Here is a 112,412-nt window from a genome sequence, read left to right as displayed (position 1 = left end):
GCGTCCTTGGCCGGGTCGAGGTAGCGCGCGAGCCCGACGCCGCCGATGACGAGCTCGGTGCCCTCCACGCGAAGGTCCCACCCGTCGAGCGGCCAGCCGATCGTCACAGGCCTGCCGCGCTCGAGCTTCGCTGCCGACGCCACGACGGTTGCCTCTGTGGGCCCGTAGGTGTTCCACATCTCGCGCTCGGCGGTGGCCAGGCGGTCGACGAGCTCCTGGGAGCACGCCTCGCCGCCGACGATGAGGAGGCGGACGTTATCGAGCGCCTCCGCAGGCCACAGCCCGGCGAGCGTGGGCACCGTGGAGACGACTGTGATGTCGCGGCGGATGAGCCACGGGCCTAAGTCTTGGCCGGAGCGCACGAGCGAGCGCGGGGCCGGCACCAGGCAGGCGCCGTGGCGCCACGCCAACCACATCTCCTCGCAGGAGGCATCGAAGGCCACCGAAAGCCCCGCCAGCACGCGGTCATCGGGGCCGAGCGGCTGATCGCGGCAGAAGAGGCGGGCCTCTGCGTCGACGAACGCGGCCGCGGATCGGTGCGTGACCGCCACGCCCTTCGGCGTGCCGGTGGATCCGGAGGTGAAGATGATCCAGCAGTCGTCCCCCGGGGCGGGCTCGTCGGTGTCGCCGTGGCCGGCCGGCGTGAGTGGGCGGAAGCCGTCGTCGGTAAACAGGCCGTCGATACCCGCCTCGCCGAAGACGAGCTCGGCGCGCTCGTCGGGGTCGTCGGCGTCGACCGGGACATAGGCGCAGCCCGCCCACAGAGTGGCCAGGATGGCGAGGTAGAGGTCGCGGCGCCCCGAGGTCATGCGCACGCCGATGCGCATCCCGCGGCGCATCCCGTGGCGGTGCAGCTCGGCGGCAAGGTTACGGACCTGAGAGATCAGTTCGGTGTAGGTGATGACCTCGCCGTCATCGATCGCCGCGGCCTCCGGGTAGGCGGCGGCGGTGTCTTGCAGGATCGTGATAAGCGTGCGCGGGGCAGGAGCCAAGTGGGAACGCAGGAGCTTGTCAGTCATGGATTATTATAATAATGGGTACGAGCCAACGAATGGGCATCGGGGTCGTGCCTAGCTGGCCTTTCCTGCCTCGTCCTCCTGCAAGATTGCCTGGGAGAGCTTCTTCAGGCTCTTGAGTTGCTTCGTCGTCGACATGTCGAGGGCGCGGTCTTCGGCGGCGGCGACGGCCTCGGCGAGCTGCGCCTGGGCCTTGATCCCCTTCTTCGTGGGGGTGACGATCTGGCGGCGGCGATCCTGCGGGTCGCGGTCGCGGGTGACCCACTCGTGGCGCTCAAGCGAATCGATGAGGCGGACCATGTCGGAGGCGTCGATCACGAGCAGCTCAGCGAGCTGCGTCTGGGAGCAGGCGTGCTCGCAGACGCAGGTGAGGATCCAGAATTCTCGCATCGTCGTGCCCTGCTTGCCCAAAGCGCGCTCAACCTGGTCCTTGGTGTGGCGCCGCACCCGCTCGATCTGGAACGAGGGGGATTTCATCAGCGCTCCGGGGAGTTCAGTTCCTGCCATGTGTCCAGCATAAACGTATGCGCTTGACAGGCAAAAAGGTAGGGGATGTCAATTACTCCCCGCGTTCATGAGGTAGATCGGCCTCCACCCACGCGGTCGTGCCGCCGTCGACGTTGATGACGCCGTCCCACCCGAGGGACTGCTCGAGATATTCCGCGGCCTGCGCGGAGCGCCCACCGGAGCGGCAGATGAGGTAGATATCCTTGTCCGGATCGATGCGGCCGGTGAGGGAGGCGAACTCGCTCAGCGGCAGGTTCACGGCGCCGGTGGCGCGGACCTCGGTGAATTCGTCGGGCTCTCGGACGTCGATAAGCTGCGCGCCCGAGGGAACGTCGGTGACCGTGACTGTTTTCATGGCCGCCAGTGTACGGATCAGATAGCGTATACGCCGTGACCGTCCAGCCCCGGCGCCTGCCGCGAAAATACTACGTGCGCCGGCGCGTTGCGGCGCTTGTGTTGCTGGGCCTCGTCATCTTTGCGGTGGCGGGGGTGTGCGCGCGGTCCGCCCAGCCCCCGCCCGCGGCCGCGCCTGCGGTACCCTCCCAGGCACCGGAGGTCGTCGTGCAGTCGCGCCCGGTGGAGCTCGAGGTGGCGTCGATAGGCATACGCGCGCAGTTCGAGCCGGCGGATTGCCGCGTGAAAAACGGGGCGATCAACCCGGCGACGCTGGGCCAGGCGTGCGCATACACGGCGCCGGATCGGCCCTACCAGCTCCCCGGGACACACGCGGGGGATGTTGTTGTCATCGCTGGTCACGCTGGGTTGGGGGCGGTGTTTGACAAGCTTTACGATGCCTCAGCCAACACCCACCGAGTCTCCATCGGCGACGTCCTCTACCTGCGCACGGAGTCCTCCGGGGAGAAATGGCTGCGCTACCGCGCCACCGACCTGCACGACCCGTCGAAGGCTGCGCTCTCGGAGGACCCGGCGGTGTGGGGTGTGGGTGCCACGCCCGGGCGCCTGCTCACGATTAGCTGCATTCAGCCGCCGCTTGGCGACGCCGTCCGCAACGCCGTCGTGGGATGGCAGTTCGACGGCGTGGAGTTGCGCTGAAACGCGTGTGAATGGTGGTAGGGTTGAGGTAACGTTCAAGTTGATGTTGAGACTTAACCCCCCTGGAGTGATCCCATGAAGCGCAATCGCACCACCCTCGCCGCAGCCGCCCTCGCCGGCGCGCTGGCGCTCAGCGCCGCGCCCACCGCATGGGCACAGGAATACCCGGCAGCCGCCACAGACGCCCACGGCAAGGAATACTTCCTCAACGCGGAAGGCACCCATTACCTTGCCGACAGGGAGCTTGCCGACACCGCCTTCAACCTCCTGCCCGCCGAAGAGCGCGACAAGGCCATCGACGTCACCCGCGCCGCTGTCGCCGGTCTCATCGGCACAGGCGAAGCCATCGCGCCCTCGAACGCGGGCGCGCCCGTAGACACCCCGGCCACCGAGGTGAAAAACGAAGAGGTCTTCGGGCCCGAACACGTCGACCCGAACTCCGACCAACCCGTCGCCGCCGGGCTCATCGCCCTGCCACCGGTGCTCACCGTGGCCGAGCAGACCTACTACCTCAACGCCGACGGCAAAACCTACGTCACCGACGTCGCGCGGGTGACCGAGGCCCCGACACCCGAGGAGATCGGCGACTCCCAGACGCTGCTTGCCGAGCACGGCGCCGAAGTCGCACGCCAAGCCCTCGAAGCCGCCCGCGCCGGCGGCCAGGCCGTCGAGTACGCCGCGACCCCGACCTCTGGTCCTGCTCCGGCTGCTGGTTCCGCTCCGGCTGCTGGTTCTGGTTCGGCTTCTGCTTCTGCTGAGCCCGTTCCTGCCGCGGATGTTGCACCTGTCTCGGGTGAGCCCGTCGCTGCGGTGCAGCGAGGCATGGCGGCCGAGACTGGGAGCAACGCCATCACCCGTGGGCTGTTTGCACTGGTCCTGGCCTCCGCGGTCGGGGCTGCAGTATTCGCCTACGGGCGCCGGTTCCTGGTCTAAACATCGGCCAGGTGGCTGAGATGTCACCGTTTCGGGGTTGTTCGGTGTGACCACCTGGGGTTTTGTGCCCCGGATTCCGTTCAGTGTGACATCTCACTCGGGCTGGCCTGCCGAGATGTCACATTCAAGCCCTGCGTGACTGTGACCACCTGGGCAAAAGCACCCCCAAAACCCGCCCCCCCCAAAAACCACCCGCCAGCCGAAAACCGATAGCCACAACCCGGCTCGGTGGAGGCGGTGAGCTGCACAAGAGAGCAACAAAAATCCCCCGGTGGGCGGCAGCCACCGGGGGATAGGGCGTTACTTCTTGTACTGCTCCAGGGCGGCCTGGAGGATCTGCTCGGCCTCGGCACGGTCGCCCCAGCCGGAGCCGGTGACCTCCTTGTTCGGCTCGAGGTCCTTGTAGTGGGTGAAGAAGTGCTCGATCTCGTCCTTGACAAACTGGTTGACGTCGTTGATGTCCTGGACGGCGTCGTAGCGGACGTCGTCAACTACGCAGAGGAGCTTGTCGTCGCCGCCGGCTTCGTCGGTCATCTTGAACACGCCGACGGGGCGGGCCTTGATGGTCACGCCGGGGAAGACAGGCTCCTGGGTGATGACGAGGGCGTCGAGGGGGTCGCCGTCGTCGGCAAGCGTGTGATCGATGTAGCCGTAGTCGGCGGGGTAGCCCATCGCGGTGAACAGGTAGCGGTCGAGGAAGACGCGGCCGGTTTCGTGGTCGACCTCGTACTTGTTGCGCGAGCCCTTGGGGATTTCGATGATGACCTCGATGGACATGGGTACTCCTTATTCGTAGATGGATGAGACCTCGCCCATCATACGTGGGCTAAGGTAACAGCCGATGAAAGCTTGGACGTGGGTAACTGGCGTCGCCGCGCTCGCCGCCGTGGGGTCGGTGGCGGCCTTCGGCGTCGCCGCGCAGCGCGAGCTCTCCCAGCTCAGTGTCGCGCCGGGGTACGCGATGGAGCAGGCGGCGCCGGTGTTGGAACCGGCGGTGGGGGAGGGTGTCGATAAGCAGGCGCTCCGCGCGGCACTCGCGCAGGCCGCCGCTGACCCTGCGCTCGCAACGTTCCACGCGCGGGTGAGCGACATCTCGGGCGAGGTGGTCTTCGAGGCCTCGCCGGATTCCCCGCTCACGCCCGCCTCGAGCACGAAGATCCTCACCGCAGCCGCCGCGATCGCCGAGCTTGGCGCCGCCGACACCATCACCACGACCGTCGTCGCAGGCTCGCGGCCCGGTGAGGTGGTCATCAAAGCCGCGGGCGACGTGTGGATGGGCACCCAGCGTATCGACGCCCTCGCCGCCGGCATCGGTCACGCCGACAGCGTCATGATCGACACCAGCGCCTGGCCGGACGAGACCATGCTGCCGGGCTGGGACCCCGTCGACATCGACGGCGGCTTCGTCGCCCCGCTCGAACCGGCGATGCTCAACGCCGGGCGCGGGCTCGCCGAGGAAACCGGCGACGTGCCGCGCTCCCACACCCCTGCGCTCGACGTCGCGCAGGCGGTGGCCGACCGGGTGGGCGCGACCACGGTCGGCTACGGGGCGGCCGACCCGGCGGCGCCTGTCATCGCGAGCGTCGAATCGCCCGACCTGGTGGCCCGGCTGCGCACGATGATGAAGGAATCCGACAACGTCATGGCCGAGGCGATCGGCCGGGAGATCGCCGCCCACCGCGGCGGGACGGCACCGCAGGCCACCCTCGACGTGCTCGCCGGGAGGGGCTTTGACACCTCCGGGGTGACGCTGGCCGATAGTTCTGGCCTTTCCACCCTCAACCGCATCACCCCGGCGCTGCTCAACGCCGTCGTGCTCTCCGCGGTGCAGGGCAGCGAGCTCGCCGCTCTGATTGATGCGCTGCCCGTCGCCGGCGGGGACGGCACTCTCGCGGAGCGCTACGGTGATCTGCCCGGCCGCGGCTGGGTGCGCGCAAAGACCGGCACCCTCGACGGAACCTCGGCGCTCGTCGGTACCGTGACCAGCCGCGTCGGCAACGTCTACACCTTCGCGCTGCTCTCCAACGGCTCCGATGTCCTGCCCGCGCGCCGCGCCCTTGACGTGCTCGCCTCCGTGCTGCGGGACTACTGATGCAGCCCTTCTGGCCGCGCCATAGCCCGCACTTCCTCGCGTGTCGACGCGCCGTCCGCCCCTTCGACGGCCCAGCTACCATCGGTCTCTCCGGCGGCCCCGACTCCCTCGCGCTGGTCGCCGCTGCCGCCGCCGAGGGCAAGGACGCCCACGCCGTTGTCATCGACCACGGCCTGCAGCCCGGCTCCTCCGCGGTCGCCTCGAAAGCCGCCGCGCAGGCCCGCGAACTCGGGGTGCCGGCGACCGTCGTGGAGGTAGCGCTTCGGCCCGGCAACATCGAGGCCGCCGCCCGCGAGGCCCGCTACGAGGCGCTGCTCTCCTTCGGCCGCGAGGTCTGGGTCGCCCACACCGCCGACGACCAAGCCGAAACCCTGCTGCTAGGCGCCCTGCGCGGAAACCCGTCGGGGATGTCTGCGCGGGGCCGCGTGACCCGCCCGTTCCTCGGGCTGCGCCGGGCCGACACCGTGGGGGCATGCGCCGAGCTCGGGATCACCCCGTGGGACGACCCTATGAATTCGGACCCCGCTTATCGACGCGTCGCCATGCGTCGCGACGTCATCCCGCTACTGTCCTCGCTCGTCGGCGGCGACGTCGTCCCCGCCCTGGCAGCCACCGCGAACCGCATCGCCGAGGACCGCGAACTTATCGAAACCCTCGTAGACACCTCGGCGACCCCATCGTGCGCGGCCCTCGCCACTGAGCCCGCCCCGGTGCGTCGCCGCAGGCTGCTGGCCTGGCTGCAGTCCGAGGGAGTCGGAATCGGAGGGGCGCAGCTCTTGGCCGTCGAACGCCTGATTACCCATTGGCGCGGGCAGGGCCCCGTCGCACTGAGCGGGGGAGTGGCAGTGCGACGGGTCGGCGGGGTGCTGGAGATCTTGCGGAAGTGATCGGGGCTTCGGGGGGTGTTTTGTGGGCCGGACGTTGCGGTTTCGGGCGGTGTTTTGTGGGCCGGTTTTCGTTCGGTGTGACATCTCACCGGGCTGGCCTGCCGAGATGTCACATTCAAGCCCTACGTGACTGTGACCACCTGGGGAAACGCTGCTCGAAATTTGTTGTATGTGACGTTTCGGAACCGTAGGGTCACATTGAAGCCCTGTGAGACTGTGGCCACCTGGGAAACGCTGCTGGAAATTCGTTGTATGTGACGTTTCGGAACCGTAGGGTCACATCGAAGCCCAGCCGTCGCGACGCGGGCACAACCGGCGGGTCGCAAAGGGGCACCGGCCCGCTCGGCCTGGTCCGGGGTTGTCCGATGTCTCGCTGGGGTGGCATGATGTGAGACCATGAGCGAGCTGCATGACAAGAAGGACTACAACGTCCCGGCCAACCGCTACGGAGACGACGTTGAGGCGATCCTCATCTCCGAGGCTGAGCTGGCTGAGCGCGTCCAAGAGCTCGCGGACATGGTTTCGGAAAAGTACCGGGACGCAGAGCAGGAGCTCATCTTGGTCTGCGTGCTCAAGGGGGCGGTGTTTTTCCTCACGGATTTCGCCCGGTGCTTGAGCATTCCGAGCCAGTTGGAGTTTATGGCGGTGTCGTCGTATGGGTCGTCGACAAGCAGCTCGGGCGTCGTGCGCATCTTGAAGGACCTGGATAAGGACATCTCTGGGCGCGACGTCCTTATCGTCGAGGACATCATCGACTCCGGGCTCACCCTGTCGTGGCTGATGAAGAACCTAAAAGGGCGCGGACCGGCGTCGCTCAACGTGGTCACTCTGCTGCGGAAGCCGGAGGTGCAGACGGCGAAGGTTGACCTGCTCGACATCGGCTTCGACATCCCGAATGAGTTTGTTGTGGGCTACGGGCTAGACTACGCAGAACGGTACCGCGACCTGCCGTACGTGGGCACGCTGCACCCGAAGGTCTATTCCGAAGTGAGCGTCGACGATTCGGCCGACATCTAAAAACCCTAAAGGCTTCATGGATAACAACAAAGTGTTGCGGTGGGGCATTTTCGGCGCCACCGCCTTGATCGTCCTCTACCTGTTCTCCCTCATCGGGGACGATACCCGCAGCTACCAGCAGGTAGAAACCTCCGTCGCGCTGACGCAGCTGGCTGACGGCAACGCGAAGGAAGTGCAGATCGACGACCGCGAGCAGCGCGTGCGCATCGATCTGCGCGAGCCGATCACGGTCAAGGAGCGCGAGGGCGTCGAGTCCGTCATGGCCCAGTACCCGGCGCGCACCGCCCCGGCGGTGTTCGACGCGGTGCGCGAATCCGGGGCCGATAGCTACGAAACGAACGTCACGCGAGACTCGTTCCTGCTTTCCATGCTCGGCATGATGCTGCCGATGCTCCTCATCTTCGGCCTGCTGTCATTCCTCATGTACCGCATGCAGGCCGGGGGCGGGATGTTCGGTATCGGCGGCTCGCGCGCGAAGCAGCTGACCAAGGACAACCCGACGAACACGTTCGCGGACGTCGCCGGCGCCGACGAGGCCGTCGACGAGCTGCAGGAGGTCGTTGACTTCCTCCAAGACCCCGGCATCTACGAAAAGCTCGGGGCGAAGATCCCGCGCGGCGTGCTGCTCTACGGCCCTCCCGGCACAGGTAAGACCCTGCTCGCCCGCGCGGTCGCCGGCGAGGCGGGGGTGCCGTTTTATTCCATCTCGGGCTCGGACTTCGTGGAGATGTTCGTCGGCGTCGGCGCCTCGCGCGTGCGCGACCTGTTCAAGCAGGCCCGCGAGAACTCCCCGTGCATCATCTTCGTCGACGAGATCGACGCCGTGGGCCGCCAGCGCGGCTCCGGCACCGGCGGCGGCCACGACGAGCGGGAGCAGACGCTCAACCAGCTCCTCGTGGAGATGGACGGCTTCGGCCCGCGCGAGGGCATCATCCTCATCGCGGCGACCAACCGCCCCGATATCCTCGACCCAGCGCTTTTGCGCCCGGGCCGCTTCGATCGCCAGATCCCTGTGACCAACCCGGACTTGGCGGGCCGCCAGCAGATTCTCAAGGTCCACGCCAAGGACAAGCCGCTCGGCCCCGACGCCGACCTGGACTCTTTGGCCAAGCGTACCGCCGGCATGAGCGGCGCGGATCTGGCCAATGTGCTCAACGAGGCCGCGCTTCTCACCGCGCGCATCGGCGGAAACGTCATTACCGCCGACGCGCTGGAGGAGGCCACCGACCGCGTCATCGGGGGACCGCGCCGCAGCTCGAAGATCATCTCCGAGAAGGAGAAGAAGGTCACCGCCTACCACGAGGGCGGGCACACGCTCAGCGCGTGGGCGCTCAAGGACATCGAGCGCGTCTACAAGGTCACCATCCTCGCCCGCGGGCGCACCGGCGGGCACGCCATGACGGCGCAGGAAGACGACAAGGGCATGTACAACCGCGACGAGCTCTTCGCCCGCCTCGTCTTCGCTATGGGCGGGCGCGCCGCCGAGGAGCTCGTCTTCGGCGAGCCGACCACGGGCGCAAGCTCGGACATCGAGCAGGCGACCAAGATTGCCCGCTCCATGGTCACCGAGTACGGCATGTCGAGCGTGCTCGGCGCGGTGAAATACGGCACCGAGCAGGGCGATCCTTTCTCCATGTACGGCGGCGGCAACCAGCTCGACTACTCGCCAGCGGTGGCAGAGACCATTGATCGGGAGGTGCACGAGCTTATCGACGTCGCCCACCAGCGCGCCTACTCCATCCTCGCCGAGAACCGCGACTACCTCGATCGGCTGGCCGAGAAGCTGCTGGAGAAGGAGACGCTGCGCCGCCCGGACTTGGAGGCGATCTTCGACGGCATTGAGCCGCGCGAATCGGGCCTGCCCGTGGTGGATGAGCGCTTCGTCGCCCAGGTCGGCCGCGAACCGGTGAAGACCCCGGCCGAGCTGGCCGAGGAGCGCGGGGAGGAGCCGCCGAAGAAGGTTTCGCTGTTGGAGATGTCGCGCACGGCGCGCGAGCGCCGCATGGCCGAGCGCGCGAAGCGCCAGGAGGCTCAGGCGCGGGGCGATTCTTCCGGCTCGACCCGGTGGCGCCCGGGCGGGCAGGCCCCGAAGGGGCCGCAGAATACGCCCGCCACGCCGCGCTACGACGGCCCCGAACCCCCGCAGGGGTGGACCTTCACCGGCTCCCACCTGCACCAACCCCGCCAGGAGGAAAGTGCCCCGGAACACCCCGGCATGCGCAACTACGCGCCGCCGGCCAAAGAGCCGGCCAAGGAGCACGCAGCGGAGCAGGGCGAGGAGCTCATCGGGTTCCGCCTGCCGGATAACGAGCGCCCGCTAGGCGGGTCCTTTGAGCCCAGCGGGCGGCACGCCGCGCCCTCGGAGCCGGCGGGCGCGCCGGGCGGCGGCGAGGAGGAGTCTCCGAAGGGCGGCGCTGCGGACGTCGCCAAGCCGAGCGATGACGAGACCACGGAGATCCCGCGGGTGGGCGAGAATGAGCGCTAAATTCGACCGCGCCCGCGCCGAAGCCGCCGTGCGCGAGCTGCTCATCGCCGTCGGCGAAGACCCGGACCGCGAGGGGCTCGTGGAGACCCCGGCTCGCGTGGCGCGTGCCTACGAAGAGGTCTTCGCCGGCCTGCACACGGAGCCGACCGATGTGCTGGAGAAGACGTTCGCGGAAAACCACCAGGAGCTCGTGCTCGTGCGCGACATCCCGATCTACTCCACCTGTGAACACCACCTCGTGCCGTTTTACGGCACCGCGCACATCGGCTACATCCCCGGCCCCGAGGGGAAGGTCACCGGCCTGTCCAAGCTGGCGCGGTTGGCGGACCTCTACGCCAAGCGCCCCCAGGTGCAGGAGCGGCTGACCTCCCAGATTGCCGACGCGCTGGTGACCAAGCTCGCGGCGCAGGCCGTGATCGTCGTGCTCGAGTGCGAGCACCTGTGCATGGCCATGCGCGGTATCCGCAAGCCGGGGGCTGTGACGACCACATCGGCGGTGCGCGGCGGGTTCCAGCACAACCCGGCCTCCCGCGCCGAGGTCTTGAGCCTGATGAGGAGGTAGGTACGTGGCTAGCGTCGAAGAGCTCACCGTCCCCGGGCGCACCCTCGTCATGGGCATCCTCAACGTCACCGAGGACTCGTTTTCCGACGGCGGGCGCTGGCTCGATATCGATGCGGCGCTGGGACACGCCCGCGAGCTCGTCGCCCAGGGCGCCGACATCATCGACGTTGGGGCGGAGTCGACGCGGCCCGGGGCCACTAGGGTGCCCGCCGACATCGAGGCCGCCCGCGTCGCCCCGGTCATCGAGGCGCTTGCCGCCGAGGGGATCCGCACCTCCGTGGACACGATGCGCGCCTCCACGGCGGCGGCCGCGGTGGAGGCCGGGGTCGACCTCATCAACGACGTCTCCGCTGGCCTGGCGGATCCGGAGATGTATCGGGTCATGGCCGACAGCGGGCTCGCGGTGTGCCTCATGCACTGGCGTACCGACGTCTTCGGCAGCGCTGCGGGGGCGGCCGACCACGGCGGCGACGTCGCGGGGGATGTCCGGGCGCTGCTCGAGCGCTGCATCGCAGGCGCCGTCGATGCCGGGGTGGCGGAGAGCCAGATCGTCGTCGACCCAGGGCTGGGGTTTGCCAAGACCGCCGAGGAGAACTGGCGGCTGCTCGCCGACCTGCCTGAGTTCATCGCGGGGGACTACCCCGTGCTTGTCGGTGCCTCGCGCAAGCGCTTCCTCACCGCCATCAGGGCGGCCCGGGGGCTAGCCAGCGCCCCGCTCGAGGCCGACCCCGCCACCGCGGCGGTGACGGCGATCGCCGCCCAGATGGGCGCGTGGTGTGTCCGCGTCCACGAGGTCACGGCCTCCCGCGACGCCGTCGACGTCGCCGCGGCGTGGAACGCAGCGAGGGGTGGGAGCCGTGGCTGACCGCATCGCAATCACCGGCCTGAAGGTCTACGCACACCACGGCGTGCTCGCCCACGAGACCGAGTACGGCCAGGCGTTTTCTATCGACATCGTGTGCTGGCTCGACTTCGCCGCCGCGGCGGCGGGAGATGACCTCGAGCTCACCGTCAACTACGCCGAGCTCGCGCAGCTCGCCCACGACATCGCAACCGAGACGCCGCGCCAGCTCGTCGAGACAGTGGCCAGCGGCATCGCGGAGCAGGCGCTGGCGCGCTACCCGCAGCTGCACGCCGTGGAGGTCACCGTGCACAAGCCGCACGCCCCGGTGCCCCTGGTCTTCGACGACATCGCGGTGACCGCCCGGCGCTCCCGGAAGACCACGCGGGGATAGGCGATGCGCGCTGTACTCTCCACCGGATCCAACATGGAGGACTCCCGCGCCCACCTGCGCAGCGTGGTCGAGGAGTTCTCGGGCGAGCTGGTGGCGGCCTCCGATCTCTACACCACCGCGCCGTGGGGCGGGGTCGAGCAGGATGACTTCCTCAACCAGGTGCTCATCGTCGATGTCGATGAGAGCCCGGGCGAGCTGCTGCGACGCTGCCAGGGTCTCGAGCAGGCGGCGAGGAGGGTGCGCGCGAAGCGCTGGGGGCCGCGCACGCTCGACGTCGATATCGTCGACATCGAGGGCGTAGAGTGCGACTCCGGCGAGCTCACCGTCCCGCACCCGCGGGCGCACCTGCGGGCGTTCGTCCTCGTGCCCTGGCTCGAAGTCGACCCGGGCGCGAGGCTCGGGGGCGTGAGCGTGCGCGAGATCGCCGCGGGGCTCGGCGACCAGGGGGTGAGGCGGCTATGAGCGAGACCCCAATTCCGGGGCTAGTCGCGGCGGCCGGGTTCATGGCCGCGGCCGGGCTGATCTTGTGCCGCCGCTTCTACGGGGCCGTGGATATCGACGGCGCGCTGGTCTCCATGCCGCTGTGGGTTGTCGCGGCGCTGTGCTTTTACGCGGCGTACATGGTGAGGAGGCGTCGTCACGAAGGCAAGATCGGACTCGATCGCTCCCAGCTCAACCCCATGATGGCGGCGAACTTCATGCTGCTGGGCAAGGCCTGCGCCTGGGTGGGCGCGGTGTGCGGCGGGGCGTTTGCGGGGGTGGCCGTCTACATCGCCCCGCAGGCAGGGGAGCTCGCGGCCGCGGAGGCGGACCTGCCCGGCACCCTCTCCGGGCTTTTCGGGGGAGCCGCCCTGGCGGTAGCCGGGGTGGTCCTTGAGCGCTCCTGCGAGGTGTCGCCACCCACGGAGGGGGAAGCGGCCCGCTAAGGTGTTGGGCATGAATGCCGAGAAGCCGTCTCGAGACAGCGCAACGTTGTGGATCGTCGTGCCGTTTATCCTTGCGATCGTGGGCACGGTGGTCATGCTGTTTACGAACTCGGCCACCGCTTTGAAGGTCTCCCTCGTGCTCGCGCTGTGGGCCGGGGCGGCCGGGATCATCGCGGTGGCGCGGGCGCGCCGGGACGGTGAGACGGCCCGGCGCGAGCTCCAGGCTCGCTCCGAGCGATTCGCCGCTGAGCTCGACGCCGCCAACGCGCGCGGGGAGGCGGCCTCGACGCGCGCGCGTATCGACGCCACCCCCGGCGCCGACATCACCGTGCTGCGCGAGATCCAGGAAGAGCTCGCCGCGCTGCGCGCCCAGCTCGAGGAGCTCTCGGGCCGGGAGTTCGGCTACGAGCCTGCGGCCCTGCGCGCCGAGGCCCGCCGCATCGCCGAGCTCGAGCAGGCGGCCGGCTCCACCCGCCTGGCGTGGGATGAGCCTGCTGAGCCTGAAGAGCCGGCGGAGCCCGCTGAGCCGGTAGAGCCCGCTGAGCTCGCTGCCGAAAAGACCGCTTCCGCCCCGGGCCCGTCGAGCGCGGATACCGCCGAGATTAAGAAGGTCAACCCCACTGAACCCCAGCGAGAGGCAACTCCGGAGGGGCGGGGCCGCCCGGCCGGGGCGCCGAGCGCCGAGGCGATCTCGGGGCGCGTCGGCTCGCAGCGCGGCCGGGAAGCCTCCGCGCGGGTGCGCCTCGACAACGCGCATAACCCCTTGTCCCAGCTCATCAGCGAGCGCCAGGCGGACAAGCCTGCCGCCCCGGAGCAGTCGGAGCCTACGCCCCAGCCGGAGCCCGCGGACCGGCCGGAGCCCGCGCCCCACGGCGGGCGCCGCCGCCGCGACGAGCACGGCCGCAGCTCGTTGACCGTCGCCGAGCTCCTCGCGCGCAGCAAGAGGGACGCGGAGTAGATGCCGCCCCGGCTCAGGGTTGCCGTGGTCGGGGGAGGCGGGGAGCTGGCGAGGCTGCTGGGCAGCGCCGGCCACGATACCTTTCCCGTCACCACGCCCGAAGACATCGCTGCCGCCGAGCTCGTCCTGCTCGACCGTGATGATTGCGGGTGGGTGAGCGGGGGCGTCGATACGCTTGCCCCCTTCGTCGCGCCTCGCCAGATGTTTATCCACACCGCGCTTGCCTCGGGCGCGCAGCTTCTCGACGCCGCGGAGACCCGCGGCGCCATCGTCATGGCCGCCCACAACATCTTTGGCAACCATTGGGTCACCGACGCCGCCGACGAGCTCGGGGAGAGCGTGATCGGCCTGCTCATCGCGGAGATCGGCGGGGTGAGCCACCCGGTGGCCGAGGCCGCGCGCCCGGTGATCGCGGCGGCGCTGCGGCTCGCGGCGCTCGAGCGCGCCGTGCGGCGGGACTCCTTCGAGCTGCTGCGCTCGGCGCTGCCTGATGCCGACGCCTTCGCCGGCGCCTACGCGGAGGCGGACCCGCCCGAGCTCTCCCACGCCGATCCCGGCTACCTTGAGAGGTTGTACCGCGCGGTGGACCAGCCGGGCGTGGCGCGGTTGCTGGCGGATCTGGAGCGTCGCAACGCGCAGAGACTCGGGGACGCCGAGGTGGAGCTGTGGGCGATGTCGCTGACGGAGAAAGGATTGCGAGATGGCATTTGAACCGGGCCGGGCAGTCGTCGTGTCGGACCCCGCTCAGCTGGCCACATACGGCCGCGCGTTTCGGAAGGTGGGAAAGCCCGTGGTCGTCGTGCCGCTGGGGACCGGGATCCACGCCGGCCACGTCGAGCTGATCCGGGCGGCGCGCTCGCTGCTCGGCGCCGTGGTGATGGTGACCTACGCGGGCGAGGAGGTCCCGGAGGTCTTCGCCGCGGAGAAGGTCGACGTGGTCTTCCACGGCGATCTCGGTGGGGCCCGCGTGTCATGCGGGCTGGACCACCTGGAGGACCCGGACGAAATTGCCTCAGGAGTGGGTGCGGTGCTGGCGGCGGTGGGGGCGACGCACGCCACCGATCTCGTGCTCGGGGAGAAGGACTTTGAGCTGCTCGTCGCCGTCCAGCGGGCGGTGACGGCGCTGCGCATGGAGGTGAAGCTGCACAGCGTGCCCACCGTGCGCGCGGCGGACGGGCTGGCGCTCTCGCTGCGCAACGAGCGGGTGGGCAACCGCGAGGCCGCGCTCGCCCTGTCGGCGGCGCTCACGGCGGGCTCGTACGTCGCCGAGCGCGGCGCGGCCGAGGTGCTCGCCACCGCGCGGGGCGTGCTCGCGGCTGCGGGGGTGGAACCGGACTACCTCGAGCTGCGCTCCCTGGGTTTCGAAGAAGCGCCTTCGCGTGGCGACGCCCGACTCCTCGCCGCCATCACCCTCGGCGGCGTGCGCCTGGTAGACAACGTAGGGCTGCCGCTCGGCGTGGGGTTTAAAAACCTCGAGGGGTAGGCGGCGCGGAAGCTGGCGCCCCGGTGCTGACCCAGCGCTGACACAGCGCAAAGTCATACACCCAAAGGCAGACAGATCGCCGTCGGAAATGATCGCACCACAGCGGGATGGCGAACTATCTGCTTCCTGATGTATGCCTTTGGATGTCCGCTTGTGCGCTCGCGCCGACTCAGTGCACGCCCCGACCAGCGACCGACTACCCTAGTTCACCGTGACTACCCAGAGCCCGAACACGCAGGACCTCTCCGAGCAGCAGCAGTTCCGCCGCGCGAAGCGCCAGAAGCTTATCGACGACGGCCGGGGCGCCTACCCGGTCAGCGTGCCGCGCACGACCTCGCTGAAGGACCTGCGCGCCGCCTACGTCGTCGAGGGCGATAACGCCCCCACCGGCGCGCGCGTCCTGGCCATCGGCGAGGAGACGCCAGACGTCGTCTCGGTCGCCGGGCGCATCATGTTCAAGCGCGACACCGGAAAGTTGTGCTTTGCCAGCCTGCAGGAGGGCGACGGCACCCAGCTCCAGGTCATGCTCTCGCTCGCGGAGGTCGGCGCCGAGGCCCTGGCGAGCTGGAAGGACGATGTTGACCTAGGCGATATTGTCTCGGTGACGGGCAGGGTTATTGCGTCGAGACGCGGAGAGCTCTCCGTGCTCGCGAGCGCCTGGCAGATGGCGGCGAAGGCGCTGCGCCCGCTGCCTGTCGCGTTCGCCGAGATGAACGAGGAGCAGCGCGTTCGCCACCGCTACACGGACCTGATCATGCGGTCCGCGGCGCGCGAGAACGCGATGACGCGCATCAAGGTCATCGCCGCGGTGCGCAAGTACTTAACCGGCCTGGACTTCGTCGAGGTGGAGACCCCGATGCTGCAGACCCTGCACGGCGGTGCCGCGGCGCGGCCGTTTGTCACCCACTCCAACGCCCTCGACATCGACCTCTACCTGCGCATCGCTCCTGAGCTCTACCTCAAGCGCTGTGTCGTCGGCGGCATCGAGCGCGTCTTCGAGATCAACCGCAACTTCCGCAACGAGGGCGTGGACTCCTCGCACTCGCCGGAGTTCACCATGCTGGAGACCTACCAGGCGTGGGGCACCTACGCCGACGGCGCGAAAATGATGAAGGGCCTCGTGCAGTTCTGCGCCGAAGAGGTCTTCGGCTCGCAGAAGGTCACGCTCGCCGACGGCACAGTCTACGACTTCTCCGGCGAATGGAAGGTCCTGGAGATGTACCCCTCCCTCAACGAGGCGCTCGCCCGGAAGTTCCCCGGCCAGCCCGAGGTGACCATTGATTCCAGCGTCGAGGAGCTCACCGCGATCGCCGAGGCCATCGGGCTGAAGGTGCCCGCCAATGCGGGCTGGTTGCACGGCAAGCTCGTCGAGGAGATCTGGGAGGAGCTGTGCTCCGATCAGCTCTACGAGCCGACGTTTGTGACTAACTTCCCCGTCGAGACCTCGCCGCTGACCCGCGACCACCGCGATCAACCCGGCGTGACCGAGAAGTGGGACCTCTACGTGCGCGGCTTCGAGCTGGCCACCGGCTACTCCGAGCTGGTGGACCCGGTGATCCAGCGCGAGCGCTTCGTCGACCAGGCGCGCCTGGCGGCCCACGGTGACGACGAGGCGATGGTGTTGGACGAGGACTTCCTCGCCGCGATGGAGCAGGGCATGCCGCCCACCGCCGGCACCGGCATGGGCGTGGACCGCCTGCTCATGGCGCTCACCGGCCTGGGCATCCGCGAGACCGTGCTGTTCCCGATGGTCAAGCCTGAAACTTCGTAGCATTGCGAATGTAAAACGGATTTGCGGCTCACATCGCGGGCCGACCCGGTAAGGTGGTGCACGGCTTTTTACAACACTCGTACAAAAGGATCGAACTCATGAGCACTCTCTACCCCGGCCCCAACCACGAGGAATTCGACCGCGACGGGCTGCCCGTCGGCAAGAAGCCTCCTGCTGACCCGGTCGCTTCCATGCAGCCGCAGTACCCCGCGCAGCCGGGCGCGTATCCCCCTGCGCCGTACGCCCAGGCGCCGCTCCCCGTCGCTCCGAAGAGCAAGATCGTTGCTGCGTTGCTGTTCTTCTTCCTCGGATCGTTTGGCATCGGCAACTTCTACCTGCACCAGAACAAGACTGGGGTGATCAAGCTCGTGCTGTTCATCGTGGGTTTTTTGACCTCTGTGTTCATCATCGGCCTGTTCATCCTCGGCGCGCTTGGGATCTGGTCCTTCATTGAGATGATTTTGGTGCTCGTCGGCGCCGGCGGCTACGACCGCGACGGCAGGGGAGTGCCCCTGGATTAGGGCCCGGGGCGGGGCGGGATTGCTATCGCGCTGTGCCGGTTATAACATCATGAAGTGACACCACAGGGTTGTTACCCGCGTCAATCCGAGGCGGGGCAAGACCTGGAGCAAGCGCACGCGTGCGCCCGCTCCGGGTCTTTTTGCGTATCGGCCCTGTCTGATTTGGGACAAGGAGATAAGAGATGCCGACCACCACGTCCTCCCTGCAGCAGCAGGCGAAGGACATCCTCGACGGCGTCGGCGGCGCCGCCAATATTGCCTCGCTCACTCACTGCGCCACAAGGTTGCGCTTTGAGCTTCACGACGCCTCATTGGCCGACAAGGCCGCCATTGAGGCTGTGCCGAAGGTTATGGGTGCGGTTGCCCAGGGAGGCAACCACTACCAGGTGATCATCGGCGGTGACGTCGCCACCGTCTACAACGCGGTGAACAACCTGCCCGAGATGCGCGAGCGCTCCAACGAGCAGGTCAAGGCCGAGCGCCGCGCTAAGGCCCAAGGTAAGGTCCCCTGGCTCGACGCCTTTTTCGAATACCTCTCCGATTCTTTCCGCCCGATCCTCGGCGTGCTCCTGGGTGCCTCCTTCGTCATCGCCTTTGCCGCGGTGATGGACGCCTTCGGCGTGGCTGCCTTCCAGGCCGAGGTCAAAAGCCCCGGGTGGCAGTTCGTCGACGCGATGTGGAACTCCGTGTTCTACTTCCTGCCCGTCATGGTGGCCTACAACGCCGGGAAGAAGCTGGGCATCGACCCGTGGGTGCCCGCGGCCGTCATGCTCGCCCTGTTCACCCCGCAGTTCCAGGGACTGCTGGAGCACCCCGACGCCGTGACGCAGACCAACGCGCTGCTCGGCAGCGAGGTCACCCGCGTCACCGTTGCGGGCCTGCCGATGTACCTGCCCAATTACGGCGGCAACGTCTTCGTCCCGCTCATCATGGCGGCCATCGCGGCGCTGGTGTACAAGGGGCTGCAGAAGATCGTCCCCTCGGCGGTGCACATGGTGTTCGTGCCCTTCCTCACGCTGGTGGTGATGATCCCGGTCACCGCGCTGGTGATCGGCCCGCTGGGCTACGCGCTCGGCGCCTGGATTGGCACCGGACTCGCCTTCCTCAACTCGAACGCACCGTTTGTCTTCGCCATTGCCATCCCGATGCTCTACCCCTTCCTCGTCCCGCTTGGCCTCCACTGGCCGCTCAACGCGCTCATGCTGGTCAACATCCAAACGCTTGGCTACGACTTCATCCAGGGCCCGATGGGCGTGTGGAACTTCGCCTGCTTCGGCGCTACGGCCGCCGTGCTCGCGATCTCCATGCGTGAGAAGGACACCTTGATGCGCCAGACCTCGGGCTCCGCGCTGGCCGCTGGGCTCTTTGGCGGTATCTCCGAGCCCTCGCTCTACGGCATCCACCTGCGCTACAAGCGGATCTACCCGCGCATGCTTGTCGGCTGCTTCCTCGGCGGCGTGACCATCGCGATCCTCTCCGCTCCGTTTGACGGTGTGCAGACCAATGCGTTTGTGTTCACCTCGCTGCTGACCATCCCGGTGTTTAACCCCGCGTGGGTCTACGTCGTGGCCATCGCGGTGGCCTTCTTCACGGCGTTCGCAGTGATCTATGTCTCCGACTACCGCACGGCAGAGGAGAAGGCGGCGGCGGGCGCGGCCGCCGCAGCGCCGGCAACGGAGCCCGCCGCCGCTACCGCCGCGACCGGGATGCAGGTCCTTGCCCCGGTCGCCGGGACGGCCGTGGCCATGGAGGCGCTCGGCGACAAGGCGTTTGCCTCCGGCGCGTTGGGCAAGGGCCTCGGCATCGTGCCCGCGGACGAGGAGGCTGAGGTTGTCGCTCCGGCAGCCGGCACGGTGATCTCCGTGGCCAAGACCGGCCACGCCTACGGCCTGAAGACAGACGACGGGGTGGAGATCTTGGTCCACATCGGCATCGACACGGTCAAGCTCAAGGGCGAGGGTTTCAAGCCCGCAGTGGAGAAGAAGCAACGCGTCGAGGCCGGCGAGGTACTCGCCCGCGTTGATCTCGCCGCGGTCCGCGAGGCCGGCTACGACCCGACCGTGATCACCACAGTGGTCAACTCCAAGAGCTTCGCCGGGGTTGAGGACACGGCCAAGGGGGTCGTGCGAGCCGGGGATCCCGTTTTGGACGTGGCGCCCTAGCAGCGCCGCTACACTTTCGAACCATGCGGATCCTGCGGGTGTTGAACAACAACGTCGTGCTCGCTCGTAGCGTCACCCACGGCGGGGAGGTCATCGTCACCGGCCGCGGGATCGGCTTTCAGGCTACGCACGGCGAAGAGGTCGAGGCGGGCAAGATCGCCAGAATCTTTGTGCCCGCCGACGGCCGCGATCCCGATCACCTCGCCGAGATGCTCGCGGGATTGCCCGCCGCGCGCATTGCACAGGTGGCCGAGGCGCTCGATGCGGCGGGGGCGCCAGAGTCGCTGCGCTCGAGCATCACGCTGGTGACCGCCATTGCGGACCACATCGAGGCCGTCGCCGCGCGGTCCCGGGGTGGCGGCGCCGAGGTGACATACCCTCTGCGCGCCGAGGTCGAGGCGCTCTACCCGGGGGAATACGATCTCGCTCGCCGGCTCGTGAGCGAGCTCAACCGCACGGAGCTCAACCGCGGCGAGCCGCTGCCCGAATCTGAGGCCACCGCGCTGGCGTTGCACCTCGTCAACGCGGGGTTTTCCACCGGGGACTTGACGGATACCTACCGGATGACGGGCGTGATCCAGCAGATGCTCGAGATCGCGTCGGCTGAACTCGGGGTGGAGCTGGAGGCGGCGTCGATAAGCGTTGCGCGCTTCATCACCCACCTGCGTTACCTCTTCGTGCGCCTGAGCCGCGACGAGCAGCTCGATCACGCTGCCTCCCCGCTGACCGCGCAGCTCCTTGCCGCCTACCCGCGCGAGGCCGCGTGCGCCCGCAAGGCCGCCGCGGTTGCTGAGCTGCGCTTTGACTGCGAACTCACCGACGACGAAGTTGCCTACCTCACGCTCCACATCGCGAGGCTTGGCGAGACAGAAAGGAACAACAATGACTGATAGGGAAATATTGGGCGGTATCGGTGTCTCCGCGGGCACCGCCTCCGGCGCGGCCGCGCTTGTCACCCCCGCCGCGGGCGTCGACCCCAACGAGCCGGCCTCGACCGATCCGGCAGCCGACGGGCAGCGGGTGCGCGAGGCGCTAGCCGCTGTCTCCGCGAGCCTGCGTGAGCGTGCAGCACGCGCAGGTTCGGAGACCTCTCGCGCTGTGCTCGAGGCTACCGCGGCGCTTGCCACCGACCGCGGCCTGGCCAAGGCCGTGGACAAGGAGCTGGCCAAGGGCAGCGGGGTCACGCGCGCGCTTTGCGACGCCACGGAGGTCTTCGCCTCCAAGCTGCGCAAGCTCGGCGGCTATATGGCCGAGCGGGTCACCGACCTCTACGACATCCGCGACCGCGCCACCGCCTTCCTGCGCGGGCTGCCCGAGCCCGGCGTTCCCGACCTGGCCGAACCGGCTATCCTCGTCGCCCACGACCTCGCGCCGGCGGAGACGGCGACGCTCAACCCGGCGCTCGTACGCGGCATCGTCACCGAGGCGGGTGGGGCGACCTCGCACACCGCCATCCTCGCAGCCCAGTTAGGCATCCCGGCTATCGTGCAGGCCAAGGGCATTACGCAGCGTGCTGCCGGGGGTACCGTCCTCGCCATCGACGGCGGGGTCGGAGAGGTGATTATCGCCCCGACGCCTAGCGACGTCGAAGAGCTTGAGCAGCGCTCGAGGCGCCGTGCCCAGGCGCTGGCGGGCTCGAGCGGGGAGGGCGCCACGCGCGATGGCCACAAGGTCAAGCTGCTCGCCAATATCGGCACCGCGGAGGACGCCGCCGCGGCCGCCGCCAAGGACGTCGAGGGTGCCGGGCTGTTTCGCACGGAGTTCCTCTTCCTCGAGCGCGAGGCTGCGCCGAGCATCGAAGAGCAGACCGAGACCTACGCCAGCGTGCTCGAGTCCTTCGGTGATCGTCGCGTTGTGGTGCGCACGCTCGACGCCGGGGCGGATAAACCGCTCGCCTTCGCCGACCTCGGGCCCGAGGACAACCCGGCGCTGGGCCGGCGTGGGCTTCGCCTTTCCCAGGCCCGCGAGGATCTGCTACACACCCAGCTCGCTGCCCTGGCGGCCGCGCACGCGCGCGTGCCAGATGCGGAGTTGTGGGTGATGGCCCCGATGGTCTCCACCCTGGAGGAGACCCGCTGGTTCGCCGAGGCGGCCCGCTCCCACGGCCTGCCCCGCGTCGGGGTCATGGTGGAGACCCCGGCAGCTGCGATCCGGGCCGCGCAGCTTCTCGACGTCGCCGATTTCGCCTCCATCGGCACCAACGACCTCTCCCAGTACACGATGGCTGCCGATCGCATGCAGGGCGAGCTCGCACATTTGCTTTCGCCGTGGCAGCCGGCGGTGCTCTCCATGATCCGCGCGACCTGTCAGGGTGGGGCTGCCACGGGCAAACCGGTGGGCGTGTGCGGGGAGGCGGGCGGAGACCCCCTCATGGCGCTCGTCCTCGTCGGCCTCGGGGTCGCCTCGCTCTCGATGGCCCCGAGCAAGGTCGGCGCGGTGTGCGCCGCCCTGCGCCTGCACGACCTCGATACCTGCCGCCAGATGGCGAACTTCGCCGTTGATGCCCCCACGGCAGACGATGCGCGCGCGGCCGTGCTAGCGATCGCGGACCCGGTGCTGCGCGACCTGGTCTAGAGGGCCGTTCGCTACGGGTGAACATGGGCCGTGACGTGGGAAGATGGCGTCGATAAGCGAGAAGCTCTGCGAAAACCTGGATGGGGTGTCGCGGCCCCGCGTTATGGTGGAGGGCAATTATTTTCCAAAAGTTTGCAGATAAAGGGGTCGCCTGATGTTCGAGCGGTTTACCGACCGAGCCCGCCGCGTTATCGTCCTCGCGCAGGAGGAAGCGCGCGCGCTCAACCACAATTACATGGGCACTGAGCACATCCTGCTCGGCCTTATCAAAGAGGGCGAGGGCGTGGCCGCAAAGGCGCTCGAGTCCATGGGCATCAACCTCGAGGACGTGCGCCGCGAGGTCGAGGAGATTATCGGCCACGGCACCCAGCCGGTGACCGGCTACATCCCGTTTACCCCGCGCGCAAAGAAGGTCCTCGAGCTCTCCCTGCGCGAGGGCCTGCAGATGGGGCACAAATACATCGGCACCGAGTTTTTGCTCCTTGGCCTCATCCGCGAGGGCGAGGGCGTGGCTGCCCAGGTGCTGATCAAGCTCGGCGCCGACCTGCCGCGCGTGCGCCAGCAGGTCATCCAGCTGCTCTCCGGCTACGAGGGTGGCGAGGGCCAGTCCGAGGGCGGGGAGCAGGCCTCCGGCATGGCCGGCGCCGGGGCAGCACCGCTCGGGGGCGGCGGCCCGCGCGGCGGCGGCCAGGGCGAGCGGTCGAACTCGCTCGTGCTCGACCAGTTCGGTCGCAACCTCACCGCGGCGGCCCGCGAGGGCAAGCTCGACCCGGTTGTCGGCCGCGACAAGGAAATCGAGCGCATCATGCAGGTGCTCTCGCGCCGCACGAAGAACAACCCCGTGCTCATCGGCGAGCCCGGCGTGGGCAAGACCGCCGTCGTGGAGGGGCTCGCGCTCGACATCGCCAACGGCAAGGTGCCCGAGACCTTAAAGGACAAGCAGGTCTACTCCCTCGACCTCGGCTCCCTGGTCGCCGGGTCGCGCTACCGCGGTGACTTCGAGGAGCGCCTGAAGAAGGTGCTCAAGGAAATCAACCAGCGCGGCGATATCATCTTGTTCATCGACGAGATTCACACCCTCGTCGGCGCGGGCGCCGCGGAGGGCGCCATCGACGCCGCCAGCCTGCTCAAGCCGAAGCTGGCGCGTGGCGAGCTGCAGACCATCGGCGCGACCACGCTGGACGAGTACCGCAAGCACATCGAAAAGGACGCCGCCCTCGAGCGCCGCTTCCAGCCCGTCCAGGTCGACGAGCCCTCGGTGGAGGACACCGTGACCATCCTCAAGGGCCTGCGCGACCGCTACGAGGCGCACCACCGCGTCTCCTACACCGACGACGCGCTCGTCGCCGCGGCGAACCTCTCCGACCGCTACATCAACGACCGCTTCCTGCCGGACAAGGCCGTCGACCTCCTCGACGAGGCGGGCGCGCGCATGCGGATCAAGCGGATGACCGCGCCGGAAGGCCTGCGCGAGGTCGACGAGCGCATCGCCGAGGTGCGCCGCGAGAAGGAAGCCGCCATCGACGCCCAGGACTTCGAAAAGGCCGCCGGGCTGCGCGATACCGAGCGCAAGCTCGGCGAGGAGCGCAAGGAGAAGGAAAAGCAGTGGCGTAGCGACGACCTGCAGGAAATCGCCGAGGTGGGCGAGGAGCAGATCGCTGACGTGCTGGCGAACTGGACCGGCATCCCGGTGTTCAAGCTCACCGAATCCGAATCCTCGCGCCTGCTCAACATGGAAGGCGAGCTGCACAAGCGGATCATCGGCCAGGACGAGGCCGTACGCGCGGTCTCCCGCTCCATCCGCCGCACCCGCGCGGGCCTGAAGGACCCGAAGCGCCCGTCGGGCTCGTTCATCTTCGCCGGCCCGTCCGGCGTGGGCAAGACCGAGCTGTCGAAGGCGCTCGCCGAGTTCCTCTTCGGCGACGAGGATTCGCTGATCCAGGTCGACATGGGCGAGTTCCACGACCGCTTCACCGCCTCGCGGCTCTTCGGTGCCCCTCCCGGGTACGTCGGTTACGAGGAGGGCGGCCAGCTCACCGAGAAGGTGCGCCGCAAGCCGTTTAGCGTCGTGCTTTTCGACGAGATCGAAAAGGCCCACAAGGAGATCTACAACACCCTGCTCCAGGTGCTCGAGGAGGGCCACGTCACCGACGGGCAGGGCCGCGTGGTGGACTTCAAAAACACCGTGCTCATCTTCACCTCCAACCTGGGCACGGGGGATATCTCCAAGGCCGTCGGCCTCGGCTTTAGCGGCAACACCGCCACCGACGCCGACGCCCAGTACGAGCGGATGAAGAACAAGGTCCACGACGAGCTGAAGAAGCACTTCCGCCCCGAGTTCTTAAACCGCATCGACGAGATCGTGGTCTTCCGCCAGCTCACCCAGGACGAGATCGTCTCGATGGTCGAGCTCATGATCGCCCGCGTGGATAAGAACCTCGCCGCCCAGGACATGGGCATCGAGCTGACGAAGAAGGCGAAGGACCTCCTCGCCCTGCGCGGCTTCGACCCGGTGCTCGGCGCGCGCCCGCTGCGCCGCACCATCCAGCGCGAGATCGAAGACGTGTTGTCCGAGAAGATCCTCTTCGGTGAGATCGGCGCCGGCGAGATCATCAGCGTCGACGTGGAGAACTGGGATGGCGATGTGGAGGCCGCGAAGCAGGAGCGCGGCAAGGTCGCCGAGCAGGCCACCTTCACTTTCACCCCACGCCCTAAGCCGCTGCCTGCCGACGCCTTCGACGTGGAGATCCCGGAGGAGGTCCGCGACATCGCGCCGAAGCCGGAGTCCGACTCCCCGGTAGAGTCGCCCTCCGACGAGCCGGATGCGCCCGAGGAAACCCTCGCTGGCGACGACGGCCGGGGCGACGATGAGGGCCGCGGCCCGGCGGGCGCCGGGAGCGCGCTCTAAGGGCAGGCCCCGCTAGAGGAGCCAAAGGAAACACAAGCCGCCGCCCTCCCTTGAGAAAAGAGGAGGGCGGCGGCTTTATCCGTGCCTTGCACGCGGGGGCTAGTGCGTGGGGCTAGAAGGTCCCGCAGTTCGAACGCACGGGCACGCCGTTGAAGCGGTCCATGATCCAGTTAAAGGAGGGGACGAGCTCGGTGAACACGCCGGCGACGTGGTTGGCCCCGGGCTTGAAGCTCGAGCCCGGGGTCAGCGCCGGGATGTTCTCGTTGAGGTAGGTGACCTGGCCACCGGCCGCGCAGTACTCGTGAGCGAGCTGCGTGACCTGCTCGGTGGGGACGACATCGTCGCCGCCGGGGGTCGTGACCATGATCGGAGTCGGCGGCACGACCTGGCCTAGGCGCTGGTCGATGAAGTGCTGCGCCACGTCGGGGTAGCTCGCCAGTACATCTCCCACGCTCGAGCCGTTCGTCGTCAGCGTCGCCGTGTTGGTGCCACCCCAGCGTAACGCGTCGTCGAACAGGCACGAGTGGGAGGTCGACTCGACGAATTGCCGCCCACGATCGTTCGTGTTATCCGCAATCGCCCCGCCGATCTCGGGGAAGCGCTCGCTCCAGCCGTTGGCGGCGTAGCCGATCACGGCGGTAATGGCGGAGCGATCCACGCCGTCGAGGGTGGCGAGTAGGTCCGCCGGCGGAGCGCCGGCGAAGGTGCCCTTGACGTTGAGTTCCGGGGCGTAGGAAGGCTGTTTCTCCGCCGCGGCCGCAGCCGCGCCGCCGCCCTGGGAGTAGCCGTAGAACGCGATCGGGTCGCCGGCTGGAACGATGGCGCGGGCCGCGTCGAGCATCGCGTGCGCCTCTTCGTCGTGCAGGGCGAAGGTGTGGGCGCCCGGGGCGCCCAGGCCGATATAGTCGGTGACGACGGCGCGCATGCCGAGTAAGGCGGCGGCTTCGTAGGCACCGAGCTCAAAATTTGTCCCCCACGCCAGGTTGGCGGGGTCTACCTGGGTGGTCAAAAACAGCCCGCGCGACGGGGCGCAGGCGTCAGCCGAGCTGCGGGTTGCCGGGCCGAAGACTACGGTGGGGGTCGGGCCCTGCCCGCGCCACGGGTTGGCAGGTTCGATGACGAAGCCAGAGGTGGCCACCGGCTCGCCGTGGACGGTGGTGGAGGTGTAGAGGAACCGCTTCGCGTGGCCAGGGAAGTCCGGGCCTAAGACGTTGAGCAGGTGGGGGGGCGGGCTGGGTGCGCAGCAGGGTGCCGGGGGCACCGAGCTGCTCCGGGACTACCGGATCGTCGTAGAACGGGTCGTAGGTGTGCAGCAGGTTTCCCGCGGGGGTTGTCACGGCGTCCTCAACGCCAGACGACAGATCTTGGGCGTGCGCCGATGGTGTGAGGACCGATAACGCGAGCGTCGCAGCGAGTGCCGACGCAGCCACAGAGCGGAAGGAGAATCTCATAGATGAGGATCCTAGACACCCTTCCATGACGGGGGAAAATTTCCTAGCGAATTGAATTCAGGCAGCGGTGAGGTGCGACTGCCCGGGGATCGAGCTAGAAGGTGCCGCAGTTCGACTGCATGGGCACGCCGTTGAAGCGGTCAAGTATCCACATGAAAGATCCGCCAAGCTGCGTAAGGACACCGGCGGCGTGGTTGGCGCCGAGCTTGGTGCCGGGGCTAAGCGGAGGGATGTTCTCATTGAGGTAGGTCACTTGCGCACCGGCGGCGCAATAATCACGTGCGAGCTGGGTTACCTGTCCGGACGGGACGAGGTCGTCGTTTCCGGGTGTGGAGACCATGATCGGAGTGGGAGGGGCGACGGTGCCAAGGTGCTGATCGACAAAGAGCTTGGTCATTCGCGGGTCGTTGCGCAAAAGCGTTCCAAGGCTTTCACCGGATGTTGTTAGTGTCGCAGTATGAGTGCCTTGCCAGCGAAGCGCGTCGACGGTGATACAGGAATCAGATGTGGCGGCGAAGAACTGTCGGCCCTGTTGGTTGGCATGAGAGGAGAAGTAGTCCCGAATTTCGGGGTAACGCTCGCCCCATCCGTTAGCAGCGTAGCCGAGTACGGCAGTGATAGCGGAGTTGTCTACTCCGTCGAGGGTGGCGAGTAGGTCGGCTGGGGGTGCGCCGGCGTAGGTGCCTTTGATGTTGAGTTCGGGGGCGTAGCTGGGGGCGAGCTCTGCGGCGGCGGCTGCTGCGCCGCCGCCTTGGGAGTAGCCGTAGAAGGCGATGGGGTCGCCTGCGGGTACAACGGCGCGGGCGGCGTCGAGGACGGCGTGTGCCTCTTCGTCGTGCAAAACGTAGGTGTGGGCACCTGGGGTGCCCAGCCCGATATAGTCCACCACGACCACACGCATACCCAGCAGCGCGGCAGCCTCGTAGGAGTGCAGCTCATAGTTGAGGCCTAAGGCACCGTTGGTGGTGTTGAACTGGGCTGTCATCCACGGGCCGCGCGAGGGTGCGCAGGCGTCGCCCGAGCCGCGGGTGCCGGGGGCGAAAACGACGGTGGGGGTGGGGCCGTTGCCGCGCCAGGGGTTGGCTGGTTCGATGACGAAGCCGGAGGTGGCTACCGGATCGCCGTGGACGGTGGTGGAGGTGTAGAGGATTTTCTTGGCGTGGCCGGGGAAATCCGGGCCTAGAACGTTGAGGAGGTGCGGGGCGGGTTTGGTGCGCAGCATGGTGCCTGGGGAGCCTAGCTGCTCGGGTGGGACAGGGTCGTCGTAGAAGGGGTCGTAGCCGGCGATGGGGGCGTCGGTCGGCGTGTTCACTGCGTGGTTGAGCCCGCTGGAGAGGTCCTGAGCATCGGCAGCTGGGGTGGCCAGTGCAGAGAGACCGAGTACGGCGGCGAGGCCTGTCGTCGTTAAGTGTCGCGCGAAATTCATGGTCATAACATTAGCGCATTATAGGAGAGTCTATGGAATGCAGGTGTAGTACAATGGTTTTTCTCATGATTGCGCCTGTCCGGTACTCCGGTACTGTGCGGACCTGGAAGAACGCTATGGCAGCGTCATGCAACGAAAATCCGGATAAAACCGAGGCCTAGTTCAGCACAATGAGGCTCGCCGCCATCACTGCCATACCGCCCATTACACCGTAGACGTAGAAGTGGTGCTGGCCCGTGGCCACCGCGCTCGGGAGGAGCTTGTCAAAGCTAATAAACACCATGATGCCCGCCACCGCAGCGAAGGATAACCCCAAGGTCGCCGGCCCCATAAAGGGCATGAGCAGCAAGAAGCCCGCAGCTGCGCCGAGCGGCTCGGCCAGGCCCGAAGCGGTGGCCCACCCCGCAGCGGCCCACTTCTTTCCCGTCGCTTCCCGCAGCGGCACCGCTACCGCCACGCCCTCGGGGATGTTGTGTATCGCGATCGCCACCGCAATCGGCAACGCGACCTTCGGGTCGCCGAGCGCGGAGATGAAGGTAGCAAACCCCTCTGGGAAGTTGTGGACCGCGATGGCCACGCCGGTGAGCGCCCCTGCGCGCATCATCACGGAGCGGGCCCGATCGGCGGTACCGGCGGAGGGGACCTCGTGCGGGTTGATCGGCTCGGGGACGAGACGGTCGATCACGGCGATGAGGACGACGCCGGCGAAAAACGCCGCCACACCGTAGACGGGGCCCGCCGCGCCGACTACCTCACCGAGCCCGTCGATGCCGCTGGGGAGGAGCTCGACGAGGGAGATATAGACCATCACGCCTGTGGAAAACCCGAGGGAACCGGCAAGGAAGCGATTAGTCGGGTTCGACTTCAGCGCCACGAGCAAGCCCCCGATGCCGGTGGAGATGCCGGCGAAGAGGGTGATAGCGAACGCGATTGTGACCGAGTCGGCCTCGATGGGAACTCCTGGCGTCATGGGCGATAATCATAATCGCGCTGGCGGGGAGCGCTTGCGGATAGACTATGCTTCCATGGGCATCTATTACCGCAAGAAGCACAAGGTGGGGCGCAACTCCTGGCTTAACCTCTCCGGTTCCGGCGCGTCCGTTTCCACCAAGGTCGGCCCCGTCACCGTCAATTCGCGCGGCGGGTTATGGCTCAACCTTCCCGGCGGCCTGAACTACCGGGGCCGCTGGAAATAGGGGCCTCGGTTCGGTGCGGTGGGGGCTCAGCGGCGCTACATGCGGGGCAGCCCGATGGTGCCTTCCGGAGTGCGCACGGCGAGGCCGTCGTCAAGCAGCGAGTCCAACGCGCGTGCCCGCTGCTCAGCGTCGGGCCAGACCTCCTCGACCTGCGCCGTGGTGACCGCGCCGGGCGAGGAACGAATGAGCTTCATGATCTTGCCGCGCACCTGCCGGTCAGTGCCGATGAACTTTTGCACCTTCCGGCGGCGCAGCTGCTCGGCGTCCGGCTCCGGGCGCCCCGCCGCCAGCCAGGCGCAGCGCTGTGAGATGGGGCAGCGCTCACAGCGCGGGGCGCGAGCCTGGCACACCAGCGCCCCCAGCTCCATGAGACCGGCCGAAAAAACGGGCCCGTCGCGCTCGGGCAGCAGGGCCTCGACCGCGGAGATCTCTCCGGCGTGCGGGTGGGCCAGAAACACACCCTCCACCGCGCGGGCGTAGACGCGGCGCACGTTGGTATCTACCACCGCCACGTTCTTGTCGTAGGCGAAGCACGCCACTGCGCGCGCCGTGTACGCCCCGATGCCGGGTAGGGCAAGTAGCGTATCGACGTCCCCCGGCACCACCCCGGAGTGCCGCTCGACCACTACTTTCGCGCACTCGTGGAGCCGCAGCGCGCGCCGCGGGTAGCCCAACGAGCCCCAGGCACGCAGCACTTCGTCGGGCCCAGCGGCAGCGAAGGCCTCCGGGGTGGGCCAGCGCTCCATCCATTCCAGCCACACCGGCGCGACGCGTGAGACCGGCGTTTGCTGCGACATGACCTCGCTGACCAGCACGCCCCACGGGCTCGTGCCGGGCTCACGCCACGGCAGCGGGCGCCCGTGGGCGCGGAAATAGGAGATAACTTCGCTTTGCATGCTCACAATACGTGCCACAATAGTGGGCATGACCCAACGCTTAAGTGCATCGCCCCTCGAGGTGTGGGAAACCCTCAAGGCGGGCAACGACCGTTTCGCCACAGATACCGTCATCCATCCGCACAGCACGGTGGAGCGCCGCCTCGAGCTGCGTGAGGGCCAGGCCCCGGTTGCCGCGGTGCTGGCGTGCTCCGACTCCAGGGTGCCCGTCGAGCTGCTTTTCGACGCCGGGCTGGGCGACATGTTCGTCATCCGCACCGCCGGTGGCTGCGTTGACGCCGCGGTCTCCGGCTCCGTCGACTTCGCCGTCACCGCGCTTGGCGTCAAGCTCGTCATCGTGCTCAGCCACGAGGCGTGCGGGGCGATCGGCGCGGCGGTCACCGCCGTCGACGAGGCGGAGATCCCCCTGGGCCTGCAGCGCGTGTTCGTGGAAAAGATCGCACCCTCAGTGATCTGGGCGAAAGGCCACGGCAAAGGCGAGCGCGGCGAGATCGAGCGCGAGCACGCCCGGATTACGGCGCAGCACCTCATCGACCGCATCCCGGCGCTGCAAGAGGGTGCCGCCGACGGTTCCATCGGCGTCGTCGCGGCCCGCTACAGTCTCGCCGAGGGCCGCGTCGAGACCGTCGAGGAGCATTTCGCGCGCTAAGGTAGGGCGCGTGACACACCAGCGCTACGACCACTCTCAGCGGCCCGACCCGAGGCCGCTGCCGCCCGAGATCTACACGCGCAGGCGCGTGGCGGCACTGGTCATTATTTTAGTCCTCGTCGGCCTGCTCGTGTGGGGTCTCACCGCCTGGGCGCGGAGCGGTTCGGGGCAGGAGCAGCCGGATTCCACCGCGCCGGCGACTCCGACCGAGCAGATCACCACCTCCCCGACGGTGCCGGCACCGAGCGAGGAGACGACGACCACCCCGTCCTCCCCGTCCTCCTCTGCGTCCTCTGGGGCGTCATCTCCGTCTGCGAGCACGAGCGCCAACGCCGCGGCGAAGGACACCTGTGAGCTTGGCGATCTCGACATCGTCGCGCAGACCAGCGAGCCCAGCTACGCGGCGGGGCAACAGCCGGTGTTCTACATGGAGGTGAAAAACCCCACCAAGGCAGACTGCGTGATCAACCTCGACCAAGACAAGCTGCGCTTCGAGGTCTACACCATGGCCGATAACCAGCGCGTGTGGTCGGACGTGGACTGCTACCCCCCGGTCGTGGCGGGCGAGCAGACCTTTGCCCCGGGCGAGCCGCGCAAGTTTGAGGCGAAGTGGTCGGCCACCGGCTCGAAGCCGGGACAGTGCAAGAACCGCGAACCGGTGGGGCCCGGCTCGTATTACCTGCACGCGGTGATCGGGGATTCCGCGTCCAACCCCGCGGACTTCACGCTGCGCTAGAGGGGGGCTAGGCCATCCTCCGCAGGCCCTCGTAGATATGGCGGGCCCACAGCGGGGAGACGTGCTCGGCGCCCGCGAGGCGCTCAGGGTCGGCGGAAAGGAGCTCGGCGAGGGTCCCGAACTCCGCCACCACGTGGTCCATGAGAAACTTCTGCACCCGTGGTACGCGCGATAGCGCGCGATAGCCGCGGGGCGCGACCGATTGCATGAGGTTTTCCTCCGTCGCCGGCAGCCCGAGCGCCCGCGCCAACAACGCGGTGTTGAGCAGCTCGGAGTCCGGCAGCTGGCCAAGCGACGCGAGCGCCTCGGCGACCTGCTCGTCCCCGGGCACGGTGGCCGCGGCGATGTAGTCGCGCACCAGCATCTCCACGTCCTCGTCGATGGTGCCGCGCAGCTCCGTGAGCTGCAGGGCGAGCTGGCGCGAATCCACCCCGAGCTCGACGATGCCGCGGTCCATATCCCCCACGGCGCGTTGCAGCATGAGCTGGCGCTGCAGCACGTTTAAGACGTCGGCCACCGTGGCGTAGTCGTTCATCTCGGCGACGAAGAGGCGCTGGCCCGCCAGGTCGAGGCGACCGCGGTAGCGCTCGACGGTGGAGAGCGCTTGATTGGCGCGCGCGGTGAGCACAGCGGGCTCGTCGAGCAGGTGGCGCTGTCCGTGGGCGTAGAGAGTCAGCGTATTCATCGACGCGGAGACCGAGACGGTGGGAACCCCGGTGTGCAGGGCGGTACGCTCGGCCGCGCGGTGGCGGGTGCCCGTCTCCGCCGTCGGGTAGGACGGTGAGGGCACGAGCTGCACGTTGGCGCGCACGATGCGAGAGAGGTCGCTGGATAAGACCACGGCGCCGTCCATCTTGCTGAGCTCGCGCAGGAGGGTGGGGCTAAACGGCACGTCGAACTCGATGCCGCCGTCGCAAATATCGACGACCGCGTCGTCGTCGCCAAGGACGATGAGCCCGCCAGTGTGCCCGCGCTGGATGCGCTCCAAGCCGTCGCGCAGGGCGGTACCAGGGGCGAGCAGCTCGAGGGTGTCGCGGAGGCGGGCGCTGGGGTCGCTGGGGGTGGTCATAACCGCGATTTTACGCCCCGCCCACCAGCGAGATCGCCTCAGCAACGGTGGAGACTCCGTGCACCTGGATGCCGGCGGCGCGCACGGTCTCACCCGCGGGGACGATGGCGCGGTCAAACCCGAGCCGCGCCGCCTCCTGCAACCTGCGCGCGAGGTTGGGCACCCGCCGGATCTCACCGGCCAAGCCCACCTCGCCGATCACGACCGTCTTGGTGGGAAGTGGGCGCTCGTGCAGGCTCGACCACGCTGCCAGAGCCACGGCGAGGTCGGTCGCCGTCTCCGTGATCCGCACCCCGCCAACCGTGGCCACGTAGGCGTCCTTGTCGTTGGTGCGCTCGCCGCACCTCGCCTGCAACACCGCGAGCACCATGGGCACCCGGTTGGCGTCGAGGCCTGTGACGACGCGGCGCGGGCTCTTGTTCACCGGATCGACCGTGAGCGCCTGGACCTCGGCGAGGATGGGGCGCACCCCGTCCATCGCCACCGTGACGGCGGATCCGTCCGGGGTCTGTCCGCGGTGGGATAAGAAGAGCCCCGAGGGGTCCGGGACCTCGCGGATCCCGTCGGCCGTTTGTTCGAAGCAGCCGACCTCGTCGGTGGCGCCGAAGCGGTTTTTCATCCCGCGCAGCATCCGCAGGCTCGACTGCTTATCTCCCTCGAAGTTCAACACGACGTCCACGAGGTGCTCCAGGACGCGGGGGCCGGCGACGTTGCCGTCTTTGGTCACGTGCCCGACGACGAAGACGGGGAGGTTCGTCGTCTTCGCCAGAGTGGTCAGGGCGGCGGTGACCGCCCGCGACTGCGCCACGCCCCCGGCAACCCCCTCCACGCCCGGTGCGTGCATGGTTTGCACCGAGTCGACCACGAGCAGCGAGGGAGCGACCTGCTCGACGTGGCCGAAGACCACGTCGAGGTTGCTTTCCGCCGCGAGGTAGAGAGAGTCTTTCAGCGCGCCCGTTCGCCCAGCCCGGGCGCGGACCTGCCCGGCGGACTCCTCCGCGGTGACGTAGAGGGCCTTGCGCCCCGGGTGGGCAGCCCAGTGGGATGCGACCTCCAACAACAGGGTGGACTTGCCCACCCCCGGCTCGCCGGCGAGCAGCACAACTGAGCCCGGGACGACGCCGGAGCCGAGCACCCGGTCGAGCTCGGCGATGCCGGAGGAGAGCGTGTCGGTGGCGGCCGCGTCCACCGCGGTGATCGGCCGCGCCGGGGAGGCGGGGGCGAGCGCGGTGACGGGCTGGGCCCCGCGTGGGCCGGAGGCGGCCGCGGCGGCCAGCGGTGTCTCCTCCTGCAGTGTGCCCCACTGGCCGCATTCCGGGCAGCGCCCGAGCCACTTCGGGGAGGAGTAGCCGCATTCGGTGCACGTGTGAATCACGCGCTGTTTCTTCGCCATGCTCGACACTCTAGGGCACTGTGCGGACAGGCCCCTAAGGCCGCGAGGCGGAGAGGGGAGCCGGTGCGCTAGTGCGAGTGGCCGGCGTGCGCGGAGCCGCCCTCGGCCGGGCCGCGGTCGGATTCGCCGGAAGCGAGGGTCGGGGCGGAAATCGCCGCGTCGGTCTCCACCTTGCCCGAATCGAAGGTGAAGGTCACGGGAACGTTGCCGCCGTAGGCGAAGCCCTTGTTGGCCACGGAGGTTGCGACGTACTGGATGCAGTCGCCCTCGGCCTGCGGCAGGGCCTTGATGCCCGCGGCAGAATCGCCCACCACGGTGCACTTCGAGGCGATCTCGCGGGGCGCCGGGGTGAGCTCGACGCTCACGCCGTCGACGGCGGCGGTCAGCAGGCGGTGGGGCTTCATCGAGGAGTCCTGGTTGACGGCGGTGAACTTCAACGCGGCCTGGCCGTCCTCGCTGAGCACCACGGTGACGTCGTGCACCGCGACCGCGCCGCTTTCGCTTTCGGTGCTGGCGCCATCGACAGCAGCGACCTGCGAGGAGGTCTGCGTGATCTGGCCCGCGGAGCAGGAGGCAAGCAGCACGGCGGATGCTGCAACGGCAACGCCGGCGGCGCCCGGCTTCAGTGACTTCACTTCGATGACCTCCATCAGTCAGTAAACAACGAACAAAAAGAAGGGAGTTTCTCTGGTTAACACTAGTGCTTGTCACCGCGAATGTCCCAGTTGCGCGGGTGTGGTGGGGGCAACCGGTCTCCGCGGGGCGAGCGGGCGGGCCCGCGATGGTAGAATCGGCGGATTGATAAGCCCGCTACCACGAAACACGCCCCGGCAAGGAGAGACGGAAAAAGACATGGAATTTAAGGTCGGAGAGGTTGTTGTCTACCCGCACCACGGCGCGGCTCGCATCAAAGACATCGAGCAGCGCGAGATGGGCGGGGAGACCCTCGACTTCCTCGTGCTCCAGATCCTCCAGTCCGACCTCCAGGTGCGGGTGCCGGTGAAAAACACCGAGCTCGTCGGCGTGCGCGACGTGGTGGGCGAAGATGGCCTGCGCAAGGTCTTCGCGGTGCTGCGCGAGACCGACGTGGAAGAGGCCGGCAACTGGTCCCGCCGCTACAAGGCGAACCAGGAGCGCCTCGCCTCGGGTGACATCAACAAGGTCGCCGAGGTCGTGCGCGACCTGTGGCGCCGCGATCAGGGCAAGGGCCTCTCCGCCGGGGAGAAGCGCATGCTGGGCAAGGCGCGCCAGATTTTGGTTGGCGAGCTCGCGCTGGCGCAGCCGGTCGACGAGGCGAAGGCCAATGACATGGAGGCCAAGCTCGCCGAGATCATCGAGCGCCAGGTGGCCCAGGGCGTGGCCATCGCGCCGAGCGATGCGTTCGATGACGACGTTGACCTCGACGACCTGAGCTTCGACGACGAGCATGACGAATAGTCGGCGCGCGGGATGGGCCGCGAGGTGGGTCTAGAGAGCCGGCGCGTCGTCGCGCTCGTCGCCGCCGCGGGGAGGGGTACCCGCTTAGGTGCCGCGGTGCCGAAGGCATTTGTGCCCCTGCGCGGGCGCGCGCTCGTGGAGCGCTCTGTGGCGGCGCTGGAGAACTCCCAGATCGTTGACGAGATCGTGGTGGTGGTAGACCCCACCATGGAGCCGCTCGCCCGCAGCGTGCTGCGCGGGCATCGTGTGCGCTTCGTCCCCGGCGGGGCCGAGCGGGCCGATTCCATCTGGGCGGGGTTGCAATCTATCGCGGCCGACGACGCGGTGGTGGTGGTCCACGATGCCGCCCGCGCGCTCACCCCGCCGGGGATGATCGCTCGGGTGGTGCGCGCCGTGCTCGACGGCGCCGCGGCCGTGGTGCCCGTCGTGCCGGTGGCCGATACCATCAAGACGGTGCGCGGCGATACCGTCACCGGCACGCCCGATCGGGCGTGCCTTCGCGCGGTGCAGACCCCGCAGGGCTTTGACCTGCGCACGCTTCGGGCGGCGAATGAGGCCTACTTCTCCGGCGCGCCCGGCTTCACGGCGACTGACGACGCGAGCCTGGCCGAGTGGTTTGGGGTGGAGGTGAAAACGGTGCAGGGCGACCCAATGGCGTTTAAGATCACCACCCCCATTGACCTGCGCTTGGCGTTGAGCGTGACAGAAGAGGCCGAGCCGACCATTTTCGAGGTGCCGGGGGAAGAGCTAAGGAGATGACCACGATGAATAACCTGCGCGTGGGCACGGCGTTCGATGCCCACCAGATCGAGGCGGGCAAGCCGTGCTGGATCGCCGGGATCCTCCACGACGGGGTCGATGGCTGCGAGGGGCATTCCGACGGCGACGTCGTCGCCCACGCCGTTGTTGACGCGGTGTTGTCTGCGGCCGGGCTGGGGGATTTGGGTTCTTTCGTCGGCGTGGGCAGGCCCGCCTACGACGGGGTGAGCGGGGTTGCGCTCCTGCGCGAGTTGCGCGAGCTTATCGACGCCAAAGGGGCCGTGATCCTCAACGTCTCTGCCCAGCTCATCGCCCAGAGCCCGAAGATGGGCCCGGTGCGCGCGGCCGCCGAGGCGGCGCTCACGGAGGCGCTGGGTGCCCCGGTGAGCGTGAGCGCGACGACGACGGACCACATGGGCTTTACGGGCTCCGGGCAGGGCCGCGCGGCGATTGCCACGGCGTTGGTGGATGTAGGGGGCGTCTAGACTGGTGGGCGTGACTTCCGGAAACCTACGCATCTTTGACACGGCCGCGCGCCGCTTGCGCGACTTCGAGCCGGTTCGCCCGGGCCACGTGTCGATCTACCTGTGCGGCGCGACCCCGCAGGCCGCGCCGCACATCGGCCACCTGCGCTCCGGGGTCGCCTTCGACATCGTGCGTCGCTGGTTTATGGCCAAGGGCTTCGACGTCGCCTTCGTGCGCAACGTCACGGATATTGACGACAAGATCCTGTCCAAGGCCGAGGCCCACGGCAGGCCCTGGTGGGAGTGGGTGTCCACCTATGAGCGCGAGTTCGCCCGCGCCTACGACACGCTCGGGGTGTTGCCTCCCTCGGTGGAGCCGCGCGCAACGGGGCACGTCACGCAGATGGTGGACTACATGAGCAGGCTCATCGCCGCCGGGTACGCCTACGCCGCCAACGGCTCCGTCTATTTCGACGTCGACGCCTGGGTGCGCGCGGAAGGCAGCGACTACGGCGCGCTCTCCGGCAACCGGGTCGACCAGATGGAGCAGGGGGAGCCAGATGGCTACGGCAAGCGGGGTGCGCACGATTTCGCGCTGTGGAAGGCAGCGAAGCCGGGAGAGCCGTCGTGGCCGACGCCGTGGGGGCCGGGCCGGCCCGGCTGGCACCTCGAGTGCTCGGCGATGGCGACCTGGTACCTCGGCTCCGAGTTCGACATCCACGGCGGCGGCCTTGACCTGCAGTTTCCGCACCACGAGAACGAGGCTGCGCAGTCGCACGCCGCCGGTGATGGGTTCGCGCGCTATTGGATGCACAACCACTGGGTGACCATGGCGGGCGAGAAGATGTCGAAGTCCTTGGGCAATGTGTTATCCATCGACAACATGCTCACCATGGTGCGCCCCGTCGAGCTGCGCTACTACCTCGGCTCGGCGCATTACCGCAGCGTGCTCGAGTATTCCCCGGAGGCGCTCACGGAGGCCGCCGCGGGGTACCGGCGCATCGAGGACTTTCTCGCCCGCGTGGGCATGCCCGAGGCGACCGAATGGACGCAGGATTTCGAGCGCGCGCTTGACGACGACTTCTCGGTGCCCCGCGCGCTCGCAGAGATCCACCGCGTCGTGCGCGAGGGCAACAAGGCCCTGGCCGCCAAGGACGACGCGCTCGCGCGCCAGCGCGCCGGGGAGGTCCGGGCGATGGCGGGGGTTCTCGGCATCGACCCCGGGGCGTGGGCCGATGGGGCGTCGACAAGCGGGGCGAGTGCCGGCGACGCCGCGATGGCCGCGCTCGGTGTGCTCGTTGACGCGGAACTAGCGCGGCGCACGCAGGCGCGCGCCGAGAAGGACTGGGCGGTGGCCGACGAGGTGCGCGACCGGCTCGCCGCCGCTGGAATTGTTGTGACCGATACCGCCGACGGCCCGCAGTGGGCATTACAAGACGAGGAGCGAGACCGCGATGGCTAAACCCTACCAGCGACCCGATGTGATGAAGACCAAGAAGAAGGGCGCGACGAAGGGCTCGGGCGGGCAGCGCCGGCGCGGTCTCGAGGGCAAAAAATCGACGCCGAAGGCGGAGGACCGCGTCTACCACGCCGCGCACAAGCGCAAGCTCGAGCGCCAGCGCCGCGACTCCGGCCGCCACGAGCGGGAGAAGGCCGACCTCGTGGTGGGCCGCAACCCCGTCGTCGAGTGCCTGCACGCCAAGGTGCCGGCCGAGGCTCTCTACGTCGCGCTGGGAACCGCCCACGACGATAGGCTCTCCGAGGCCGTGACCCTGGCCAACTCCAAGGGCCTGCCCATCCACGAGGTGCCGCGCCACGACCTCGATACGATGACCGGCAACGGCATGCACCAGGGCATCGGGTTGAAGATCCAGCCGTATAAATACGCGGACGTCTTCGACCTCATCGCCGGGGTGAAAGACCGCGGGGAGACCGGCATGTTCGTCGTGCTCGACAACATCACCGATCCGCGCAACCTCGGCGCGGTGATCCGCTCCACCGCCGCGTTCGGCGGTCACGGCGTGATCATCCCGGAGCGCCGCTCCGCCCAGGTGACGGGCGTGGCGTGGCGCACCTCGGCGGGTACCGCGGCGCGGCTTCCCGTGGCCAAGGCCACCAACCTCACCCGCACGATCAAGGAGTTCAACGACAACGGCTACGTCGTCGTCGGGCTCGATGCGGGCGGCGAGCACACGCTCGATACCTTCGACGGCGGGGCCGATCCCGTGGTCATCGTCGTCGGCTCCGAGGGCAAGGGCATCTCGCGGCTCGTGCGGGAGAACTGCGATGTCATCATGTCCATCCCGACCGCTGGCTGGGTCGAATCCTTAAACGCATCGGTCGCGGCCGGGGTGGTGCTCAGCGAGTTCGCTCGCCAGCGCCGCGCGGCCGCCGGGCGGGCGGACACCGCCGGTAGCTAGAGGCCGAAGAAGTCGCGCATAAGCTCCGCGCCGACGACGGCGTCGGTGCCCGGCCCGATCCGCGGATCCAGCCGCTTCGGCGACGGCACGAGGTGGCCCATTCCCTCGATTGAGACCAGCTCGACGGGGTGATCGCCGCCGAAGGTCTCCACCTCCACGCCGGGCGCCGGGTGGGCGAGGGAGTGGGATGTCGAGCCGTTGAGGCGAGCGAAGTAGCGCGCCGTGGCCGCCGCGGAGCGCACCGTGCCCCGGTTGGCCGCGCCAAGCCCCGCCTCACCACCGCCGTACGGCACGATCGGGTCGGCGGTGCCGTGGACGATGAGCAGCGGGGTGGGGGCGTAGTTCGCGGTGGAGACGGCAAGGTTGTCGTCGGTGGGCATGAGGGAGCCGAACATGGCTACCCCGTCGAGGGTGCTGGGGGCGTCGAAAAGCATGCGCAGCAGCATCTGCCCGCCGTTGGAGAAGCCGCAGCCGATGACGCGGCGCGGCTGGTAGGACTCGATGAGGGTGCGCAAAAACCCCACGTCGTCTATGCCCTCGGTGCGGGCGGATTCGTGGAAGCCCGTCCGCAGGTCGTTGAAGTGGTGGCCGACCCCGTCGGGGTAGATCACCGTCGTGCCGGGTGCGGCCAGGGCGTCGAAGGTGTGCGCGGTGAAGTTGCGGGCCACCGCCCCGGATTGGCGGGAGCCGTGCAAGAACATCACGAGCGTGTCGGTAGGACCGGCGCCTGGGACCTCGATGACGCGGCGGACGCGGCCCTGGTGCTCGATGTGGCGGATCGGCATGGCGGTGCCTAGGCGGGGATGTGCGCGCGCAACCGGCCCGCCCGGGCGTATTCGACCGCGCGGCAGGCGACGTAGATGCCGAAGGAGACAAACGCGACCGTCACGCTGATCGGGATGCCGGGCGCGAGCGAGAGCAGCATCCCGCCCACCGACGCCGTCAGGGCGAAGGCGGTGGAGTAGCCGACGGCGGCCAGCGGGTTATCCGTAATCGCCACCGCGGAGGCGCCCGGAGTAATCAGCAGCGCCATGACGAGCAGCGCGCCGACGATCTGCACGGCCTGCGCGGCGGCGAGACCGAGCAGCACGGCGAAGGCGACTGCGTAGAAGCGCACGGAGACGCCGCGAGCGGCGGCCATCACCGGGTCGATCGAGGCGAAGAGCAGCGGGCGCCAAAGCAGCGCCACCGCGGCGATGACGGCGGTGGTAAATACCGCCAGGGTGATGACGTTGGCGTTGCTCACACCGGCGATCTGGCCGGTGAGCAGCGACATCGATTTCGTCGAGTTACCCGGGTAGATGTAGATGCACAGCACGGAGACGCCCATGCCGAAGCTCATCACGGCGCCGATTGCGGAGTCGTTCCCGCCGCGCAGCCCTAACAGGACGAACAGCGTCGCGGCGGTGATCGACCCGGCGATCGCGCCGAAGGAGAGATTGACCCCGGCTACGAGCGCGATCGCCGCGCCCATCATCGCCAGCTCCGAGGTCGCGTGCACCGCGAACGACATCTGGCGGATGACAACGAGCGGGGCCAGGACGCCGGAGAGCAGCCCCAGCAGGGCGCAGGCGATGAGGGAGGTAACGACGAAGTCGAAGGTCAGGAGGTGGACGGTATCGGCGTAGAAGTCGCTCACCACGCGGGTCATACAATCACCGTCTTTCCGTGGACGCTGAGCACGTCGACGTGGGTGCCGTAGAGCTCGCTGAGCACGTCGGAGCGCAGCACCTCGCGGGCGGGGCCGACGACGTGTCCGTGGGGGCCGAGGTAGAGCACCTTGTCCACCACCTCCATGACGGGGTCGATCGAGTGGGTCACCATGACCACCGCGGCGCGAGCCGAGGCGAGGCGCTCGACGGTCTCGCGCTGGCGCGAGGCGTCGAGGGAGAGCAAGGGTTCGTCGGCAAGAATGAGCTCTGGGTCGTTTGCGAAGGCCTGGGCCTGGCGCACGAGCTGTTGCTGGCCGCCGGAGAGGATGCCCACTCGGGCATCCGCGAGGTGGCCTGCGCCGACGGATTCGAGCAGCTTATCGACGTCCCCACGCCGCGCCCGCCTGCCCGCGAGCAGGCCGTGGGAGAGCGTGAGCGAGACGATGTCGCGGGCGCGCACCGGCAAGTAGCGCGGGAACATCCGCTGCTGGGGGATAAACCCCACGCGCTCCGGCATGTCCACGCTCCCGCCGCTGGGCTGGCGCAGCCCGAGCATGGTGGTCAAAAGCGTCGACTTGCCGGATCCGTTCGGGCCGAGCACTGCGATGAACTCGCCGCGGGTGATCTCGAGGGAGACCCCGGACCACAGCGGCTCGGCCGAAAGGTTATTCAGGCGGGCGATGACGTCGTGCACGTGCGGGTACCGGGTGCTATGCCTTCAACGCCTCGGCCAGGGACGCGGCGATCTCGTCGAAGTAGTCGAAGAAGTCGGCGCCGCCCTGCGGGGTCTCCGCGATGTCGACGACGGCCACGCCCTTGGCCTTAGCGGCCTCGAGGATGCGTTCGGTGAGCGCGTCGGGGGTCTGCGGGTTGTTGATCACGAGATCAACCTCGCCGTTTTCGATCATGGTGATCAGCTCGGCGACCGAGGAGCTGGCGGGCTCGTTTTCGTTGAGGGTGGCCTGGCGGAACTCGGCCGGGGTGACGTCGTTGAGAGCGGTGGCCTCGATGATCGCGTCGGCGATCGGGTGGGTCTGCGCGACGCGGGCGCCGGGCAGGGCGTCGAGCTTGGACTGGATCGCATCGAGCCGCTTGGTCACCTCGGCGGTGTCGGCGTCGTGGCCCTCCTTCTCGGCGTCGGCGGCGAGCTTGTCCGCGACCTCGCGCACGGTCTTGGTGTCGTACCAGACGTGCTCGTTTTCCCCGTCGGCGTGGTCGTGCCCGGCGTGGTCGTGCCCGGCGTGCGCCGCGTGCTCCTCGGGGCTCTCGCCCTCGTGGCCGGCCGGCATTTCCTCGGACGCGTGGTCGTGGCCGGCGTGATCGTGCCCTGCGTGGTCGTGCCCGGCGTGCGCGTGGGCGCCGTCGACGAGCGGGATCGCGCTGATGACGTTGGCGGGGTCGGCGGCGCTGTAGATGGCGTTGTCGTACGCGCCGCCGTTGGCGACGAGCAGGCCCGCCTCGGTCACCTTGGCCAGGTCCGCGGCGGAGGGCTCGAACTCGTGGGGGTCGGTTGCCGGGTTGGAGATGACGGCGGGGACCTCCTCGCCGAGCACGGCGCCGGCGACGTCAGCCCACACGTTGGTGGTTGCTACCACGGTGGTGGTCTTGGCTTCGGGGGAGCCGCTAGCTTGCGGTGCCGCGTTATCTGACGGCGCGTTGCCTGCGGAGCAGGACGCGATGAACAGGGACGCTGAAGCGGCGACGGCGAGGGAGGCCGCGCGCATAGGTGTGGTCGAAAGCATAAAGCCTATTTAAACACTAATGAAAAGTTATTTCAATTGAAAGCCTATTGGCACTGTTAGGATAGCACGCATGCCCGAACGGTCCCGCCGCCCGCGGCGCGTCTCCCCGAACACGCTGGCCTCAATCGCCGCGGAGCTCGGCGTGTCCCGCACCACCGTCTCCAACGCCTACAACAGGCCGGACCAGCTCTCGGAGGAGTTGCGGGAACGCATCTTCGCCGCCGCCCGGAAGCGGGGCTATTCGGGGCCGGACCCGACGGCGCGCTCGCTACGCACGCGCCGCGCGGGGGCCGTCGGAGTGATCCTTACCGAGGCACTGCACTTCGCCTTCGAAGACGAAGCATCCGTCGACTTCCTCGCCGGTCTCGCCCGGCAGACTCGGTTATGCCTCACCCTCATCCCCGTGGGCCCGGAAGAGGCCAACCCCGCGCTGGTCACGGGCGCTATCGTTGACGGGTTTATCGTCTATTCGGTCCCCGCGAAAGATCCCCACCTCAAAGCCGCCTACGAGCGCGGCCTGCCGGTCGTCGTGTGCGACCAGCCGACCGGTGAGCCTGGCGCGCACTTCGTGGGCATCGACGACGCAGCCGCCATCACAAAGGCAGCGCGCGTGCTTATCGACGCCGGGCATCGCCACATCGGAATCCTCACCAAGCGCCTGTTCTCCACCCCGCGCAACGGCCCCGTTAACCGCCCCGAGCTCGCCGACGCCGACCTCCACGTCCAACGCGCGCGGGTGCGCGGCGCCCTCGACGTCTTCGACGCCGCCGGGGTGGGGGATGTTCCGATCGTGACCCGCCACCTCAATGACAGGGACAGCGCCGCGGGGGGCGCCGGCGAGCTCCTTACAGCCCACCCCGAGCTCACGGCGGTGCTGTGCACCACCGACTCGATGGCGCTCGGGGTGTTGGACTACTGCGCGGCGGCGGGGATAGACGTGCCCGGCGAGCTCTCGGTCACGGGCTTCGATGCCACGGCAGCCGCGCGCGCGGCTGGCCTGACCACCGTGGAGCAGCCCAACGTGGGCAAGGGGGAGGCGGCCGGGGCGATGCTGCGCTCGCTCATCGAATCCCGCGACCCGCGCCGCGAGGCTCCGCGCGAGGTGATCCTGCCGACGCGTCTTATCGCCGGGCGAACCGTGAGCGCGCCGCGGCAAGGCGCCCGAGCACCCCGGCAAGTTCCTCGACGCCCGTGACTCGGTGGGCGGCGATCGAGGGTTGCGAGCCGACCTTGACCCCGACGTCCGCCGGGCCGAGCACGCCGAGGGCGGTTTCGTCGGTCCGGTCGTCCCCGGCGAAGAAGGTGGCGTCGAAAAGCGCCTTGTGCTCGCCCAGCCACGAGCCCTTCGTCACCTCGAGGGCGGAGAACTCCACGATGTTGTGCCCCTCGACCACGGGCCTGCCGCCGGTGTCGATGGCGCGGGCGCGCTCGAGCACGGCCTGCGCCGCATCCGGGTCCCGCTCGGCGAGGCGGGCGGCATGGATCACGCGCTGGTAGGGCTTGACCTCGACAAACGCGCCGGGCACGACGAGGCGCTCGAGGCGGCGCTCGATGTCGGCAAGGTAGGCGGCGTCCGCCTTACTCAGCACCGGGGGATGGGCGGATTCGGCGCCGTGGGAGCCGACGATCACCGCCGGATCCCCCAGCGGCAGGACGCGCCGCAGGCCGTCGAGGTGGCGCCCGGAGAGCACGGCGACCTGCGTGGCGGGCAGCGCCATGAGGGACGTCAGCGCCTCGATCGCCCCCGGGTGCGCGCTCACGGCGTAAGGGTCGGGGCCGAGCTCGCAGATGGTGCCGTCGAAGTCGACGCAGACGAGAAGGCGCGGGGCGGCGGCGATACGCTCAACCGCGGCGTCGAGGCCCGTCACAGCGCCATCACCCTTATCGACGCCCGATCAACCGCATCCCCCACCACAGTCAGCGTCGCCTCCCGCTCGCCGAACATCCGCACGTCGAACTGGGCCCCTTCCGTCAACAGTCCGGTGAGCTGGTCGTGGACGTGGCGCGAACCCCCGTCGCACGCGCCCACCTCACCGAGCTCGACCTCGTGAAGAGTGAGGCGGTCCGGGTCCTGATCGCCCCTCTCAACCCTGGCTCGCAGCGGTGCGCAGCCCGTCGTTGCCCGCAGCGAGGATCCGCTCACGCGCAGCTCTGCCTTGCCCGCGGCATCCGCCGGCAGCTCGCCGGGCCACAGGGGATCGGTGTGCACGGCCACCACCTGCCAGGTCTGCCCGATAAGCGGGGAGTCCTGCGCGTCGCTGCCGCAGCCGGGAAGCGCCAGCGAGGCCGCCAGCGCGAGCGCAATCGGTGCACGCCGGGAGTTCATAGCGCCCCCAAGAACTCGCGAGCCCAGTCGAAGACGTCGTGGCCGAGGACGGCGCGGCGCATCGCGCGCATGTCGTCCACCCGCGCGTCCCGGTGGTCACCCACGGCGGCAGTGATCGCTTCCTGGATCGACCCCACGTCAAAGGGGTTGCACAAGTGCGCGCGGTCGAGCTCGACGGCCGCCCCCGCGAACTCGGATAGCACCAGGGCCGCGTCGTCGGCGCAGCAGGAGACGAACTCCTTGGCCACCAGGTTCATTCCGTCCTTAAACGGAGTGACCAACATGACGTCGGCAGCGCGGTAGTAGGTTCCCAGCTCCGCCTTGGGCACGGGGCGATGGATGTAGTGCACGATCGGGCGGCCGACCTCCCCGAAGCGCCCGTTGATGCGCCCCACCGCCTCCTCGACCTCGCGGCGGGTCTGCTGGTAGTGCTCGATGCGTTCCCTCGACGGGGTGGTGAGCTGGACGACAGCGACGCGCCCAAGCGTGCCCTGCTCTAACAGGCACTCTACGGCCAAGAGCCGCTGCAGGATGCCCTTGGTGTAGTCCATCCTGTCCACCCCGAGCATGACTGTCTCAGGGGCGCCCAGCCGCTCGCGCAGCGTCTCGACGTCCTCCTGCCCGCCCGGGCGGATCGCCTGCGGGTCGATGGAAATGGGGAAGGTGCCAGACCTCGGCCCGGAGGGACCGACGAGGGCGCGGAAGTTGCGCTCGTCTTCCTCGCGTTGGAACCCGATGAGGTCGCAGCCGGCGAGTCCGCGGGTGATCTCGTCGCGCCACGGCAGCTGCCGGAAGAGGTCGGGGGAGGGAAACGGGATGTGGAGGAAGAATCCCACTGTGACGTCGGGGCGGGCCTGCTTGAGCAACCCGGGCACGAGCTGGAGCTGGTAGTCCTGTACCCACACCGTCGCGCCGGGGGCGGCGGCCGCCGCGGCAGCATCCGCGAACTTCCGGTTGACCTCCTGGTACGCCTCCCACCACGCGGCCTCGTAGGACGGGGCGACGATGAGGTCGTGGTAGAGGGGCCACAGGCTGGAGTTGGAAAAACCCTCGTAGAAGTCCTCGAACTCCCGCGCGCTGAGCGCAACGGGACGCAGCGAGATGCCCTCGAACTCGAAGGGGGCAATCTCTACGTCGGGCTCGCCGGGCCACCCCACCCAGCAGCCCGAGCGCTCGCGCAGGACCGGGGCGAGCGCGGCCACGAGACCGCCGGGGGAGGCCTGCCACCCCGACGGGGCTGCTGTGCGGTCAACCGGAAGCCGGTTGGCCACCACGACAAACGCGTTGTCGCGCGTCATCTCCCCGGCCCTACGATTCGTCGGGCGCGGTCGAGGTGGCCTTCTTTACGGTTTTCTTGGTGGTCTTCTTCGTTGCCTTCTTGGTGGCCTTCTTTGTCGTCTTTTTGGTGGTCTTCTTCGCGGCCTTCTTGGTGGTCTTCTTCGTGGCGGCCGTCCCTGCCTCTGCCTCGGCCTCAGAGGCCGCTTGCGCCTCGTGCTCCTCGGCGTACTTCTTGTACACGAAGCCCTTCGGGTCGACGCCGAGCATGGACATCAGCGTCACGCCGTCGAAAAGATCCTCGGCGTAGGTTGCCACGATCCTGCGGGCCTCGGCCGCCGTACGCTCCTCAACGGTGTGGACCGCGTCGGGGGAAGGGCGGGAGTCGGTGATCTTCGGTGGCACTGCGGGGCTCTCCTTCGTCCAGGCTCGGGGGCTATACCAAAAACATTATTCTACGCCACTGGGGGTGTCACGCGCTGCGTCGCGTGGGGCTCGCTCGGTGGGGCGCGGCAGCCGCGTCGACCCGCCGCGCTTCGGGCGCGTCGCGCGGCGGGCGGCCTGCTCGGCGCGGCGGATCTGGGTGAAGGTGACGCGCCCGGCGCGGCGGAAGGCGGCGTAGGGGGTAAAGAGCTGCGGGCGGCGGATGCGGCGCGCCATCCACTCGCCGAAGACCACCCCTCCCGCGAGCGCCATGCACGTGCCCACCGCCATGAACAGGTTGGTCATCCCCACCACCATCTGCTCGTTCATGATCGCGTACATGCCTCGATAGATCCCCGAGCCAGGCAAAAACGGCGTCACCCCGGCCACCGCGGTGATCACCGGGTTGATCATGAATCGGCGGGCGATAAGCCCGCCGGCAAGCCCGATGACGACGGCGCACGCCGCGGTGGCCAGCAGGCGGTCGGTGCCGAGCGGGAGCAGGAAGACGTAGTAGATCACCGAACCGGCCAGCGCCGTGGCGGCCGAGACGAACACGGCGGGACGCTCCGCGAAGCAGGTCACCGCGAACGCCGAGGCGGCCACGGTGCCCCCGAGGACGCGGGCGACGGCCGATCCGAACGTCGGGGTGCCCAGCATGGTCTCCAGCGGCGGCAGGCCTACCCCGAACATCTCGCCGAGCGTGATGCCGGTGGCCACGCCGGCGACGATGCCACCGGTGTGGAGCATGGTTTGGAAAAACCTCGCCGAGGCCGTCACCGGGGCGCCGGTGATGCCGTCGAGAAGCGACTGCACGAGGGTGAGGCCCGCGAGCAGCACCACGATGCCAGTGGCGATGACCTGGCTGGGCACGATCGGCTGGCCGATCTGGGCGGAGAAGTTGTAGAACATCAGCGCCGGGATTGTGGCCAGCAGCCCGCCGAGGACGCAGTGAAAGAAGTACGGCAGGTCGTTGCGGGAGAGGATCTTGTTGATGCCCATGATCAAAAACGCAGTGAAACCGCCAAGCGCCGCCATGAACACATCGCCGCCCAGAAGGATCGCGATCGCCGATCCCATCACCGCCCAGCCACCGAGGAAGCGCAGGTTGCGGTACGGGATGTAGGAGCGCTCAATGTCGTCGAGGATCTTCTCCGCGACCTCGGGAGGGGTGGCGCCGGAGCGGATCGAGCGGATGAGTCGGTCGACCTCCTGGAGCTTGTGGTAGTTCTCCGATAGGTCGGTGACCACGCGAAACACGCTCACGGGGGTGCGCCGGTCCACCCCGATGATCGTGTGGATGGTCATCGTGTTCACCGTGATGTCGATGTGGCAATAGTGCAGCCCGTAGGACGAGGTCACGGTGTGGATGGAGGCGCGCGCATCGGAGCTCGTCGTGCCGTTGGTAATGAGGATCGAGCCGATCCGGGCGGCGATGTTCATCACCGCCGCCACCTGGGCGGGGTCTTGCAGGTCGATCGGGGCGAGCACCGAGGGCGGGGGAGAGGTGCGCACCTCGTCGATGGTGGCTACGGCGCCGCGGCTGCCCGTCGCGCCCTCAAAAAGCGCCCCCAGGCGCGAAAAAACCCCTTGCGTCACACGGTTCACCCTATCCGGTGGCCGCCATTGACGCACCCGCCCCGCCGCCGTGTAGGATTATCCAGCATTGCTGGAGTGGCGCAATCGGTAGCGCAACGCACTTGTAATGCGTAGGTTGCGAGTTCAAGTCTCGTCTCCAGCTCCATACTCCGCTAACGCCGGGCGAAGAGCCACGCGCTCGCCGCCGCGGTGGCCGCCAAGATCGCGGCGACCGCGCCGAGCGAGGCGGCGAAAGCGGCATCTGTTGCCTCAGCGGGCTCGAGCCCGCGCTCGGTGAGGTGGGCGCCCAGCGTCGCGGCGCAGGTGCCGATGAAGGCGACGCCGACGAGCGCGCCAAGCTCGTAGGTGACCTCTTCGACCCCGGCGGCCATGCCCTCGTGGTGCGGAGGCGCGGCCGAGATGATCGCGGTCGACGCGGCGGAAAACGCGCCGCCCGTGCCGGCCCCGAGGCAGAGCATCGCGGCGAGGAACGTGGGCGTGTGATCGACGTTGAGTGCGGCGAGCGCGACCCCGGCCGCGGCCAGCAGGCTCCCGCCGACGATCGGGGGGAGGTAGCCGGTGCGGTGGAGCAGCGCCCCGGCGAGGATGGAGGACGGCAGCGCGGCCACGACCACGAGGGCGACGAGCGCGCCGGCCTCGAGCGGGCTTAAGCCCGCTACCGTTTGGAAGCGCTGGGTGGCGAGGTACTCCACGGACGCCACGCCGAGGTAAGCGAAGCCTGCAGCAACGACCCCGCCCGTGAGCGTGCGGTTGGCGAACAGGTCGAGGCGAAGCAGGGGGCGCTCGAGCCGCGCTTGGCGACGCCCAAAGAGCCACCCGCCGGCTACCGCAGGAACGGCGAAGAGGGGCTGGCCCTTCAGCGCGAGGGTGAAGCAGATGAGGGTGAGCGCGGAGAGGGCGACCGAGGGGGCGTCGATAAGCGAGCCCGGGCGGTGCAGGTTGCGCGGGCGGATAAACGCGAGCGCGGCGAGCGCGGCAGCGACGATGGGGACGTTGACGAGGAAGATCGAGCCCCACCAGAACCGCTCGAGCAACAGGCCGGCGACGACGGGGCCGGCGGCCGCACCCACCGTGGACGCGGAGGCCCAGATGCCCACTGCGGTGTTGCGCTCGCGGGCGTTGACAAACGTCTGCTGGATGAGCGCGAGCGTGGGCGGCATCATCACCGCGGCCGCTACCCCGAGCAGGCCGCGCGCGGCGATGAGGAGCTCCGGGGTGGGGGCGGCCGCGCAACACACCGAGGCCACACCAAAGGCGATAAGCCCGATGGAGAAGAGCAGCGCGTGGCCATACCTGTCGCCGAGCGGGCCCGTGCCCAGCATGAGGGCAGCGACGGCCAAGGGGTAGGCGTTGATGATCCACAGGTCTTGTTGCGGGGAGGTGCCGAGCTGCTGCGCGATCGTCGGCATTGCGGTATACAGGATCGAGTTATCCAGCCCGATGAGCAAGAGGCCGGCCGACAACACTGCTAATAATCCCCAACGCATTAGCCGCAGTGTACCCGCAGCAGATTGGGAACAGATCCGACGCGAGGCTTACAGCAAACGTCCAGGATTTGGGAGGATACTGTTCGGGACAGATCGGATTGAAAGGAACACCATGGCCGATACTAACGATGGCGTCAAGGTCCTAGTGGTTGACGACGAACCCAACATCGTCGAGCTCCTCACCGTCTCCCTGCGCTTCCAGGGCTTCGAGGTCGAAAGCGTCAACTCGGGCCCGGAGGCGCTCAAGCTCGCCCGCGACTTCCGGCCCGATGCCTACATCCTCGACGTCATGATGCCGGGGATGGACGGCTTCGAGCTTTTGGGCAAGCTGCGCAGCGAGGGTCTCGACGGCCCGGTGCTCTTCCTCACCGCGAAGGACGCGGTGGAAGACCGCATCCACGGCCTGACCATCGGCGCGGACGACTACGTGACCAAGCCGTTTAGCCTCGAGGAGGTGATCACCCGTCTGCGCGTCATCCTGCGCCGCGGCAACGTCACCGACGGCGACGACAACGACGCCACGCTGCGCTACGCGGATTTGACGCTTAACGACGACACCCACGAGGTGACCAAGTCCGGCGAGATCATCGAACTCTCGCCCACCGAGTTCAACCTTCTGCGCTATCTCATGCTTAACGCTGAGGTCGTGTTGTCGAAGGCGAAGATCCTCGACAACGTCTGGCACTACGACTTCGGCGGCGACGGCAACGTCGTGGAGTCCTACATCTCGTATCTTCGCCGCAAGGTCGATACCGGCGAGGTTCCGCTCATCCACACCGTGCGCGGCGTCGGCTACGTCCTGCGCACCCCGCGGCAGTAGCCGATGGGCCAGCCCTCGCGCGCGACGCCCGACCCCGCCTCCATTCCCAGCATCTCCACCCAGTCCCGGGTCAGCCAGATCCCGCTGCAGAAGCGCCTCGTCGCCCTCATCTTGATCATCGCCGTGCTTGGCATGGGACTGAGCTCGCTGGCAATCCACACGCTCATGCGCGGTCTGCTCCTCCAGCGCGCGGATGACGAGCTGCGCGCCGGGCTGCAGACCTGGGTCGGGCAACCGACCCCCTGGCCGGCGCTGGGAGCGCCGACGGAGTTTAGCCAGGCGGTGAGCTACCCCGGCGTCGAAGGCCTCCACTACTACGGGTTCCGCTCGACCGAGCGGCCGGACTTCTTCGAGATGGAGGGTTTCGGCCCGCAGACGATCCCCTCGGCTCCGGGCAGCACCGAGGAGGGGGAGTGGCGCGCGATAGCGATGCGAAACCCCGACGGCAGCATCGAGTACGTGGCCAAGTCGCTCGAGGTGGAGCAGCGCATGCTCACCTCGCTCGCCGTTGTCCTGCTCGGGATCGGGACCGTGACCGTCATCGTGGTCGGGTTCGCAGGAAACTTCTTCATCCGTCGCGCCCTCGCCCCTCTGCGCGTTGTGGAGGGCACCGCCCTCGCGATTGCCGACGGCGACATGAAGCGCCGCGTGCCCGCCTGGTCCCGCGAGACGGAGGTGGGAAAGCTCTCCTACGCGGTCAACACCATGGTCGCGCAGTTGCAAGAATCGATCGAGGAGTCTCGTGCGAAGGAGGAGCAGATGCGCCGCTTCGTCGGGGACGCCTCCCACGAGCTGCGCACCCCGCTGACCAGCCTGCGCGGCTACGCGGAACTCTACCGCTCCGGCATCGTCAACGACCCGGACATGGTCGTTGCGAAAATCGACGAGGAATCGGCCCGCATGAAGCTCCTCGTCGAGGACCTTCTCGCGCTCACCCGCGCCGAGGGGGCCCGCCTCGTGACCCGCGAGGTCGACATGTTCGACGTGGTCTCCTCCGTCAAGAGCACCGCGCGTGCGGCCTTCCCCGGCCGCACTCTCACCGTCGAGAACGAGGCAATGAACGTGCCCATGGTCAAGGGCGATCCCGACCGGCTGCACCAGGTGATGCTCAACCTGGTAAGCAATGCCTTTAAGCACGGCGGGCCCGACGCCGAGGTCACCATCACCCTGCGGGAGAACCTAGATAAGGTCTTTATCGACGTCGCCGATAACGGGGTGGGCATGCGCCAGGAGGACGCCGACCACATCTTCGAGCGCTTCTACCGCGCCGATACCTCCCGCAACCGGGCCGGCGGCGGCGGGTCGGGGCTGGGTTTGGCGATTACGAAGTCCATCGTCGAGGCCCACGGCGGGGCGATCACCGTCAAGACAGCGCCCGGGAAAGGATCGACCTTCACGCTCTCCCTGCCGATGGCCTAGGAGGTCGCGCGCCCGTCCTCGCCGACGCCGAGGCGCTCGCGCAGCGCGGCGGCCGCCTGGTCCATCTCCGCGGGGTCTGTGTCCTCGGCGCGCATGACGTTGGCGAGGCTGTAGCCGCTCATGTCGCGGGCGGGGAAGACGTGGATGTGGGCGTGGGGGACCTCGAAGCCAGCGATGAGGTATCCGGCGCGCGGCGCGTTAAAGGAGTCGATAATCGCCGCCCCGATCTTCTGCGCGACCTCGTTCATCCGCGCCCAGGTGGCCGGGTCGAGGTCGGTCCACCGATCGACCTCTTCGATAGGCACGATGAGGGTGTGGCCGTAGGCGATGGGCTCGATGGTGAGAAACGCAGCGACGGTGTCGTCGCGGTAGACGAAGCGGCCCGGGATCTCCCCGTCGATGATCTTGCTAAACACGGTGCTCATGCTCCCCCAGGCTACCTGTAGATTGGAGGCCATGCGCATCCTCGTTATCGGTTCGGGCGGCCGCGAACACGCCCTGCTCAAGGGGCTTTGTGGCCACGAACTCTTCGTCGCGCCCGGAAACGCCGGCATGGCGAACCTGGCCGAGGTCCACCCCGTCGACGTCGCCTCCCCGGAGGCGGTGGTGGCACTCGCCCGCCGTATCGAGGCGGAGCTCGTCGTCATCGGCCCGGAGATCCCGTTGGTGGCCGGGGCCACCGATGCGCTGCGCGATGCGGGGTTCACCGTCTTCGGCCCGTCGCGGGCAGCGGCGCAGCTGGAGGGCTCGAAGGCCTTCGCGAAGGAGGTCATGGCCTCGGCGGGGGTGCTCACGGCGGCGGCGACGCGCGTGAGCGATGCAGCGGGGATCGAGGAGGCGCTCGACGCCTACGGCCCGCACTACGTGGTCAAGGACGACGGATTGGCCGGCGGCAAGGGAGTCCTGGTCACCGACGACCGCGAGGCAGCTGCCGCGCACGCCCGCGCTGTGATCGAGGCGGGCAACCCCGTGCTGTTCGAGTCCTTCCTCGAAGGCCCCGAGGTCTCCCTGTTCTGCCTGGTGGACGGCGAGACGGTCGTGCCGCTGCTGCCGGCGCAGGACCACAAGCGCGCCTTCGATGGTGACCAAGGCCCCAACACCGGGGGTATGGGCGCCTACGCGCCGCTTCCGTGGTTGCCCGAGGATGGGGTCTCGCGCATCGTGGAGTCGATCGCCGAGCCGGTTGCCCGCGAAATGGTCGCCCGCGGCATCCCCTACCAGGGCATCCTCTACGTGGGTGCGGCGTGGGGGCCGCAGGGCCCGGCGGTGGTGGAGTTCAACGCCCGCTTCGGGGACCCCGAGACGCAGGCGGTGTTGTCGCTGCTCGAGACCCCGCTTGTCGACGCCCTCTTTGCCGTCGCCACCGGCACCCTCGCCGACCTGCCCGCCCTGCGGTGGAAGCAAGGTTACGCCGCGACCGTCGTGCTCGCCGCGGAGAACTACCCCGCCGCGCCCCGGACAGGGGATGCGCTGAGCGGGGACAATCTCAATGACCCGACACGGATCCTGCATGCGGGAACGACCTCCCGCGACGGTTCGTATCTCTCGGCGGGTGGTCGCGTCCTCAACGCGCTCGGGCAGGGAGGCACGCTGGCGGAGGCCGTTGGGGCGGCCTACGCGGAGGTGGAAAAGGTCGAGTTGCAAGGCTCGTTCTACCGCCGGGACATTGCCCGGGCGGCTATCGAGGGGCGGATCTCGCTCTAGGCGCTGGCGGGGGCCGAAAAAGCGGGGGATCGGGCTCCCGGCCAGCGGGGCTGGGGCGCCGTCTCAGCTTCGCACCGGGGGAGTGGTGGTAGGAGACGGTCTCGTTGAAGGCGATGGTGCCGTCGGGGGAGACCACCCCGATCCGGCCTGTGTCGGAGCACCTCACCACGTGGGATCTGCCCGCGTGGCCGTCCCGGGAGTCGTTGTTCCACGAGTGGTGGCGTCGGCACAGCCCGGCGAGGTTCGGCAGGTCGGTGTTGCCGCCCTGGACGTAGGCCAGCATGTGGTGGGCCTCGGTCTCCGACAGAGGCACGTCGCAGCCGACCCAGGCGCATACCCCTTGGACGGCGAGCATGGCGATGCGCTGCTCCACGCTGGCGAGCCTCGTGCGGCCCAGCGAGATCGGGATGCCGGTCACCCGGTCGACGTGGACGATGAAGTCCTCCGTGCCGCCCATGCCGAGGCGGATGAGGTCGAAACAGGAGAGCTCTACCCCCACGTTTGTCATAAACGTCGTGTGGTGGTCGGCGTCGGCGAGGTCATCTAGGGTGATGGCGAGCGCGACGGAGGCGGCGCCGCGGTTTTTGACCTGCCGGTCGGCCTCGTACTGGCCGAGGATGCGCCAGAACTGGTCGAAGCGTCGCTGGGTGGGAGTGCGTGAGTCCTCGGACGATGGCCCGCCCGTGTTCGAGCCGGGGCCGGAATCCGAGTCGAGCAGGGCCTTAAACAGGGCCCAGTGCCCGGCGGTCATCGTCGCGGTGACGTCAAAGGTCCCGTCCGCCTTTTGCGGCCCGGCCTTGATGCCGCGGGCCGCGTAGCCTGCATTCGGGTCGGCCGGCGGGCGGTGGGCGCGGTTCGCCTTGTTGACGAGGCTGCGCACGAGCTTGCGCAGGTCGCTCGCGGGGCGCTCCTTCGCCTCCGCTAAGGCACGGGCGTGGATCGCTGCACGCTCGCACGACGCCTCCTTGGACAGGCCACGCAGCTCGGAGTCGATGATTCCCTGCTTTTCTGCACCGATCCCGCGGGAGGATTCGCGGGCCTTTTTCTGCGACTCGCCGGGGTCGGGGGAGCAGCCGCCGACGCCAAGAGGGTCGTCGTTACCGCCCGGCGGTGGTGGAGGCGGGGGCGGCGGTGGTGGCGCGAAGAGGTCGCGGCCGCGGCTGATCCGGCGGAAGGCTTCGGCGCGGGAGAGGTCGAGGGCCGTCTCGAGGTAGTCGTTGGCGTGGCGCCCGCCGACCGAGCGGCCTGCGCCGTCGCGGTCGCAGATGTATGCGAAGGAGGCGTCGATGAAGGCTTTAGCGTTGGCCGCCTTCTCCAGCCGTTCCATATCTGCGCGGATGGTGTCGAAGTGGAGGGCGGAGGGGTCGTCGAAAAGCGAGCTCAGCTCGTTGAACGCGGACTCGATTGTGGCTACGAGTGAAGCGATTGCGGTCATGGTTCCCCTCCTTTCCTCAAGATGGACTCAGTGTAGAGTCCTGTCGCGACACGTACCCCACAAAATAGAACACATGTGCGAAATGGGGACGATGTTATGGCGGCGTGGAATAATGGAGCCCGTGTCTGTGAAGCCGATGAACGCAAACGTCCTGTCCAACCGCTACGCCTCGCCGGAGATGGCGTCGCTGTGGAGCGCCGAGCACAAGATCGTGCTGGAACGCCAGCTTTGGATCGCCGTGATGAAGGCCCAGAAGGGCCTCGGGGTGAAGATCCCGGATGAGGCCATTGAGGCCTACGAGGAGGCCGTCGACAAGGTTGATCTGGCGAGTATCGCCGAGCGCGAAAAGGTCACCCGCCACGACGTCAAGGCGCGCATTGAGGAGTTCAACGCGCTGGCCGGCCACGAGCACATCCACAAGGGCATGACCAGCCGCGACCTCACCGAAAACGTCGAGCAGCTGCAGATCATGCGCGCGCTCGAGCTCACCCGAAATAAGGCGATCGCGCTGCTCAAGGCCGTGGGCAACCGCGCGGAGCAGTACAAGGACCTCGTCATGGCCGGGCGCTCGCACAACGTCGCGGCGCAGGCGACCACGCTGGGCAAGCGGTTTGCCTCCGCCGCCGAAGAAATTCTCATCGCCACAGAGCGCATCGAGCAGCTTCTCACGAGCTACCCGCTGCGCGGCATTAAGGGCCCGATGGGGACGGCTCAGGACATGCTCGACCTGATGGGCGGCGACGAGGCCAAGCTCGGTGAGCTGGAGCACGCAATTGCCCGCCACCTTGGCTTCGATCGCACCTTCGACTCCGTCGGGCAGGTCTACCCGCGCAGCCTGGATTTCGAGGCCATCTCCGCTCTCGTACAGCTCGGCGCCGGCCCGTCGAGCCTTGCCACAACCATCCGCCTCATGGCGGGCAATGAGACCGTCACGGAGGGCTTCAAGGAGGGCCAGGTCGGATCCTCGGCCATGCCGCACAAGATGAACGCCCGCTCCTGCGAACGCGTCTGCGGCTTCCAGGTCATCCTGCGCGGCTACCTCACCATGGTCGCGGATCTTGCCGGCCAGCAGTGGAACGAGGGCGATGTGTTCTGCTCGGTCGTGCGCCGGGTTGCGCTGCCGGACGCGTTTTTCGCCATCGACGGTCAGCTGGAGACCTTCCTCACCGTCCTCGACGAGTTCGGGGCGTTTCCCGCGATGATCACCCGCGAGCTCGATCGCTACCTGCCGTTCCTCGCCACCACCCGCATCCTCATGGCGGCCGTGCGCGCGGGCGTGGGCCGCGAGACCGCCCACGAGGTGATCAAGGAGCACGCGGTGGCCATGGCGCTGGATATGCGCGAGAGCGGCGCGGAGCAAAACCTCATTGAACGTCTCGCCGCCGACGAGCGCCTGCCGCTTGGCCGCGCGGACCTCGACAAGGCACTCGCGGACCGCAATGCGTTCATCGGGGCGGCGAGCTCCCAGGTCGACCGCGTGCTCGCGCGCATTCAATCGCTTGTCGACGCCCACCCGGGCGCCGCCGCCTACGCCCCAGGCGAGATCCTCTAAGAAAAACCTAGTCCTGCCAGCGGATCGTCTGCGCGGGCTGGGCGGTGTTGCGAGGGCTGACCACGGTGGCAAGCTCCACACCGGTGCCGACGATGCCGCGATCGCGCTTGCCGGCCCAGGTCACAACCGCCCGCTCGTAGCTCCGGCCGAGGGTGATATCTCCCGTGTAGGCGGGCAGCGGATCGTTGCTTTCCAACCCGCAGTAGAGGTTGTCGTCGCGCTCGACGAAGTTTGCGCGCAGCCCGGCGTCATCAACCGGGGTGACGCTTGGCAGCGCCACCGAGATGTCCGCCCCGTCGGTGCCGAAGGCGACCGGGGTGAAGGTGGCGACGAAGCAGGAAAACCCCGCGAAGCTCTCGGGTGGCGGCGCGGCGCTCGTGGTGGTCTCATCGTCGCTGTCAGAGGCCCCAGTGGACCCTGAAGATCCAGAGCCGCGCTGCTTCGGGGCGGGCCGTCCGATCATGGCCGGGTCCTGCCCGATGTTCTCGGTGACCTGGTCGACGGTGAGGGTGCGGGGTGAATCCACCCTCACCTCCCAATAGACAGGAAGGCCCGTATCAAAGCCCGTGGTGACGACGTAGGCAGTCTCGCCGAAGCTGAGCGTGGCGCCGTCGTCGGTCGGGGTGAAGCCATCCGGCTTGCCGGCTAGCTCGGTCAGCGGCTCGGCGGCGGTGGTGGTGAGCTGCGGAGACCGCGGCCCTGCGCAGGCGCCGAGGGTACCGGCCGCAAGGCACGCGGCGGCGCACATGGCGAGGAGGCGGGGTGTGGAGAGCATGGCTCTACATTAGGGCACCCTCTGCTCCGATCCCGCCCGCGCGCTCCGATTCGACCTTGCGCGCTGCGGGACTATGCTTTGACATCATGCGCCCAGAGTTATCCGATTACACCCACCTCTCCGCGGGCAAGGTCCGCGAGATCTATGAGGTGGACCGCGACACTTTGCTCATGCTGGCAACGGATCGCATCTCCGCGTTCGACTACTCGCTGACCCCGGAAATCCCGGACAAGGGCAGGATCCTCACGGCTACCAGCACCTTGTTCTTCGACCTCCTCGAAAGGGAACTCGGCCTGCCCAACCACCTCGCTGGCCCGGTGACTGATGAGCGCATCCCGGAGGAAGTGCTCGGTCGCGCCCACGTGGTCAAGCGCTTAGAGATGATCCCGTTTGAGTGCGTCGCGCGCGGCTACCTCACCGGTTCGGGGAAGAAAGAGTACGACGCCACGGGTCGGATCTGCGGCGTGATGCTGCCCGCCGGGCTGGTGGAGGCCTCGCGGCTCTCCGAGCCGATTTTCACCCCGGCAACGAAGGCTGAGCAGGGGGAGCACGACGAAAACGTTTCGTTTTCTTACGTCGCCTCGAAGCTGGGGGAGGAGCTGGCGATGAAGCTGAAGGAGACGACGCTCGCGGTCTACTCCGCCGCGGCCGCCTACGCGCTCAGCCGCGGGATTATCCTCGCGGATACGAAGCTGGAGTTCGGGCTCGATGCCGAGGGAAATCTCGTGCTTGCGGACGAAGTGCTGACCCCCGATTCCTCCCGCTACTGGCCCGCCGATTCCTACGAGCCGGGCAAGGTTCAGCCCAGCTTTGATAAGCAGTACGTGCGCAACTGGCTCACCGGGCCGAAGGCGAATTGGAGCCCGGCGGGGGGCACCGAGCCGCCTGAGCTGCCGGGGGCGGTCGTGGAGGCGACCCGGGACCGCTACATCGAGGCCTACGAGCGGCTCAGCGGCGAGAAGTTCTGCACCTGGCCTGGAGCCAACGCCTAGTGCCACGTGCCGGCGCTAGGCTCGATCCCGGCGCTAGACTAGGGCACCTATGAGCACCGAAGCACCGAAGGCAGAAAAACACCCGATCACCCGCTCGTTCCACGGGCGCGAGGTGGTGGATAACTACGAGTGGCTGCGGGAGAAGACGAACCCGGCCACCATCGCCTACCTTGAGGCGGAAAACGCCTATACGGAGGCGAACACGGCGCATCTTTCCGAGCTTGCGGACACCGTGTACTCCGAGATCAAGGGCCGCGTGAAAGAGACAGACATGTCCGTGCCCACGCGCAAGGGCGGCTGGTGGTACTACGGCCGCACGATCGAAGGCAAGGACTACGGCGTGTCGTGCCGCGTCAAGGCGGCCACGGAGCACCCCTGGACCCCGCCGCAGCTGCCAGAGGACGGCTCCCCGCTGCCCGGCGAGAGCGTCCTGCTCGACATCAACGAGCTCGCCGCCGGCCATGAGTTCTTCTCGCTCGGTGCCTCCAGCGTCTCCCCCTCGGGCAAGCGTTTAGCCTACTCGTTCGACACCTCAGGCGATGAGCGCTTCGAGCTGTGTGTGAAGGACATCGAGTCGGGCATGCGTTTCGACGACCACCTCACCGACGTCTTCTACGGTGCCACGTGGGCGGGGGATGACTACATCTTCTACCTGCGTGTTGATGACGCGTGGCGCCCCCACCAGGTGTGGCGCCACAAGCTGGGCACGGCCGAGTCGGAGGACGTGCTTGTCTTCGAGGAGCGCGATGAGCGCTTCAACGTCGGCGTCGGCACTGACCGCGCCGAGCGCTACCTGTATATCGCCTCGAGCTCGAAGACCACGAGCGAGGTGCGGGTCCTGGGGCTCGATGAGCCTGAGGGCGAGTTCCGCGTGCTCTGGGAGCGCGAGGCCGGGGTGGACTACGACGTTGACTTAGCCGTCGTCGGCGGCGAGGAGCGCTGGGTGGTCACGCATAACGCGCACGGTCCGAACTTCTCGGTGGGCACCTGCCCGGTGGGTCAGGAGCGGCCGCTACGCGAGCTTGATGAACTGGTGGCCCACGACGATGCGGTTCGCGTCGAGGGTACCGACGCCTACCGCGACTTCCTCTTCGCGGCGTACCGCCGCGGGGGCATTGGCAGGCTCGCGGTGGCTGGTCTGACGGACGGGACGATCGGCGAGTTCAGCGAGCTCGCATTCGACGAGGAGCTCTACACCGTGGGCCTCGGGGGAAACCCGGAGTGGGACGCTCCGGTGGTGCGCGTGTCCTACACCTCGTTTACCCAGCCGGCGCAGCTCTTTGACTACCGCGTCGCCGACGGCTCCCTTACTCTGCTCAAGGAGCAGGAGGTCGAGGGCGGATACGATCCGGCTGATTACGTGGCCACGCGGGCGTGGGCGACGGCGGAGGATGGGACGAAGGTTCCGGTGTCGGTGGTGCGGCGGGCTGATGCGGACGTCGATAAGCCTGCTCCTACCTTGCTCTACGGTTATGGCTCCTATGAGCACTCCACCGATCCCTACTTCTCCGTGGCGCGGCTGAGCCTGCTCGACCGCGGAATGGTGTGGGCGTGCGCGCACGTGCGCGGCGGCGGCGAGATGGGTCGCCTGTGGTACGACGAGGGCAAGATGATGCGCAAGCGCAACACGTTCACCGACTTCATTGCCTGCGCCGACGCTCTTGTCAAACAGGGAGTGACCACCTACGACCAGATCGTCGCCGAGGGTGGATCGGCAGGCGGGCTGCTCATGGGCGCGGTGGCCAACCTCGCCCCGGAGAAGTTCTCCGGCATCCTCGCGGTGGTGCCCTTCGTGGACCAGCTCACCTCCATCCTCATGCCCGAGCTACCGCTGACGGTGACTGAGTGGGAGGAGTGGGGAGATCCCTATCACGACCCAGAGGCCTACGACTACATCGCCAGCTACGCGCCCTACGAGAATGTTTCGGCCCAGGAGTACCCGGCTATCTTGGCGGTGACCAGCCTGAACGACACGCGCGTGCTCTACGTCGAGCCCGCGAAGTGGATTGCCAAGCTACGCGAAGTGGCCACCGGGGGCACGTTCTTGCTTAAGACCGAGATGTCCGCGGGCCACGGGGGCGTTTCGGGCCGCTACGCGCAGTGGAAGCAGACGGCGTTCGAGTACGCCTGGGTACTTGCGACGTCGGGGGCGGTGGCCACGAAGTGATGCGCAGTAGTGCGTGGTAGTGCACTAAGAAATGGCGCTACCTCCCTTTCAATGGGTAGGTAGCGCCGGGGGTTATAACGAGTCTGAACTACGTGCGGGTGTCCCGGTTGCGCGTAGCGAGGTAGTCGATACCGAAAAAGACGACCAGGGCGGCAGCGAAACCTGCCAGCCAGAAAATGAGGAATTGAGCGGCGTATTGCCATTCTGAGAATGTGTCGATGAACGTTCGACCCGTAGCCGCCCAGTCTCTGATGCTGAAGAACAGGAATGAAAACATCAGCGCGGCGAGGGTAATGCAAAGGTTTTTACTTCTCATGAGGCACCTCTTCTAAACGTGGCCGTTAGACCGGCAGAAATCGTCGAAGGTTCCCCACCGCCCATTGAGGTTACGGCACGCGGAGCCAATTCCCCAGTTGGTTACCTGGCCGATGATTTCATCGGCCGCTGCTCCGCCAATCGCGGCGGCTATCACCCAAATCACAGCGGGTACCGCGCGCTGTTCCTTCGATGCCTGAATGTTCAGTCCCAGAACTTCGGCAAGTTGCCGCGATTCCGCGGGAGTAAGCGCGGAGAGATTACCTTCGAATCTGTGGATTTCGCTCTCGCGATACCCAAGGCTCTGCGCTACTGGCCTAGAAATTTCGAAAGAATCGTTCTCAAGTTCGTAGTACACCGCGGAAGAAACGCTCGGCGCAGAATCGCTCGACGTGGGAGCGATAGCGTCGTTGTAGGTGGATGTTGGGAAGCGTAGCGGTGCAGCCTGGGCAGGTTCGGCAGCCCCTGCGCCAAGGGCAAGTGAGGTTGGCGATGCTATGACAGCAGTGCGCATGACTTTCCTTTCAATGTCGACGGCTGCCGACAACAACCAGCCTACTGAGCAGTGATCAATACTGCAACGATATTGGTCATTCTTTATGTTGCGTGAGCGGGCACCATGAGCGGCGTTCAGAAGGGCCCGTCCGGGGCGTCCTCGCGCCGCGCGCCAAGCAAAACCCCCGGAACGCAATCGCCTCAGCGCGGTGCCCCCGTGTGTGCGATAATCGTAACCATGCCCGGCCACGTACTTGTTTCGGTGTCGTCGATTTTCGACGACACGCTTGACGACGTCGACCGCCTCGTCACCGAGCTCGACCGCGCCGAGATCCCCGTCTCGCTCTTGGTGGCCCCGCACATCGATAAGAAGTGGCACCTGGCGAAGGACAAGAAGACCCGAAAGTGGCTCGAGGCCCAGCGCGAGGTTGATCGCGCGCTCATCCTCAACGGCTTCGACCAGCCCGCTCAGGGCCGCCGTGCGGAGTTTGCCACCCTTGCCGCCCACGAGGCACGCCTGCGCCTGGCCGGGGCGACCCGCCAGATGGAGTCGTTGGGTTTTACCTTCAACATCTTTGCGCCGCCGCGCTGGAACCTCTCGGAGGGCACCCTCAAGGTGCTGCCGGACTTCGGCTTCCTTTTGGTGGCGTCGACGAAGGGCCTGCACCAGACCGACACCGGCATGTTCTACCAGTGCCGCAACCTCTCCGTTGGCGAAGGCTACGGCGCGGCGCGCTGGTGGCGGCGCAACATCATCCGGGCGGCTGAGCGGGGTGCATCGCGGGGAAACATCATTCGCCTATCGGTCTCGGGCCGTGAGCTTGGGAAAAAGAAGGTGCGCCGCGACTTTATCGATGCCGCAGCAGCGGCGGTCGATGAAGGAGCCGAACCGGCCGATTACCGTAGTTTCCTGGCATAGCTCCTGGTAGAAGTTTGACTCCGCAGCGGCAGAGTCCCTGGTGCAACTCGGTGGGACTCCGCAGCGGCAGAGTCCCTGGTGCAACTCGGTGGGACTCCGCAGCGGCAGAGTCCCTGGTGCAACTCGGTGGGACTCCGCAGCGGCAGAGTCCCTGGTGCAACTCGGTGGGACTCCGCAGCGGCAGAGTCCCTGGTGCAACTCGGTGGGACTCCGCAGCGGCAGAGTCCCTGGTGCAACTCGGTGGGACTCCGCAGCGGCAGAGTCCCTGGTGCAACTCGGTGGGACTCCGCAGCGGCAGAGTCCCTGGTGCAACTCGGTGGGACTCCGCAGCGGCAGAGTCCCTGGTGCCCTAGAAGCCCATACGGGCGAGGATAGCGGAGACACCACCCGGGTAGAGGAAGTTCACCGCAGCGGCAATCAAGGCAGCGATGCCGGTTGCACCCACGAGCGCACCAATAATGCCCCCAAGCAGTCCGCTGGAGCTACCTGTCGAGGAGTCTCCGGGCTTCTGGCCGTCTTTACCGTCGGCACCGTCTTTGCCGTTGGTGCCAGGCTGGCCGGGCTCGCCTTTGTCGCCTTTGTCTCCGGTGACTTTGCCGAGGTTCTCGCTGGTTCCATCGGTGTAGGTGACCACGAGCTCACCGTAGGCGTTGATCTCGAACTTCTCGACGCCACGGCCGTCTTTACCGTCGGCACCGTCTTTGCCGTCGGTGCCAGGCTGGCCCGGCTCACCCTTCTCGCCCTTATCTCCGGTCACCTTGCCGAGGTTCTCGCTGGTTCCGTCGGTGTAGGTGACCACGAGCTCACCGGAGGCGTTGATCTCGAACTTCTCGACGCCACGGCCGTCTTTACCGTCTGCACCGTCTTTGCCGTCGGCGCCAGGCTGGCCCGGCTCACCCTTCTCGCCCTTATCGCCGGTCACCTTGCCGAGGTTCTCGCTGGTTCCGTCGGTGTAGGTGACCACGAGCTCACCGGAGGCGTTGATCTCGAACTTCTCGACGCCACGACCAGCAGCGCCATCCTGGCCAAGCACGTTGCCGACGACCTCGCGCGTCTCCGTCGTGCCATCGGTGTATACCGCGATCAGGTCTCCGTTGTCGGCGAGCTCGATGCGGACCAGCGTCTTCGTGGGCTGGTCTACCGTTTCAGCGAGATTGAACCCGACCTTGATCGGGTCGTGGTCGGAGGAGCGGAACGGGTCGGCTGCGTAGAAGTCCTGCACGTTGTAGTTACGCAGCGAGTACTCGAAGGCGACCGGCTCGTCGGCGTTGATGTTCCACACCGCGGCGTCTTGCACGAGCGCAGCGGCCTTTTCGTTGGCCAGCACGTGGTCGAGGGAGCCGAGCTGTGCGGAGAACTGGTAGGAGGCGCCGTCGAAGTCGCGGCGCGAGGCGATGTTGGTGAAGCCTTCCTGCTCGATGTGGCGCACCGCGTCTTCCATGGAGTAGGAGTTCAGGTCGCCGAGGATGAACACGGGTTTGTCGGCCCAGTCGTCCTGCTTGTCCAGGTGGTCGATGAGCGCGGTGGCTTGGGCGAGCCGCACCTGAGCATTGTTGCCCTGCCCGTCGCCGGAATCTGCGTCGCCGTTGGCCACCGAGCCCTTGGACTTGAAGTGGTTGACGATGGCGACGAAGCTGCGTGCGCCGTCATCGCCCACAGGCTTGAACTCTTGGGCGAGGGGCTGACGGGCCATGCCGGTAAACGCAGGGTCGTCGAAGATGCGGGACTCGCCGACCGGTTCGACCTCGTCCTTGTTGTAGATGAAGGCGGTGCGAATGTAGTCCTCATCGGTACCAAGCTGGGTGGGGGAGGCAACGTAGGCCCAGTTTCCGCCGGCGGAGTTTAAGGCGTCGACAAGCGTGCCCAGCGCCTCGTCGCGGCGCGCGACGTCGCCGGTGACGGTTGCGGTGTTCTCAATCTCCTCCAGGCCCAGCACGCTGACGTCGAGGCGGTTAATCGCTGCGACGATCTTCGCCTGTTGGTCGGCGAGCGCCTCCGGGGTGTATGCGCCGCGCACCGTGCAGCCGTTGGTGGCCACCGGGTTGCCGTACATGTCGGTGTAGGCCCCGCAGCCGGCTGTGTCTTGGCCGAGCGAGGTGAAGTAGTTGAGCACGTTGAACGAAGCGATGGAGAACTCGCCGCGCACGGAGGCTGGCACCTCGAGGGTCGCCGCGCGGGAGTCCTGCCAGGTAATCGGCAGCTCGCCGGCGGTGTTCTTGCCGGTGATGGGCTCGAGCGGCTGGAAGCGCCACTGGTCGAAGGCGTAGTCGACAACCACGTCGGTCTGGAAGGACACGCCGTCGCCGGTGCGCAGGGACTTGATCCCGCCGTCCGAGGTGACGATGTAGGGCAGCGGCGTGGACTTGTCGGTGTTGAAGTAGTTCGCGGTGCGGCCGTCGTCAAGGTAGACGATCTCCGCGTTTTGCTTGGCCTGCAGATCGTTGGCGGCGGTGCCAGGCAAAACAACGTCGGTCGGGCTGCGGTGCGCCAACGTACCGGGGGCGAGGCCGACCTCGCCGAACTTGTTGAGCGAGTAGTTGTTGGTCACCGTGTACGCACCACCCGGCCGCACGAGCATGCCCTCGTAGGGCTCGCGCGCCTCATTGCCCGCGGGCAGGTGCTCAATGGCGATCGCGCTCGGCGCGGCGAGAGCCTCGATCGGGGTGATCGCCGTGGCCGTGAGCTGGGTGACCTCCTTGAACTCGGAAACCGTACCTGCCACCTGCACGGATGCGCCGACCGCGGGGTAATCGGTGCGCGGGCCCATGTAGACGAAGATGCCGTCGGAGGCCTCGCCCGGGTTCTTCGCGGCCGCCCCGGTCCCGGCGGTCTGGAGGTAGAAGCCCTTCTTGCCGCCCTCCGGGTAGGAAGCGGTCACGACCCCGCGGGTGACCACGTTGCGCCCCGCCAGCGGGGAGGCAGCACCCGTGCCCTGGATCTCCGCGATGGAGACCTCCGCGGGAGCAGGATCAACGGGATCGACAGGAGCGGCCCCGCCGGAGGCCTGCGGGGTGGGGGCGCCCTGGAAGAAGTCGGCGGCGTTGTTGTCGGTGTCTACGCCCGCGGATGAGCGCTGGATGGAGGTCGAGTTTGACACCTTCGCGGCGGGCGTGCCCTCGAATCTCGTGGCTGCGCCCCAGCCGACGAGGTCCGCGGTGGCGCCTGTGGCGTCGAGAAGCGCGGCGATGGCCTCCGAGCCACCGAAGCCGAACTGGCTCACCTGGTCTGCGGCCGGCAGGTCCTGCGAGGGTGTGGCGCCGGCGTCGCCCTGGATGAGGAAGTAGCCCTTCGCGGGTACCGTGCCGCTCAAAGTGACGGCCTTGTTCAGCGTGTCTCCCTTGGAGCGCTGCTCCATCGTCCACCCGGTGACGTCGATCGGGGCGTCGGTGGGGTTGTAGAGCTCGACGAAGTCGTACGTGTAGACCGAGCCGCTGTTACCCCCGCCGCCGTAGACCTCGTTGATGACGACGTTGCTGCCATCGACTGCGGCGCGGGCTGGGGAGGCTACGGACAAGGAGCCTGCGGCGATGGCGATGGACACGGCGGTGCCGATCGCGCGGCGGGTGGGGGACACGGCGGGGGATCCTTTCTCTGCGGGGTGCTCGCAGACAAGATAGCGCCGCGCTTATAGGTTTGCTGAGTGAATCATGAGAATTTGCCGATTGTTTACGCTCCCTTCACCCGCCTCGGCCGCACTCACGGACCGCCGGGCCCGTCCGATATACTTGGGCGCGTCGTAAGACCCGCAGAAACCGCAGAAAAAGCTGCACAAGAAACGAAGGAACCCCATGGCTCGTGTCGTTGTAAATGTCATGCCGAAGGCAGAAATTCTTGATCCGCAGGGCCAGGCGGTCCTGCGCGCGCTCGGCCGGATCGGCGTCGGAGGCGTCGCCGATGTGCGCCAGGGCAAGCGCTTCGAGATCGAGGTCGATGACTCGGTCTCGGACGCCGAGATCAAGCGCGTCGCCGAGACACTGCTGGCCAACACCGTCATCGAGGACTTCGAGGTTGTGCGATGAGCGCAACCATCGGCGTGATCACCTTCCCAGGCACGCTTGACGACGTCGACGCGCAGCGCGCCGTCCGCGTCGCGGGCGCCGAGCCGAAGGCGCTCTGGCATGCCGACGACGACCTCACCGGGGTCGACGCCGTAATTGTCCCCGGTGGATTTTCCTACGGCGACTACCTGCGCTCCGGCGCGATTGCCGCGCAGGCCCCGATGATGGGCGCGGTCGTGGAGGCAGCGAAGAAGGGCATGCCGGTACTCGGAATCTGCAACGGTTTCCAGATCCTCACCGAGGCCGGGCTGCTGCCGGGCGCGTTAACCCGCAACGAAAACCTCCTGTTCCACTGCGTAGATACCCACCTCGTCGTGGAGAACAACTCCACCGCGTGGACCTCGAACTTCGAGCCGGGGGAGAAGATCTTCGTGCCCGCAAAGCACGGAGAGGGCCGCTTCCAGGCCGCGCCGGAGACCGTCGAGCGCCTGGAGAAAGAAGGGCGCGTGGTCTTCCGCTACACCGAGAACTTCAACGGTTCCGCGAACGCTATTGCGGGCGTGACCAACGAGACCGGCCGCGTCGTCGGCCTCATGCCGCACCCAGAGCACGCCGTGGAGCTGCTCACCGGCCCGTCTACGGATGGGTTAGGGCTGTTCCTATCCGCCATCTCAACGATTGGAGCGTAAGTCAAGGATGACCGTGCACAACGACACCGTCGATAACGCCAAGGCCACCCCGGAGCAGGAGCAGCCGTACCGCGAGCTGGGCCTGAAGGACGACGAGTACCAGCGCATTGTGGACATCCTCGGCCGCCGCCCGACGGACGCCGAGCTCACCGTCTACTCCGTGATGTGGTCGGAGCACTGCTCGTATAAGTCCTCCAAGGTGCACCTGCGCTACTTCGGCGAGACCATGACCGAAGAGATGGGCGCCAAGCTGCTCGCCGGCATCGGCGAGAACGCCGGCGTGGTCGACATCGGGGGCGGTGACGCGGTGACATTCCGCGTGGAGTCCCACAACCACCCCTCCTACGTCGAGCCTTACCAGGGCGCGGCCACGGGCGTGGGCGGCATCGTGCGCGACATCATGGCCATGGGCGCGCGCCCGATCGCCGTGATGGACCAGCTGCGCTTCGGCCCGGCCGATGCGCCCGATACCAAGCGGGTGCTGCCCGGCGTCGTTGCCGGCATCGGCGGCTACGGCAACTGCTTGGGGCTGCCCAACATCGGCGGCGAGACGGTGTTCGATGAGACCTACGCGGGCAACCCCCTGGTCAACGCGCTGTGTGTGGGGACGTTGAAGGTGGAAGACCTCAAGCTTGCCTTTGCCTCCGGCACCGGCAACAAGGTCATCCTGTTCGGCTCCCGCACCGGCCTCGATGGCATCGGCGGCGTGTCCGTCCTCGCCTCCGAGACCTTCGAAGAGGGTGCCGAGCGCAAGCTTCCCGCCGTGCAGGTGGGCGACCCCTTCGCGGAGAAGGTCTTGATCGAATGCTGCCTCGAGCTCTACCACTCCGGCGTGGTCGTGGGCATCCAGGACCTCGGCGGGGCCGGGTTGGCGTGCGCCACCTCGGAGCTGGCGGCCTCCGGCGACGGCGGGATGCGCGTCAATCTCGACGCCGTGCCGCTGCGCGCGGAGAACATGACCGCAGCAGAGATCCTCGCCTCCGAGTCGCAGGAACGCATGTGCGCGGTCGTCGAGCCCGCCAACGTCGATCGCTTCATGGAGATCTGCGCGAAGTGGGAGGTCGGCGCCGCCGTCATCGGCGAGGTCACCGGCGAGAGCGACCGCCTCGTCATTGAACACAACGGTGAGGTCGTGGTGGATGCGCCGCCGTCGACAATCGCGGACGAGGCCCCCGTCTACGAGCGGCCCTTCGCGCGCCCGGAGTGGCAGGACGGCGTCCAGGAGTTCGGCGGGGTGGTAAAGCCCGCCACCCTCGCTGAGGCGTGGCTGCGCATGGTGGCATCGCCCGCTCTGTGCTCCCGGGATTTCATCACTGAGCAGTACGACCGCTACGTGGGCGGCAACACCGTGGCCGCCCACTACGCGGACTCCGGTGTGCTGCGCATCAACGAGGAGACCCGCCGCGGCGTGGCCGTCTCGGCGGACGCCTCGGGTCGCTACACCTACCTCGATCCGAACATGGGCGCTCGCCTTGCGCTCGCGGAGGCCTACCGCAACGTCGCCGTGACCGGGGCGCGCCCGGTGGCCGTGACCAACTGCCTCAACTTCGGCTCGCCGGAAAACCCGGACGTGATGTGGCAGTTCCGCGAGGCCGTGCACGGCCTCGCCGATGGCGCCGTTGAGCTCGGCATTCCCGTCTCCGGCGGCAACGTCTCCTTCTACAACCAGACCGGAGAGACCCCGATCCTGCCGACCCCGGTCGTCGGCGTCCTGGGCGTTATTGAGGACGTCGCGGACGCGATCAGGCACGCGCTGCCGGCGGGTGGCGAAGACGTCACGCTGCTGCTGCTTGGCGAGACCTTCGACGAGTTCGGCGGATCGGTCTGGCAAGAGGTCTCCGGTGCCGGGCTTACTGGTCTGCCCCCGCGGGTGGATCTTGCCAACGAGGCGCGCCTCGCGGAGTTCTTCGCCGGAAACGGAGAGGTGTTGGCGGCCCACGACCTTTCCGAGGGCGGGCTGGCCCAGGCGCTCTTCGAAATGCTGCTGGGCTCCGGAAAGGGCGCCGAGATCGAGCTATCCGGGGTGTGCGACGACGCGTTTACCGCACTGTTTTCCGAATCCGCCTCCCGCGTCCTCGTCGCGGTGACCGCGGATCGCGCCGATACCGCGGTGCAGCGCGCGAGCGAAGCTGGCATCCCGGTCGCGGTGCTGGGCAGCACCAATTCCAGCGGCGAGATCTCGGTCGCCGGCGAATCGATCTCGCTCGTCGAGCTCGCAGCGGCGTGGTCGACCACGCTGCCGGGGCTGTTCGACCACGCCTTCGCGCCGAACTCCCCGGCCTAGAGCGCAGGACTAGGCGCGGCCTAGAGCGCCGGCCTAGTCGATGTGCTGCTGCGCGTCGGCGGGCCGCACGAGCGGCTCAGGGGTGTAGCGCTGGCGCAGCTCCTTGAGCACCCGGGTGTGATCCCACAGCCGCTTGTCCTCCTCCGTGACGGGGGTGAACTGCCGGGCGGGCAGCGGCTGTCCGTCGAGGTCGACGGCGAGGTAGGTAAACGTCGCGTGGATGGCGTGCGTGAGCGCATGGCGGCCGCCGCGCGGGTTGCCGCTGCGGACCTGGACTGCAATGTGCATCGAGCGGGCGTCGGTACGCGTGATGCGCGCGTCAACCTCGACGAGGTCGCCGATGGAGATCGGCTTTTGAAAGCGGATGCTGCCGGCGTAGACGGCGACGGTACGCTCACCGGACCATTCCATGGTGCAAGCCGTGGCCGCCTCGTCGATCCACTCCATCGCGCTGCCGCCGTGGACTTTGCCGCCCCAGTTCACGTCGGTCGGCTTGGCCAAGAACCGGTGGATCGTGCGCGGGGCGGTGGAATCGTCGGTGTAGGTCTGCGTGCGCATCTCCTCGTCAATGGCCCTGCGCAGCTCGATGCGCGACTGCGCGGCCGCTAAGGTGCGCTCGTCCTCCGCATCGGCGGGGACGAAGGTGGGCACCTCCACCTTCTCGCCGGTCTCCGGGTTTTTGGCAATGAAGATGACGAGGCAGTCACAGGCGCGGGTAAAGACCCCTTCGCGCGGATCAGCGGAGAGGACCTCGTTGACGATGTGCATGGAGGTTCGGCCGGTCATGGCGATGCGGGAGCGCACCTCCACGATGTGCCCTGACGGGATCGGCCGGGTGAAGTGAATGTGGCCAACATAGGCGGTCACACAGTAGGAGCCGGACCATTGGACGGCGCAGGCGTAGGCAGCCTTGTCTATCCATTGGAGCACGCGACCACCGGAGACGCCTTGCGCGCCCGCGTGGAGGATATCGCTGGGCGCTGCCATGAAACGCAGGATCGAACGCGAGGACTTCGTTGCTGCAACGGGGGTTTCCATGATCCAACACATTAGTATGTGGTTCATGGCTGCGCTGAAGAGTGATCCTAGCGTGACACGGCAGGCTGTCTTGGCAGTCGCTGACTGGCTCCGTGACGGCGGCGAGGAGCCCCCTCGCAAGGAGCTGGCCGCGGCCTGTCGGACCACCGCCCGCACGCTCGCCGCCGAGCTGCCGGGCCACGCCGTGGAGCTGCGGGTTCCGCCGTTTGTCGCGGTGCAGCTCATCGATGGCCCTCGACACACCCGCGGAACGCCGCCGAACGTCGTGGAGATGGACCCGCGCACGTGGTTGCGCGTGGCCACGGGTATGGAGACCTTCGCCGAGGCGTTGGCCCAGGGCCGCATCGAGGCCTCCGGTTCCCGGGCCGCGGAGGTGGCCCGCGGACTTCCCGTGATTGCGATTGATAAGGGGTAATCCGATAAGGTGGGGCACGTGCACAGCGATCAGATTGCATCTGTAGAACGCGATGATGCCCCGCACGAGGAGTGCGGAGTCTTCGGCGTCTGGGCCCCGGGCGAGGATGTGTCCAAGCTGACCTATTTTGGCCTGTTCGCCCTCCAGCACCGCGGCCAGGAGGGCGCGGGCATTGCGGTGGGGGACCGCGAGAACATCGTGGTGTTCAAAGACACCGGGTTGGTCTCGCAGGTCTTCGACCAGTCGGTGCTCGATGCCCTCCAGGGCGACGTCGCCATCGGCCACACCCGCTATTCCACAGCCGGGGGAGAGAACTGGGAAAACGTCCAGCCGATGTTTCGCACCTCCCCCAACGGCACGGACGTCGCGCTGGCCCACAACGGCAACCTGACCAACTACCAGGAGCTGCAGGACAATGCCATCGAGCGGGGCCTCATTCCGGCCCGGGGCGTCGAGGGGCAGGGCTCCTCGTCCGATACCGCGGTGGTCTCGGCTCTTTTGACCGATGAGATCAGGGGCGAGGCATCGCTTCTCGACGCCGCGAGGACGGTCCTCCCGACCGTCCAGGGCGCCTTCTGCTTCATGTTTACCGATGGCCACACGCTCTACGCTGCGCGCGACGCCCACGGCGTGCGCCCGCTTTGCCTGGGCAGGCTCGAGCGGGGCTGGGTGGTGGCCTCGGAGACCTGCGCGCTCGACATCGTGGGCGCGACCCACGTGCGAGACATCGAGCCGGGGGAGCTCATCACGATCGATGAATCCGGGGTCCACACCGAGCGCTTCGCCTCAACCCCGCGCGCCCACTGCGTCTTCGAGTACGTCTACGTTGCCCGCCCGGACTCTGTGATCGAGGGGCGTTCGGTGCACGCCTCGCGCATCGAAATCGGGCGCAGGCTAGCGCGCATCGAGCCCGTCGAGGCCGACCTTGTCATGCCGGTGCCGGAATCGGGTACCCCCTCGGCGATTGGGTACGCCGAGGAGTCGGGAATCCCGTTTAAGCAGGGCCTGATGAAAAACGCCTACGTTGGCCGCACGTTCATCCAGCCCTCCGACACGCTACGCCAGCTGGGCCTGCGCCTGAAGCTCAACCCCGTGCGCGAGATCATCGAGGGCAAGAAGCTCGTCGTTGTCGACGACTCGATCGTGCGCGGCAACACGCAGCGCAAGCTCATCAAGATGCTCCGGGAGGCCGGTGCGGCCGAGGTCCACGTGCGTATCGCCTCGCCCCCGGTGAAGTGGCCGTGCTTCTATGGTATCGACTTCGCCAGCCCCGGCGAGCTCATCGCCAACAACGGCGGAGGCGTCGACGAGGCGGCGACCGTGGAATCGATACGCACGATGATCGGCGCCGATTCCCTCGCGTTCGTTCCTACCGACGACATGATCGCCGCCACGAAACAGCCCGCCGAGACCCTGTGCGCGGCGTGTTTTACCGGTAACTACCCGCTCGGCCTGCCGGAGGGCAACCCGAACGCCGACCTCGTCCGCCGCATGCAGAAAGGTGACAACTAGCCATGAGCAGACCCACTACGCCCCCGAACGCCCCGCACGCTCCGGTGTCCTACGAGGCTGCGGGTGTCTCCATCGAGGCCGGCGACCGCGCGGTCGAACTCTTCGCCCCCCTGGCCCAGCGGGCATCTCGCCCCGAGGTGCGCGGGGGCCTCGGGGGATTCGCCGGGCTCTTCGCGCTCGGGAAGTACCGCGAGCCCCTGCTCGCCGCGGGCTCCGACGGAGTGGGCACCAAGCTCGCCGTCGCCCAGGCGATGGATATCCACGACACGATCGGCATCGACTTAGTTGCCATGTGCGTCGATGACCTCGTGGTCTGCGGCGCGGAGCCGCTGTTTTTGCAGGACTACATCGCGATTGGAAAGGTCTACCCCGAAAAGGTGGCAGGGATCGTCTCCGGTATCGCCGAGGGCTGCGTGCAGGCCGGGTGCGCGCTGCTCGGCGGGGAGACCGCGGAGCACCCCGGCGTAATGGGGGCAGACGACTACGACGTCTCCGCCACCGCCGTCGGCGTGGTCGAGGCCGACGAGCTGCTCGGGCCGCACAGGGTGGGAGAGGGGGACGTCATCATCGCGATGGCGTCGTCCGGGCTCCACTCCAACGGCTACTCGCTGGCGCGCCACGTGCTCCTCGAGCGCGCCGGGCTCGCGCTCGACGCCCACGTCGACGAGCTCGGGCGCACCCTGGGCGAGGAGCTGCTCGTTCCCACCCGCATCTACGCGCTCGACTGCTTGGCGCTGGCCGCGGAGTGCTCGGTGCGGACCTTCTGCCACGTCACGGGCGGCGGGCTCGTGGGCAACATGGAGCGCATCATCCCGGAGGGCAAGGTGGCACAGATGCACCGCTCGACGTGGACGCCGGGGCCGATCTTCAGCTACATCAAGGCCATCGGCGAGGTCCCCCAGGAGGAGATGGAGAAGACCTTCAACATGGGCATCGGTATGGTCGCCGTCGTCGCCCCGGAGGACCGCGACCGCGCGCTGGCGATCCTCGCCGCGCGCCACATCGAGAGCTGGGTGCTCGGGGAGGTCCGCGCGGCGGGCGAGGGCGAGCACGCGCGCGCGGCGCTGGGCGGGTCCTATCCGCAGTGGTAGGGCGAGGATAGGCGAGGCAAAAACACACCCCCGCCGCGGGAAGTGAGCGGGGGTGTGTGGTGAATCGGGGCTAGCGGCCGGCTTCGCGGTCCCAGTCGGCGTAGTCGCCGTAGGGGTCGTCGAACTCGTCGTCGTCGAACTTCCGCGCCGGGGGCTGGCCCGCGAGCTCACGCTGGAGGGAATCCAGATCCATGTCAGGAGTGTTGTACTTCAGCTGGCGAGCAACCTTGGTCTGCTTTGCTTTGGCGCGTCCGCGACCCATGGGCATGACCCCCTTGAGGTGGTGTGCAGGGCGACCCGAGTGATCGGGTGGCCATTCAACGTCATTTCTGTATATTCCTGCCAGACACTATAGCCTGTTGCGCGGGAAAAATCTCAACCACCCCCTAACCAGGGTTTATAAGGGGTATCTATTCGCCCTTTCTCAACCTTTCGACGGCCCTGCGACCCGCCTTCTCGCCTTCGTCAACGGGCAGCGAGTCGGGATCGACGGCGGCGGCGACGGGGACCTCGGCCTCGACGGTGAGCTCGCCTGCGCCGAGGGCGGAGCGCTTGAGCAGCGCCAGGCCGATGGGGCCGAAGTCGGCGTCGTGGACGACGGTGCCCAGCCTGCCCACGCGCCGCCCGGCCCGTGTGATCTCGCTCCCAGGCACCGGATCGACGGGGGCGGAGCCGTCGAGGTGGACGGTGACGAGCAGGCGGGGGGAGCGGCCGAGGTTTTCCACGCGCGCCACGGTCTCCTGCCCGCGGTAGCAGCCCTTGTCCAAGTGCACCGCCCCGGCGTGCGCGCCGCGGCCGATTAGCCAGGGCGCCTCGTGGGGAATGGACGTGCCGTCCAGGTCAGCCCGCAGTTCCGGCTCGCCGGCCTTGACCCGCTCTGCGGTATACGCCATAAGGCCCGCCCGCGGGATCCCCTCGCGCGCAAGCGTATCGACGACCTCCCGCAGCGCCCCGCGCGCCACCGCGACGTCGACCCTCGGCACCGCCCGTGACCATTTGACGCTGCGGGTAAAGACGGCCCGGTCGCCGAGCGCGCGGGCAAGCGCCTGGGGCACCGTGGCGTCGCCGCCAAGGATGGTGAGGATGGCGAGGTCGCTCGCCTCGATGCTCACCTGCGACCAAAACACCATCTTGCGCAAGTAATCCTCGAAGGACTCGCGCTGATAGGAGGGGACATCGAGGTAGAAGGTGTCGCCGTGGACGGTGAGGTCGCAGTGGTGCAGGATGCGCCCCTGGGCGTCGAGGTCGAGCGCCGCGGCGGCAAAACCCTCGGGGGCATCGATGAGCTTCTGGGACAGGAGATTGTGAAGAAACGTCGCCGCGTCCCGCCCCGATACGGCGAGCACGGCGCGGTGGGAGCGGTCGACGACCGCGGGGCCGCGCTCGAACGCGCGCTGCTCGCCGAGGGGGTTGCCGTAGTGCCAGGCGACCCCTGAGGCGTCGATAAGCGATGCGTCCGCGTCGGCGAGTTCGGCCGCCGATGCGTCGCTGAGAAGGGGGGATTGGTAGCGCGCGATACTCTCCACGCCGTCCCATCATAGGGGCATAATGGGCTCTACTATGGAATCCTCCCACCTCGCCCCGCAGCCGGTCATCTACCTCGTCGAGCCCTTCGGCGGATCGATCCGGCGCCAGAGCCCGAACACCCCGCACGTGTTTTGGGACGACGCCGCCGTCACCCGCGGAGACGGGATTTTCGAATCCATCCTCATCCACCGCGGCGAGGCGGTGAACCTGGAAAAGCACATCGAGCGCTTCCGCCGCTCGGCGGCCGCCCTCGACCTGCCCGAGCCCGGCGCTGAGCACTGGGCGCACGCGACATGCGAAGCGGTGGCGGATTTCTGCCGGGAGCGCGACAGCAGCGATGGCGGCGCCCCTGAGCAGGCGAAGTGCGTGTGGACGATGACGCGCGGGCGAGAGAGCACAGGGGTTCCCACGGCGTGGCTCACCGTGCGCGAGATCGACCCGCAGGTGCTGCGCCAACGCGCCGAGGGAGTCAAGGTGGCCACCGCCCCGCGCGGCTACACCATCGGCGGGCAGGGACAGGAGGTGCCGTGGCTCGCGGTCGGGGCGAAGTCGCTCAATTACGCCGCCTCGATGGCGGCTCAGAGGTGGGCGCGTGGCCGCGGCCTTGACGACGTAATCTATTACGACCCGGCCACAGGGCACGTGCTCGAGGCGACGACCGCGAGCGTTGTCGCGGTGAAGGCGGGCAGGAAGCTGCGCACCCCGCCCGCGGGCCCGGGGGTGCTCACGGGCACGACCCAGCAGGCGCTGTTCGCTGCCGCATCCGAGCGTGGCTGGCGCTGCAAGGCGAGGGAGCTCACCGTTGCCGACCTGCTCGCGGCTGAGTCGGTGTGGCTGGTCAGCTCGGTGCGCCTCGGGGTGAGGGTGACGCAGCTCGACGGGGCCGAGCTTGGGGCGCCGGGCAACGAGGAGGAGATCCGCGCCCTCATCGGCGCAGCGCTGGGGCTGGGCTAGCCGGCGATGCGGGTGAGCTCCGCGGACATGTAGGGCACGAGCTCGCCGTCGACGGCGCGCTCATCGACCCAGCCCAGGTTGTTGTTCGGCATGAGCCCGTAGAGCCGCTTGCCGGGGCCGTGTTCTGCGGGGCCTGTCGCGGTGACGATGGTGGACGCGGAGGTGACCTGCCAGGCGCGCTCGTTGACGGGCTCGCCGTAGAGGATCTCAACGAGGCCGCGGGAGTTCGTCAGCGTGACCTCGATCTCGTCTCTGGGGGAAATCCGCCAGAAGCCGACCTCGCGCTGGTCGGGTCCTGCCGCCTCGCCGTCGGGCCCGAGCCGCCACAGGCGCGACTCGAAGCGCAGGTAGTTCTCGCCGTCGTGGGAGACCACCAGCTGCTGGCCGAAGGCGTACTGCTCGCCGTGGTCGTCGGCCTGGCCCGTGCCAGCCCACACGCCAACGAGGGGGAGGAGCGCCAAGAGGCCGTCGTGAAGCGAGGGCCCCTCGCGCAGGTTTGCGGTGTCCTCGGGAAGGGGGAAGCCCTCGAAGCTCAGCGGCGGGATGTTGCGGTGCGCGGTCGACTTGGCGCGCTCGGCGGCGCGGTCCACGGCCTCGCTGCCGCTCAGTGGGGCGTCGGTGCTATCGCTCATGGCCTCCAAGGGTACCCGCCGCCGACTCACGTGCCGCCCAGGGGCGCGAGCGCGGTATCACTCAGTGCGACATTGAGCTCTTGATGGGAGAACTCAATCGAGCCGCCGGAGAGCTGCACCAAGTCCGCTGGGCCCCCGAGCGGTAGCTCGCTGGTGTCGCGCTCGAGGGTGTAGGCGGCGAGGATGGCGTCCGTCGCTCCGGGCGGGGCGCTTATGATTACGCTGGGCCGCATGAGGAAGCGCCCGTTTTCGAGGCGCAGGGTGACCACGACGGCGCTGGGCTCAGAGGTGCCTGGCACCGTGCCGGTGAGCTGCGCCTCGCTGGCGGTCCCGCCCGTCGGCGAGATGTCGTAAGGGTGGGAGATGTCGAGGTCGGTCATCCCCAATAGCTCGCCAAAGGCGACGCCGTCGAGCCGCACGCGGCGGCGCACCATGGTGGCCTTCGCGCCGGCGAAATCGGCGGCGAACGCGCGCTCGGCGGGAACGCGGACGTCGAAGGCCTCGGCGGTGATGTTGACGGTGCCGAGGCCTGCGACGTCGACGTCGAGGGCGGAGACGGTGATGCGGGGCACCTTAGAGGTCAGCGCCACCTGGGAGAAGGGGAACCCGGCGACGTAGGCGTCGGGCGGGGTCTCCAGTCCGCTGTGGGCGGCCGCGGCGAGGGAGAGCGAGCGCTCCACCCGCGCTGCGGCGATGGTGTCGGCGCACAGCGCCGCGAGAAGCGCCACGACCAGTGCGCATGCGGCACGCGGCGTCAGCCGGGAGCGAACACCCAATCTCATTCCTCTATTAATACCGTAGCCTGGTTGCATGGATAGCACGATCGATATTCACCCCGTGTCCCTCCCCGGCGACAGCGTCCGCGAGCTGCTGCGGGCCGCGAGCGAGACGGACGGCGTGGACGCCTTCTCCGAGCAGTTTCTCGCAGCGCTTGGCGACGCCCGACTTAAGCACACCCACCTCCTCGCCGAGTCGGACGGCCAGCCCGTGGGGCTGGCCGCGCTCGCCCCGGACGGCAGTGCCGAGCTCGTGGTCGACCCCGCCTGGCGCCGCCGCGGCATCGGCCGGGCGCTCGCCGAGCGGGTGCGCGCGGAGAACCCGAAGGCAGGGCTGTGGGCGCACGGCAACCTCGACGGCGCGAAGGCGCTGGGGGAGCGCCTTGGGCTGCGTGTCGTGCGCGAGCTGCTCGTGATGGAGATCACCGGGGCCGACCTGGAACGCGCGTCCGAGGTGGACATCCCCGAGGGCTTTCGCGAGACGAGCTATCGGGACGCGGTCGACGCGTCCGGGCGCGAGGCCGTAGAGGATGCCTGGCTCCAGGCCAATAACGAGGCCTTTTCCTGGCACCCCGAGCAAGGCGGGTGGGATCTCGAGCGCCTCCACCGCGCCATGGAGGCCTCGTGGTTCGATCCAGCCGGGGTGCGGCTGCTCTACGAGGGAGAAAAGCTCGCCGGGTTTCACTGGACCAAGCGCCACCCGGACGGCACCGGCGAGGTCTACGTCGTCGGGTTGGGCAGCGACTACCGGGGCCGCGGCCTGGGCGATCCGCTCATGCGCATTGGGCTAAATTACCTCGTCGAGCAGGGCAGCGAGCGGGTTGAGCTCTACGTCGAGTCGGATAACGGCCCGGCGGTGCAGAGGTACGAGGATCTCGGCTTCCTCACAGCCCAGCGCCATGTTGTTTACTCGCAATAGGTCGACTAGCTGGCATTATGTGAAAAAAGTTAAATGTTAACCCAATGTTCACCGTTTGGGGTACCGAGGGTTAACCAAATGCCCGTAGCTTAGCGTGATGTGAGTAATCGGATGAGGTCTGTCCGAATCGTGAGGTTCGACTGGTTTCAGTCTCCATCCCGGATCCGATGCTCGAACTCTTCAATGGAATTCACACCGGAAAGGTATCCCGTGATTCGCAACTTCAAGCGCACCGCAACCATCATCGGCGTCGTCGCCGCAACCTCCGCATCCCTCGTGGCCTGCGGAAACTCCGCCGAGGACGCTCCCGCCGGGGGCAAGGACTCCACCGCCGCTGAGACCAAGACCGAGGCAAAGTCGGCTTCCGGTGCTGAGCTCACCGGCACCACCGGCCAGCTCGTTGCTGAGGGTGCTACCTCGCAGCAGAACGCCATGGACTACTTCGCCTCCCGCTACGCCGAGGAAGTTCCGGGCGCAAACCTTGCGTACAACCCCACCGGTTCCGGCGCGGGTGTGAAGAACTTCATCGGCAACCAGGCCGCTTTCGCCGGTTCCGACTCCGCCCTGAAGGACGAGGAGATCCAGCCGGCCGCCGACCGCTGTGGCGGCAACGAGGCGTGGCACCTGCCGATGGTTGTCGGCCCGGTCGCCGTCGCGTACAACCTCGACGGTGTTGACAAGCTCAACCTCACCGTTGACAACATCGTGAACATCTTCAACGGCACCATCACCAAGTGGAACGACCCGGCCATCGCCGAGTCCAACCCGGGCGCCACCCTGCCGGACGAGAACATCTCCGTGATCTACCGCTCCGACGAGTCCGGTACCTCCGACAACTTCCAGAAGTTCCTCGCTGCCGCCTCCGACGGCAAGTGGGAGGGCTCCGGCAAGGCGTTCCCGCAGGCCGTGGGCGCCGGTGCCAACGGCTCCACCGGTGTCGCCGAGCAGGTCAAGTCCACCCCGGGCGCCATCACCTACGTCGAGGCCGGCTTCGCTGAGAAGAAGGCCAACATCGACTTCGGTGCCGGTGCGGTTGAGCTCAACGAGGAGACCGTCGGCAAGGCGCTCGACACCATGGAGTTCAAGACCGAGGGCCACAACATGGTCGTCGACTCCAAGAAGCTGTTCGCCACCAAGGATGCTGACGCCTACCCGCTGATCCTCACCACCTACGAGATCGTCTGCTCCGCCGGCTACGACGAGAAGACCCGCGACATGGTCAAGGACTTCCTCAACGTCGCCCTCGACTCCCAGGATGAGGAGCTCTCCGCCGAGGGCTTCATCCCGGTCTCCGGTGCTCACGCTGAGCGCCTGCGCGCCGCTGTCAACGCGATCAGCTAACAGCTCCGCCAATCCCTGCCGGGGATTGCCCGCCCCCCGAACGGTGTGTGCCGAGTGGGGGGCACATCCATGTATGGGCATGGTTAACGCGACATGTGTTTTCGATGGCCATGAGGTGTTATAGGGAAAGTCTCTCTTTCCCATCGGTACTTTAGTTAAAGGATTCGTGAACATGGCTGACAATGAACTGCCTGAGACCGATCGCGGTGGCCGCCACAGCGCCACCGAATCCTCGGTTCCGGTCATGCCCTCGTCCACCGGAACCCCCGTTGTCAAGGGCAACGGGGCCCCGGTGGGAGGGCAGGCCGTAAGCGGCGCCGGCGTGATCCGCCCGGGCGACCGCGTCTTCCAACTGCTCTCCACCGCCTCCGCCACGCTGATCACCGTGATCATCGCCGCGATTGGCCTCTTCCTGCTCCTGCAGGCCCTCCCGCCGCTCATGCGTAACGAGGGCGGCGTGTGGGGTTTTTTCACCTACACCGGCCAGTGGCAAACCGCCAACCTGGACGCGATGAAGTTCGGTATCCCCAACCTCTTCTTCTCCACGGTAACCATCTCGATCATCGCGCTCATCATCGCCATGCCGATCGCGCTGGGCATCGCGCTTTTCTTGTCCAACTACGCGCCGAAGAAGCTCGTTCGCCCGCTCGGAACCCTGGTGGACATGCTCGCCGCGGTGCCGTCGATCGTCTACGGCCTCTGGGGCGCGCAGGTGCTCGGCCCCTTCCTCGGCAAGTTCTACGAGTGGCTCCACTCCTGGGCGGGCGGCTTCTTCCTCTTCGCCCAGTACCCGAACTCTCCGTCGTTCGCGACCGGCCGCAACATGCTCACCGGTGGCATCGTGTTGGCGATCATGATCCTTCCCGTTATCGCGGCGACCGCCCGCGAGGTCTTCGTGCAAACGCCCCCCGGCCAGATCGAGTCCGCTCTGGCGCTCGGCGCGACGCGCTGGGAAGTCATCCGCATGACGGTCATCCCCTTCGGCATGTCCGGCTACATCGCCGGCTCCATGCTCGGCCTCGGCCGCGCGCTCGGTGAGACCATGGCGCTCTACATGGTCGTCTCCCCGTCGCCCATCTTCAGGGCATCGCTTTTCGACGGCGGGTCGACCTTCGCCACCCACATCGCCAACGCGTCTGCCGAGTTCAACAACCCCACGAGCGCCGGCGCCTACATCGCCGCGGGCCTGGTGTTGTTCGTCCTGACCTTCGTCGTCAACTCGATCGCTCGCGCGATCGTCAACAAGTAAGTAGGAGGCAGAGACCACAATGAGTACCGCAGTACCAAGCAATGGCTCTACCCGCGCGGCGCAGCCGACCACCCAAGCGGCGGACGCGCAGCCCCAGCGCTCCACCCCGTTCGCTGAAATTTCCGGCAGCCGCAAGACCACCAACACGATCATGGGCCTGCTCATGTGGGCATGCATGATCCTCGCGCTCATCCCGCTCGCGTGGCTGCTCTTCACCGTGATCTCGCGCGGCGCGGGCATGGTCTTCAACCTTGACTGGTGGACCACGGACATGCTCGGCGTGCGCACCCGCAGCGAGGGAGGCGGAGCCCTCCACGCGATCGCGGGAACGATCATGCAGACCCTCGTGGCGTCCCTGTTCTCCATCCCGATCGGTATCTTCACCGCCATCTACCTCGTGGAGTACTCCAACGGCAACCGCTTGGGCAAGCTCACCACGTTCATGGTGGACATCCTCTCGGGCGTGCCCTCCATCGTCGCCTCGCTGTTCATCTACGCCCTGTGGGTGACCATCCTCGGCCAGCAGCGCTCTGGCTTCGCGGTGGCGCTCTCCCTGATCCTGCTCATGGTGCCGATCGTGGTGCGCAACACCGAAGAGATGCTGCGCGTCGTCCCGATGGACCTGCGCGAGGCCTCCTACGCGCTCGGCGTGCCCAAGTGGAAGACGATCGCCCGCATCGTCCTGCCCACCGCTCTCTCCGGCATCGTCACCGGCGTCATGCTCGCCGTCGCCCGCGTCATGGGCGAGTCCGCCCCGGTCCTGATCCTCGTGGGTTCCACCCCCGCCACCAACTGGCTCGGGATGTTCAACCAGCCGCAGTCCTCGCTCCCGCTGTTCATGCTGGACATGTGGAAGTCCGGTGCCAGCGGCCCCGCCAACGACCGCCTCTGGGGCGCAGCGTTCACGCTCGTCATCATGGTCGTCTCCCTGAACCTCATCGCGCGCTTCATCGCATCGAAGTTCTCGGTGAAGAAGTAACAGTCGCCTAAAACCACACATTTCCAGGAGGAAACTGATGTCTAAGCTCGAACTCAACGACGTCAATATCTACTACGGCGACTTCCACGCCGTCCAGAACGTCAACATGAACATCCCCGCACAGGCGGTCACCGCATTCATCGGCCCGTCCGGCTGCGGCAAGTCGACCGTGCTGCGCACCCTCAACCGCATGCACGAGGTCATCCCCGGCGCGTCCGTCAAGGGCGAGATCCTTCTCGATGGCAACAACATCTACGGCAAGAACGTCGACCCGGTCTCCGTGCGCAACACCGTCGGCATGGTGTTCCAGAAGGCTAACCCGTTCCCGACGATGTCCATCGAGGATAACGTCGTCGCCGGCCTGAAGCTCTCCGGCGAGCGCGACCGCAAGAAGCTCAAGGAAGTCGCCGAGGAGTCCCTGCGCGGAGCCAACCTGTGGGACGAGGTGAAGGACCGCCTGGACAAGCCGGGTGGCGGCCTCTCGGGCGGCCAGCAGCAGCGCCTGTGCATCGCCCGCGCCATCGCGGTGCGCCCCGAGGTGCTGCTCATGGACGAGCCGTGCTCCGCCCTCGACCCGATCTCCACGCTCGCCGTCGAGGACCTCATCCACGAGCTTAAGAATGAGTACACGATCGTCATCGTCACCCACAACATGCAGCAGGCGGCGCGCGTGTCCGACAAGACCGCGTTCTTCTCCCTCGAGGCGACCGGCAAGCCGGGCCAGCTCATCGAGTTCAACGACACCACGACCATCTTCGAAAACCCTGAGCGCAAGGAAACCGAAGACTACATCGCTGGCCGCTTCGGCTAAGGACGGCACAGCACAGCACGCCCCGGGCGTCCCCACCCTTCAGCGGCGGGGACGCCCGGGGCTGTGCTTGAGGCAGCGGGGTTACGTGCGGTCGAAGCGCTTGGCAATGCTGGCGAAGCGCTCGTCCATGTCGATCCCATCCGCCGAGCGGCGGTGCTCCAGGTAGGCATCGGGCTTCATGCCCGTGATGAGGAAGACGGTGCGGGCGGCGACGTTGACACAGTGGTCGGAAAAGCGCTCGAAGTAGCGGCAGAGCAGAGCGAGGTCGACGGCCTCCCGGGCCGAGTGCGTCCACTTCTCATTCGTGATCACGTTGAGGATGTAGTTGCTCATGGTGTCGACTTCGTCGTCATCATCGCGAAGCGCCACCGCAACGTCCGGGTCCGGGTTCGTGACCAGATCCATGGTCTTCTCGCCCAACTCGCGGGAGAGCCGGACCAGCTCCTCGACGAGCACCCCCATCTCCTCCGGCACGACGGCGGACGGGTGGCGTAGCCGGGCGAGGCGAGCGATGTGGGTGGCCAGCGCGCCCATGCGCTCGAAATCTTCGACGATGTAGATGGAGGAGACGACCTGCCTCAGGTCGGATGCGACGGGGCTCTCGAGTGCGAGGAGCTGCATGCTGCGCTCCTCGCAGCGCTGCCTGATCTCATCGAGGCCGTCCGAGTAGGACAGGGCCCGCTCGGCGTCGTCAAGGTTCTGCGTGAGCAGCGCCGAGCACGCGCACTCCATGAGCTCGCGCACGCCGGCGCACATCTCGACGAGATCGCGGGAGAACGCGTCTAGGTGCTCGCGGTACATCGTCCTCATAGGCACACCCTACAAGCAGTGGAGCGCTCAAGGCACATTATCCACCGTTGTTGTCTATCTCGGCGCCCTCCGGGACGGTGGCGTCTTCCGGGTCGTCGAGCCAGCCTTCGGGAAGCGCGACGCGGGAGCGCGAGCCTCGGCGGCCCCGCGCGTCATCGGCGTGATCCGCCAGCGAGGTCGAATCCGCGATCGTGGAGAGCAGCTCGGCGAGCTGGGAGAGCGATCCGACCTGGGCGAGCTGCGCGCGGAACTCGCCGCCGACGGGAAAGCCCTTGAGGTACCAGCCGGTGTGCTTGCGGATGTCCCGGCAGGCGTGCTCCTCGCCGTCGTGAAGCGAAAGGAGCTCAGCGTGGCGGTAGATGATCCGCGCGACCTCGCCCAAGGTCGGCTCCGGGGGCACGTCCTCGCCGCGTAGCTGCGCGCCGAGCTGGGCGAATAACCACGGCCGCCCCAGGCACCCGCGGCCGACCTCGACGCCGTGGCAGCCCGTGCGCTCCAGCATGGCGGAGGCGTCCTCGGCGGCGAAGATGTCGCCGTTGCCGATCACGGGCACGCCGGTGCCGTCCATGTGCTCGACGAGCCTGGCAATCTCATCCCAATGCGCCTGACCCGAGTAGCGCTGGTCGCCCGTGCGCGCGTGCAACGCCACCGCCGCGGCGCCCTGCTCCGCCGCGATGCGGCCAGCGTCGAGGTGCGTGTGGTGCTCCTCGTCGATACCGATGCGGAACTTCACGGTCACGGGGATGCCGGATCCCTCCGCCGCGCGCACCGCCGCGCCCACGATATCGGCATACAGGCGGCGCTTGTACGGGATTGCGCAACCGCCGCCCTTGCGGGTCACCTTCGGCACAGGGCAACCGAAGTTCATGTCGATGTGGTCGGCGATGTCTTCCTCCACGATCATCCGCACGGCCTCGTAGGTGAACTTCGGGTCCACGGTGTAGAGCTGCATCGAGCGGGGCGACTCGACGTCGGCGAACGTGGTCATGTGCAGGGTCTTCGGGTTGCGCGCGACGAGGGCGCGCGCGGTGATCATCTCGCAGACGTAGAGGCCCGAGGTGGTTCCGGTGAGCTCGCGCTCGATCTCACGGCACAATACGCGAAACGGCATGTTGGTCACCCCCGCCATGGGGGCGAGGATGACGGGCGATGAAAGCTCAAATCCCCCGATGCGCAGCACGGAGGGCGCCGGGGAAGGGGGAGAAGGCAGGACCACGGTCATAGTGCTCCCCATTGTCCACGGCGGGCGAGGACGAGTCCAATTGGCCCAATTTCAGGTCGCGAGAGGTGACCCGCTAGCATGGACGCAGCGGGCCTTTAGCTCAGTTGGTAGAGCTACGGACTTTTAATCCGCAGGTCGTGGGTTCGAGCCCCACAGGGCCCACCGCTAGCTCCACAGCTCCAAGCGCACGAGGGTGAGGTTGCCTTCCTCCCGGACGAGCGCGAGCTCGCCCTCGGCCGCCTGTTGCTGGCCGACGATCTTCTTCTGGATGCGGAGCTGGAACTTTTTCTCCTCGCCGTCGATTTCGACGGTACCGATGGAGGTCACCGAGTTGTGCTCGAGGATATCGACGCCGCCGACGGTGGCGGATGCGTTTTCTCCAGTGCCCCGCACGGCGAAAATCGGCTCGCCCTCGGAGAAATCGGCGCCGGGCTCCCCGCGCACGATGACCGAGATGAGCTCTCGCACCGCGACGGGGTCGGAGGTGAGGTAGGCCACCGAGCGCTCGCCGAGGACGGAGTGGGACATGGGCGTGAGGGCGTCGTCAAGAGCGTCGCTCGCCTCGCGGTAGGACAGGCCGAGCTGGGTCGACCCGCCGTCGCGATCCTCCCCGACGTAGATCTCCACACCGACGGACCCCTCGGGATCTACCACCCGGTAGGTGCCCTTGAGGCTCTCTATCGTCGAGTACGTCGCCGCGATGTCGTCCTTGGTGGGGGAGAGCTCAGCGTCCGCGTAGATTTTCGCTGTGGGCATCAGCTTTTCACCATCCTCTTGATTGCCTGCATTGCCTCTTCCACCCTAGCGTCGACGGCGTCCGGGGAGGCCCCTGCTGCTCCGGCGACGCAGTGCGCCAGGTGTTCGTCGAGAAGCGCGAGCCCGACGTTTTCGAGCGCGGAGGTCGCCGCGGAGATCTGGGTGAGGATGTCGATGCAATACTTGTCGTCCTCGATCATCCGCGAAATTCCGCGCACCTGGCCCTCGATGCGCCGCATGCGCGCGGCGTAGCGGGCCTTGTCGTGGCTGTAGCCGTGGGAGCCGGGGAATTCGGGGGATGCGGGGCGTGCAGCGCCGGATTGCTCCGCCGCCGGGTGTTCGCTCGTCATAGAGAAAACTCTACATGGCCTGCAGGTTTGTTCCACCTTTGTGGGCCGGTTTATGATGGACAGGCTGCCTAAGAGCGAGATGTTTTTAGCTAGCTTGCCCCCATCGTCTAGCGGCCTAGGACTCCGCCCTTTCACGGCGGCAACACGGGTTCGAATCCCGTTGGGGGTACTCGGGTCAACGTCCCGAAACCGTGCGCAGATCCTTTTTGCTGCGCATTGGCCCTGTGGCGCAGTTGGTTAGCGCGCCGCCCTGTCACGGCGGAGGTCGCGGGTTCAAGTCCCGTCAGGGTCGCAGAAGTCATTCGGCGGTCAAGGTTTCCCTCGGGGAGTGCCTTGACCGTCTTTCTGTATGCGGGGCTGGGTATGCGGGGCTGGGTGGCACGCCGGTGCGCCGCGATAAGGCCTTTTAACTGGCGATTTGTCACTGTGAGAGGGCGCTGTGTAAAGTGACTTCTCGTGCTTAGCGCGGTGCACAACCTCGCCTAAGCTGCAAGGTGAGAGATAGCTTCACACCTGGCCCTGTGGCGCAGTTGGTTAGCGCGCCGCCCTGTCACGGCGGAGGTCGCGGGTTCAAGTCCCGTCAGGGTCGCGGAACGGTCTCCATTGTGAGAGCCCCCGTTCTGGCCAGATAGCTCAGTCGGTAGAGCACACGCCTGAAAAGTGTGGGGTCGCCAGTTCGATCCTGGCTCTGGCCACACTCATGAGCACCCCCCCTGTTTCGGCAGGGGGGTTTGCTATTGTGGGGCGAAATCCTCGAAAGGCCCGGCAATCGGGCGCAGAAAGGCAGTCCCCCGTGACTCAACCCCAGCCCGACACGCTGGTCCGCGTCAACCCAGAGGCCGGCAGGTACGAGATTCTTCTCGACGGCGCATTGGCCGGGTTCGCCAACTTCGACGAGCGCGCAGGGCAGGTGCGCGACTTCAACCACACCGTGGTGCTCCCGGAATTCCGCGGGCGCGGGCTCTCGGCGCCGCTTATCCGCTACGCGTTGGACGACACACGCAGGGCCGGGAAGCGGATCATCCCGACGTGCTCTGCCGTGGCGGGATTCGTGCAGAAGAACCCCGAATACAGCGACCTCGTGGTGGGCTAGTCTCCCGGAGCTAGATGACGTAGCTGCCCGGGTCGATGTAGTTATCCGGGTCGACGAGGTGCCGCTTCTCGTCGCTCATCCGCTTGCGGTGTTTAGCGGGCACGCCGGTAGCGATGGAATGCGGCGGAACCGATTTGGTGACCACAGCGTTCGCGCCGATCGCGGAGCCCTCACCGATCGTGATGGGGCCTAAGATCTTCGCCCCGGCCCCGATGACGACGTTGTCTTCGATGGTGGGGTGGCGTTTCGTTTGGGTGAGGACCTGCCCGCCGAGCGTCACGCCGTGGTAGAGCATGACGTTGTCGCCGATCTCGGCGGTCTCCCCGATGACGATGCCCATGCCGTGGTCGATAAAGAAGCGCCGCCCGATCGTCGCGCCGGGGTGGATCTCGATGCCGGTGAGGAACCGATTGAACTGGGCGAGGATGCGCGCCGGGGCCCTGTGCCCCCTCGTCCACATCGCGTGGCAGGCGCGATGAATCCAGATCGCGTGGAGGCCTGAGTACACGATGGCGTTTTCGAGGTCTCCGCGGGCCGCCGGGTCGTGTACGCGCGCGTTGTCGAGGTCTTCTTTGATCGTCCGCAGGACTTTCATCATGGTGACCGAGCATATCAGTGACGCAGCACACGCCACGGGCCGCTGCGTGGTTTAGATTCACGCCGCTTGGCGACGCCTCAGCAAGCCCCAACGACAACGAGCGGCCCCCGCGATGTGGGGGCCGCTCTCACGTCAGCGAGACCTCTGAGGTCTTCTCACCTGTGGGCTAGTCGCGGATGTCCTCGAACAGCGGGGTCGAGATGTAGCGCTCGCCGAAGTCGGGGACGATGAAGACGATCGTCTTTCCGGCGTTTTCGGGCCGCGATGCGACCTCGAGGGCCGCGGTGATGTTCGCGCCGGTGGAGATGCCGCCGAGGATGCCTTCAGCGCGGGCGAGCTCGCGGGAGGCGGCGAAGGCGTCTTCGTTGGTCACGGTGATGATTTCGTCGAGAAGCTCGCGATCGAGCGTGCCGGGCACGAAGTTCGCGCCGAGGCCCTGCAGCTTGTGCGGGCCGGCCTCGCCCTTAGACAGCAGCGGGGAGGCGGCGGGCTCGACGGCGACGAGCTTGACCTCGGGCTTGTGCTCCTTGAGGTACTTGCCGGCGCCGGAGATGGTGCCGCCGGTGCCCACGCCGGCGACGAGGATGTCGATTTCGCCGTCGGTGTCATCCCAGAGCTCGGGGCCCGTGGTGTTGTAGTGGATGCGCGGGTTGGCGGCGTTTTCGAACTGGCGGGCCAGGATGGCGTTTTGGGTGTTGGCTACGATTTCGTTCGCCTTCTCCACGGCGCCCTTCATCCCGGCGGCGCCGGGGGTGAGCTCGATCTGGGCGCCGAGGGCGCGCAGGACGACGCGGCGCTCGGTCGACATCGTCTCGGGCATGGTGAGGATGACCTTGTAGCCCTTGGCCGCGCCGGCCAGCGCGAGCGCGATGCCGGTGTTGCCGGAGGTGGCCTCGACGATGGTGCCGCCCGGCTTGAGCTCGCCGGACTCCTCGGCGGCCTCGACGATGGCCTTGCCGATGCGGTCCTTCACGGAGTTTGCCGGGTTGTAGAACTCGAGCTTCGCAAGGACACGGGCCCCAGTGTCCTTGGATACGCGCTGGAGCTCGACGAGCGGGGTGCCTCCGATGAGGTCGAGGACGTTACTAGCGATTTTTGCCATGAGTTCTCCTTAGGGGGGTTCTTACCCCCTGATGGTGGTGTTCGTTCGGTTCATACGGGACGTCCGCGCGCCTGACTGGGCCCACTGCGTCCGACACCCATCAGCATACACACCCAAAACAGACTAAGTAGTCTTTATTTGCCGAACTGCCCGGTATGCCGGTCCTGTGCGTCGAAGCGGGGGTGAGTGGGGAAATTGGGCTACCCCCGGTCTCGGGGTATGCTGGAGAGGGTTTAGCATCTGATAGGTACAGGATCCCTCCCCCTAATGGGGACACCCATAGGGGTGGCTCAGGGGAGGGGAGACGTGTGTAAGGATAGGCCATGGACGCGCAACGTTTGAGGGACGAAGATGACGCTATCCGCGCGGCATTGACCGCGCTGAAGACATCCACCGGCATCCCCGTAGCAATGTTCGGCACGCTGCTGACAGACAACCGCCTCCAGATCACCCAGTGGATCGGCCTGCGCACGCCTGCGTTGCAAAATCTCATCATCGAGCCCGGCGCAGGCATTGGCGGTAGGGTGGTCGCGACACGGCGCGCCGTCGGTATCTCGGACTACACGCGCGCCAGTGTGATCTCCCACGAGTACGACCGGCAGATCCAGGATGAGGGCCTCCACTCCATTGTCGCCGTCCCCGTCATTGTGCAGCGGGAGATCCGAGGCGTGCTCTACGTCGGCGTGCATTCCCCGGTCCGCCTCGGAGACAAGGTTATCGAGGAAGTCACCATGACGGCCCGTTCGCTCGAACAGGACCTGGCGGTGGGGGCGGCGCTGCGCCAGGCGGAAGGGGGCAGGGGTTCTTCCAAGGCCGGAAGGGTGATGAATGGGGCGGAATGGGAGCAGGTCCGCTCCGCGCATTCGAAGCTGCGCATGCTCACAAATAGGATCGAAAACGACGAACTGCGCCGCGAGCTTGAGGCGTTGTGCGACCAGATGGTCACGCCGGTGCGGGCGATGCACACGACGAAGCTCTCTGCCCGTGAGATCGACGTGCTCTCCTGCGTCGCGCTCGGGCACACCAACGTCGAGGCCGCAGAGGAGATGGGCATCGGTGCCGAGACCGTGAAGTCGTATTTGCGCAGCGTGATGCGCAAGCTCGGCGCGCACACGCGCTACGAGGCAGTCAATGCCGCGCGCCGCATCGGTGCCCTGCCTTAGCGGGGCCCTCGCGGGTTTTCAGTACTGTGAGGTGTGTGAAGGAACGCTTTTTAGTCCACGGGGGCACGCAGCTCTCCGGCGTTGTGCGTGTCGACGGCGCCAAGAACAGCGTGCTCAAACTCATGGCTGCAGCCCTGCTTGCGGAGGGGACGACAACGCTGTACAACTGCCCCGAGATTCTCGACGTCCCGCTCATGCGAGACGTGCTCGTCGGTCTCGGATGCGACGTGCGGGTCGATGGCACTGTTGTCACCATTACCACGCCAGCCGAGGTCTCCCCCCACGCCGACTTCGACGCGGTGCGCCAGTTCCGCGCGTCCGTCGCCGTGCTCGGCCCCCTCGTTGCGCGATGCAAGGAGGCCTACGTAGCGCTCCCCGGCGGTGACGCGATCGGCTCCAGGCCCCTTGACATGCACCAATCCGGTCTGGAGAAGCTCGGCGCGACGACCCACATCGAGCACGGGGCCGTGGTGGCGAGGGCGCAGCAGCTCACCGGTGCAAAGATCTCACTCGATTTCCCCTCCGTCGGCGCGACCGAAAACATCGTCACCGCGGCCGTTCTCGCCAGTGGACGCACGGTCCTCGACAACGCGGCCCGTGAACCCGAGATCGTTGATCTCTGCGACATGCTCAACTCCATGGGGGCCAGAATTGCCGGGGCTGGCACGTCCACCATCACCATCGATGGGGTAGAGAAGCTCTCCCCGACGCAGCACGTCGTCGTTGGGGACCGCATCGTTGCGGGAACGTGGGCCTACGCGGCCGCAATGACGCAGGGGGATATCACCGTCGGGGGGATCGCCCCGCGCCACCTCCATCTGGCGCTCTCCAAGCTCAAGACAGCAGGGGCAGAGGTAGAGACCTATGACAGCGGATTCCGCATCCGCCAGCGCCAGCGGCCGAAGGCGGTGGACTACCAAACCCTGCCGTTCCCTGGTTTTCCCACGGACCTCCAGCCGATGGCGATCGGCATCGCCGCAATTGCCGACGGCGTGTCCGTGATCACGGAGAACGTCTTCGAAGCGCGCTTCCGCTTCGTCGATGAGATGCTCCGCCTCGGAGCGGACGCGAACGTGGATGGGCACCACGTCGTCCTCCGCGGGGTAGAAACCCTCTCGTCTACGGACGTGTGGGCCTCCGACATCCGCGCCGGGGCGGGGCTCGTCCTCGCCGGGCTTGTCGCAGACGGCGTCACCTGTGTCCACGACGTCAGCCACATCGACCGCGGCTACCCGAACTTCGTCGAGAGCCTCGTCGAGCTCGGTGCAGACGTAAGGCGCGTTTAACCGCGCGTTTACCCCGTGTGTGCTGGGGATTTGTGTTGGTGTGGTGGGGTGTGTAGGTTTATCTGAGTCAGCGAGACCGACAGCGCCCCGCTCACTGGTTGTGGGTGTGTGGCGGGTAGGAAAACGATCGCTGGAAGCTGCTGGTGTGTGGGCCCGTGTTGTGGCTTGTGTGCTGGTGTGCGTGTGTTGTGTGAGAACTCGATAGTGTGCCAATGTACTTTTTTGTTTTGTGTGTGCGTGGTTGATTGTTGGTTGCGTGCTGTGGCTGCGTGCTCATGCTTTGTGTGTGGGTTGTGGTGTGTGCTGGTGGTGGTGTCGTGAACTTTTGATGGCGATGCTGCTTGTGGCTGCACTTGTGTGTGGTTGTGGTGCGTGGTTGATTGTTGGCTGCGTGAATGGAAAGATTGTTTGGCCTTCCCTGTGATGTTGTTGTTGTTGTTGTGGGGTTGGTTTTTGGTTGGGGTTGGGCTTTTCACGGCCTGATGTTTCTTGACGAAATGTTTTTGTGGAGAGTTTGATCCTGGCTCAGGATGAACGCTGGCGGCGTGCTTAACACATGCAAGTCGAACGGAAAGGCCACAGCTTGCTGTGGTACTCGAGTGGCGAACGGGTGAGTAACACGTGGGTGATCTGCCCTGTACTTCGGGATAAGCTTGGGAAACTGGGTCTAATACCGGATATGACCACTTTTTGGATGGGGTGGTGGAAAGCTTTTGCGGTATGGGATGAGCTCGCGGCCTATCAGCTTGTTGGTGGGGTAATGGCCTACCAAGGCGTCGACGGGTAGCCGGCCTGAGAGGGTGTACGGCCACATTGGGACTGAGATACGGCCCAGACTCCTACGGGAGGCAGCAGTGGGGAATATTGCACAATGGGCGCAAGCCTGATGCAGCGACGCCGCGTGGGGGATGACGGCCTTCGGGTTGTAAACTCCTTTCGCTAGGGACGAAGCGTATGTGACGGTACCTGGAGAAGAAGCACCGGCTAACTACGTGCCAGCAGCCGCGGTAATACGTAGGGTGCGAGCGTTGTCCGGAATTACTGGGCGTAAAGAGCTCGTAGGTGGTTTGTCGCGTCGTTTGTGTAAGTCCATGGCTTAACTGTGGGACTGCAGGCGATACGGGCATAACTTGAGTGCTGTAGGGGAGACTGGAATTCCTGGTGTAGCGGTGAAATGCGCAGATATCAGGAGGAACACCGATGGCGAAGGCAGGTCTCTGGGCAGTAACTGACGCTGAGGAGCGAAAGCATGGGTAGCGAACAGGATTAGATACCCTGGTAGTCCATGCCGTAAACGGTGGGCGCTAGGTGTGAGTCCCTTCCACGGGGTTTGTGCCGTAGCTAACGCATTAAGCGCCCCGCCTGGGGAGTACGGCCGCAAGGCTAAAACTCAAAGGAATTGACGGGGGCCCGCACAAGCGGCGGAGCATGTGGATTAATTCGATGCAACGCGAAGAACCTTACCTGGGCTTGACATACACTGGATCGCCGCAGAGATGTGGTTTCCCTTGTGGCTGGTGTACAGGTGGTGCATGGTTGTCGTCAGCTCGTGTCGTGAGATGTTGGGTTAAGTCCCGCAACGAGCGCAACCCTTGTCTTATGTTGCCAGCACGTGATGGTGGGGACTCATGAGAGACTGCCGGGGTTAACTCGGAGGAAGGTGGGGATGACGTCAAATCATCATGCCCCTTATGTCCAGGGCTTCACACATGCTACAATGGCCGGTACAGCGCGTGTGCGACACTGTGAGGTGGGGCTAATCGCTGAAAGCCGGTCGTAGTTCGGATTGGGGTCTGCAACTCGACCCCATGAAGTCGGAGTCGCTAGTAATCGCAGATCAGCAATGCTGCGGTGAATACGTTCCCGGGCCTTGTACACACCGCCCGTCACGTCATGAAAGTTGGTAACACCCGAAGCCAGTGGCCTAAACGTGTTAGGGAGCTGTCGAAGGTGGGATCGGCGATTGGGACGAAGTCGTAACAAGGTAGCCGTACCGGAAGGTGCGGCTGGATCACCTCCTTTCTAAGGAGTTTGTTTTTTGTGTCATCTGCTGGCCCTGTGGGTTGGTGGGTGTGTGGTGGTTGAGTGGCCGTGTGTGTTGCTGCCACCTTTTTTGAAAAAAATTCCAGGTGGATGCGCATCACCCCCCTGTTTTAGTGTGGGGGTTGTGGTTGTGGTGTGTGGCTGATGGTTGGTTGCGTGCATGCAGGACTTGGTTGTGAGGGCGTTGGCATGCTGTTGGGTGTCTGGGGCAGCACGTGGTGTTGTTTCTGTGTGAGCCTTCCCTCGTGTGTGGGGGTGGGTGTGGTGTGTGAGAACTGTATAGTGGACGCGAGCATCTTTATTCTTGTGTTTTTTGTGTGTTTTTTAAGGCGTACGGTGGATGCCTTGGCATGCTGAGCCGATGAAGGACGTGGAGGGCTGCGTTAAGCCTCGGGGAGTTGCCGATTGAGCGTTGATCCGAGGATGTCCGAATGGGGAAACCTGGCACCAGTTGTGTGGTGTGACCCGCAGGTGAATTCATAGCTTGTGTGGGGGTGACGCGGGGAAGTGAAACATCTCAGTACCCGTAGGAGAAGAAAATAATAATGATTCTGCTAGTAGCGGCGAGCGAACGTGGATGAGGCTAAACCATGTGCGTGTGATACCTGGCAGGGGTTGCGTGTGTGGGGTTGTGGGATATGACTGTCTGGGGGCTGCTGACCTTGGGCGTGGTGGTGTTGCGTGAGCGGAAGTCACTTGGGATGGTGCGCCGTAGTGGGTGAGAGCCCCTGTACGTGAACGCGTGATGCTGCTTCGTGTGTTGTGTCCCGAGTAGCAGCGGGCTCGTGGAATCTGTTGTGAATCTGCCGGGACCACCCGGTAAGCCTAAATACTCAGTGTGACCGATAGTGGATAGTACCGTGAGGGAATGGTGAAAAGTACCCCGGGAGGGGAGTGAAATAGTTCCTGAAACCGTGCGCTGTCAATCCGTCAGAGCACCTCGTGTGTGTGATGGCGTGCCTTTTGAAGAATGAGCCTGCGAGTCAGCGGCATGTCGCGAGGTTAACCCGTTGTGTGGGGTAGTCGTAGCGAAAGCGAATCCGAAGAGGGTGGTGTAGTGGCATGTCCTGGACCCGAAGCGGGGTGATCTACCCATGGCCAGTGTGAAGCAGCTGTAAGAGGTTGTGGAGGCGCGAACCCACTTAGGTTGAAAACTGAGGGGATGAGTTGTGGGTAGGGGTGAAAGGCCAATCAAACTCCGTGATAGCTGGTTCTCCCCGAAATGCATTTAGGTGCAGCGTTATAGCAGCTTGCCGGAGGTAGAGCTACTGGTTGGTTGAGCGGGACTATCATCTTAGCAATGTCAGCCAAACTCCGAATGCCGGTGAAGTGGTCTATAGCAGTGAGACTGTGGGGGATAAGCTTCATAGTCGAGAGGGAAACAGCCCAGATCGCCGGTTAAGGCCCCTAAGGGTGTACTAAGTGGAAAAGGATGTGGGATCGCGAAGACAGCCAGGAGGTTGGCTTAGAAGCAGCCATCCTTGAAAGAGTGCGTAATAGCTCACTGGTCGAGTGGTTCCGCGCCGACAATGTAGTGGGGCTCAAGTACACCGCCGAAGCCGCGGCATAGTGTTCTATGGGTAGGGGAGCGTCGTGCATGGGGTGAAGCAGTACCGTGAGGGGTTGTGGACTGTGTGCGAGTGAGAATGCAGGCATGAGTAACGAGTGGTAAGTGAGAATCTTATCCGCCGGATGACTAAGGGTTCCTGGGTCAAGTTCGTCTTCCCAGGGTGAGTCGGGTCCTAAGGCGAGGCCGACAGGCGTAGTCGATGGTCAACGGGTTGATATTCCCGTACCCGTGTGTAGGCGCCCAAGTGTGACGCGGTGATACTAACCGTGCCGCATCACTGTCTTATGCCCCCATCTTTGGTGGGGGTTGTCGGTGGTGTGGTGTGGGGCCTGAATCGTTGTAGCACAGTGATGGGGTGACGCAGTGAGGTAGCTTAGCCGCTTAGTGGATTGTGGTGTAAGCGTGTGGCACGATTGTGTGTGAAATGCATGCGATCACTATGTGTGAGGCGTGATGCGTAGCCCCGTTGGGGGTGAAGTAAGTGATCCTGGACTGTCGAGAAAAGCCTCTAGCGAGTCTATATACGGCCCGTACCCGAAACCGACACAGGTAGTCAGGTAGAGAATACTAAGGCGGTCGGGTGAACTGTGGTTAAGGAACTCGGCAAATTACCCCCGTAACTTCGGGAGAAGGGGGACCACTGCTGGTTGCTGCCCTGTGCGGGTGGTTGCTGGTGGTGGTCGCAGAGAATAGAGGGGAGCGACTGTTTATCAAAAACACAGGTCCGTGCGAAGACGTGATGTTGATGTATACGGACTGACGCCTGCCCGGTGCTGGAAGGTTAAGAGGACCTGTTAGGGGTGTATGCCCCGAAGCGGAGAATTTAAGCCCCAGTAAACGGCGGTGGTAACTATAACCATCCTAAGGTAGCGAAATTCCTTGTCGGGTAAGTTCCGACCTGCACGAATGGCGTAACGACTCCCCTGCTGTCTCAACCACAGGCCCGGTGAAATTGCAGTACGAGTAAAGATGCTCGTTTCGCGCGGCAGGACGAAAAGACCCCGGGACCTTCACTATAGCTTGGTATTGGTCTTCGCTGCGGTTTGTGTAGGATAGGTGGGAGACTGTGAAACCGTCACGCTAGTGGTGGTGGAGTCGTTGTTGAAATACCACTCTGACCGTTGTGGAGGCCTCAACCTTGGCCCATGATCTGGGTTGGGGACAGTGCCTGGTGGGTAGTTTAACTGGGGCGGTTGCCTCCCAAAGAGTAACGGAGGCGCCCAAAGGTTCCCTCAGCCTGGTTGGCAATCAGGTCTTTAGAGTGTAAGTGCACAAGGGAGCTTGACTGTGAGACGAACATGTCGAGCAGGGACGAAAGTCGGGACTAGTGATCCGGCACCAACGTGTGGAAGTGGTGTCGCTCAACGGATAAAAGGTACCCCGGGGATAACAGGCTGATCTTCCCCAAGAGTCCATATCGACGGGATGGTTTGGCACCTCGATGTCGGCTCGTCGCATCCTGGGGCTGGAGTAGGTCCCAAGGGTTGGGCTGTTCGCCCATTAAAGCGGCACGCGAGCTGGGTTCAGAACGTCGTGAGACAGTTCGGTCTCTATCCGCCGCGCGCGCAGAAACTTGAAAAAGGCTGTCCCTAGTACGAGAGGACCGGGACGGACGTACCTCTGGTGTGCCAGTTGTTCCGCCAGGAGCATGGCTGGTTGGCTACGTACGGGAGGGATAACCGCTGAAAGCATCTAAGCGGGAAGCCTGTTTTAAGATGAGGTTTCGCTCGAGGTTCCCCACAGACGATGGGGTTGATAGGCCAGATCTGGAAGACAGGCAACTGTCGGAGGTGACTGGTACTAATACACCAATACACACAAAAACCCCCACAACAAAAGGGGTGCACGCGTCCACTATGCAGTATCTGACACACCACAACAACACCATATTGTGACCCCACAAAGTGTGTCGGTGGTTGATGGCGGCGGGGAAACGCCCGGACCCATTCCGAACCCGGAAGCTAAGCCCGCCCGCGCTGATGGTACTGCCCCCGGGAGGGGGTGGGAGAGTAAGTTACCGCCGACCCAACAACTTCACACCACAAAAACGGCCCACCACCACGGCGGGCCGTTTTTGCTATCCCCACAACCCGCACGCGTCCAACCCAAAACACCGCCCACGGCCGGTCAACGGATCCGTGAACTCGAGCACGACCGCGGCCAGACGCATCGGCACACGAAAATCCTCCACACCCCCCGACACCGCGGTGGGGTAGAGCGGATCACCCACAATCGGCACCCCCGCCGCACACATCTGTACCCGCAACTGATGCGTACGACCCGTCACAGGCTCGAGAACATAACACGCAAGAGGCTCAACCACCCCGTGCACTGCCTGCTATGAAGCGACACCGTTGGGCTTTCTGCAAAGTCTCCAACGCGCGGGGGCTGGAGGAAGCCAATTAAGCGTGAGCCTGTTTTCAGGATGGGATTTGTGCGGTGAAACGGCGGGTCAGCATGCGCCGAAGATTTTTCTTTCATTTGCCCGCGGGGGCATCTCCAAGCGAATATCATGCTTTTCAGCAGTTATCTATGAAGAGGGGTCTCTGAAAGCAGAGAATCCTCTATATAAGGAGGAGATCCATGCACGCCGAAACGGCTTACCGCGGTAACGACGCGCTACTCGTCGGGCTCGTTCTTAGTGTATCGACGTTCTGGCTTTTCGCTCAGACCGCTAACATCAACGCTCCGCTGATCACTGAATCACTCGAGATCAGCGAGTCTATCACCGGTGCTGGAATTGCGGTCGCAGGTGTAGTTTGCGGGATGTTCATCGCGGTATTCGGCAGCATTGCCGACCGCAACGGCCACGTCAGAATGGTTCTAGTCGGTAACCTTATCAATCTGATCGGCTCACTTCTCCTCGCATGTGCTCCTGCCGGGGATTTGGCGGTGTGGTTCTTCGTATGTGGACGTGTACTCCAGGGAATCGCTGCCGCGCTGATCATGCCCGCGACGCTGACCATAGTGCAGCGTTATTGGGAAGGGAATGAGAGGCGGCGTGCGATTTCCATGTGGTCTTTTGGCAGCTTCGGTGCCTCAGGCCTGGCAGGTTTCTTCGGTGGCATTTTGGCGCAATCACCGATCGGATGGCGTGGGGTATTTTTCTTCGGCGCTGTGGTGTCGGTGATCGCCTCCCTACTCGTGCGTCGCGCCCCAGAGACCGACACCCCTCGCAGTGGCGTCAAAGGGCTTGACTGGGCTGGGGCGGGGACGTTCGCGTTAGCGACGGCTCTGGTCTTCGTTCTAATCACGCAGGGCAGCGCGTTTGACTGGGGCGGCGTTGTTCCTTGGAGTATCGTTGTCGCTTCTGCTTTGGTTGTGGCTTGCTTTGTGGTCATCGAGAAGGCCAAGGGCTCTGAGGCGTTTCTTGACTTCGCTCTTCTTGCGAACCGCCAGTACAGCAGCGTCGTTGCCGCGAATTTCCTTGCCAACGCAGTCGGTGGTGGGCTCATTGCGGCGCTGTGGGTGCTTCAGTTGGGCTATGGCCTTAGCGTTGCAAAAACGGGCTTACTCACTTTGGGTTTTGCTGCTGGCATCTTCATCTGCTTGCGCTTGGGCGAAAAGCTTTTAGGCAGCTTCGGTGCAAGGACGCCGATGCTTATCGCAACGAGCCTCGTTGCCGTTGCAGTGATGCTCCTTACCCCGACGTTCTTGCCGTTAGGTGCGTACATGGTCACCGCCGTGGTGGGCACTTTCATCCTCGGCGGAGGGCTGGCAATTTTTGCTACCCCTGCGACTGACGCGGCGCTCAGCGCGCTGCCCGCTTCAAAGCTTGGCGTAGGTTCAGGCTTTTACAAGATGGCCTCTGCACTCGGCAACGGCTTCGGTATTGCGGTGTCCTCGGTCTTGTTCCTTGTGAGCAGGGATGGCGGCTGGCTTGTTGGAAGCCTGGACGGTTTAGTCGAGTTTTCGTCCGGCGGGGATGTCGCCGCACGGCAAGCGGGCTCTGTCGCGCTCTTCGGCTCCCTCGCTTTAGCGGTCTCGGCGCTTGCCGTGGTGGGGCTACTCGTACCGCGAAAGACGATCTCTCGCTAGGGATTGACACTATTGAGGTTCTACAACCAGTAGGCGATGCTGAGCCCTGCGAGCGCGGCGACGGTGCCGCCCGTGATTGTTACGAAGAAGTAGGACCAGGCCGCGCGGCTGCGTTGCGCCTTGAGCAAGGCGCCGAGCTCCTTCGACAGCGTGGATAGGGTGCTCAGTGCCCCAGCGAACCCCGCGCCGACAAAAGTCACCCAGATGCTCGGTGACGCTACGCACATGCCGAGCGCGGCGCACCCCAGCACGTTTGCCACCCACGTCCCGGTCAGCCCCCCGGGCACACGACTGAGCGCCCAGCGTGAGACTCCGCCGAGGAAACCACCGGCGGCGACCGCGGCCAAGCTAGAAAAGAATGCGTTCATGGCGTCCCGTCCGCCGTGTCGTTGCCGCGCAAGAAATCCCCCAGCAGCCAGCCGGCCACGCCGCAGGCGGTGCACGCGGCCAAGAACCCGACCGCGAGCCCAGGCGTAAGCGGCATGCCGGCAGGGGAGAGCGCGGAAAAGGTGGTCAACCCGCCGAGGAAGCCCGTGCCCCACAGCTTCCCGGGGGCATAGAGTCCCATGGCGATGCACCCAGCGATGTTGATCGCGAAGATGGTCAGCAGCGGGTCGACGGAGAGAAACAGCGCCGTGTGTAGCGTCACAAACCGCACCAGCGCGCCCAGTGCCGCGCCCGCCCCCACTTGGATCACTTCGCGTACCACGGCGCTAGATTGTAATACGTCGGGTTTTCTCCGCCCTGGCGAAAACCGCCGCGCACGGGAATGATTGTGGGAAAAGAGCCCGAATACCGCACAAGGAGCAGCCAGATATGGCACACGAGCGCGCCGGCCAGGTGGCCGCACCCGAAGACCTCATCGACATCGCGGAGGTTGTCACCGCCTACTACACCCGCGAGATCGACCCGCACGACCCGGACCAACAAGTCGCGTTCGGTACCTCCGGTCACCGAGGTTCTTCGCTGGACAATGCGTTTAATCAGCAGCACATCTGGGCGATTACCCAGGCGATCGTCGACTACCGCCGCGACAATTCCATCGGCGGGCCTGTCTACATCGGGCGGGACACCCACGCGCTCTCCGAGCCTGCGCAGGTCTCGGCGCTGGAGGTGCTGCTCGCCAACGACGTGGAAGTCCTCGTCGACTCAGCCGGGGCCTATACGCCCACCCCGGCGATCTCCCACGCCATCCTGCAATACAATGCGAAGCTCCCTGGGGGAGTTACGGGCACGGATCCGAAGCGCGCCGACGGCATCGTCATCACCCCCTCCCACAACCCCCCGCGCGACGGCGGGTTGAAATACAACCCGCCGAGCGGAGGTCCTGCCGATACGGATGCCACCGACTGGATCGCCCAGCGCGCGAACGCCTATCTCGCGGACGGGCTCCGGGGAGTAAAAAGGGCGTCGATAAGCGGCGTGCTTGACGAGCGCGCGGGGAAGTTCGACTTCATGGGCACATATGTCGCAGACCTGCCGGGCGTGGTCGACCTCGATGCCATCCGCGGCAGCGGGCTGCGGATCGGCGCCGACCCGATGGGTGGGGCGAGTGTGCACTACTGGCAGGCGATCGCCGAGGCGCACAAGCTCAACCTCACTGTGGTCAACCCGCTCGTCGATGCGACCTGGAGGTTCATGACGCTCGATACAGACGGCAAGATCCGCATGGACTGCTCCAGCCCGAACTCCATGGCCTCGCTCGTGGATAACCGCGAGAAGTTCGACATCGCCACCGGCAACGACGCGGACTCTGACCGCCACGGTATCGTCACCCCCGACGCCGGGCTGATGAACCCCAACCACTACCTCGCCGTGGCCATTGAGTATCTGTTTACGCACCGCGAGGGCTGGTCCGCGGGCACGGCGGTGGGCAAGACGCTGGTGTCTTCGTCCATGATCGATCGCGTCGTCGCCTCGCTCGGCCGCGAACTCGTCGAGGTTCCGGTCGGGTTTAAGTGGTTTGTGCCCGGGCTTATCGATGGCAGCGTCGGCTTCGGCGGCGAGGAATCCGCCGGCGCTTCCTTCCTGCGCTTCGACGGCACAGTGTGGTCTACCGACAAGGACGGCATCATCCTCGATCTGCTCGCCTCCGAAATCACCGCGGTGACGGGGAAGACGCCGTCCGCGCGCTACCGCGAGCTCGCCGAGCGGTTCGGGGAGCCCGCCTACGCGCGTATCGACGCCCCCGCCAACCGCGCCCAAAAGGCAGCGCTGAAGGCCCTGTCTCCTGAGCAGGTCTCCGCCACCGAGCTCGCCGGCGAGCCGATTGCCGCGAAGCTCACCGAGGCGCCCGGCAACGGCGCCGCCATCGGCGGGCTCAAGGTGACCACGGAAAACGCCTGGTTCGCAGCGAGGCCCTCCGGCACGGAGGACAAGTACAAGATCTACGCCGAATCCTTCTGTGGCGAAGACCACCTGGCCAAGGTGCAGGAGGAGGCCAAGGCGCTGGTCAGCGAGGTGCTGGGGGAGTAGCGGGGGCAAAGCCGCGCCCTGCGCTAGGCTTACGTCTCGTGACTGTGACAACGAAAGCCCCCGACGCGGAGCTCGGGCGGGGCACCCGCAGGGTCGTGCTTGATGTCCTCTCGGCCTCCGCGCGCTTCTTCATGGCCTACATCTGGCTCTCTGCTGGGGTGTCCAAAATCGGCGTGCACATGGACATCACCCAGACGATCATGGCCTACGAGATCTTCACCCCGGCCTGGTCGGACATGCTGGCGCGAATCATCGGCCCGCTTGAGATCGCCGGCGGGATGCTCCTGCTGTTAGGCATCAAGCTCAAGCCGGCCGGGTGGGTTTCCATCGGGGTGCTGAGCTTGTTCATCATCGGTCTCGCCTCTGCGTGGGCGCGCGGCCTCGTGATCGACTGCGGTTGCTTCAGCCCGGATCAGACTGACCAGGGGACGAATGTCCTGGCCACCATGGGACGCGACGTGCTCTACATCGCGATAACGCTGTGGATGATCTACCGCCCGTACAAGAAGTGGGCAATCTACCCCTAAGATAGAGTGACGTCTATTTGAGTCGCCGAAGAGGAGTTGGAAGTGACCACCCGCAAAGTACAAAACCCTAACGAGAAAAGCGGCGCCGGGTTTATCTGGGCCGTTATCGCTGTCATCGCGATCGCGGCCGTGGTGATCGGCCTGATCGTGTTCAACGGCCGCAACAAGCAGAACGAGGCAGCAGCCGCGCGCACGATCCAGGTGGAAAACCTCGCCGTGAGCTACACCGAGGGCGATGCCTTCTTCACGCTGTCCGCCAAGGACGGTGGCTCCGAGGCGAAGTCAGTGGACTTGTTCGAGGACTTCTCCTGCCCGCACTGCGGGGAGCTGGCCGAGGCTACGGACGGACAGGCTCTGGAGAAAATCCAGGCCGGCGAGCTTGAGGTGAAGGTTCACCCGATGGTCTTTCTCGACGGCCAGGGTGCTCAGTACACCCCGGGCCACTCCACCCGCGCGCTTGCCGCCGAGCTTGCCCTCGCAGCCAACGGTGAAGCCCAGGCGCTGTGGAACCTGCGCGCGATGCTGTTTGCCGAGCAGCAGAGCGTGTACAACAAGGTTGACAACGATGACCTCGCGGACCGCGCGAAGGAGTTCGGCGCTAGCGACGAGGCGGTTGCCGCTATCCGCGAAGGCGAGTTCGAGGAGGCCGCAAAGGACGTCGGTGGCAAGAACCTCGACTACCAGAACGAAAAGACCGGCCAGGCTTACACCCCGCGCGTGATGCGCGACGACAAGGACTTGGTCGAGGGCCAGGAGATCAACACCTGGGTCGAGGCTGCGTTGGCGTAAACCAACCATTCTTATCGGCGTCCCCCTCGCCCCGCCGAGGGGGACGCCGCCATCTGCAGGGGATTTGTTGCCCGGTTGAGCAGGGGTGTATATTAATCAAAGTTGTCTTACGGGGCTATGGCGCAGCTGGTAGCGCACCACACTGGCAGTGTGGGGGTCACGGGTTCGAATCCCGTTAGCTCCACTCGTACAATTTCATATCAGTTCTTGGGGCTATGGCGCAGCTGGTAGCGCACCACACTGGCAGTGTGGGGGTCACGGGTTCGAATCCCGTTAGCTCCACCAAGACGTGTGCAACGCTCGCACCTCTGTGGATGGGACGGTATACACAGTACCTGTTTATGCCTGCTCAAACCGAGCTGTTTCTGTGCGCACCTTCACCCAGACCTTGATCGCCGTGCCCGTCGCCGCGTGCATCACCCTCGGTGGCGCCCCTTCCGCGCACGCCCAATCATCCTGATCTACCACTCTGGTGCACCCCCTGTTCTGGCAGTCGAGGGCCTCTGGCGCCGTTGACTCATCCTCCGCCGTGAGCGTGGAGCCGTCGCTGTTGGTTTCTACCGTGCAGATGAGCAGCGAGAGATTCGCCTACATTCTGCGGAACCGCACTCCTCAATCCTGCGGATTTCTTCGCGATGATCCACGAGACGCTGGTGGCGAGCGCGACTCGGCGTAGTGTGAGCACCGCGCGATCGCCACGCTTATCGACGCCCCATAGTCGCCCCGTAGCCACCCCGGCGACGCTCGCGGTGCGCGAGGACCGTCTCTGGCGCGCCGGCGGCACCTTCGGCAACAGCGTCGGGGACGCCAAGGCCGTCTACGCCTTCGTGGCACCGATGATTGAGTTCTGCCTGGGTGAGAGATCCCTCGTCGACTAAGTCCCCACCTACTTATGCCATACTCCAGCCGAGTGTTGGACGGATCTTCCATCGTCAACACATCGCGCAGGTATGGCAGCGTAGACGTCTGGATCCTGCGCGCTGTGGGGAAGGGAGCTCTAGGCCATGACCACGAGCGGGAAAACTCCGGCGGCAGGCGCGCGCGAAACGGTCGCGCTTGTGAGCTGGGATGCCGTGGGTGATGCTCCGCACCGATCATCACGCCGACCGCTTCCGGCTCCTGCGGGTCAGCGGCATAGGCTCCCGGCCGGGTTTTCATCCGAATCGGCGGCGCCCACGGTGGTCTCCTTCGACGGTGGCACCGAGGGCCAGGAGAGGCCCGCCTACGGCAACGCACTGCACAGGTTCGCCGCCGCAGGCTACCACTGGCACGCCGCTAGGTGGGCCGGTAGGATCGCGGCCCGCGCCGTGGGCGAGGTGCTCGGCGAGGAAGGCGTGGGAAGCGCGGCCCAATCCAGCGGCGTCGAGGATTTCGGCTGGTACACCGAGGAGACACCGGGATTTACCTGTGCTTGGGCGTGTGGGACGGCGAGAGTCCGCAGACCGACCTGCACCAGCCGGCGTTCTGGATAGACGAGCGGGCGCTGCCCATCGGGGCGGCGCTGCTCGATGCCGTCGTCAGGCCGGACTGCCCGGACCGTGAGGCATGTTAGGCTACCCGCCGTGGAGACGTTCGGCATTGCCACGGTGAGCACGCCGATTGGTGAGCTCGTGGTGGTGAGCTCGGAGGAGGGGCTCGCGCGCGTCGCCTTCGCGGCCGTGGAAGAGGTCCGCGGAGAGCAGTACCGCGCGTGGGGCGGGGGCAGCGCCGCCGAGCAGATCGGGGAGTACTTCGCGGGCGAGCGGCGCGAGTTCGACCTCGCGCTCGATTGGCGCCACGCCCGAGGATTCTACGGGAGCGTGCAGCGCGCGCTGTGCGATGTGGGATTCGGCGAGACCGTGTCTTACGCAGAGCTCGCCGCCCGGGTGGGCCGCCCGAAGGCAGTTCGGGCCGCAGGAACGGCGTGCGCGCTCAACCCGCTGCCTATCGTCGTGCCGTGCCACCGCGTGCTGCGTAGCGACGGCTCACTCGGGGGCTACCGGGGAGGCACCCAGGCGAAGGAATTCCTGCTGGAGCTGGAAGCAGGGGAGAACGAGACGGGAACGCGCCGCCGGGTCTTGCAATAGCATGTGACCTATGTCCGAGGTCTTTCTCAAACACGGCAGCGCCCCCGCCTCCGCAGCTGCGGAGTCCGCGGGCCTGCGCTGGCTGCGCGAGGGCAGCGCGGCGGTCGTAGATGTGCTGGACCTCGATCGTGCCGCGAACACACTGGTCATCGAGAAGGTTAGCCACGCTCGCCCCACCCACGAAGCCGCACGGCAGGCGGGCCGCGAGCTGGCGAAGATCCACGCGTGCGGCGCCGCGGCGTTCGGGGCCCCGCCGGACGGGTGGGACGGGCCGAACTTCATCGGCCGCATTGAGCAGGAGTGCCGCCCGACGAGGCGGTGGGCGGAATTCTACGCACACCAGCGCGTCCTCCCCTTCGCGGAGCGTGCCCGCGACGCCGGAAACTTGAGCCGCGCCGGGTGGGAAGCGGTCCGCGCGGCGTGCAAGGCACTCGAAGACGAGGACGAAGACGCCCCGCTAGCCCGCATCCACGGCGACCTGTGGTCGGGTAACCTGCTGTTCTCCCCTGAGGGGCCGCGGTTTATCGACCCGGCCGCCCACGGCGGGCACCCCTTGACCGATATCGCGATGCTTGAGCTTTTTGGCGCGCCCCACTTCGACGCGATCGTCGAGGGTTACCTCGAGGATGGGGAGCTGGGGGAAAATTGGCAAGCGCGCATCCCGATCCACCAGCTCCACCCGCTGGCGGTGCACGCGTTTACGCACGGGCCGGGCTACGGCGGGGCGCTCGTCCGCGCGGCGGAGCAGACGCTGGAGGCGGTGGGCTAGCGCCACCAGGAATCGGTCGGGCCGGGGGGTAGGTGGCGCTTGTGCTGGCCGATGCGCCAGAGGTGTTCGAGGCGCTCACGGGGGGCGTCGTCAAGCGGCTTGCCCTCGAGGTAGTCGTCGATGTCGCTGTAGGTCACGCCGAGCGCTTCCTCGTCGGGCAGCGCGGGGCGGTCTTCCTCCAAGTCGGCGGTGGGGACCTTGCGCCAAAGGGCCTCTTCGGCGCCGAGCTCGCGCAACAGCGCCGCGCCCTGGCGCTTGTTCAGGCCCGCGAGCGGTAAGAGGTCAGCCGCGCCGTCGCCGTGCTTGGTGAAGAACGCGGTGACGTTTTCGGCGGCGTGGTCGGTGCCGATGACGAGCAGGCCGCGTTCCCCGGCGATGGCGTACTGGGCGATCATGCGCATGCGCGCCTTGATGTTGCCCTTGTTGAAGTCGCCCACGCCCGCCGTACCGAGTGCGTCGGCGACCGCGGAAGCCATCGCGGATGTGGCGGGCTCGATGTTGACGGTGAGGGTTTCGTCGGGGGCGATAAACTTCAGCGCGCGCTGCGCATCGGCCTCGTCGGCCTGCACTCCGTGCGGGAGGCGGACCGCGGTAAAGGTAGCGTCGTGGCCAGCCGAGCGCAGCTTCTCGACGCTCAACTGGGCCAGCCGCCCGGCCAGCGTCGAGTCTTGCCCGCCGGAAATGCCGAGGACGAAGCCCTTGGCGCGGGAGGCGAGGAGGTAGTCGTACAAGAAACCGACCCGCGCCTCGATCTCCGCGGCTGCGTCAATGGTGGGGGAGACGCCGAGCTGCGCGATGATGTGGGCCTGTAGGGGTGAGGGGATAGTAGTCATGGGGCCATCGTAGGCGTTGCCGCCGGTGCTGGTTTGGCTATCGGTCCCCCGTCGGGTAACCTTTAAGGCCGTGTCACGACTCCGGTTGGGGGTCGTATGAGCAAAATCCCGAGAGAAGAAAGGAGCGCCCGATGAAGGTTCGCAAGTCGCTTCGGTCGCTGAAGAACAAGCCGGGCGCCCAGGTTGTGCGTCGCCACGGCAAGGTCTACGTGATCAACAAGAAGGAGCCGCGCTTCAAGGCCCGTCAGGGGTAGTCGCCCCGCCCCGCTTTATCCCCGCCAAGCCCCGTCGTTTCCCACCATGGAAGCGGCGGGGCTTCGCCGTGCGGCACGGTTGCTGGGGCAAGAAATTGCACACGTGTAAGTAGCATGGTGGTCATAGGGTCTAGATGTGGGCGGAGTCGGGACGCTATCCTGGTAATTTCAGTGATGTAACTACTATATATAGTATCGGTTGCCTAAATGGGCCACAAAGTATAGTGTTTGAGGGAGTTCATACGAAGCCGTCCGGTCGCCCGGATCACCGCCCAATTTCACGAGGAAGAGTCAACTGGTTATGTCCATCACTGTCTACACCAAGCCCGCCTGCGTCCAGTGCAAGTTCACCACGAAGGCTCTCGACGCCGCCGGCCTCGACTACGCACTCGTCGACATCTCCGTCGATAGCGACGCCCGCGATTACGTCATGGCGCTCGGCTACCTCCAGGCGCCCGTGGTCGAGGCAGGCGGCGAGCACTGGTCCGGTTTCCGCCCGGAGCGCATCCAAGCCCTCGCGCAGGCAGCGTAGCCGAGTAGCCGGGGCAGCGAAGAGGCCATGCTCATTGTCTACTTCTCCTCGGCGACTGGAAACACGAAGCGGTTCGTCGACAAGCTAGGGCTGCCGGCCGCGCGCATCCCGCTGCGGCGTACGGAGCCGCAGCTGCTCGCCGCCGAGCCCTACGTGCTCATCTGCCCCACCTACGGCGGGGGAGCATCACTGACGAGTGAGCACACCAGACCGGTGCCCCCGCAGGTCGAGCGGTTTTTGTCCAATGTGGGAAACCGCGGCCTGATCCGCGGGGTGATCGCCTCCGGCAACGCCAACTTCGGCCCCGACTTCTGTCGCGCCGGTGACGTAATATCGCGGGCGTGTTCGGTGCCTTACCTCTACCGCTTCGAACTCATGGGGGACGAGCACGACGTCACCTCCGTGCGCGCGCACCTCATTGAGAACACCCAGCGACTCGGGCTCGTGCCGATGCCGCAGGCAGCGCTCGCCGAGGTCGAAGCCCGGGACGCGCAGGCGCGTGGCGAGGCAGCCGAGCGGCTCGCGCGACTGCGCCAGAAATACCACCACACAACGAACGCATAGGAGCCTTACCGTGAACACCCCCGCCTTAGGCAAGACCGTCGCAGAACCCGTCTCCCAGGCCGAGCAGCTCGACTACCACGCCCTCAACGCGCTGCTCAACCTCTACGACGAGGACGGGAAGATCCAGTTCGACAAAGACCGCGAGGCGGCGAACCAGTACTTCATCCAGCACGTCAACCAAAACACCGTCTTCTTCCACGACCTCGAGGAGAAGATCGACTACCTGGTGAAGAACAACTACTACGACCCGGCCGTCATTGAGGCATACGACTGGCAGTTTGTCAAGGACACCTTTAAGCAGGCCTACTCCTACAAGTTCCGCTTCCAGTCCTTCCTCGGCGCCTACAAGTACTACACCTCCTACACGCTCAAAACCTTCGACGGGCGCCGCTACCTCGAGCGCTTCGAAGACCGCGTCTCCATGACCGCGCTGTTCCTCGCTCGCGGCGAGGAGGCGACCGCCACCGCGCTTGTCGACGAGATCATGAACGGCCGCTTCCAGCCGGCCACCCCGACCTTCCTCAACGCCGGAAAGGCGCAGCGCGGCGAGCTCGTCTCCTGCTTCCTCCTGCGCATCGAGGACAACATGGAATCCATCGGCCGCGGCATCAACTCGGCGCTGCAGCTGTCCAAGCGCGGCGGCGGCGTGGCGCTGCTGCTCTCCAACATCCGCGAGGCCGGCGCGCCAATCAAGCACATCGAAAACCAGTCCTCCGGCGTCATCCCTGTCATGAAGCTGCTGGAAGACTCCTTCTCCTACGCCAACCAGCTCGGCGCACGCCAGGGCGCCGGCGCGGTCTACCTCAACGCGCACCACCCCGACATCCTGCGCTTTTTGGACACCAAGCGCGAAAACGCCGACGAGAAAATCCGCATCAAGACGCTCTCGCTCGGCGTGGTCATCCCGGATATCACCTTCGAGCTGGCCAAGCGCAACGACGACATGTACCTGTTCTCCCCCTACGACGTCGAGCGCGTCTACGGGCTGCCGTTCGCCGATATCTCGATCACCGAGAAGTACGAAGAGATGGTCGAGGACCCGCGGATCCGTAAAACCAAGATCAACGCGCGCCAGTTCTTCCAGACCATCGCGGAGATTCAGTTCGAATCCGGCTACCCCTACATCATGTTCGAGGACACCGCGAACCGCGCCAACCCGGTGAAAATCGGCCGCATCAACATGTCCAACCTCTGCTCCGAGATCCTCCAGGTCAACTCCGCCTCCGTGCTTAACGACGACCTGACCTACGCCGAGGTTGGACACGACATCTCCTGCAACCTCGGCTCGCTCAACATCGCCAAGGCGATGGACTCCGAAGACTTCTCCCGCACGGTGGAGACCGCGATCCGCGGGCTGACCTCAGTGGCGGACCAGACCTCCATCGACTCGGTGCCCTCGGTGCGCGACGGCAACGACGCCTCCCACGCCATCGGGCTCGGCCAGATGAACCTCCACGGCTACCTCGGCCGCGAACACATCGAGTACGGCTCGGAGGAAGGGCTCGACTTCACCAACGCGTACTTCGCGGCCGTGATGTATGAGGCGATCAAGGCCTCCCACAAAATCGCAGTGGAGAAGGGGGAGCGCTTCGCGGGCTTTGAATCCTCCGAGTACGCCACCGGGGAGTTCTTCGACCGCTACGATCCGGCAGATTTCCAGCCGAAGACGGAGAAGGTAAAGGGCCTTTTCGCAGGGGCGTCGATAAGCGTGCCCACCGCGGAGGAATGGGCGGCGCTCAAGGCCGACGTCGCGCGCGACGGAATCTACAACCGCTACCTTCAAGCCGTGCCGCCGACGGGCTCGATTTCGTATATCAACAACTCCACCTCGTCGATCCACCCGATCGCCTCGAAGATCGAGATCCGCAAGGAGGGCAAGATCGGCCGCGTCTACTACCCGGCGCCGCACATGGATAACGACAACCTCGACTACTTCAAGGACGCCTACGAGATCGGGTACGAGAAGATCATCGACACCTACGCGGTGGCCACGAAGTACGTCGACCAGGGGCTCTCGCTTACCCTGTTTTTCAAAGACACGATCACCACCCGCGAGATCAACCGCGCACAGATCTACGCGTGGCGCAAGGGCATCAAGTCCCTCTACTACATCCGCCTGCGCCAGATGGCGTTGGAAGGCACAGAGGTCGAGGGTTGCGTGTCCTGCATGCTCTAAGGCCGGCTAGGGCGCGATGTCGGCCATGACCTCGCGGGATGCGCGCTCCGCGCGAGCCCCGTCGCGCGCCACGATGGCCTCGGCGAGCGTGAGGTGCGCACGCACCGAGTCCTCGAGCGGGATCGAGTCGCGGTGCCCGTAGCGGGTACGCCCCTCGAGGGCGTGGAGGATCGACGGGGCCAGCGCGCCGAACATCTCGTTGCGTGAGGCGTTGAGGATGAGGGTGTGGAACTTGATATCTAGTGCCAGAAACTCCTCGCTCGCCCCTGCCTCCGCCAGCTCGATCATCTCCTTGGCGATGTGCACGAGGCTCGCCCCCTCGTCTTCGCTTGCCTTCGTCGCCGCGAGCGCCGCAGCGATGGGCTCGACGCTGTAGCGCAGCTCGCTGAGCTCACGGAGCTGGCGGTCGGTGTCGGTGCGCCACCGCCAATCAATCACGGCCTGGTCGAAGACATTCCAATGGCTCGACGGCAGCACCTTAATTCCGATCCGGCGAGAAGGAACGACCAGCCCTAACTGTTCCAGGGCGCGCATGACCTCGCGCGCGACGGTGCGGGAGATGCCGAAGCGCGTAGAGAGGTCGCTCAAGGTGAACGTGCGCCCTGCCGCGATGGTGCCGGAGATGATCTCCATCCCGAGCGTGTCGAGGATCTTGTTGAGCAGCGGTTCCGTGGACGGGGTGGTGGTCGAGCGGGCTGGTGTCATAGTGTGTATCAACCTCGGGGGACTAGGTACCAAAGCGGGGGCGGAGATATGTCTTATACATTTATCCCCGATAATTCGTATAACGTTAGCATTGTCCACGGGGTGTGCGGGCAAGCTAGGATAGTCGGCGTGACCGAAGAGTACGATAACTACCTCCGCGCGCATGAGGCGCCCGTGAGGGCGATCAACTGGAACACCATCCCCGACGACAAGGACCTCGAGGTGTGGGACAGGCTCACCGGCAACTTCTGGCTGCCGGAGAAGGTCCCGGTGTCCAACGACATTCCTTCGTGGCGCACGCTGACGGACTACGAGCAGACCGCTACGATGCGGGTTTTCACCGGCCTGACCCTGCTCGATACCATCCAGGGCACTGTCGGGGCAGTCTCCTTGCTACCGGACGCCAAGACGCTGCACGAGGAAGCGGTCTACACCAACATCGCGTTTATGGAGTCCGTCCACGCAAAGAGCTACTCCAACATCTTTATGACGTTGGCGGACACACCCTCCATCAACGACGCGTTCCGCTGGTCGGAGGAAAACCCCAACCTACAGCGCAAGGCGAAGATCATCCTGAGCTACTACGAGGGTGGCAACCCTCACAAAAAGAAGGTCGCCTCCACGCTGCTCGAGTCGTTCCTCTTCTACTCCGGGTTCTACCTGCCGATGTACTGGTCGGCGCACTCCAAGCTCACCAATACTGCAGATATCATCCGGCTCATCATCCGCGACGAAGCGGTACACGGCTACTACATCGGCTACAAGTACCAGCGCGGGGTGGCCGAGCTAACCCAGGGCGAGCGCGACGAGCTGAAGGAATGCACCTTCGATCTGCTCTACGATCTCTATGAAAACGAGACCCAGTACACCGAGGACCTCTACGACCCGCTGGGGTGGACCGAGGACGTGAAGCGCTTCTTGCGCTACAACGCCAACAAGGCTCTCAACAACCTCGGCTACGAGGGGCTGTTCCCCCAAGACGAGACGCGGGTCTCCCCGGCTATCCTGGCGTCCCTGTCGCCCAACGCGGACGAGAACCACGACTTCTTCTCCGGTTCGGGCTCCTCCTACGTCATCGGCAAGGCCGAAGACACCCTCGACGAGGACTGGGACTTCTAGACAGCTGCGCACCGGCCGAAGGGTGGGGTGGTGCTACCCCCGCCGGGTGTGAGATCGAGCGCACCGCTCGACCCACCCGCCGGGGTTTGCCCCGCGCACCCGCGCACCCGGGCCCCTGCATGGGGGTGCGATGGACGGCGGGTGGGAGCGTACCCCTGCGGGGCTGGAAATTCGCGTCGCTGGTGGCTTATGATGATCCGGTATCAGTTGTGGTGCCTCTATTTCCGCCCAATGCTCCCCGCGGGAGCGAAGGGGCGGAAGGCCGGGGCGCCGTCAGTCAGGAGGATCGCATGACCGCAGTGGCGCCGAGGGTGGACTCGTACGTCCCGCCCGCTCGTCCCGAACCGACGGGCAACGCTCGCAAGGGCTCGAAGTTCTACAAGTTACTGACCACGACCGACCACAAAGAACTGGGCATTTTGTACATCATCATGTCCTTTATCTGGTTCTTCGTGGCCGGCCTCATGGCGCTGCTGATCCGCGCTGAGCTGTTCAGCCCCGGTCTTCAGTTCCTCTCCAATGAGCAGTTCAACCAGCTGTTTACCATCCACGGCACGGTGATGCTGCTGGCGTTTGGTACCCCGATCGTCTGGGGCTTCGCCAACTACGTCCTCCCGCTGCAGATCGGCGCGCCCGACGTCTCCTTCCCGCGCCTCAACGCGTTTGGGTTCTGGATCACCCAGGTCGGCATCATCGCCATGCTTGCGGGGTTCCTCACTCCGGGCGGCGCGGCCGACTTCGGCTGGACCATGTATATGCCGCTGGCCGATGCAACGCACACCCCGTCCGTCTCCGCGAACCTGTGGATCGTCGGCGTGGGCGCAACGGGCGTGGGCACCGTCGCCTCCGCCGTGAACATGCTCACCACGGTGCTCACCCTGCGCGCACCGGGCATGACGATGTTCCGCATGCCCGTGTTCACCTGGACTGTGTTCGTCACCTCCATCATCGCTCTGATGATCTTCCCGCTGCTGCTCGCCGCGGCGATGGGCGTCGTCTTCGACCGCCTGCTCGGCGGCCACATCTACGACACCGCCAACGGCGGTGCGATCCTGTGGCAGCACCTGTTCTGGTTCTTCGGCCACCCCGAGGTCTACGTCCTCGCGCTGCCTTTCTTCGGCGTGATCTCCGAGATCGTCCCGGTGTTCTCCCGCAAGCCGATCTTCGGCTACATCGGCCTCGTCTTCGCCACCCTCGCCATCGCGGGGCTGTCGATGGCCGTGTGGGCGCACCACATGTTTGCCACCGGCGCGATCCTGCTGCCGTTCTTCTCC

107 protein-coding genes, 8 tRNA genes and 3 rRNA genes (2 of these 118 cut by a window edge) are annotated in these 112,412 nt (G+C 66.4%); 76 read left to right on the top strand and 42 right to left on the bottom strand.

Features of this window, described 5'->3' with window-relative positions; all coding sequences use genetic code 11:
• The 3 genes in view from C3E79_RS09475 to C3E79_RS09465 are tightly spaced (at most 52 nt apart) and all read right to left on the bottom strand, a layout consistent with a single transcriptional unit that may run on beyond the window.
• A protein-coding gene (locus C3E79_RS09475; protein ID WP_108404680.1) for a Pls/PosA family non-ribosomal peptide synthetase crosses the window boundary here: on the bottom strand, positions 1-1,019 show its start. It extends 2,761 nt beyond the left edge of the window; only the first 1,019 of its 3,780 coding nucleotides appear in the window; the start codon lies at positions 1,017-1,019; its stop codon lies off the left edge, out of view.
• A 51-nt stretch (positions 1,020-1,070) separates the two neighbouring features.
• A complete protein-coding gene (locus tag C3E79_RS09470) occupies positions 1,071-1,523 on the bottom strand; it encodes a MarR family winged helix-turn-helix transcriptional regulator (protein ID WP_108404679.1) in 453 nt (150 codons plus the stop codon).
• Positions 1,524-1,575: 52 nt separating this feature from the next.
• Complete coding sequence (locus tag C3E79_RS09465) at positions 1,576-1,878, bottom strand: rhodanese-like domain-containing protein (protein ID WP_108404678.1); 303 nt, start codon at positions 1,876-1,878, stop codon at positions 1,576-1,578.
• A gap of 35 nt (positions 1,879-1,913) precedes the next feature.
• Here C3E79_RS09465 and C3E79_RS09460 point away from each other — a divergent pair, with 35 nt between their 5' ends.
• Positions 1,914-2,576, top strand: a complete 663-nt coding sequence (locus C3E79_RS09460) for a sortase family protein (protein WP_235840619.1) — start codon at positions 1,914-1,916, stop codon at positions 2,574-2,576.
• A gap of 75 nt (positions 2,577-2,651) precedes the next feature.
• Positions 2,652-3,509: a hypothetical protein gene (locus C3E79_RS09455; RefSeq protein WP_108404676.1), complete on the top strand. Its 858-nt coding sequence runs from the start codon at positions 2,652-2,654 to the stop codon at positions 3,507-3,509.
• 300 nt (positions 3,510-3,809) lie between these two features.
• On the opposite strand, the gene C3E79_RS09450 is transcribed toward C3E79_RS09455, so the two are convergent.
• Positions 3,810-4,286, bottom strand: coding sequence for an inorganic diphosphatase (locus C3E79_RS09450; RefSeq protein ID WP_108404675.1), 477 nt, complete (start codon positions 4,284-4,286; stop codon positions 3,810-3,812).
• Positions 4,287-4,350: 64 nt separating this feature from the next.
• Between C3E79_RS09450 and dacB the strand changes: the two genes are divergently transcribed.
• From dacB to C3E79_RS09360, 18 genes are all read left to right on the top strand, one after another.
• The gene (gene dacB, locus C3E79_RS09445) at positions 4,351-5,601 is read left to right on the top strand and encodes a D-alanyl-D-alanine carboxypeptidase/D-alanyl-D-alanine endopeptidase (RefSeq protein ID WP_108404674.1); all 1,251 of its coding nucleotides are present in this window, start codon (positions 4,351-4,353) and stop codon (positions 5,599-5,601) included.
• Positions 5,601-6,488: a tRNA lysidine(34) synthetase TilS gene (gene tilS, locus C3E79_RS09440; RefSeq protein ID WP_108404673.1), complete on the top strand. Its 888-nt coding sequence runs from the start codon at positions 5,601-5,603 to the stop codon at positions 6,486-6,488. Before dacB ends, tilS begins: the two co-directional genes overlap by 1 nt.
• Before the next feature lie 405 nt (positions 6,489-6,893).
• The gene (hpt, locus tag C3E79_RS09435) at positions 6,894-7,505 is read left to right on the top strand and encodes a hypoxanthine phosphoribosyltransferase (protein WP_108405153.1); all 612 of its coding nucleotides are present in this window, start codon (positions 6,894-6,896) and stop codon (positions 7,503-7,505) included.
• A gap of 16 nt (positions 7,506-7,521) precedes the next feature.
• Positions 7,522-9,990, top strand: coding sequence for an ATP-dependent zinc metalloprotease FtsH (gene ftsH, locus C3E79_RS09430; protein WP_108404672.1), 2,469 nt, complete (start codon positions 7,522-7,524; stop codon positions 9,988-9,990).
• On the top strand, positions 9,980-10,552 hold the full coding sequence (folE, locus tag C3E79_RS09425; protein ID WP_108404671.1) for a GTP cyclohydrolase I FolE: 573 nt from the start codon (positions 9,980-9,982) through the stop codon (positions 10,550-10,552). Before ftsH ends, folE begins: the two co-directional genes overlap by 11 nt.
• A gap of 49 nt (positions 10,553-10,601) precedes the next feature.
• Positions 10,602-11,417, top strand: a complete 816-nt coding sequence (gene folP, locus C3E79_RS09420) for a dihydropteroate synthase (RefSeq protein ID WP_108405152.1) — start codon at positions 10,602-10,604, stop codon at positions 11,415-11,417.
• Complete coding sequence (folB, locus tag C3E79_RS09415; RefSeq protein ID WP_108405151.1) at positions 11,410-11,787, top strand: dihydroneopterin aldolase; 378 nt, start codon at positions 11,410-11,412, stop codon at positions 11,785-11,787. The genes folP and folB overlap by 8 nt, the downstream gene beginning before the upstream one ends.
• Before the next feature lie 3 nt (positions 11,788-11,790).
• Positions 11,791-12,249 (top strand): 2-amino-4-hydroxy-6-hydroxymethyldihydropteridine diphosphokinase, encoded by a 459-nt coding sequence (gene folK / locus C3E79_RS09410; protein ID WP_108404670.1) that lies wholly within the window; start codon positions 11,791-11,793, stop codon positions 12,247-12,249.
• Entirely contained in the window at positions 12,246-12,713 is a 468-nt protein-coding gene (locus C3E79_RS09405; protein WP_108404669.1) for a DUF3180 domain-containing protein, read from the top strand. Before folK ends, C3E79_RS09405 begins: the two co-directional genes overlap by 4 nt.
• Before the next feature lie 10 nt (positions 12,714-12,723).
• Positions 12,724-13,671 (top strand): DUF6779 domain-containing protein, encoded by a 948-nt coding sequence (locus tag C3E79_RS09400; RefSeq protein WP_108404668.1) that lies wholly within the window; start codon positions 12,724-12,726, stop codon positions 13,669-13,671.
• Entirely contained in the window at positions 13,672-14,382 is a 711-nt protein-coding gene (locus C3E79_RS09395) for a 6PGD fold domain-containing protein (protein ID WP_108404667.1), read from the top strand.
• Entirely contained in the window at positions 14,372-15,154 is a 783-nt protein-coding gene (locus tag C3E79_RS09390; protein ID WP_108404666.1) for a pantoate--beta-alanine ligase, read from the top strand. The genes C3E79_RS09395 and C3E79_RS09390 overlap by 11 nt, the downstream gene beginning before the upstream one ends.
• 211 nt (positions 15,155-15,365) lie before the next feature.
• Positions 15,366-16,925 carry a lysine--tRNA ligase gene (gene lysS, locus C3E79_RS09385; RefSeq protein ID WP_108404665.1) on the top strand — a complete coding sequence of 520 codons (1,560 nt, stop codon included), beginning with the start codon at positions 15,366-15,368 and terminating at the stop codon, positions 16,923-16,925.
• A 98-nt stretch (positions 16,926-17,023) separates the two neighbouring features.
• Positions 17,024-17,446, top strand: coding sequence for a TM2 domain-containing protein (locus C3E79_RS09380; protein ID WP_108404664.1), 423 nt, complete (start codon positions 17,024-17,026; stop codon positions 17,444-17,446).
• Between the two features lie 182 nt (positions 17,447-17,628).
• The gene (locus tag C3E79_RS09375) at positions 17,629-19,608 is read left to right on the top strand and encodes a glucose PTS transporter subunit IIA (RefSeq protein WP_108404663.1); all 1,980 of its coding nucleotides are present in this window, start codon (positions 17,629-17,631) and stop codon (positions 19,606-19,608) included.
• Between the two features lie 23 nt (positions 19,609-19,631).
• Positions 19,632-20,498, top strand: coding sequence for a PRD domain-containing protein (locus C3E79_RS09370; protein ID WP_108404662.1), 867 nt, complete (start codon positions 19,632-19,634; stop codon positions 20,496-20,498).
• Positions 20,491-22,182, top strand: coding sequence for a phosphoenolpyruvate--protein phosphotransferase (gene ptsP / locus C3E79_RS09365; protein ID WP_108404661.1), 1,692 nt, complete (start codon positions 20,491-20,493; stop codon positions 22,180-22,182). The genes C3E79_RS09370 and ptsP overlap by 8 nt, the downstream gene beginning before the upstream one ends.
• Before the next feature lie 154 nt (positions 22,183-22,336).
• Entirely contained in the window at positions 22,337-25,090 is a 2,754-nt protein-coding gene (locus C3E79_RS09360; RefSeq protein WP_108404660.1) for an ATP-dependent Clp protease ATP-binding subunit, read from the top strand.
• 112 nt (positions 25,091-25,202) lie between these two features.
• On the opposite strand, the gene C3E79_RS09355 is transcribed toward C3E79_RS09360, so the two are convergent.
• The 3 genes from C3E79_RS09355 to zupT all read right to left on the bottom strand — a co-directional run bounded on the left by C3E79_RS09355 (position 25,203) and on the right by zupT (position 28,937).
• Positions 25,203-26,351 (bottom strand): lipase family protein, encoded by a 1,149-nt coding sequence (locus C3E79_RS09355; RefSeq protein WP_244280432.1) that lies wholly within the window; start codon positions 26,349-26,351, stop codon positions 25,203-25,205.
• A gap of 284 nt (positions 26,352-26,635) precedes the next feature.
• A complete protein-coding gene (locus C3E79_RS09350; protein WP_108405150.1) occupies positions 26,636-27,967 on the bottom strand; it encodes a lipase family protein in 1,332 nt (443 codons plus the stop codon).
• 157 nt (positions 27,968-28,124) lie between these two features.
• Positions 28,125-28,937, bottom strand: a complete 813-nt coding sequence (gene zupT / locus C3E79_RS09345) for a zinc transporter ZupT (protein WP_108404659.1) — start codon at positions 28,935-28,937, stop codon at positions 28,125-28,127.
• A gap of 55 nt (positions 28,938-28,992) precedes the next feature.
• Here zupT and C3E79_RS09340 point away from each other — a divergent pair, with 55 nt between their 5' ends.
• Complete coding sequence (locus C3E79_RS09340; protein WP_108404658.1) at positions 28,993-29,163, top strand: DUF4236 domain-containing protein; 171 nt, start codon at positions 28,993-28,995, stop codon at positions 29,161-29,163.
• Between the two features lie 35 nt (positions 29,164-29,198).
• Here C3E79_RS09340 and C3E79_RS09335 read toward each other — a convergent pair whose 3' ends face one another.
• On the bottom strand, positions 29,199-30,059 hold the full coding sequence (locus C3E79_RS09335; protein ID WP_108404657.1) for an HhH-GPD family protein: 861 nt from the start codon (positions 30,057-30,059) through the stop codon (positions 29,199-29,201).
• Between the two features lie 28 nt (positions 30,060-30,087).
• Here C3E79_RS09335 and C3E79_RS09330 point away from each other — a divergent pair, with 28 nt between their 5' ends.
• Entirely contained in the window at positions 30,088-30,708 is a 621-nt protein-coding gene (locus tag C3E79_RS09330) for a carbonic anhydrase (protein ID WP_108404656.1), read from the top strand.
• Positions 30,709-30,718: 10 nt separating this feature from the next.
• Entirely contained in the window at positions 30,719-31,444 is a 726-nt protein-coding gene (locus C3E79_RS09325) for a hypothetical protein (protein ID WP_108404655.1), read from the top strand.
• 7 nt (positions 31,445-31,451) lie between these two features.
• Here the strand turns inward: C3E79_RS09325 and disA are convergent, their stop codons facing one another.
• The 3 genes from disA to C3E79_RS09310 form a co-directional block, all read right to left on the bottom strand.
• Positions 31,452-32,513: a DNA integrity scanning diadenylate cyclase DisA gene (disA, locus tag C3E79_RS09320; protein WP_108404654.1), complete on the bottom strand. Its 1,062-nt coding sequence runs from the start codon at positions 32,511-32,513 to the stop codon at positions 31,452-31,454.
• Positions 32,514-32,523: 10 nt separating this feature from the next.
• Positions 32,524-33,906 (bottom strand): DNA repair protein RadA, encoded by a 1,383-nt coding sequence (radA, locus tag C3E79_RS09315; RefSeq protein ID WP_108404653.1) that lies wholly within the window; start codon positions 33,904-33,906, stop codon positions 32,524-32,526.
• A gap of 68 nt (positions 33,907-33,974) precedes the next feature.
• The gene (locus C3E79_RS09310) at positions 33,975-34,556 is read right to left on the bottom strand and encodes a hypothetical protein (protein ID WP_108404652.1); all 582 of its coding nucleotides are present in this window, start codon (positions 34,554-34,556) and stop codon (positions 33,975-33,977) included.
• Between the two features lie 202 nt (positions 34,557-34,758).
• On the opposite strand from C3E79_RS09310, the gene C3E79_RS09305 reads away from it, so the two are divergent.
• From C3E79_RS09305 to rlmB, 5 genes are read left to right on the top strand one after another with little or no spacing between them, the layout of a single operon-like run.
• Positions 34,759-35,343 carry a CarD family transcriptional regulator gene (locus C3E79_RS09305; protein WP_108404651.1) on the top strand — a complete coding sequence of 195 codons (585 nt, stop codon included), beginning with the start codon at positions 34,759-34,761 and terminating at the stop codon, positions 35,341-35,343.
• A 24-nt stretch (positions 35,344-35,367) separates the two neighbouring features.
• The gene (ispD, locus tag C3E79_RS09300; protein ID WP_235840616.1) at positions 35,368-36,102 is read left to right on the top strand and encodes a 2-C-methyl-D-erythritol 4-phosphate cytidylyltransferase; all 735 of its coding nucleotides are present in this window, start codon (positions 35,368-35,370) and stop codon (positions 36,100-36,102) included.
• Positions 36,099-36,587, top strand: coding sequence for a 2-C-methyl-D-erythritol 2,4-cyclodiphosphate synthase (ispF, locus tag C3E79_RS09295; protein WP_108404649.1), 489 nt, complete (start codon positions 36,099-36,101; stop codon positions 36,585-36,587). Before ispD ends, ispF begins: the two co-directional genes overlap by 4 nt.
• A 10-nt stretch (positions 36,588-36,597) precedes the next feature.
• Positions 36,598-38,028 carry a cysteine--tRNA ligase gene (gene cysS, locus C3E79_RS09290; protein WP_108405149.1) on the top strand — a complete coding sequence of 477 codons (1,431 nt, stop codon included), beginning with the start codon at positions 36,598-36,600 and terminating at the stop codon, positions 38,026-38,028.
• Positions 38,021-38,986: a 23S rRNA (guanosine(2251)-2'-O)-methyltransferase RlmB gene (gene rlmB / locus C3E79_RS09285; RefSeq protein WP_108404648.1), complete on the top strand. Its 966-nt coding sequence runs from the start codon at positions 38,021-38,023 to the stop codon at positions 38,984-38,986. Before cysS ends, rlmB begins: the two co-directional genes overlap by 8 nt.
• On the opposite strand, the gene C3E79_RS09280 is transcribed toward rlmB, so the two are convergent.
• From C3E79_RS09280 to C3E79_RS09265, 4 genes are read right to left on the bottom strand one after another with little or no spacing between them, the layout of a single operon-like run.
• Complete coding sequence (locus tag C3E79_RS09280; RefSeq protein WP_108404647.1) at positions 38,983-39,771, bottom strand: CE1 family esterase; 789 nt, start codon at positions 39,769-39,771, stop codon at positions 38,983-38,985. The genes rlmB and C3E79_RS09280 overlap by 4 nt on opposite strands.
• Positions 39,772-39,779: 8 nt before the next feature.
• Positions 39,780-40,637, bottom strand: a complete 858-nt coding sequence (locus C3E79_RS09275; RefSeq protein ID WP_179948280.1) for a metal ABC transporter permease — start codon at positions 40,635-40,637, stop codon at positions 39,780-39,782.
• Complete coding sequence (locus C3E79_RS09270; protein ID WP_179948279.1) at positions 40,634-41,332, bottom strand: metal ABC transporter ATP-binding protein; 699 nt, start codon at positions 41,330-41,332, stop codon at positions 40,634-40,636. The genes C3E79_RS09275 and C3E79_RS09270 overlap by 4 nt, the downstream gene beginning before the upstream one ends.
• A 16-nt stretch (positions 41,333-41,348) precedes the next feature.
• On the bottom strand, positions 41,349-42,380 hold the full coding sequence (locus tag C3E79_RS09265) for a metal ABC transporter solute-binding protein, Zn/Mn family (RefSeq protein ID WP_108404646.1): 1,032 nt from the start codon (positions 42,378-42,380) through the stop codon (positions 41,349-41,351).
• Between the two features lie 70 nt (positions 42,381-42,450).
• On the opposite strand from C3E79_RS09265, the gene C3E79_RS09260 reads away from it, so the two are divergent.
• The gene (locus C3E79_RS09260) at positions 42,451-43,575 is read left to right on the top strand and encodes a LacI family DNA-binding transcriptional regulator (protein WP_108404645.1); all 1,125 of its coding nucleotides are present in this window, start codon (positions 42,451-42,453) and stop codon (positions 43,573-43,575) included.
• Here C3E79_RS09260 and C3E79_RS09255 read toward each other — a convergent pair.
• From C3E79_RS09255 to thrE, 5 genes are read right to left on the bottom strand one after another with little or no spacing between them, the layout of a single operon-like run.
• Positions 43,502-44,248 (bottom strand): trehalose-phosphatase, encoded by a 747-nt coding sequence (locus C3E79_RS09255; protein WP_108404644.1) that lies wholly within the window; start codon positions 44,246-44,248, stop codon positions 43,502-43,504. The genes C3E79_RS09260 and C3E79_RS09255 overlap by 74 nt on opposite strands.
• Positions 44,245-44,706 carry a hypothetical protein gene (locus C3E79_RS09250; RefSeq protein ID WP_108404643.1) on the bottom strand — a complete coding sequence of 154 codons (462 nt, stop codon included), beginning with the start codon at positions 44,704-44,706 and terminating at the stop codon, positions 44,245-44,247. The genes C3E79_RS09255 and C3E79_RS09250 overlap by 4 nt, the downstream gene beginning before the upstream one ends.
• Positions 44,703-46,004 (bottom strand): alpha,alpha-trehalose-phosphate synthase (UDP-forming), encoded by a 1,302-nt coding sequence (locus tag C3E79_RS09245; RefSeq protein WP_108404642.1) that lies wholly within the window; start codon positions 46,002-46,004, stop codon positions 44,703-44,705. The genes C3E79_RS09250 and C3E79_RS09245 overlap by 4 nt, the downstream gene beginning before the upstream one ends.
• Positions 46,005-46,014: 10 nt before the next feature.
• On the bottom strand, positions 46,015-46,386 hold the full coding sequence (locus C3E79_RS09240; RefSeq protein ID WP_108404641.1) for a histone: 372 nt from the start codon (positions 46,384-46,386) through the stop codon (positions 46,015-46,017).
• Between the two features lie 45 nt (positions 46,387-46,431).
• A complete protein-coding gene (thrE, locus tag C3E79_RS09235) occupies positions 46,432-48,003 on the bottom strand; it encodes a threonine/serine exporter ThrE (RefSeq protein ID WP_412778859.1) in 1,572 nt (523 codons plus the stop codon).
• A gap of 69 nt (positions 48,004-48,072) precedes the next feature.
• On the opposite strand from thrE, the gene C3E79_RS09230 reads away from it, so the two are divergent.
• A tRNA-Thr gene (locus C3E79_RS09230) sits at positions 48,073-48,148 on the top strand.
• Between the two features lie 7 nt (positions 48,149-48,155).
• Here the strand turns inward: C3E79_RS09230 and C3E79_RS09225 are convergent.
• On the bottom strand, positions 48,156-49,490 hold the full coding sequence (locus C3E79_RS09225; protein ID WP_108404640.1) for an MFS transporter: 1,335 nt from the start codon (positions 49,488-49,490) through the stop codon (positions 48,156-48,158).
• A gap of 112 nt (positions 49,491-49,602) precedes the next feature.
• Here C3E79_RS09225 and C3E79_RS09220 point away from each other — a divergent pair, with 112 nt between their 5' ends.
• Positions 49,603-50,310 (top strand): response regulator transcription factor, encoded by a 708-nt coding sequence (locus tag C3E79_RS09220; RefSeq protein WP_108404639.1) that lies wholly within the window; start codon positions 49,603-49,605, stop codon positions 50,308-50,310.
• 3 nt (positions 50,311-50,313) lie between these two features.
• A complete protein-coding gene (locus C3E79_RS09215; RefSeq protein WP_108404638.1) occupies positions 50,314-51,729 on the top strand; it encodes a sensor histidine kinase in 1,416 nt (471 codons plus the stop codon).
• On the opposite strand, the gene C3E79_RS09210 is transcribed toward C3E79_RS09215, so the two are convergent.
• Entirely contained in the window at positions 51,726-52,154 is a 429-nt protein-coding gene (locus C3E79_RS09210) for an HIT family protein (protein WP_108404637.1), read from the bottom strand. The two genes, C3E79_RS09215 and C3E79_RS09210, sit on opposite strands and share 4 nt — an antisense overlap.
• 31 nt (positions 52,155-52,185) lie before the next feature.
• Here C3E79_RS09210 and purD point away from each other — a divergent pair, with 31 nt between their 5' ends.
• Complete coding sequence (gene purD, locus C3E79_RS09205) at positions 52,186-53,433, top strand: phosphoribosylamine--glycine ligase (RefSeq protein ID WP_108404636.1); 1,248 nt, start codon at positions 52,186-52,188, stop codon at positions 53,431-53,433.
• Here the strand turns inward: purD and C3E79_RS09200 are convergent.
• Complete coding sequence (locus C3E79_RS09200; protein WP_108404635.1) at positions 53,408-54,868, bottom strand: HNH endonuclease signature motif containing protein; 1,461 nt, start codon at positions 54,866-54,868, stop codon at positions 53,408-53,410. The two genes, purD and C3E79_RS09200, sit on opposite strands and share 26 nt — an antisense overlap.
• A 112-nt stretch (positions 54,869-54,980) precedes the next feature.
• Here C3E79_RS09200 and purB point away from each other — a divergent pair, with 112 nt between their 5' ends.
• Complete coding sequence (gene purB, locus C3E79_RS09195) at positions 54,981-56,420, top strand: adenylosuccinate lyase (RefSeq protein WP_179948278.1); 1,440 nt, start codon at positions 54,981-54,983, stop codon at positions 56,418-56,420.
• A 7-nt stretch (positions 56,421-56,427) separates the two neighbouring features.
• Here purB and C3E79_RS09190 read toward each other — a convergent pair whose 3' ends face one another.
• Positions 56,428-57,195 (bottom strand): hypothetical protein, encoded by a 768-nt coding sequence (locus C3E79_RS09190; RefSeq protein WP_108404634.1) that lies wholly within the window; start codon positions 57,193-57,195, stop codon positions 56,428-56,430.
• Between the two features lie 86 nt (positions 57,196-57,281).
• Between C3E79_RS09190 and C3E79_RS09185 the strand changes: the two genes are divergently transcribed.
• Together C3E79_RS09185 and C3E79_RS09180 are read left to right on the top strand one after the other, a co-directional pair.
• Complete coding sequence (locus C3E79_RS09185; RefSeq protein ID WP_108404633.1) at positions 57,282-58,187, top strand: phosphoribosylaminoimidazolesuccinocarboxamide synthase; 906 nt, start codon at positions 57,282-57,284, stop codon at positions 58,185-58,187.
• A gap of 49 nt (positions 58,188-58,236) precedes the next feature.
• The gene (locus C3E79_RS09180; RefSeq protein WP_108404632.1) at positions 58,237-60,354 is read left to right on the top strand and encodes a S9 family peptidase; all 2,118 of its coding nucleotides are present in this window, start codon (positions 58,237-58,239) and stop codon (positions 60,352-60,354) included.
• Between the two features lie 88 nt (positions 60,355-60,442).
• Here C3E79_RS09180 and C3E79_RS09175 read toward each other — a convergent pair whose 3' ends face one another.
• Both C3E79_RS09175 and C3E79_RS11420 read right to left on the bottom strand, forming a co-directional pair.
• Complete coding sequence (locus C3E79_RS09175; protein WP_108404631.1) at positions 60,443-60,670, bottom strand: hypothetical protein; 228 nt, start codon at positions 60,668-60,670, stop codon at positions 60,443-60,445.
• 12 nt (positions 60,671-60,682) lie between these two features.
• The gene (locus C3E79_RS11420; protein WP_146183382.1) at positions 60,683-61,183 is read right to left on the bottom strand and encodes a hypothetical protein; all 501 of its coding nucleotides are present in this window, start codon (positions 61,181-61,183) and stop codon (positions 60,683-60,685) included.
• Between the two features lie 219 nt (positions 61,184-61,402).
• Here C3E79_RS11420 and C3E79_RS09170 point away from each other — a divergent pair, with 219 nt between their 5' ends.
• Positions 61,403-62,083, top strand: a complete 681-nt coding sequence (locus C3E79_RS09170; protein ID WP_108404630.1) for a DUF2334 domain-containing protein — start codon at positions 61,403-61,405, stop codon at positions 62,081-62,083.
• A gap of 349 nt (positions 62,084-62,432) precedes the next feature.
• On the opposite strand, the gene C3E79_RS09165 is transcribed toward C3E79_RS09170, so the two are convergent.
• On the bottom strand, positions 62,433-65,657 hold the full coding sequence (locus C3E79_RS09165; RefSeq protein WP_108404629.1) for an ExeM/NucH family extracellular endonuclease: 3,225 nt from the start codon (positions 65,655-65,657) through the stop codon (positions 62,433-62,435).
• A gap of 214 nt (positions 65,658-65,871) precedes the next feature.
• On the opposite strand from C3E79_RS09165, the gene purS reads away from it, so the two are divergent.
• From purS to purL, 3 genes are read left to right on the top strand one after another with little or no spacing between them, the layout of a single operon-like run.
• The gene (gene purS, locus C3E79_RS09160) at positions 65,872-66,102 is read left to right on the top strand and encodes a phosphoribosylformylglycinamidine synthase subunit PurS (RefSeq protein WP_108404628.1); all 231 of its coding nucleotides are present in this window, start codon (positions 65,872-65,874) and stop codon (positions 66,100-66,102) included.
• Positions 66,099-66,770, top strand: a complete 672-nt coding sequence (gene purQ, locus C3E79_RS09155; RefSeq protein ID WP_108404627.1) for a phosphoribosylformylglycinamidine synthase subunit PurQ — start codon at positions 66,099-66,101, stop codon at positions 66,768-66,770. The genes purS and purQ overlap by 4 nt, the downstream gene beginning before the upstream one ends.
• A 7-nt stretch (positions 66,771-66,777) precedes the next feature.
• Positions 66,778-69,054 (top strand): phosphoribosylformylglycinamidine synthase subunit PurL, encoded by a 2,277-nt coding sequence (gene purL / locus C3E79_RS09150; protein ID WP_108404626.1) that lies wholly within the window; start codon positions 66,778-66,780, stop codon positions 69,052-69,054.
• A gap of 33 nt (positions 69,055-69,087) precedes the next feature.
• Here purL and C3E79_RS09145 read toward each other — a convergent pair whose 3' ends face one another.
• Positions 69,088-70,092: an acyl-CoA thioesterase gene (locus C3E79_RS09145; protein ID WP_108404625.1), complete on the bottom strand. Its 1,005-nt coding sequence runs from the start codon at positions 70,090-70,092 to the stop codon at positions 69,088-69,090.
• Positions 70,093-70,117: 25 nt separating this feature from the next.
• Here C3E79_RS09145 and C3E79_RS09140 point away from each other — a divergent pair, with 25 nt between their 5' ends.
• From C3E79_RS09140 to purM, 3 genes are read left to right on the top strand one after another with little or no spacing between them, the layout of a single operon-like run.
• Positions 70,118-70,507, top strand: coding sequence for a sterol carrier family protein (locus tag C3E79_RS09140; RefSeq protein ID WP_235840615.1), 390 nt, complete (start codon positions 70,118-70,120; stop codon positions 70,505-70,507).
• An 18-nt stretch (positions 70,508-70,525) separates the two neighbouring features.
• Complete coding sequence (gene purF, locus C3E79_RS09135; protein WP_235840614.1) at positions 70,526-72,019, top strand: amidophosphoribosyltransferase; 1,494 nt, start codon at positions 70,526-70,528, stop codon at positions 72,017-72,019.
• A 2-nt stretch (positions 72,020-72,021) separates the two neighbouring features.
• Entirely contained in the window at positions 72,022-73,110 is a 1,089-nt protein-coding gene (gene purM, locus C3E79_RS09130) for a phosphoribosylformylglycinamidine cyclo-ligase (RefSeq protein ID WP_108404622.1), read from the top strand.
• Between the two features lie 70 nt (positions 73,111-73,180).
• Here purM and C3E79_RS09125 read toward each other — a convergent pair whose 3' ends face one another.
• The gene (locus C3E79_RS09125; protein WP_108404621.1) at positions 73,181-73,372 is read right to left on the bottom strand and encodes a DUF3073 domain-containing protein; all 192 of its coding nucleotides are present in this window, start codon (positions 73,370-73,372) and stop codon (positions 73,181-73,183) included.
• Positions 73,373-73,520: 148 nt separating this feature from the next.
• Positions 73,521-74,636, bottom strand: a complete 1,116-nt coding sequence (ygfZ, locus tag C3E79_RS09120; protein ID WP_179948277.1) for a CAF17-like 4Fe-4S cluster assembly/insertion protein YgfZ — start codon at positions 74,634-74,636, stop codon at positions 73,521-73,523.
• A 22-nt stretch (positions 74,637-74,658) separates the two neighbouring features.
• Between ygfZ and C3E79_RS09115 the strand changes: the two genes are divergently transcribed.
• Positions 74,659-75,591 (top strand): aminodeoxychorismate lyase, encoded by a 933-nt coding sequence (locus C3E79_RS09115; protein ID WP_235840613.1) that lies wholly within the window; start codon positions 74,659-74,661, stop codon positions 75,589-75,591.
• Here C3E79_RS09115 and C3E79_RS09110 read toward each other — a convergent pair.
• On the bottom strand, positions 75,588-76,223 hold the full coding sequence (locus C3E79_RS09110) for a heme-binding beta-barrel domain-containing protein (protein ID WP_108404619.1): 636 nt from the start codon (positions 76,221-76,223) through the stop codon (positions 75,588-75,590). The genes C3E79_RS09115 and C3E79_RS09110 overlap by 4 nt on opposite strands.
• Before the next feature lie 26 nt (positions 76,224-76,249).
• Positions 76,250-77,005 carry an LmeA family phospholipid-binding protein gene (locus C3E79_RS09105; protein ID WP_108404618.1) on the bottom strand — a complete coding sequence of 252 codons (756 nt, stop codon included), beginning with the start codon at positions 77,003-77,005 and terminating at the stop codon, positions 76,250-76,252.
• Between the two features lie 28 nt (positions 77,006-77,033).
• Here C3E79_RS09105 and mshD point away from each other — a divergent pair, with 28 nt between their 5' ends.
• The 5 genes from mshD (at position 77,034) to pstB (ending at position 82,298) form a co-directional block, all read left to right on the top strand.
• Complete coding sequence (gene mshD / locus C3E79_RS09100) at positions 77,034-77,918, top strand: mycothiol synthase (protein WP_108404617.1); 885 nt, start codon at positions 77,034-77,036, stop codon at positions 77,916-77,918.
• 183 nt (positions 77,919-78,101) lie between these two features.
• Positions 78,102-79,259, top strand: coding sequence for a phosphate ABC transporter substrate-binding protein PstS (gene pstS / locus C3E79_RS09095; protein WP_179948276.1), 1,158 nt, complete (start codon positions 78,102-78,104; stop codon positions 79,257-79,259).
• Between the two features lie 172 nt (positions 79,260-79,431).
• Entirely contained in the window at positions 79,432-80,508 is a 1,077-nt protein-coding gene (gene pstC / locus C3E79_RS09090) for a phosphate ABC transporter permease subunit PstC (RefSeq protein ID WP_179948275.1), read from the top strand.
• Between the two features lie 19 nt (positions 80,509-80,527).
• Positions 80,528-81,487, top strand: a complete 960-nt coding sequence (gene pstA / locus C3E79_RS09085) for a phosphate ABC transporter permease PstA (protein ID WP_179948274.1) — start codon at positions 80,528-80,530, stop codon at positions 81,485-81,487.
• Positions 81,488-81,524: 37 nt separating this feature from the next.
• Positions 81,525-82,298: a phosphate ABC transporter ATP-binding protein PstB gene (gene pstB, locus C3E79_RS09080; RefSeq protein ID WP_108404615.1), complete on the top strand. Its 774-nt coding sequence runs from the start codon at positions 81,525-81,527 to the stop codon at positions 82,296-82,298.
• Positions 82,299-82,379: 81 nt separating this feature from the next.
• Here pstB and phoU read toward each other — a convergent pair whose 3' ends face one another.
• Entirely contained in the window at positions 82,380-83,108 is a 729-nt protein-coding gene (gene phoU, locus C3E79_RS09075) for a phosphate signaling complex protein PhoU (RefSeq protein WP_108404614.1), read from the bottom strand.
• A gap of 37 nt (positions 83,109-83,145) precedes the next feature.
• Positions 83,146-84,330, bottom strand: coding sequence for a tRNA dihydrouridine synthase DusB (gene dusB / locus C3E79_RS09070; RefSeq protein ID WP_108404613.1), 1,185 nt, complete (start codon positions 84,328-84,330; stop codon positions 83,146-83,148).
• Between the two features lie 89 nt (positions 84,331-84,419).
• Here dusB and C3E79_RS09065 point away from each other — a divergent pair.
• A tRNA-Lys gene (locus tag C3E79_RS09065) sits at positions 84,420-84,492 on the top strand.
• A gap of 3 nt (positions 84,493-84,495) precedes the next feature.
• On the opposite strand, the gene C3E79_RS09060 is transcribed toward C3E79_RS09065, so the two are convergent.
• Positions 84,496-85,086: a CG0192 family protein gene (locus C3E79_RS09060; RefSeq protein ID WP_108404612.1), complete on the bottom strand. Its 591-nt coding sequence runs from the start codon at positions 85,084-85,086 to the stop codon at positions 84,496-84,498.
• Positions 85,086-85,436 (bottom strand): metal-sensitive transcriptional regulator, encoded by a 351-nt coding sequence (locus tag C3E79_RS09055; RefSeq protein ID WP_108404611.1) that lies wholly within the window; start codon positions 85,434-85,436, stop codon positions 85,086-85,088. Before C3E79_RS09055 ends, C3E79_RS09060 begins: the two co-directional genes overlap by 1 nt.
• A 96-nt stretch (positions 85,437-85,532) precedes the next feature.
• Between C3E79_RS09055 and C3E79_RS09050 the strand changes: the two genes are divergently transcribed.
• The 5 genes from C3E79_RS09050 to C3E79_RS09030 all read left to right on the top strand — a co-directional run bounded on the left by C3E79_RS09050 (position 85,533) and on the right by C3E79_RS09030 (position 86,529).
• Positions 85,533-85,605 (top strand) — tRNA-Glu (locus C3E79_RS09050).
• 49 nt (positions 85,606-85,654) lie between these two features.
• Positions 85,655-85,728 (top strand) — tRNA-Asp (locus tag C3E79_RS09045).
• A 223-nt stretch (positions 85,729-85,951) separates the two neighbouring features.
• Positions 85,952-86,025, top strand: a tRNA-Asp gene (locus tag C3E79_RS09040).
• Between the two features lie 33 nt (positions 86,026-86,058).
• Positions 86,059-86,131: transfer RNA gene (locus C3E79_RS09035), tRNA-Phe, on the top strand.
• A 98-nt stretch (positions 86,132-86,229) separates the two neighbouring features.
• Positions 86,230-86,529: a GNAT family N-acetyltransferase gene (locus C3E79_RS09030; RefSeq protein WP_235840612.1), complete on the top strand. Its 300-nt coding sequence runs from the start codon at positions 86,230-86,232 to the stop codon at positions 86,527-86,529.
• A gap of 10 nt (positions 86,530-86,539) precedes the next feature.
• Here the strand turns inward: C3E79_RS09030 and epsC are convergent, their stop codons facing one another.
• Complete coding sequence (gene epsC / locus C3E79_RS09025; RefSeq protein WP_179948273.1) at positions 86,540-87,127, bottom strand: serine O-acetyltransferase EpsC; 588 nt, start codon at positions 87,125-87,127, stop codon at positions 86,540-86,542.
• Positions 87,128-87,293: 166 nt separating this feature from the next.
• Positions 87,294-88,229 carry a cysteine synthase A gene (gene cysK, locus C3E79_RS09020; RefSeq protein ID WP_108404609.1) on the bottom strand — a complete coding sequence of 312 codons (936 nt, stop codon included), beginning with the start codon at positions 88,227-88,229 and terminating at the stop codon, positions 87,294-87,296.
• A 323-nt stretch (positions 88,230-88,552) separates the two neighbouring features.
• Between cysK and ramA the strand changes: the two genes are divergently transcribed.
• From ramA to C3E79_RS08990, 6 genes are all read left to right on the top strand, one after another.
• Positions 88,553-89,392 (top strand): acetate metabolism transcriptional regulator RamA, encoded by an 840-nt coding sequence (gene ramA, locus C3E79_RS09015; RefSeq protein WP_108404608.1) that lies wholly within the window; start codon positions 88,553-88,555, stop codon positions 89,390-89,392.
• Between the two features lie 35 nt (positions 89,393-89,427).
• Positions 89,428-90,678 (top strand): UDP-N-acetylglucosamine 1-carboxyvinyltransferase, encoded by a 1,251-nt coding sequence (gene murA, locus C3E79_RS09010; RefSeq protein WP_108404607.1) that lies wholly within the window; start codon positions 89,428-89,430, stop codon positions 90,676-90,678.
• 502 nt (positions 90,679-91,180) lie between these two features.
• Positions 91,181-92,700, top strand: a 16S ribosomal RNA gene (locus C3E79_RS09005).
• A gap of 334 nt (positions 92,701-93,034) precedes the next feature.
• A 23S ribosomal RNA gene (locus C3E79_RS09000) occupies positions 93,035-96,114 on the top strand.
• Between the two features lie 85 nt (positions 96,115-96,199).
• A 5S ribosomal RNA gene (gene rrf / locus C3E79_RS08995) occupies positions 96,200-96,317 on the top strand.
• Together the 16S, 23S and 5S rRNA genes form the textbook arrangement of a ribosomal RNA operon.
• Positions 96,318-96,874: 557 nt before the next feature.
• Positions 96,875-98,329: an MFS transporter gene (locus C3E79_RS08990; protein ID WP_108404606.1), complete on the top strand. Its 1,455-nt coding sequence runs from the start codon at positions 96,875-96,877 to the stop codon at positions 98,327-98,329.
• A gap of 20 nt (positions 98,330-98,349) precedes the next feature.
• Here C3E79_RS08990 and C3E79_RS08985 read toward each other — a convergent pair whose 3' ends face one another.
• Positions 98,350-98,697 (bottom strand): fluoride efflux transporter FluC, encoded by a 348-nt coding sequence (locus tag C3E79_RS08985; RefSeq protein WP_108404605.1) that lies wholly within the window; start codon positions 98,695-98,697, stop codon positions 98,350-98,352.
• The gene (locus tag C3E79_RS08980; protein ID WP_235840705.1) at positions 98,694-99,038 is read right to left on the bottom strand and encodes a CrcB family protein; all 345 of its coding nucleotides are present in this window, start codon (positions 99,036-99,038) and stop codon (positions 98,694-98,696) included. The genes C3E79_RS08985 and C3E79_RS08980 overlap by 4 nt, the downstream gene beginning before the upstream one ends.
• 107 nt (positions 99,039-99,145) lie before the next feature.
• Here C3E79_RS08980 and pgm point away from each other — a divergent pair, with 107 nt between their 5' ends.
• The 9 genes from pgm to C3E79_RS08940 all read left to right on the top strand — a co-directional run bounded on the left by pgm (position 99,146) and on the right by C3E79_RS08940 (position 104,955).
• The gene (gene pgm, locus C3E79_RS08975) at positions 99,146-100,804 is read left to right on the top strand and encodes a phosphoglucomutase (alpha-D-glucose-1,6-bisphosphate-dependent) (protein WP_108404604.1); all 1,659 of its coding nucleotides are present in this window, start codon (positions 99,146-99,148) and stop codon (positions 100,802-100,804) included.
• Positions 100,805-100,842: 38 nt separating this feature from the next.
• Positions 100,843-101,331, top strand: coding sequence for a MauE/DoxX family redox-associated membrane protein (locus C3E79_RS08970; protein WP_268876077.1), 489 nt, complete (start codon positions 100,843-100,845; stop codon positions 101,329-101,331).
• Positions 101,332-101,373: 42 nt separating this feature from the next.
• Entirely contained in the window at positions 101,374-102,120 is a 747-nt protein-coding gene (locus tag C3E79_RS08965; protein ID WP_108404603.1) for a DsbA family protein, read from the top strand.
• A 111-nt stretch (positions 102,121-102,231) separates the two neighbouring features.
• A tRNA-Ala gene (locus C3E79_RS08960) sits at positions 102,232-102,304 on the top strand.
• 25 nt (positions 102,305-102,329) lie between these two features.
• Positions 102,330-102,405, top strand: a tRNA-Ala gene (locus tag C3E79_RS08955).
• 392 nt (positions 102,406-102,797) lie between these two features.
• Complete coding sequence (locus C3E79_RS11415; protein WP_146183418.1) at positions 102,798-102,998, top strand: circularly permuted type 2 ATP-grasp protein; 201 nt, start codon at positions 102,798-102,800, stop codon at positions 102,996-102,998.
• Between the two features lie 300 nt (positions 102,999-103,298).
• Positions 103,299-103,592 (top strand): hypothetical protein, encoded by a 294-nt coding sequence (locus C3E79_RS11475; RefSeq protein ID WP_179948272.1) that lies wholly within the window; start codon positions 103,299-103,301, stop codon positions 103,590-103,592.
• 90 nt (positions 103,593-103,682) lie between these two features.
• Positions 103,683-104,186, top strand: a complete 504-nt coding sequence (locus C3E79_RS08945) for a methylated-DNA--[protein]-cysteine S-methyltransferase (protein WP_235840706.1) — start codon at positions 103,683-103,685, stop codon at positions 104,184-104,186.
• 10 nt (positions 104,187-104,196) lie between these two features.
• Positions 104,197-104,955 (top strand): fructosamine kinase family protein, encoded by a 759-nt coding sequence (locus C3E79_RS08940; protein ID WP_108404601.1) that lies wholly within the window; start codon positions 104,197-104,199, stop codon positions 104,953-104,955.
• Here C3E79_RS08940 and nadE read toward each other — a convergent pair.
• Positions 104,952-105,788: an ammonia-dependent NAD(+) synthetase gene (nadE, locus tag C3E79_RS08935; RefSeq protein ID WP_108404600.1), complete on the bottom strand. Its 837-nt coding sequence runs from the start codon at positions 105,786-105,788 to the stop codon at positions 104,952-104,954. The two genes, C3E79_RS08940 and nadE, sit on opposite strands and share 4 nt — an antisense overlap.
• Before the next feature lie 131 nt (positions 105,789-105,919).
• Here nadE and ykgO point away from each other — a divergent pair, with 131 nt between their 5' ends.
• The 4 genes from ykgO to nrdE all read left to right on the top strand — a co-directional run bounded on the left by ykgO (position 105,920) and on the right by nrdE (position 109,314).
• A complete protein-coding gene (gene ykgO / locus C3E79_RS08930; RefSeq protein WP_092283840.1) occupies positions 105,920-106,042 on the top strand; it encodes a type B 50S ribosomal protein L36 in 123 nt (40 codons plus the stop codon).
• Positions 106,043-106,343: 301 nt separating this feature from the next.
• Positions 106,344-106,574: a glutaredoxin-like protein NrdH gene (gene nrdH, locus C3E79_RS08925; RefSeq protein ID WP_108404599.1), complete on the top strand. Its 231-nt coding sequence runs from the start codon at positions 106,344-106,346 to the stop codon at positions 106,572-106,574.
• A 27-nt stretch (positions 106,575-106,601) separates the two neighbouring features.
• Positions 106,602-107,138 carry a class Ib ribonucleoside-diphosphate reductase assembly flavoprotein NrdI gene (nrdI, locus tag C3E79_RS08920; RefSeq protein WP_108404598.1) on the top strand — a complete coding sequence of 179 codons (537 nt, stop codon included), beginning with the start codon at positions 106,602-106,604 and terminating at the stop codon, positions 107,136-107,138.
• Between the two features lie 10 nt (positions 107,139-107,148).
• Positions 107,149-109,314, top strand: coding sequence for a class 1b ribonucleoside-diphosphate reductase subunit alpha (nrdE, locus tag C3E79_RS08915; RefSeq protein ID WP_108404597.1), 2,166 nt, complete (start codon positions 107,149-107,151; stop codon positions 109,312-109,314).
• 6 nt (positions 109,315-109,320) lie between these two features.
• Here nrdE and C3E79_RS08910 read toward each other — a convergent pair whose 3' ends face one another.
• Complete coding sequence (locus C3E79_RS08910) at positions 109,321-110,019, bottom strand: FadR/GntR family transcriptional regulator (RefSeq protein WP_108404596.1); 699 nt, start codon at positions 110,017-110,019, stop codon at positions 109,321-109,323.
• Positions 110,020-110,148: 129 nt separating this feature from the next.
• Here C3E79_RS08910 and nrdF point away from each other — a divergent pair, with 129 nt between their 5' ends.
• Together nrdF and ctaD are read left to right on the top strand one after the other, a co-directional pair.
• Positions 110,149-111,138, top strand: a complete 990-nt coding sequence (gene nrdF, locus C3E79_RS08905) for a class 1b ribonucleoside-diphosphate reductase subunit beta (RefSeq protein WP_108404595.1) — start codon at positions 110,149-110,151, stop codon at positions 111,136-111,138.
• A gap of 290 nt (positions 111,139-111,428) precedes the next feature.
• Positions 111,429-112,412, top strand: partial view of an aa3-type cytochrome oxidase subunit I gene (ctaD, locus tag C3E79_RS08900; RefSeq protein ID WP_108404594.1) — the 5' portion only. 795 nt of this gene lie beyond the right edge of the window; 984 of the gene's 1,779 nt are visible here — the first part of the coding sequence; it begins with the start codon at positions 111,429-111,431; its stop codon lies off the right edge, out of view.

It is taken from the genome of Corynebacterium liangguodongii (genome assembly GCF_003070865.1).
Lineage (GTDB): Bacteria > Actinomycetota > Actinomycetes > Mycobacteriales > Mycobacteriaceae > Corynebacterium > Corynebacterium liangguodongii.
This window is presented reverse-complemented; position numbering and strand designations above follow the sequence as displayed.

Excerpts from the sequence above, each read along its gene's own strand:
- C3E79_RS09335 (WP_108404657.1), bottom strand. The coding sequence starts at position 30,059 with ATGCAAAGCGAAGTTATCTCCTATTTCCGCGCCCACGGGCGCCCGCTG.
- C3E79_RS09220 (WP_108404639.1), top strand. The coding sequence starts at position 49,603 with ATGGCCGATACTAACGATGGCGTCAAGGTCCTAGTGGTTGACGACGAA.
- C3E79_RS09330 (WP_108404656.1), top strand. The coding sequence starts at position 30,088 with ATGACCCAACGCTTAAGTGCATCGCCCCTCGAGGTGTGGGAAACCCTC.
- zupT (WP_108404659.1), bottom strand. The coding sequence starts at position 28,937 with ATGACGCCAGGAGTTCCCATCGAGGCCGACTCGGTCACAATCGCGTTC.
- epsC (WP_179948273.1), bottom strand. The coding sequence starts at position 87,127 with ATGATGAAAGTCCTGCGGACGATCAAAGAAGACCTCGACAACGCGCGC.
- ykgO (WP_092283840.1), top strand. The coding sequence starts at position 105,920 with ATGAAGGTTCGCAAGTCGCTTCGGTCGCTGAAGAACAAGCCGGGCGCC.
- C3E79_RS08940 (WP_108404601.1), top strand. The coding sequence starts at position 104,197 with ATGTCCGAGGTCTTTCTCAAACACGGCAGCGCCCCCGCCTCCGCAGCT.
- C3E79_RS09115 (WP_235840613.1), top strand. The coding sequence starts at position 74,659 with ATGGGCTCTACTATGGAATCCTCCCACCTCGCCCCGCAGCCGGTCATC.
- C3E79_RS09210 (WP_108404637.1), bottom strand. The coding sequence starts at position 52,154 with ATGAGCACCGTGTTTAGCAAGATCATCGACGGGGAGATCCCGGGCCGC.
- C3E79_RS09450 (WP_108404675.1), bottom strand. The coding sequence starts at position 4,286 with ATGTCCATCGAGGTCATCATCGAAATCCCCAAGGGCTCGCGCAACAAG.
- C3E79_RS09405 (WP_108404669.1), top strand. The coding sequence starts at position 12,246 with ATGAGCGAGACCCCAATTCCGGGGCTAGTCGCGGCGGCCGGGTTCATG.
- folE (WP_108404671.1), top strand. The coding sequence starts at position 9,980 with ATGAGCGCTAAATTCGACCGCGCCCGCGCCGAAGCCGCCGTGCGCGAG.
- C3E79_RS09180 (WP_108404632.1), top strand. The coding sequence starts at position 58,237 with ATGAGCACCGAAGCACCGAAGGCAGAAAAACACCCGATCACCCGCTCG.
- C3E79_RS11420 (WP_146183382.1), bottom strand. The coding sequence starts at position 61,183 with ATGCGCACTGCTGTCATAGCATCGCCAACCTCACTTGCCCTTGGCGCA.
- C3E79_RS09280 (WP_108404647.1), bottom strand. The coding sequence starts at position 39,771 with ATGCCGATCCGCCACATCGAGCACCAGGGCCGCGTCCGCCGCGTCATC.
- pstA (WP_179948274.1), top strand. The coding sequence starts at position 80,528 with ATGAGTACCGCAGTACCAAGCAATGGCTCTACCCGCGCGGCGCAGCCG.
- C3E79_RS09190 (WP_108404634.1), bottom strand. The coding sequence starts at position 57,195 with ATGCTCTCCACACCCCGCCTCCTCGCCATGTGCGCCGCCGCGTGCCTT.
- purL (WP_108404626.1), top strand. The coding sequence starts at position 66,778 with ATGACCGTGCACAACGACACCGTCGATAACGCCAAGGCCACCCCGGAG.
- phoU (WP_108404614.1), bottom strand. The coding sequence starts at position 83,108 with ATGAGGACGATGTACCGCGAGCACCTAGACGCGTTCTCCCGCGATCTC.
- ftsH (WP_108404672.1), top strand. The coding sequence starts at position 7,522 with ATGGATAACAACAAAGTGTTGCGGTGGGGCATTTTCGGCGCCACCGCC.
- purS (WP_108404628.1), top strand. The coding sequence starts at position 65,872 with ATGGCTCGTGTCGTTGTAAATGTCATGCCGAAGGCAGAAATTCTTGAT.
- C3E79_RS09380 (WP_108404664.1), top strand. The coding sequence starts at position 17,024 with ATGAGCACTCTCTACCCCGGCCCCAACCACGAGGAATTCGACCGCGAC.
- C3E79_RS09175 (WP_108404631.1), bottom strand. The coding sequence starts at position 60,670 with ATGAGAAGTAAAAACCTTTGCATTACCCTCGCCGCGCTGATGTTTTCA.
- C3E79_RS08990 (WP_108404606.1), top strand. The coding sequence starts at position 96,875 with ATGCACGCCGAAACGGCTTACCGCGGTAACGACGCGCTACTCGTCGGG.
- purB (WP_179948278.1), top strand. The coding sequence starts at position 54,981 with ATGGAGCCCGTGTCTGTGAAGCCGATGAACGCAAACGTCCTGTCCAAC.
- C3E79_RS09200 (WP_108404635.1), bottom strand. The coding sequence starts at position 54,868 with ATGACCGCAATCGCTTCACTCGTAGCCACAATCGAGTCCGCGTTCAAC.
- C3E79_RS09350 (WP_108405150.1), bottom strand. The coding sequence starts at position 27,967 with ATGAATTTCGCGCGACACTTAACGACGACAGGCCTCGCCGCCGTACTC.
- purM (WP_108404622.1), top strand. The coding sequence starts at position 72,022 with ATGAGCAGACCCACTACGCCCCCGAACGCCCCGCACGCTCCGGTGTCC.
- C3E79_RS09185 (WP_108404633.1), top strand. The coding sequence starts at position 57,282 with ATGCGCCCAGAGTTATCCGATTACACCCACCTCTCCGCGGGCAAGGTC.
- pstC (WP_179948275.1), top strand. The coding sequence starts at position 79,432 with ATGGCTGACAATGAACTGCCTGAGACCGATCGCGGTGGCCGCCACAGC.
- C3E79_RS09145 (WP_108404625.1), bottom strand. The coding sequence starts at position 70,092 with ATGGAAACCCCCGTTGCAGCAACGAAGTCCTCGCGTTCGATCCTGCGT.
- C3E79_RS09140 (WP_235840615.1), top strand. The coding sequence starts at position 70,118 with ATGGCTGCGCTGAAGAGTGATCCTAGCGTGACACGGCAGGCTGTCTTG.
- mshD (WP_108404617.1), top strand. The coding sequence starts at position 77,034 with ATGGATAGCACGATCGATATTCACCCCGTGTCCCTCCCCGGCGACAGC.
- ramA (WP_108404608.1), top strand. The coding sequence starts at position 88,553 with ATGGACGCGCAACGTTTGAGGGACGAAGATGACGCTATCCGCGCGGCA.
- disA (WP_108404654.1), bottom strand. The coding sequence starts at position 32,513 with ATGACCACCCCCAGCGACCCCAGCGCCCGCCTCCGCGACACCCTCGAG.
- C3E79_RS09465 (WP_108404678.1), bottom strand. The coding sequence starts at position 1,878 with ATGAAAACAGTCACGGTCACCGACGTTCCCTCGGGCGCGCAGCTTATC.
- cysK (WP_108404609.1), bottom strand. The coding sequence starts at position 88,229 with ATGGCAAAAATCGCTAGTAACGTCCTCGACCTCATCGGAGGCACCCCG.
- C3E79_RS09375 (WP_108404663.1), top strand. The coding sequence starts at position 17,629 with ATGCCGACCACCACGTCCTCCCTGCAGCAGCAGGCGAAGGACATCCTC.
- dacB (WP_108404674.1), top strand. The coding sequence starts at position 4,351 with ATGAAAGCTTGGACGTGGGTAACTGGCGTCGCCGCGCTCGCCGCCGTG.
- C3E79_RS09215 (WP_108404638.1), top strand. The coding sequence starts at position 50,314 with ATGGGCCAGCCCTCGCGCGCGACGCCCGACCCCGCCTCCATTCCCAGC.
- C3E79_RS09055 (WP_108404611.1), bottom strand. The coding sequence starts at position 85,436 with ATGACGAGCGAACACCCGGCGGCGGAGCAATCCGGCGCTGCACGCCCC.
- folK (WP_108404670.1), top strand. The coding sequence starts at position 11,791 with ATGCGCGCTGTACTCTCCACCGGATCCAACATGGAGGACTCCCGCGCC.
- ispF (WP_108404649.1), top strand. The coding sequence starts at position 36,099 with ATGACCACGATGAATAACCTGCGCGTGGGCACGGCGTTCGATGCCCAC.
- C3E79_RS09170 (WP_108404630.1), top strand. The coding sequence starts at position 61,403 with ATGCCCGGCCACGTACTTGTTTCGGTGTCGTCGATTTTCGACGACACG.
- C3E79_RS09250 (WP_108404643.1), bottom strand. The coding sequence starts at position 44,706 with ATGAACTCCCGGCGTGCACCGATTGCGCTCGCGCTGGCGGCCTCGCTG.
- C3E79_RS08910 (WP_108404596.1), bottom strand. The coding sequence starts at position 110,019 with ATGACACCAGCCCGCTCGACCACCACCCCGTCCACGGAACCGCTGCTC.
- C3E79_RS09105 (WP_108404618.1), bottom strand. The coding sequence starts at position 77,005 with ATGAGATTGGGTGTTCGCTCCCGGCTGACGCCGCGTGCCGCATGCGCA.
- folP (WP_108405152.1), top strand. The coding sequence starts at position 10,602 with ATGGGCATCCTCAACGTCACCGAGGACTCGTTTTCCGACGGCGGGCGC.
- rlmB (WP_108404648.1), top strand. The coding sequence starts at position 38,021 with ATGGCTAAACCCTACCAGCGACCCGATGTGATGAAGACCAAGAAGAAG.
- C3E79_RS09225 (WP_108404640.1), bottom strand. The coding sequence starts at position 49,490 with ATGCGTTGGGGATTATTAGCAGTGTTGTCGGCCGGCCTCTTGCTCATC.
- nrdH (WP_108404599.1), top strand. The coding sequence starts at position 106,344 with ATGTCCATCACTGTCTACACCAAGCCCGCCTGCGTCCAGTGCAAGTTC.
- radA (WP_108404653.1), bottom strand. The coding sequence starts at position 33,906 with ATGGCGAAGAAACAGCGCGTGATTCACACGTGCACCGAATGCGGCTAC.
- pstB (WP_108404615.1), top strand. The coding sequence starts at position 81,525 with ATGTCTAAGCTCGAACTCAACGACGTCAATATCTACTACGGCGACTTC.
- C3E79_RS09395 (WP_108404667.1), top strand. The coding sequence starts at position 13,672 with ATGCCGCCCCGGCTCAGGGTTGCCGTGGTCGGGGGAGGCGGGGAGCTG.
- C3E79_RS09310 (WP_108404652.1), bottom strand. The coding sequence starts at position 34,556 with ATGGAGGTCATCGAAGTGAAGTCACTGAAGCCGGGCGCCGCCGGCGTT.
- ptsP (WP_108404661.1), top strand. The coding sequence starts at position 20,491 with ATGACTGATAGGGAAATATTGGGCGGTATCGGTGTCTCCGCGGGCACC.
- tilS (WP_108404673.1), top strand. The coding sequence starts at position 5,601 with ATGCAGCCCTTCTGGCCGCGCCATAGCCCGCACTTCCTCGCGTGTCGA.
- C3E79_RS09125 (WP_108404621.1), bottom strand. The coding sequence starts at position 73,372 with ATGGGTCGCGGACGCGCCAAAGCAAAGCAGACCAAGGTTGCTCGCCAG.
- C3E79_RS09060 (WP_108404612.1), bottom strand. The coding sequence starts at position 85,086 with ATGCCCACAGCGAAAATCTACGCGGACGCTGAGCTCTCCCCCACCAAG.
- C3E79_RS09455 (WP_108404676.1), top strand. The coding sequence starts at position 2,652 with ATGAAGCGCAATCGCACCACCCTCGCCGCAGCCGCCCTCGCCGGCGCG.
- nadE (WP_108404600.1), bottom strand. The coding sequence starts at position 105,788 with ATGACTACTATCCCCTCACCCCTACAGGCCCACATCATCGCGCAGCTC.
- C3E79_RS09265 (WP_108404646.1), bottom strand. The coding sequence starts at position 42,380 with ATGCTTTCGACCACACCTATGCGCGCGGCCTCCCTCGCCGTCGCCGCT.
- pgm (WP_108404604.1), top strand. The coding sequence starts at position 99,146 with ATGGCACACGAGCGCGCCGGCCAGGTGGCCGCACCCGAAGACCTCATC.
- nrdI (WP_108404598.1), top strand. The coding sequence starts at position 106,602 with ATGCTCATTGTCTACTTCTCCTCGGCGACTGGAAACACGAAGCGGTTC.
- purQ (WP_108404627.1), top strand. The coding sequence starts at position 66,099 with ATGAGCGCAACCATCGGCGTGATCACCTTCCCAGGCACGCTTGACGAC.
- C3E79_RS09360 (WP_108404660.1), top strand. The coding sequence starts at position 22,337 with ATGTTCGAGCGGTTTACCGACCGAGCCCGCCGCGTTATCGTCCTCGCG.
- dusB (WP_108404613.1), bottom strand. The coding sequence starts at position 84,330 with ATGACCGTGGTCCTGCCTTCTCCCCCTTCCCCGGCGCCCTCCGTGCTG.
- pstS (WP_179948276.1), top strand. The coding sequence starts at position 78,102 with ATGGAATTCACACCGGAAAGGTATCCCGTGATTCGCAACTTCAAGCGC.
- C3E79_RS09245 (WP_108404642.1), bottom strand. The coding sequence starts at position 46,004 with ATGACGCGCGACAACGCGTTTGTCGTGGTGGCCAACCGGCTTCCGGTT.
- C3E79_RS09260 (WP_108404645.1), top strand. The coding sequence starts at position 42,451 with ATGCCCGAACGGTCCCGCCGCCCGCGGCGCGTCTCCCCGAACACGCTG.
- C3E79_RS08985 (WP_108404605.1), bottom strand. The coding sequence starts at position 98,697 with ATGAACGCATTCTTTTCTAGCTTGGCCGCGGTCGCCGCCGGTGGTTTC.
- C3E79_RS09275 (WP_179948280.1), bottom strand. The coding sequence starts at position 40,637 with ATGACCCGCGTGGTGAGCGACTTCTACGCCGATACCGTCCACCTCCTG.
- C3E79_RS09340 (WP_108404658.1), top strand. The coding sequence starts at position 28,993 with ATGGGCATCTATTACCGCAAGAAGCACAAGGTGGGGCGCAACTCCTGG.
- purD (WP_108404636.1), top strand. The coding sequence starts at position 52,186 with ATGCGCATCCTCGTTATCGGTTCGGGCGGCCGCGAACACGCCCTGCTC.
- C3E79_RS09470 (WP_108404679.1), bottom strand. The coding sequence starts at position 1,523 with ATGGCAGGAACTGAACTCCCCGGAGCGCTGATGAAATCCCCCTCGTTC.
- C3E79_RS09400 (WP_108404668.1), top strand. The coding sequence starts at position 12,724 with ATGAATGCCGAGAAGCCGTCTCGAGACAGCGCAACGTTGTGGATCGTC.
- C3E79_RS09305 (WP_108404651.1), top strand. The coding sequence starts at position 34,759 with ATGGAATTTAAGGTCGGAGAGGTTGTTGTCTACCCGCACCACGGCGCG.
- C3E79_RS09370 (WP_108404662.1), top strand. The coding sequence starts at position 19,632 with ATGCGGATCCTGCGGGTGTTGAACAACAACGTCGTGCTCGCTCGTAGC.
- C3E79_RS09110 (WP_108404619.1), bottom strand. The coding sequence starts at position 76,223 with ATGAGCGATAGCACCGACGCCCCACTGAGCGGCAGCGAGGCCGTGGAC.
- C3E79_RS09390 (WP_108404666.1), top strand. The coding sequence starts at position 14,372 with ATGGCATTTGAACCGGGCCGGGCAGTCGTCGTGTCGGACCCCGCTCAG.